The following is a 113633-nucleotide window of genomic DNA, read 5'->3' as shown; positions in this document are numbered from 1 at the left end:
AGCCGGACTCGCCGACCACGCCGAGCGTCTCGCCCTTGTACAGCTCGAACGACACCCCGTCGACGGCCCGCACGTGCCCCACCGCGCGCTTGAGGACGATGCCGACCTGCACCGGGAAGTGCTTGACGAGGTCCTCGACCTCCAGGATCGGGCCGGTCATCGCGCCACCAGCTCCTCGGCGAACAGGCATGCGGACGACCGGCCGGCCGGGAGCGCCTCCAGCGGAGGCACCTCCTCGTGGCAGCGCTCGACCGCGATCGGACAACGCGGATGGAACGGGCAGCCGGACGGGATGTGGGTGAGGCTCGGTGGCAGCCCGCGGATGGCCCGCAGTGCCGTGCCCTTGGTGTCGACCCGCGGGATCGACTCCAGCAATGCGCGCGTGTACGGGTGGCAGGGGTTGGCATAGAGGGAGTGCACGTCCGCGTTCTCGACGATCCGGCCCGCGTACATCACAGCGATCCGGTCGGACACCTCCGCGACGACGCCCAGGTCGTGCGTGATCAGGACCAGGCCCATCTGCCGCTCGGCCTGGATCTCGGCGAGCAGGTCCATGATCTGGGCCTGCACGGTGACGTCGAGCGCGGTGGTGGGCTCGTCAGCGATGAGGACGTCGGGGTCGAGGGCGAGCGACATCGCGATCATGACGCGCTGCCGCATGCCGCCGGAGAACTGGTGCGGGTGGTCGCGCACCCGCCGCCGCGCGAGCGGGATCCCGACCATGTCCAGCAGCTCGACGGCCCGATTCTCGGCGTCGCACCGACTCATGCCGCGCCGCGTGCGCAGCTGCTCCGCGATCTGGAACCCGACCGTGAACACGGGGTTCAGCGCCGAGAGCGCGTCCTGGAAGACCATCGCGATGTGCTCGCCGCGCAGCTCCCGGCGTCGCTGAGGGGTGGCGGTGAGCAGCTCCTCGCCGCGGTAGCGCACCGAGCCGCCGGTGACGAGCGCCTGCGGGGTCGGCAGGATCCCCATGACCGTGTTGGCCGTGACGCTCTTGCCCGAGCCGGACTCGCCGAGCACGGCCAGGGTCTCCCCGGCGTCCACGTGGTAGTCGACGCCGTTCAACACGTGCGCCACCCCGTCGCGGGTGCGGAACTCCACCCGCAGCCCGGCCACCTCCAGCAACGGTGTCGTCATCAGCGGCCCTTCGGGTCGAAGGCCTCGCGCACCGCGTCGCCGAGCATCACGAAGGCGAGCACGGTGACGGCGAGGAACGCGGCGGGGAACAGCAGCAGGAACGGCGCGACGCGCAGGTAGTCACGCGCCTCGCTGATCATCACGCCCCACGACACGACGGGCTCGCGCAGCCCGATGCCGAGGAACGACAGGGTGGCCTCGATGCCGATGAAGGCGCCGAGCGCGATCGTGGCGTAGACCAGCACGGGAGCGAGGCAGTTCGGCAGCATGTGCCGCCAGATGACCCGGCCCGGGCCGGCGCCGAGCGCGCGGGCGGCGCGGACGTAGTCCTGGTCACGGGCCGCGATCGCGGCCGAACGCGTGATCCGCATGGACACCGGCCACGACAGCGCGGCCATCGTCAGCACCACGAGCGCGGTGATCCCGACCGCGCCCTCGCCGATGGACTCGCGGAAGGACGAGAGGATCACGATCGCGCCCAGCACGAACGGCAGGCCGAACACGACGTCGGTGAGCCGGGACACCAGGTTGTCGACCCAGCCCCCGTGGTAGCCCGCGAGCATGCCGAGCGTGCCGCCGAGGAGCACGGTGAACGTCGTGGCGAGCACGCCGACGACGATCGACACCCGGGTGCCGTAGATCGTGCGGGCGTACACGTCGCGGCCGAGCAGGTCGTAACCGAACCACGCCTGCGCCGACGGTGGTTGCCGGCTGCGGGCGAGGTCACCCGCGCTCGGGTCCACGGAGGTGAACAGCTGCGGGAAGGCCGAGAGCACCAGCAGGAACGCGATCAGGGCCACCGAGATCAGGAACAACGGGCGCCTGCGCAGGTCGTGCCAGGCGTCGGAGGCGAGGCTGCGCGCCCGGTCCGGGGCGTCGCTGCTCGCGGGGGTCGGGGCGGGGTCCGCCACCGCGGAGCCCAGCACGCTGGGGTCAGACATAGCGGATCCTCGGGTCGAGAACGGCGTAGATCACGTCCACCAACAGGTTCATCAGCAGGTAGACGATCACGAGCAGGACGACCACCCCGGTGACCGTCGCGCCCTCCCGCAGAGCGATCGACCGGAAGATCAACCCGCCGATGCCGCGGATGTTGAAGATGCCCTCGGTGACGATCGCGCCGCTCATGAGCGAGCCCAGGTCGACGCCGAGGAAGGTGATGACCGGGATCATGGAGTTGCGCAGCAGGTGCACGCCGACCACCCGGCGCGGCTCGAGTCCCTTCGCGACCGCGGTGCGGACGTAGTCGGAGCGCCGGTTCTCCGCGATGGAGGTGCGGGTGAGCCGGGCCACGTAGGCCATCGACAGGCTGGCCAGCACGAAGCCCGGCACGATCAGCTCGCCGAACCCGGCGTCGGCCGAGACCGTCGGTGAGATGATCCCGAGCCGCAGCCCGAGCACGGTCTGCAGCACGTAGCCGGTGACGAACACCGGCACCGAGATCAGGAAGAGCGTCGAGACCAGCACGAGGTTGTCGAGGAAGCCGCCCGAGCGCAGGCCCGTGAGGACGCCCGCGAGCACCCCGATGATGGCCTCGATCAGCAGTGCGACGATGGCCAGCCGCAGGGTGACGGGGTAGGCGGCCGCGATCAGCTCGCCGACCGACGTGCCGGAGAACGTCTGCCCGAAGTCGCCCTGGAGCAGGTTCCCGAGGTAGCGCAGGTACTGGACCACCACGTTCTCGTCGAGGTGGAACTCCTCGCGCATCCGCGTGATGTACGCGTCCGGGCAGGCCCGCTCGCCGCACTTGCCCGCGAACGGGTCGCCGGGCAGCGCCCACACGAGCAGGTAGATGAGGAACGTCGTCCCGAGGAACACGGGGACGAGCTGGAGGAGCCGTCGAAGGATGTAGCGCCCCAAGGATGCCGCCTTCCGGTCGCGAGCGCGGACGGCGACCGGGGTGGCCGGTCGCCGTCCGCACGTCCGCCGTACTACTCCGAGACCGTGACGCTCTCGAGGTCGAGCTCGCGGAACGGTGTGACCGTGACGGTCTGCAGCCGCTCGGACCAGCCGGCCTGGAACGACTGGAAGTACACCGGGATCGCGGGCATGTCCTGGATGATCATGCGCTCCGCCTCCTGGTAGAGGGCGTTGCTCTCCTCCACGGACGGGGCCGCGTCGGCGCGGGCGAGCAGCGCGTCGACCGCGGGGTTGGAGTACTCGCCGTCGTTGGTCGCCCCTCCCGTGCGGTACAGCGGGTTCAGGAAGTTCTCGATCGACGGGTAGTCCGCGACCCAGCTGCTGCGGTAGATGTCGTTCATCTGCCGGGCGTTGATCGCCGAGCGGATCTCGCCGAACGTGGGCACCGGCACGAAGGTGCACTGCACGCCGAGGGCGTTGCTGATGGACACGCAGGCCGCCTGGATCCACTCGGCGTTGCCGGAGTCGGCGTTCGAGGTCAGCTCGATCGGGCCCTGGAACCCGGTGGCCTCGAACATCTGCCGCGCGCGCTCCGGTTGGTACGTGCACAGCTCGCCGCACTGGTTCGCGACGCGGCCCGGCACGTCGGGCGCGACGAGTCCGTCCGCCGGGGGCCGGGTGCCGTTGAAGATCTGCTGGTTGACCGCCTCCCGGTCGATGGCCATCGAGATGGCCTGCCGCAGCTGCGGGTTCTGGAAGCGGGGGTCGTAGAGCGGGAACCCGAGGCGCTGCACCCCGAGGAAGGTCCGCGACACGCTGCGGTTCGCGAGGTCGGTCTGGTAGAGGTTGCCCGCGATACCGGACGGCGGGATGACCTCGATGAAGTCGAGGTTGTTCGCCACCACGTCCGCGTAGGCCGCCTCGGCGGACTCGTAGAAGCGGAACTCGACGCCACTGATGCTGGGCTTGGGCGCGCCGGGCCACGGCTCGTAGCGCTCGACGACGACGTTCACGCCCGGCTGGCGGGAGATGAAGCGGAACGGCCCGTTGCCGATCGGGTTGGCCTCGAACGCGGCCTGGTCGGCGAAGAACACGTCCGGGAGGGGCGAGAACGCCCGGTAGCCCAGCATGGTCGGGAACACCGCGAACGGCGCGGACAGGGTGACCTCGAACGTGCGGTCGTCCACCACCCGCAGGCCCGACATCTCCTGCGCGGCCGGCTGCGGCGCCGTCTGCGGGCCCGCGGTGCCGTCCGGGTCCACGGTGTGCACCTGGTCGAAGCCCTGGATCTGGGAGAAGAAGGAGCTGTTCTGCTGGCCGTTGGGGGAGTACGCGGTGTAGTTCCAGGCCCGGACGAAGCTCTGCGCGGTGACGGGGGAGCCGTCGTGGAACGTCCAGCCCTCCTTCAGCCGGATCGTGTAGACCCGGGAGTCGCTGGTCTCGATCGACTCGGCCACCATGTTGGCGGGCTGTGCGGTCTGGGGGTCGTACTCGACGAGCGGGCTGAACAGCGCGTCGATGATCTTGCCGCCACCGGTCTCGTTCGTGTTGCCGGGCACGAGCGGGTTCTCCGGCTCGGTGCCGTTCACGCTGATGGTGACGCCACTCGATGCCGCATCGTCCCCACCCGGCTCGCCTCCACCTCCGCCGCAGGCGGTGGTGACCAGGGCGATGGACAGCGATACCGCCGTCCAGGCAGCTGCTCGTCGTGCGCGCATGACCCCCCATATCGTCCGAACGGGCGACGCGGATGGCGCGTCTGCCGCATTTCCGGTGATGTTGGAGCCGGAGAGTATCCGTCCGGATCGTTTCTGCTGACCTCGTCGAGGTCACAAATGGGTTGCGTAGATCCGCCCACGTAGAGTGCGAGCGTGATGCCACCCCCGGCCCGGCGGAGGCTGCTCCTCGTGCACGCCCACCCCGACGACGAGACGCTCTCCACGGGCGGCACGATCGCGCGCTACGCGGCCGAGCCCGACACGGCCGTGACGGTCGTCACCTGCACCCTCGGGGAGCAGGGAGAGGTGATCCCCGCAGAGCTCGCCGAGCTCGCTCCCGAGCGCGGCGACCAGCTCGGCGGTTACCGCGCGGGGGAGCTCGCGGGCGCGTGTGCCGCGCTGGGCGTGCGCGACCACCGCTACCTCGGCGGGATCGGCCGCTGGCGCGACTCGGGGATGGCGCTCGCCGGGCACGGTGTCCGTGCGGCCATGCCGGACCGGCTGCACCCGCGTGCCCTCGCCCGGCCGGAGGCGTTCGACGAGCAGGTCGACCAGCTGGTTGCGGTGCTGGAGGAGGTCCGCCCGCAGGTCGTGGTCACCTACGGGCCCGACGGCGGGTACGGGCACCCCGACCACGTCCGGGCGCACGAGATCACCGCCGCCGCCGTGCGCCGGGTACCCGCTCGGATGCTCTGCACGGTGGTCGGCCGGTCGACGCTCGACGCCGGGCTCGCGAAGCTGGCCGGCCGGGAAGGCCTGCCCTTCCGGGTGCCCGAGCCGGACGAGCTGCCCACCGTGCCGGACGAGGCGATCCGCGTGCGGGTCGACGTCTCGGCACAGCGTGGGGCGCGGGTCGCGGCCATGCGCGCGCACGCCACCCAGGTGGCGGTGTGGTCGGACGGTGAGGTCACGGCGTTCGCGGTGAGCAACCTCGTCGCGCAGCCCCTGCTCGACGTCGAGGAGTTCGTGCCGGCCGACGGCGCCGCCGCCACCGCGGACGACCTGTTCGGGGAGACCGGGGATGCCTGAGAGGATCGTGGACGAGACCACCGATGACATCCTGGCGCCGGACGGCGACGACCCGCTGGTGCCCGACAGCGCGCTGCTCGTGCTCCTCGTCGCCGACGGGCTGCTGCTCGGGGCGTTCGGGCTGATGTTCACCCCGCTCTACACGAACGGCATCCCCGTGCCGATGGGCATCGTGCTGTCGGTGCTGGTGCTCCCGTGGCTGGTGCGCCAGGCCGGCGAGATCGACGCCCGGCCCGCGGTGGCCGGGGCGCCGCTCATCGCGTGGGTGGTGGCCGTCGGCGTGCTGGGGCTCTTCGGGCCGGGAGGCGACATGATGCTGCTGGCCGACTGGCAGTCGCTGCTGCTTGCCGTCGGCGGGATCGGCGCAGGCCTCTGGGGGCTGCAGAAGGTGTTGCAGCGGGAGTACGGGGGGAGCGACGGTGGCTGAGACCATCCCGGATCGGGCGATCGTCGCGATCCTCCGGCCGTTCGTCCGGGCCACCCGCCCGGTGCTCGACGGGCTGCGCGAGTCCGACCCGTTCGGTCTGCGCTCCCGGGCCACGAGTCACGACGGCATGCCCACCGATGAGCGCGGGCTGCGCGACAAGGTGCTCGACGCGCTCGCCGCCGTCGAGGTGCCGGGAACGTCCGCGTGGGCGGCGATGGACGTGCCGGCGCGCACGCGCTGGTGGGTGCGCCGGGTCGGCCGGTTCACCACCTTGATCGCCGCGGTGCCCGGGCTCGGCGGTGCGCTCGCCAACCGGCTGCCCGTCTCGAAGGCCGTCGGGGCCGCCGGGCAGGGCCTGCTCCTGGTGGCCATCGCGGGCGAGCACGGCGTCCGGGACGAGGACGAGCTCGTCAACCTGCTCGGGGCGGTGCTCTTCCGCCGCGAGCTCGCCGTCTCGGCGGCCACCGGCACGGAGAACGCGGCTGCCGACGCCCGCGCGGCCGAGCTCACCGGGGACCTGGGGAAGCCGTCGGCCACCCCCACCCTCACCAAGGTGGCGCGGGCGGTGTGGCGGCTGGGCAGGGCGCTCTTCTCCGTGGAGGACGAGCTCGACAAGCGCCCGCACGGCAACTTCCTGCACGAGGGCCTCGGCATGCTCCCCGTCGTCGGTGCCGTCGGGAAGTACCTCGGTGAGTGGTCCGGCTTGAAGAAGGCCGCCCGGGAGGCCGAGAAGCGGCTGACGAAGCCCGGCCGGTGACGCTCTGCGCTTCTGCCGGCGCACCGGTTGTGCGTGAGGCGCCCCGTCGAGGGTGGCGCGACCCGTCGATGGGGTGCGTCGGCTGACGCGGGATGCGCCCGCCCTTGAGGCAGGTCTGAGGGCCTCCGGTGGCGCCGCGCATCGTGCGGGGCCGCCCCTCACCTGTCAAGGGCGCCTTCGGCGTCGCTTCGCGATCGCTGCGCGACCCTTGACAGGCGAGCCTCTGCGGCCCCTCGGGCAGGCTGCGCGGGCAGGCCAGGGGCCTGCCCTCATGGCGCGCGGCGCCACCGGAGGCGGCTTTCACGGGCATGATCAGTGCGTTGGTGCGACAACGGCGGCATGTGGCCGTGAGCGCGCCGAGCTGCTGATCAAGCCTCTGCACGTACCCTTCCCCGGAGCCGGGTTCCCGGCATGATCACCGGCTGGGTGCGAGCACGGCCGCATTCGGCCGGGAACGCGCCGATCTGCTGATCAAGCCCCCAGGGCGTGCGGCCGCTGGTGTGGCCGTGGCCCGCACGCACCCTTTCTCCGGTCGCGCACCCCTTGTCGGCCCACGCCACCCGGCGACGGTGCGCGCCGGCGGAGACGGGGTGCGTGGGCCCGGTCAGGTGGGTGGCACCAGGTAGCGGTAGCGGTGGTGCTCGACGTAGCCGAGGCGGTCGTAGAGTGCCCGGGCGCCGTCGTTCTGCAGCGCCACCTGCAGCACCGCCCACCGGGCGCCCCGCTCGCGGCCCCATGCGGCGGCGGAGGCGAGCAGGGCGGTGGCGTGGCCGCGACGACGGGCGGCGGGCACGACCTCCAGCATCGAGACGTGCACGTGATCGTCGACGACGGTGGCGCGCACCTGCCCGAGCACCCCGCCGCCGGGGTCGCGCAGCGTGCCGAAGGCGGTGCCCGGGGCGCCCGCGAGCACCCGTTCCTGCGCGGGGGTCGGCGGTCCACCCACGGCGAGCGGCCACCAGTCGGCCGGAGGCCGCGTCGGCAGCTCGATGCGCAGGCCGGGCGGCGCAGCGCGGTCGGGTTCGACGTCGGGGACCGGCGCCACCAGCACCGACACCTCGGCACCCTTCGCGTGGCCGACGTTCAGCACCCAGCCCTCGCCCGCCACCGCGCGGTCCCAGGGCGATCCGACGGGCACGTGGACGCGGGGCGGCACGCGGTGCTCGCGCGCGAAGCGGCGCACCTCGTCGAGGGCGGCGGCGATCGGCAGCCCGGGGTCGCCGAGCGCCAGCGCGGCGTTGGCCCGCCCGGTGTAGCCGCCGGCGGCGCGCAGCCGCCACGCCCCCAGCGGCCGCTCGACCTCCGCGGGCCATGCGTCGGCGCACAGCCCCTCCAGCCGCACGATCGCGGCGAGCGGGGCACGGCGCGGCGGCGCGGGCGGCACGGCGCGCACGGCGACCACGGCCGAGCGCTCGACGCGCACCGGCCCGCGCCGGGTCCGGACCACCACGGCGCGGGAGCCCTCTGCGGATAGCTCGCCCACGGCGTCGGTGAAGAGCGGCCGGCCGTCGCGCTCCCCGATGCGGTGCCGCAGCGCCACCCGGGCACCGACCAGCTCGTCCGGGATCTCCACGCCCCCATCGTGCGCTCGTCCGACGGTGCGACTCACACCCGCCCCGGCTCCCACAGCACCCACAGCGCGATACATACTGTGGGAAGTCCCTGTTCGCCCGCGTGGAGGACCACCCGTGACGTATGTGATCGCCGAGCCCTGCGTCGACCTGCTCGACAAGGCGTGCATCGAAGAATGCCCGGTGGACTGCATCTACGAGGGCGGGCGGATGCTCTACATCCACCCGGACGAGTGCGTCGACTGCGGTGCGTGCGAACCGGTCTGCCCCGTCGAAGCGATCTACTACGAGGACGACGTGCCCGAGCAGTGGGCCGCCTACACGAAGGCCAACGTCGACTTCTTCGACGAGCTGGGCTCGCCCGGTGGCGCCTCGAAGGTCGGCAAGATCAACCGCGACGTCGAGCCCGCTCTGAGCCTGCCGCCGCAGCAGCACGACGAGTGACGTTCTCACTCCCGGACTTCCCCTGGGACAGCATCGCCGAGGACAAGGCGCTGGCCGCCGGGCATCCCGGCGGGATCGTCGACCTGTCGGTCGGCACGCCGGTCGACCCCGTCCCCGCCGTCGTCCGCGCTGCGCTCGCCGGCCACGCGGCCGACGTGGCCGGCTACCCGACCACCCACGGGCCTTCGTCGCTGCGCGAGGCGATCGCCGGATCGCTCCGTCGGCGGTTCGGTATCACCGTCGACCCGGTCCCGGTGCTGCCGACCATCGGCTCCAAGGAGCTCGTGGCCTGGCTGCCCACGCTGCTCGGGCTCGGTGCCGAGCACACGGTGGTGATCCCCGAGCTGGCCTACCCGACCTACGAGGTCGGGGTCCGGCTCGCCGGTGCGCAGTGCGTCCGGTCCGACTCCACCACCGCGCTCGGCCCGCGCCGCGTGGCGCTGGTCTGGCTGAACTCGCCGTCCAACCCGACGGGGCGCGTGCTGCCGGCCGAGCACCTGCGCAAGGTCGTCGACTGGGCGCGCGAGCGGGGCGCCGTGGTCGCGTCGGACGAGTGCTACCTGTCGCTTTCCGACGGCGCCCTCTCGGTGCTGCACCCGGACGTCTGCGGCGGCTCCCACGAGGGCCTGCTCGCCGTCCACTCGATGTCGAAGTCCTCCAACCTCGCCGGCTACCGCGCCGGGTTCGTCACCGGCGACCCGCGGCTCGTCGCCGACCTGCTGGAGGTGCGCAAGCACGCCGGGATGATGGTGCCCCGGCCGGTGCAGGCGGCGATGGAAGCCGCTGCCGCCGACGACACGCACGTCACCGAGCAGGCACAGCTCTACGCGAGGCGCCGGGTGCGCCTGCGCGCCGCGCTGGAGTCGGCCGGCTACCGGATCGACCACTCCGAGGCGGGCCTCTACCTGTGGGCCACGGCCGGCGAGCCCGGCCGCGTGACGGTCCGGCGCCTCGCCGAGGCCGGGATCCTCGTGGCACCCGGTGACTTCTACGGTCCCGCAGGCGCGCAACACGTCCGCGTGGGCCTCACCGCCACGGACGAGCGGATCGAGGCCGCCGTGGAGCGCCTGAAGGCCTGAGTGGCTCGGGCAGGAGAGCCACCCGGTAGTTCAGGAAAGCCACATTCAGGGCCTCTGAAGCCCTGAATGTGGCTTTCCTGAACCTCGGGGCGGGCCGCGGCCCAGCCCTCCGCGTCAGTTCGCGTGCAGCGCCTCGTTCAGGGCGATGCCCTCGCCCGTGCGGGGAAGCGCCTCGACCGCGCCGGTGACCGAGTTGCGGCGCAGCAGGACGCCGTTCTGGCCGGACAGGGTGCGGGCGGCCGCCGTGCTCCCGTCCGGCAGCGTGACCTTGGTGCCGGCGGTGACGTACAGGCCGGCCTCCACCACGCAGTCGTCGCCGAGGGAGATGCCGATCCCGGCGTTGGCGCCGATCAGGCACCGCTCGCCCACCGAGATCACCTCCTTGCCGCCGCCGGAGAGCGTCCCCATGATCGACGCGCCGCCGCCGACGTCGGACCCGTCCCCGACGACGACACCTGCGGAGATGCGCCCCTCGACCATCGACGTGCCGAGCGTGCCTGCGTTGTAGTTCACGAAGCCCTCGTGCATCACCGTGGTGCCCGAGGCCAGGTGCGCGCCGAGCCGGACGCGGTCGGCGTCGGCGATGCGGACGCCCTCGGGCAGCACGTAGTCGACCATCCGGGGGAACTTGTCGACCCCGTACACGGCCACCGGGCCCCGGGCCCGCAGCCGGGCGCGGGTGAGCTCGAAGCCCGCCACCGGGCAGGGACCCCGGCTGGTCCACACGACGTTGGCGAGCACGCCGAACACCCCGTCCATGTTCGCCTCCCTCGGGGCGACCAGCCGGTGGCTCAGCAGGTGCAGCCGCAGGTAGGCGTCGGAGGCGTCGGCGGGCGGGTCGGCGAGCGAGGCGATCGCGGTGCGCACGACGACGGTGCGCACGCCGCGGGCGTCGTCGGTGCCCACGAGCGGCTCCAGGTCGGCCGTCACATCCGGGGCGTCGGGCCCCAGCGCCGGGCTGGGGTACCAGGTGTCCAGGACGGTGCCGTCGGCGGCGATGGTGGCCAGCCCGGTGCCGGAGGCACCCTCGATGCGAAGTGCGCTGCTCACGGCCCCACGCTAACGGCCGCCGCCCCCGCCGGTAGACGGGGGCGGAGCGACTTCACACATCCAGCCCCGACTTCACACGGAGCCGGCCTTGTGTGAAGTCAGTACCAGGTCTGTGAAGTGCGCCCAGTAGCGTCGTGGCGTGCGATCCCTCGACCTGGCCGGTGATCCCGTCGAGCTCTGCGCCGCGCTCGTGGACGTGCCCAGCGTCTCGGGCGACGAAGGGGAGCTCGCCTCCGCGCTCGAGGCCGCCCTGCGCGCGCAGGCCCCGCACCTGCGGGTGCTGCGGTCCGGGCACGCGGTGCTGGCCCGCACCGAGCTGGGCCGGGAGAAGCGGGTGCTGCTCGCCGGGCACATCGACACCGTGCCGATCGCGGGCAACGTCCCCAGCCGTCGCGACGCTGGGCTGCTCCACGGCTGCGGCACCTCGGACATGAAGGCGGGCGACGCGGTGTTCGCCCACCTCGCGGCCGTGCTGCCGGACCCGCGCCACGACCTCACGTTCGTCTTCTACGACTGCGAGGAGGTCGAGGCCGTCCGCAACGGGTTGGGGCGCATCGAGCGCGAGCACCGCGACTGGCTCGCGGCCGACCTCGCGATCCTCGGGGAGCCGACGAACGGCGCCGTCGAGGCCGGCTGCCAGGGCACGTTGCGGGTGGACGTCACAGTCCGCGGGCGGCGGGCCCACTCGGCCCGCTCGTGGCTGGGGGACAACGCCGTGCACAAGGCCGAGGCCGTGCTGCACCGGCTCGCCACGTACCCCGCCCGCGAGGTCGACATCGACGGCTGCCGGTTCCGGGAAGGCCTGCAGGCGGTGCGCATCGCGGGCGGGGTGGCGGGCAACGTCGTGCCCGACGAGTGCGTGGTCACCGTCAACTTCCGGTTCGCCCCCGACCGCGATGCGGCGGCGGCCGAGAAGCACGTGCGCGAGGTGTTCGACGGCTTCGAGGTCACCCTCACCGATCTCTCGGCCGGCGCGCTGCCCGGCCTCGGCGAGCCGGCCGCGCAGGAGTTCCTCGCCGCCACCGGCGCCGTGCCCACCGCCAAGCTCGGCTGGACGGACGTGGCGCGCTTCGCCGCCCTCGGCATCCCGGCGCTGAACTACGGCCCCGGCGACCCGAACCTCGCCCACACCCGCGACGAGCACGTGGAACCGCGCAAGATCACCGAGGCCGTGGACGTCCTCCGTCGTTTCCTCGCCTGACACAAGCGCTCATTACCCTGGCCGGCATGAGCACGGACGGGGTTCGACGCCCCGAGGAGAAACAACGCGGCCCGGTGGTGCTGCGCCGCGAGCGGCGCAACGAACCCACCACCACCGACCAGCGGCTGCTCGACTCGCGCGGTCCCAGCGACTGGGTGCACACCGACCCGTGGCGCGTGATGCGCATCCAGGCCGAGTTCGTCGAGGGCTTCGGCATGCTCGCGGAGCTGCCCCGCGCGGTCACCGTGTTCGGCTCGGCGCGCACAGGCCGGGACCACATCGAGTACGCGCAGGGCCGGGCGCTGGGCACCGCGCTCGCCGAGGCCGGCTTCGCGGTGATCACCGGTGGTGGCCCGGGCGCGATGGAGGCCGCCAACAAGGGCTGCTCGGAGGCCGGCGGTTTCTCCGTGGGCCTGGGCATCGAGCTGCCGTTCGAGCAGGGACTGAACGACTGGGTCGACCTGGGCATCAACTTCCGCTACTTCTTCGCCCGCAAGACCATGTTCGTGAAGTACTCGCAGGCCTTCGTCTGCCTGCCGGGCGGTTTCGGCACCCTCGACGAGCTGTTCGAGGCGCTCACGCTGGTGCAGACGAAGAAGGTCACCAAGTTCCCGGTGGTGCTCCTGGGCACCGAGTACTGGGGCGGGCTCTACGACTGGATCGCGAACACGGTGCTCGGCGCCGGCAAGATCGGCGAGAAGGACCTCGCGCTCCTGCACCTCACCGACGACGTGGACGACGCGGTGAAGATCGTGCAGGAGGCGTGGCGGGCCTGGGAGGAGGCGCATTGACCGGGCCGCTGTCCGTATGCGTGTACTGCGGGTCCATCGAGGGCCTCCCCGAGCGCTACCTGCGCCTCGCCGCCGACGTCGGCAGCCAGATCGCGGCGCGCGGCTGGCAGCTCGTGTCCGGGGGTGGCAAGGCGGCGATGATGGGTGTCCTCGGCGCGGCGGCCCGGGCGGGCGGCGCGCGCACCACCGGGGTCATCCCACAGGCTCTCGTCGACCTGGAGTGGGCCGACCACGACTCCGACGAGCTGCTGATCGTCGAGACGATGCGCGAGCGCAAGGCGCTCATGGAGGCCCACGCCGACGCGTTCATCGCGCTGCCCGGCGGCGTGGGCACGTGCGAGGAGCTGTTCGAGGTGTGGACGGCGGGCTACCTGCGCATGCACAGCAAGCCGGTGGTGCTGCTCGACCCCGACGGGCACTACGCCGGGCTGCTGGAGTGGGTGCGCGGGCTGGGCGAGCGCGGATTCGTGCGTCCGGAGGCGATCGAGCGGCTCGTGGTGGCCACCGACGTGTCCGCGGCCCTCGACGCGTGCGCGAAACCCGTGGACTCCTAATGCCCCCGGTGCGCCTCGGCGCCCGCACCTACGACGACTCGGCCCGGCTCGTCATGGGCATCGTCAACGCCACGCCCGACTCGTTCTACGACCGGGGGCGTGCGTACGCACTGGCGCCGGCGCTGGAGCAGGTGGCGCAGATGGTGGCCGACGGTGCGGACGTCATCGACGTCGGCGGGGTGAAGGCCGGCCTCGGCCCCGAGGTCACCCCCGTCGAGGAGATCGCCCGCGTCGAGGCGCTCGTGGGATGCGTCCGGGAGAAGCACCCGGACGTCGCGATCAGCGTCGACACGTGGCGCGCCGAGGTGGCCCGGGCCGTGCTGCCCGCGGGGGCGGACCTCGTGAACGACGCGTGGGGCAGCCACGACCCGCAGCTCGCCGAGGTGGCCGCGGAGTTCGGGGCGAGCCTGGTGTGCACCCACACCGGCGGGCTCACCCCGCGCACCTACACCCGCCGGGTTCGGTACCCGGACCTCGTCGGCGACGTCACCCGGTTCCTCGAGTCGCTCGCCGAGCGGGCGATCGCCGCCGGTGTGTCGCCCGATCGGGTCGTGCTGGACCCCGGGCACGACTTCAACAAGAACACCTGGCACTCGCTCGAGCTCACCCGGCGCCTCGACGAGCTCGTGCGGCTGGGCAGGCCGGTGCTGGTCGCACCCTCCAACAAGGACTTCGTCGGCGAGACGCTGGACCTGCCGGTGGGCGAGCGCATCGAGGGCACGATGGCCACCGTCGCCGTCTGCGCGTGGCAAGGTGCGCGCATCTTCCGGGTACACGAGGTCCGGCAGGCGCGCCGGACGGTGGACATGGTGACGTCGATCATCGGTGATCGCCCTCCCGCACGCGTTGTGAGGACCCTTCCGTGAAGGAGTGAGGCCCGTGGATCCCGTCATCGAGGAGTGGTTCGCCCGGCGGACGTGGCAGGAGCCCTGCTGGAGCGTCGAGGAGCTGGTCGCGGCGAAGCAGGGGCGGCGGGTTTCGGTGGTGCTGCCGGCCCTGGACGAGGAGGCCACGGTCGGTGCGATCGTGGCCGCGATCGTGCCCCTGACCAGCGGGCCCGCCCCGCTCGTCGACGAGCTGGTGGTCGTGGACTCCGGCTCGACCGACCGCACGGTGGAGGTGGCCGCTGCGGCGGGTGCGCGGGTGGTGCTGCGCACGGACGTGCTGCCCGAGCTCCCCCCGGTGCCGGGCAAGGGGGAGGTGCTGTGGCGCTCGCTCGCGGCCACCAGCGGCGACGTGGTCTGCTACCTCGATTCCGACCTCGTCGACTTCGACCCCGGTTTCGTGCCGGCGCTGCTCGGCCCGTTGCTCACCGAACGCGGCGTGGCGCTGGTGAAGGGCTTCTACCGGCGGCCGCTGCGCCTGGAGACCACGGTGGCCGACACCGGCGGCGGGCGCGTCACGGAGCTGCTCGTGCGCCCGTTGCTCGCCGCGCTGCGGCCCGAGCTCGCCGGGATCGTGCAGCCGCTCGGCGGCGAGTACGCCGGCACCCGGGAGCTGCTGGAGTCGGTGCCCTTCGCGCCCGGTTACGGGGTGGAGATCGGGCTGCTGCTCGACGCGTACGCCCGGCTCGGCCTGGACGGGCTCGGCCAGGTCAACCTCGGCGTGCGCAAGCACCGCAACCGGTCGCTGCTGCAGCTGGGGGTGATGGCGCGCCAGATCCTCTCCGCGGCGCTCGCCCGCTGCGACGTACCCGACGCGGGTGCGGCGCTCACCCAGTTCGTGCAGGTGGAGGGGGAATGGTTGCCGTCGACCACGGCGATCGGCGTCGCCGATCGCCCCCCTATGAGCCAGGTATGCGCCCCCCGCCGGGAGTCCGCCACATATCTCGACGGCCCAGCTCCCCGCTGAGCGCACCGCCGGACCGCCCGAGCATGCCGATACGCGCGGCGGCCCGCCGGTGCACCCAGGGGAAACCTGGATCCGCCGATATACGCAACGGACTCCCGGGGGCACTATGCGTCGATCTCGCGCGCGTGATGGGATCGGCGGGGTGGGGACCGCGCTGATCTACCTTCTGGTCGTCGCGGCGGTCGGGGCCGCGCTGTTCGGGCTGTCCGCGCTCGTGTTCGGGCGGGGCGAGGAGCTGGCGCCACTGCCGCCGGGCGCAACGCCCACCCGGTTGCCCGCGGGCGAGATCGACGGCGACGACGTGCGCGAGCTGCGCTTCCAGCAGGCGTTGCGCGGATACCGGATGGACGAGGTCGACTGGGTGCTCGACCGGCTCGCCGACCAGCTGGACCGGACGGGCGCTCAGCGGGACGGCCTGCTGGCGAGGGTCGCCGAGCTGGAGTCGGTGCTCGGGTCGGCGTCGCCCGGCACCGCGGTGCGGGTGGAGGGCGAGCAGTGACCCGGGTCGAGCTCAGCGAACCCGTCGACGTCGCGGCGCCCGCCGAGGTGGTCTGGCAGACGGTGACCGACTGGGCGAGCCAGGGGGAGTGGATGCTCGGCACCCGGGTCCGCCCGACCGGCGGGGGCGACGGCAGACGGCTCGGAGCCGTCCTGGAGGCGGTCACCGGAATCGGCCCGGTGGGGGTGACCGACCGCATGGAGATCGTCGAGTGGATCCCGCCGCGGCGTTGCGTGGTGCGCCACCTCGGACGGGTGGTGCGCGGGGAGGGCGTGTTCGAGGTGCTGCCGCTCGGCCCGGAGCGCGCCCGGTTCCGCTGGTCGGAGCTGCTCGACCTCCCGCTCGGGCGGCTTGGGGCGCTGGGTTGGCCGCTGGTGCGGCCGGCCTTCCGGGCCGGGATGGCGTTGTCGCTCCGGCGCCTGGAGCGTCGGTGCGAGGCGGTATACCGGTCCGGTGCCTGAGTCAACCGACGGCCGCGCTCGCTGCGGCTGGGCCGGATCCGCGCCCGAGTACGTCGCCTACCACGACGAGGAGTGGGGTCGCCCGCTGCAGGGTGTCAGCGCGATGTTCGAGCGGCTGAGCCTCGAAGGGTTCCAGTCCGGGTTGTCCTGGCTGGTCATCCTGCGCAAGCGGCCGGCGTTCCGCGCCGCGTTCGCCGGGTTCGACCCGGCCGCGGTGGCCGCCTTCGACGACACCGACGTGCAGCGGCTGCTCGGCGACGCCGGGATCGTGCGCAACCGGGCCAAGATCGAGGCGACGATCCAGAACGCGCGGTGCGTCCTGGGCATGGACCAGCCGCTGGACGAGCTGCTCTGGTCGTTCGCGCCCGACCCGGCCACGCACCCCCGGCCCGCCACGCTCGCCGACGTGCCGGCCACCAGCCCGGAGTCGGTGGCGATGGCGCGCGCCCTCAAGCAACAGGGGATGCGCTTCGTCGGGCCGACCACGTGCTACGCGCTGATGCAGGCCGCCGGGCTGGTGGACGATCACGTCGCGGACTGCTGGCGGGCAGCGACTTCCTGACTGCGGACGGTGAACGACCTGGGTGGTTGATCGCTCCGGTTGCGCCCCTGTCCGCCGGATGAGGAAAGATGTTCCCAGCATCCTCGCCGCGCGCTACGCCCGCGCAGCGGCAACGAACCCCGCGATGCCAACGGCTCTGGCCACTAACGACGACGGAGGAGGCAGGAGATGGCGGCGATGAAGCCCCGGACCGGCGATGGTCCCCTGGAGGTGACCAAGGAGGGTCGGGGCATCGTGATGCGCGTCCCCCTCGAGGGTGGCGGCCGCCTGGTCGTCGAGATGTCCGCAGAGGAAGCCAGCGACCTCGGCGACGCTCTCAAGGCCGCCTCCGGCTGAGCGCACACACCGGTACCGAACGGCACCGGCGGGCGGCAGGTGCCGTCCGCCGGTGCCGTTCGTCTTTCCCGCTGGTGTCACAGGGCGCTCTCGGCCGGTTCCCGCACCGGCTCGACCTGCGTGCCCGCGGCCGGGCCCAGCGTCACGAGCTGGATCGTGACGTCCCCGCACACGCACCGGCGGTACCGCACCCACCCCTGCGAGGTGTGGTGCGTCGAGAGCACCGCCGCCTCGTCGATCGGCCACCCACACCGCGCGCACCGCATGGCCGCGTCTCCCCTCGGTAATATCCGTAGCTAGTTGGCATCTTACACGTCCGGCTGTGGTAGTAATAGGCCAATGGACTTCATCGGTTACCGGAGCGACGCGCTCGGCGCCGCCGTCGATCTGGTGAACGCCGTGATCGAGGACCCGGAGGGCAGGGTGCCCGGCCAGCTGCGGGGGGTGCTGGTCGCGCACTCGTACCGCGCTCTCGACGCCCCGGACAGCATCGAGCCCGCGCTGCGTGCCTGGAGCCGCCGGCTGCGCACCGTCTTCGACGTCACGAGCGACGACGAGGCCGCCGCCGCGGTCAACGCCCTGCTCGTCGACGTGCGTATCGAGCCGCACCTCACCGACCACGACGGCGAGGGCTGGCACCTGCACTACACGCCGCCCGAGGTGGGCCTCGTCGACCGCATCCGGGCCACCACCGCGTTCGCGCTGGCGATGCTTGTCTCCGAGTACGGCATCAGCCGCCACGGCGGCTGCGCGGCAGAGGGCTGCTCGAAGGTGTTCGCCGACACGTCCCGCAACGCCGCGCGCCGCTACTGCTCGTCCGCGTGCGCCAACCGCTCCGCCGTGGCCGCGCACCGCGCCCGCGTCCGGGCGCGATCCGCGGCTCAGACGAGTGCGCGGTAGATCTCCACGGTCCGGGCGGCTGCCTGCTGCCAGCTGAACTCCCGCTCCGCCCGCGCCCGGCCGGCCACGCCCATTTCGGCGGCGCGGGCCGGATCGGCGAGCAGCGCGTTCACCGCGTCGGCGAGCGCGGAGCGGAACGCGTCCACGTCGTGCTCGTCGAAGTGGGCGAGCAGGCCGGTCTCGCCGTGGGCGACGACCTCGGGGATCCCGCCGACGTCGGAGGCCACCACCGCGGTGCCGCAGGCCATTGCCTCGAGGTTGACGATCCCGAGCGGTTCGTAGACCGACGGGCAGACGAACACGGTGGCGGCGGACAGGATCTGGCGCACCGCCGTGGTGGGCAGCATGCCGCGGACCCACACCACGCCCGACCGCGCGGCACTGAGCTCGGCGACCGCGGCCTCGGTCTCCGCGGCGATCTCCGGGGTGTCCGGCGCCCCCGCGCACAGGACGACCTGCGCGTCGTGGTCGATGTGGTGGGCTGCCGCGATCAGGTGCGAGAGCCCCTTCTGCCGCGTGATCCGCCCGACGAAGACCACGCTCGGCCGGTCCGGGTCGATCCCGGCGTCGCGGACGGCGTCGCGCGCGGGATCCGGGTGGTAGAAGGCGGTGTCGATCCCGTTGTGCACGACGTGGACGCGGGCGGCGTCCAGCGCTGGGTAGCACTCGAGGACGTCCTGCCGCATGCCGGCGCTCACCGCGATCACCGCGTCGGCGGCCTCGTACGCGGTGCGCTCCACCCACGACGAGAGGCGGTACCCCCCGCCGAGCTGCTCGGCCTTCCACGGCCTGCGGGGTTCGAGCGAGTGCGCCGTGACGACGTGCGGCACCCCGTGCAGCACCTTCGCCAGGTGTCCTGCCATGTTGGCGTACCAGGTGTGGGAGTGGCCGAGGTCGACGCCGCCGAGCGCGGCCACCATCGACAGGTCCGCGCCGAGCGTCTGCAGTGCCGGGTTCGCGTCGTGCAGCGACGGGGGCGGCTGGTGCGCGTACGTGTCCGGCGCGTCCCGCGGTTCGCCGAAGCAGTGCACGTCGACGTCCACCAGTTCGCGCAGCGCAGGCGCCAGGTGTTCGACGTGCACGCCGGCCCCGCCGTAGACGTCCGGGGGGTACTCGCGGGTGAGCAGGCCGATGCGCACCCGCGCACGGTAGGCCATCCGCGCGGGCCGCGGGGCGTGCGGATCACAGGTGTCACCCTGCGTTCCGCTGGCCCGGGGCCTTTCCGGGGCACTAGGGTCGGTTCTCGTGACGACGCTGCCGGTAGGTCCGGCCCGGATCGGGGCGACGCCATGACGGGGGCGCGGATGTCCCCGGCCTCACCTATGGCACTGGGGGCCAACGTCCTCGGGATAGTGCTCGCGGGCGGTGAGGGCAAGAGGCTCTGGCCGCTCACGGCCGACCGCGCCAAGCCCGCCGTGCCGTTCGGCGGCAACTACCGCCTCATCGACTTCGTGCTGTCCAACCTGGTCAACGCCGGGATGCACCGCATCTGCGTGCTCACGCAGTACAAGTCGCACTCGCTGGACCGCCACATCTCCACCACCTGGCGCCTGTCCAGCGTGCTCGGGCAGTACATCACCACGGTTCCGGCGCAGCAGCGCCTCGGCAGGCGCTGGTACACCGGCAGCGCCGACGCGATCTTCCAGAGTCTCAACCTCGTCTACGACGAGCGGCCCGACTACATCGCGGTGTTCGGCGCCGACCACGTCTACCGGATGGACCCGGGCCAGATGCTCGCCCGGCACATCGAGAGCGGCGCGGGCGTCACCGTCGCCGGCATCCGGGTGCCGCGGGCGGAGGCCAAGGCCTTCGGAGTGATCAACTCCGAGCCCGGCGGCAAGATCATCGACTTCCTGGAGAAGCCGTCCGACCCGCCGTCCGTGCCCGACGACCCGGACGTCACGTTCGCCTCGATGGGCAACTACGTCTTCACCACCGAGGTCCTCCTCGACGCACTGCGGGCCGACGCCGAGGACGGCGACTCCGACCACGACATGGGCGGCGACATCATCCCCCGGCTCGTCGGGCAGGGCGATGCCGCGGTGTACGACTTCGCCGACAACGTGGTGCCCGGCGCCACCGACCGCGACGCGGGCTACTGGCGCGACGTCGGCACGATCGACGCGTACTACGAGGCCCACACCGACCTCGTATCGGTGCACCCGATCTTCAACCTGTACAACCAGCGCTGGCCCATCCGCACCGCGATGGCCCCGCTGCCGCCTGCCAAGTTCGTGGAGGGCGGAATCGCGCAGGACTCGATCGTCGGGGCCGGCACGATCATCTCCGGGGCCATCGTGCGCCGGTCGGTGATCAGCCCGAACGTGCGCGTCGAGGCCGGGGCCGAGGTGTCCGACTCGGTGGTGCTGCCCGGCACGAGGGTCGGCCGCGGCGCGATCGTCCGCGGAGCGATCCTCGACAAGAACGTCGAGGTGCCCGACGGGGCGCTGGTCGGCGTCGACCTCGGGCTGGACCGCGCGCGGTACACCGTCAGCCAGGGCGGCGTGGTCGTGCTGGGGAAGGGCACCACCGCTCTGTAGCACCTGATGATCTGCAGCGACGATCAAGGGCCGACGCCGCGCTCCGCGGTTGTCGGCGGGGCCTGCTGGCGGCGCCGCGCAGTGTGCGGGGCCGCCCCTCCCAGCTCAAGGGCGCCTGCGGCGTCGCTGCGCGATCGCTTCGCGGCCCCTTGACCTCTGAGCCTCTGCGGCCCCTCGGGCATGCGGTGCGGGCAGGCCGGGGGCCTGCCCGATGGGTGCGCGGCGCCGCCAGCAGGCCGGTCCCACGGACACGTCATGGGCATCTCCCGCCCGTCACGCACCCGGCGTGCGCTCGCGCGCCCCGTGTCGGCCCACGCACCCGGCCGACGGGGCGCGTGGGCGGTGAACGGGTGCGTGAGCGGCGGAGATCGCTCCGATCAGCACATCGCGGGCTCGGCGGGGACGCTGATGTACACCTCGGGCCGATCCCGAGAGCCCTCTCCCTCCGCGGATAGCGACTTCACACACCCAGTGGCCACTTCACACAAGGCCGGCCTTGTGTGAAGTGCGTACTGGGTGTGTGAAGTCGGCTGTTGGCGGCGCCACGGGCGGCGTGATCGGCTGTTCGGCGCGTTGCCGTGTCGTTTTCGATCGTTTCCGCGCCGAAGCCTTGATCTTGCCGTGGGACCGCCTTCGGTGGCGCCGCGCGCCCTCCGGGCAGGCCCCCGGCCTGCCCGCGTAGTGCTGCCCGGAGGGGTCGCAGAGGCTCGGAGGTCAAGGGGCCGCGAAGCGATCGCGCAGCGACGCCGTAGGCGCCCTTGAGCTCTGAGGGGCGGCCCCGCAGAATGCGCGGGGCCACCGAAGGCCTTGCCGGAAGGTGCCACCGAAGGCCTTGCCGGAAGGTGCCACCGAAGGCCTTGCCGGAAGGTGCCACCGAAGGCCTTGCCGGAAGGTGCCACCGAAGGCCTTGCCGGAAGGTGCCACCGAAGGCCTTGCCGGAAGGTGCCACCGAAGGCCTTGCCGGAAGGTGCCACCGAAGGCCTTGCCGGAAGGTGCCACCGAAGGCCTTGCCGGAAGGTGCCACCGAAGGCCTTGCCGGAAGGTGCCACCGAAGGCCTTGCCGGAAGGTGCCACCGAAGGCCTTGCCGGAAGGTGCCACCGAAGGCCTTGCCGGAAGGTGCCACCGAAGGCCTTGCCGGAAGGTGCCACCGAAGGCCTTGCCGGAAGGCGCCTCCGAAGGCCTTGCCGGAAGGCGCCTCCGAAGGCCCTGGTCGAGGGCGCCAGCCGTTCCAGCCGCCCAGACCCACCTCGCCAAAGTCGCCCTGACGGATTCGGCACCATCCGGAACCGCCGTGCCCAACGGGCCGCTGACAGCGCCGCTCCACGGTGCTGCGGACCGGAGGTCCGTCAGAGAGCCGGCTTCAGGGCCGCCAGGAGGCCGTCCCCCAGCGGGAGGAGCACCGGCACTAGGCGGTCGTCGTCGCGGACCATGCGGCCCACCTCGCGCAGGCCCGCCGTGCTCGCGTCGGACGCGTCCGGGTCCACCACCCCGGCGCCGAGGGCTCCCGCGAACACCACGATCCCGCCGTCGCGCAGCAGTCGCACCGCCTCGTCGAGGTAGCGCGGGTAGTCGGCAGGCCCGGCGTCGACGAACACCAGGTCGTACCCGGCGTCGGTGAGCCGGGGCAGCACCTCGAGCGCCATCCCGTTGATCAGCCTCAGGCTCGCAGGCCCGTAACCTGCGGCGAGGAACACACCGCGGGCGGCGCGTTGGTGCTCGGGGTCGATGTCGATCGAGGTGAGCGTGCCGCCGGGCACCATGCCGCGCAGCAGCCACAGCCCGCTCACGCCCGTGCCGGTGCCGATCTCGACCACGGCGCGCGCGCCGATCGAGGCGGCGAGGAACCGCAGGCCGGCGCCCGCATCGGGCCCGATGGGTACGCAGCCGGACCGTGCGGCGTCGGCCCGCGCGGAAACAAGCACGTCGTCCTCGGCGAGATAGGATTCGACGTGGTCGCGCAGCGCCCACAGATCGGTGGCGGCGTCCGGCACCCACATGAGGCGGAAGGCTACTTGGCCCGTTCTATCAGGCTCCTCTCAGCCGGTTCTCACCCCTGTTTCACGGGCGTCGGGCACGGTGGTTCCCAACGGTCGGGGTCGTCGGCCGTGGGAGGGCCGGGAACTCAGAGGTCCGGTGCTCCGTTGGCCAGAGGCACGACCCGCCGCAGGAGGTGCGACCCGACGATGAGCGAAGGCTCAGCCACGCTGCCGAGCAGCACGCTGCTGCCCGGTGAGGAGGCCGGCTGGACTCCGCCGAGCTGGGACGACGTGGTGCGCGAGCATGCGGACCGGGTCTACCGCCTCGCCTACCGGCTCACCGGCAACCCGCACGACGCCGAGGACCTCACCCAGGAGACGTTCGTCCGGGTGTTCCGGTCCCTCGCGTCGTACAAGCCGGGCACGTTCGAGGGATGGCTGCACCGCATCACCACGAACCTGTTCCTGGACATGGTGCGTCGCCGCTCCCGCATCCGCATGGAGGCGCTCCCCGAGGACACCGACCGGCTCCCGGGTACCGGCCCGCAGCCCGAGCAGGTGTTCTCCGACACCCACCTCGACCCGCAGCTGCAGGCCGCGCTCGACGAGCTGCAGCCGGAGTTCCGCGCCGCGGTCGTGCTGTGTGATGTAGAGGGGCTGTCCTACGAGGAGATCGGCGCCACGCTCGGCGTGAAGCTGGGTACGGTGAGGAGCAGGATCCACCGCGGCCGTGCCGCCCTGCGCAGCGCGCTCGAGCGCCGCCGGGCAGCCGACGTCCGCGGGGCGGAGCTGGAGGAGGTACACGGGTGAGTTCAGGGCGTTGGCGCATTTCGGTGACGACCCCGGACTGGGGTCACGATCACCTGTCGTCCGACGCCATCGTCGCGTACGTCGACGACGAGCTCGCCCCGGGTCCGCACCTGCGCGCCAACCAGCACCTCTCCCAGTGCCCCGAGTGCGCGGCCCAGGTCGTCGCGCAGGGACAGGCCCGCGCCGCACTGCGCACCGCGGGCTGTCCGAGCCTCCCGTCCTCCCTGCTGTCGAGCCTGCGCTCCATCCCGCAGGACACCGACCTCCCGGCTCCGCCCGCGGGGCTCGCGGTCACCCCCGAGGGCCAGTTCGTCTCGGTGCTGCGGCCCGAGCGCGCCGCTCGTGGAGCCGCGCGCACCGACTCCGCGGCGCCCCACGGTGACCGCACGCACCGCAGGATGTGGCTCGGCACCGGCGTCGCCGTGACGGGTCTCGCCGCGGGCGCCATCGCGTTCGCCGTGCCCGCGGCCGTTACCGGATCGGCGGCACCGGACCCCGGCGACGCCGACACCGCCCGTCGTCCGGTCCTCGGCGGCACCGCCACCCCGGTCGACGTCCGCCTGCAGCTCACCCCGCAGCCCGCGGCGGCCACCAGCGCGCCGCCGTCCGTGGCGCCCACCTCGGCCCCGCCCGCCGCCGGTGACGAGCCCCGCTGAGCTACGCGGACTTCACCGCCGCTGAGGCACGCTGACGGGGTCCGGTCCGCACCATCAGCCCAGGAGTCCGCCGAGGGATGAGCGATCCCAACACCCCTGCCGAGCCGAGCTCGGCAGAGCGAGGAGACGGCACCGAGGGCCCCGGTGAGGACCGCACGGTCGAGCTCCCGCGACAGTCCGACGCGGAGCCGTTCGACGCATCTCCGTTCGAAGCAGCACCGTCCGGCGCGGAGCCGTCGGCCGCCGGGCCCCCGCGCCTCGGTCCGCGCCCGCTCGAGCGGCCGGAGGTCGATCCCGACGCCGCGGCGGCGTTCGGCCGCCCGGGCGGGGTCGACGGTGGCTTCGCCGCGCGGCGCAACGGCAACGGGCAGCACACCACGCTCGTCGCCCCGCCGCCCGCCGCGCTGGCCAGCGCCTTCGGGCGTCCCGACCCGTCCGCCCCGCCCCTGCAGCGCCCCTCCGAGAACGGCACCGGCAAGGGCGCCGCGCACGAGGACACCTTCTGGACCGACGGTGCGGAGCGCGACCCGTGGCGCGACCCGGAGAGCGCCGCCGCGCTCGGCCCGCCCCCGGGCGCTGGTGGGACCGAGGTCGAGACCGTGCGCGGTGAAGGGGCCCGGCTCAGCCTGCGCGAGGTGTTCTTCGGTCGCCGGGTCGAGCCGCGGGCGCTCGCGGTGCTCGCGGTGGTCGCGCTGCTCATCGGTGCCGCGGGAGGGATGGTGGGGCGGTTCACGGCCGAGGGGGCTGCCGGTCTCACCGATCCGGACCCGACGATCACCCAGACCGTCCCGGGCCGGGAGCGCCCGCCCGGTTCCGTGGCCGACATCGCGGCCCGCACGGTGCCCGCCGTGGTCTCGTTCGAGATCCGGGTGGGCGACGAGGGCGGCACCGGGTCCGGCGTGGTCATCGACCCGTCCGGCTACGTCCTCACGAACAACCACGTGGTGGCACCGGCCGCGGAGGTCACCGGCGCCCAGATCGAGGCGATCTTCCACGACGGCACCCGCGCCGCGGCCCAGATCGTGGGGCGCGACCCGAAGACCGACCTCGCGGTCGTGAAGGTGGAGGTCGCCAACCCGGTGGTCGCCACGTTCGGCTCGTCGGCCGGGCTCGTCGTCGGCGACGGGGTGATCGCGATCGGCTCCCCGCTCGGCCTGGTCGGCACCGTCACCGAGGGCATCGTCAGCGCGATCAACCGCCCGGTCCGCCTCGACGGGGCCGGCACCGACACCAACGCCGTGATCGACGCGATCCAGACCGACGCCGCGATCAACCCGGGCAACTCCGGCGGCCCGCTCGTCGACTCGACCGGCGCCGTCGTCGGGATCAACACGGCCATCCGCAGCATCGGGATGGGCGAGGGCGGCTCGATCGGCCTGGGCTTCGCCATCCCGATCGACGACGCCCGCGGCATCGCGGAGGAGCTGATCCGCACCGGCAAGGTCACCCACGCCGAGATCGGCATCAACGCCCGCTCCGTCAGCGACGGCACCACCGACGGCGCCCAGGTGCAGAACGTGCAGCAGGGCGGGGCCGCGGAGGCGGCGGGCATCATCGAGGGCGACGTGATCGTCCGCGTGGGGGAACGCACGATCGCCGGGGCCGACGAGCTCGTCGTCGCCGTGCGGGAGCGCAATCCCGGCGATGCGGTGGAGGTCGAGCTGATCCGCGAGGGCCGCCCGCTCACGGTGTCGGTAGTCCTGGCCTCCGATTAGGCGCCGGTTAGACGTAGGGTGGCAGCGTGTTCGACAGCGTCGGCTGGGGCGAGATCCTCGTGTTGATCGTGGCCGGCCTGTTCATCCTCGGCCCGGAGCGGTTGCCGTCGGCGGCGGCGTGGACGGGCAAGGCGATCCGCCAGCTCCGCGAGTACGCCACCGGTGCGCGTGAGCAGCTGCGCGGCGAGCTCGGCCCGGAGTTCGACGAGCTGCGCAAGCCGCTCGAGGAACTGCGTGGCCTGCGGAACTTCAACCCGCGCACGGCGGTGACCCGCACGCTCTTCGACGACGAACAGCCCAAGCCGAACGGCTACACCCCGCCGAAGCCGAACCTGACGAAGGCCACGCCCCCGCCGGAGCGGCTGGAGAAGAACGAGGTCCCCCCGGTCGACCCGGACGCCACCTGACGGGCGGCCCCGCCCCACTCCTGCTCACGCACCCGGTTCCAGCCGACGCACCCCAACGCGGCCGCCGCGCCCTGTCGACCGGTAGCGCGGGCCGAGACCATGTGTGCGGCCCGACACGAGGTGCGTGGGCGGCCGGCTCGTCAGCCGGAGGGGCGGTGGGTGTGCCAGTCCGTCGCCTGTTGGAACGCGTGTGCCGCCGCCAGTACCGCGTTGTCCCCGTGGCGCGGGCCGACGATCTGCAGGCCCACCGGCAGGCCCTCCGCGAAGCCGCAGGGCACGCTCGCGGCCGGCTGCTGGGTCATGTTGAACGGGTAGGTGAACGGCGTCCACGTCGTCCACCGCTCGTGGGGCCAGCCCGCGGGCACCTCGACCCCCGCCTCGAAGGCCGGGATCGGGAGCGTGGGTGTGAGCAGCAGGTCGTAGCGGCTGTGGAACTCGCCCATGCGGGTGCCGAGATCGTTGCGCACTGCCATCGCGGTGAGGTAGTCCAGGGCCGAGGCCCGCGCACCCTGCTCGCTGATCGCGACGAGCCCGGGGTCCATCAGCGCGCGCTGCTCCGGCCCGAGGTGCTCGATCGACTTCGCCGCGCCGGAGAACCACAGCGTCTCGAACGCCACGATCGGATCGGCGAAGCCGGGGTCGGCCTCCTCGACGTGCGCGCCCAGGTCGGCGAACACCCGCGCCGCCGCCGCGAACGCCGCGGCGACCTCGGGGTGCACGTCGACGTACCCGAGCGTGGGACTCACCGCGATCCGCAGGCCCGCCACCCCCGCGTCGAGGGCGGCCACAGCGGAGCCGGTGGCGGCGAGCGCCCACGGGTCGCGGGTGTCGGCGCCGGACACGACGTCGAGCAGCAGCGCGGCGTCGGCCGCCGTGCGGGTCATCGGCCCGACGTGGGCGAGGGTGCCGAACGGGCTGGGCGGGTAGTGCGGCACGCGCCCGTAGGTGGGCTTGAGGGCGGTGGTGCCGGTGAAGGCCGCCGGGATGCGCACGGAACCGCCGCCGTCGGTGCCGAGGCTCAGCGGGCCCATCCCGCAGAGGACGGCCGCCGCGCTGCCGCCGGACGAGCCGCCCGCCGTGCGCGTGGGGTCCCACGGGTTGCGGGTGACGCCGGTGAGCGGGTTGTCCGTCACGCCCTTCCAACCCAGCTCCGGTGTGGTCGTCTTGCCCAGCGGCACGGCGCCCTGCTCGCGGACGCGCGCGACGTGCGGCCCGTCGACGTCCCACGGTCCGGTCGGATCGACGGTGTGCGAGCCGCGCAGCGTCGGCCAGCCGCGGGTGAGCAGGATGTCCTTGATGGAGATCGGCACGCCGTCGAGGGCCCCGGCCGGCTCGCCGCGCCGCCAGCGCTCCTCGGACTCCTTGGCGGCGCCGAGCGCGGCGTCCGCGTCCACGAGGCAGAACGCGTTGACCTGCGGGTCGTGGCGCCGGATCCGCTGCAGCGCTGCCTCGGTCGCCTCGATGGGGGAGAGCACGCCCGCGCGGTAGGCCGCGAGCAGCTCGGTCGCCGCCAGTTCGGACACAGCCAGGTCGGCGGTCACGTCCCACCTCCGGTCGTCACGTAGCCCAACGTCTTGTCCACGACGTTGCGCAGCGGTTCGCCTGCCTGGTAGCGGGCGAGGTTGTCGCGGAACACCTCGACGAGGTCCTGCCGCCAGCCGATCAGGTCGCCCGACATGTGGGGCGAGACGATCACGCCGGGCAGGGCCCAGAGCGGGGAGTCGGCCGGAAGCGGTTCGCGGGCGAAGACGTCGAGGGCCGCCCCCGCGATCCGGCGTTCGCGCAGCGCGTCGACGAGGTCGGGCTCGACGACCAAGGCCCCGCGGCCCACGTTGATCACGCGGGCGGACCGGGGGAGCAGGGCGAGTGCGGCGGCGTCGAGCATGCCGCGGGTGGCGTCCGTGAGCGGCGCGGCGAGCACGAGCCAGTCGGTTCCGGGCAGACGGCGGGGCAGTCCGTCGAACTCCCGGCGCCCGACCAGCTCCACGTCCATCCCGACGGCGCCGAGCAGCCCGGCGATCGCGCGTCCGATCGGGCCGCCCCCGACGACCACGACGCGGCGCCCGGCGACCGGCTCGGTCTCGCGGTGGCGCCACTCGCGGCGCGCCTGTGCGGCGAGCGTGCCCGGGAAGTCCTTGGCCATCGCGAGTACCAGTCCTAGCACGTACTCGGCCATGGGCCGGTCGAACACGCCGCGGGAGTTCGTCAGCGTCACGTCCGACTCGAGCAGCCCGGGGAACGTCAGCCGGTCGACGCCGGCGCTCGCCGTGTGCACCCACCGCAGCGAGTCGGCGGCCGGCCATGCGTCGCGCACGGCGTCGGAGAGGAAATCCCAGACGAGCAGCACCTCCGCACCGGGCAGTGCCTCGGCGAGGGAGGAGGCGTCGCCCGCGAAGCGCATCCCGTCGAGCGCGAGGCCCGGTGGTCGATCGTCACCGTGCAGCACCGTGATCGTCGGAAGGGGTCGCTGACCAGCGAAAACGGGCAATTCGACGGGACCTTCCCGAACAGGGGGCGAGGATTGACACGCTAGGAACCCCTCGTACTATTGTCAACAATCCGCGGCGCCGCGGTATCCCCCCTCTGACGCCGGGAGCGGCCTCATGTCGAAGTTCCTCCGCATCAGCCTCGCCCGCCGTGGCGTGTCCTGCGTGGCTGAGCTGCTGGAGAAGGAGGCGCCGCGCACCACCGCCGCGGTGTGGCGCGCTCTCGAGGACGGCCCGCTGGCAGGTGACGCGCAGCACGCGAAGTACGCGCGCAACGAGGTGTACACGATGGTGCCCCGGTTCGCGGAGATCGGCCGGGAGAACCCGACCGTCACGCCGATCCCCGGCGACGTCGTGCTGTTCGACTTCGCCGGTGGCGTGCTCGACAGCGCGTTCAAGACCGACCAGGGGATCGACCAGGACGAGGGCGCCATCGACCTCGCGATCTTCTACGGCCGGAACAACCTGCTGATCAACGGGGACATCGGCTGGGTTCCGGGCAACGTCTACGCCACGATCACCGAGGGGCTCGACGCGATGGCCGAGGCGTGCCACGACGTCTGGCGCTCCGGCAGCGTCGGCGAGCGCCTGGTGTACGAGCGGCTCGGGTAGCACGCCGTGCCCACCGAGCTCTCGGTCGGTCTCACCGAGCCCGACCACCAGCAGGGGATCGGAGTGGTGGCCCCGTTCGACTTCGCCCTCGACCGCGAGTTGTGGCGATGGGCGCCCGAGGACGTGTCGCTCTACCTCACCCGCCTGCCGTTCTTCACCACCCCGGTCACCGTCGAGATGGCCGTGGCCTGCGGCGACCGCCGCGCGGTGCGCCGGGCCACCCGGGACGTGCTCACCCCCGAGCCCGGCGTCGTCATCTACGCCTGCACGTCAGGCAGCTTCGTCGAGGGCGCCGCGGGCGAGGAGGTTCTCCGCCGCACGATGGAGGACGCAGGCGCTCCCGTCGCGCGCACCACATCGGGGGCGCTGATCTCCGCGCTGAAGCTGCTCGGCGTCTCCCGGCTCGCGATCGCCACCCCGTACGTCGAACCCGTCACGCGCCGTCTGGTCGGCTACCTCGCCGAGCACGGCATCAGCACCGTGTCGAGCGAGGGCCTCGGCCTGCTGGGCAACATCTGGCGGGTCAAGTACTCGGAGGTGGTGGAGATCGTCCGCGCCGCCGACAACCCCGCCGCCGAGGCGCTGTTCATCAGCTGCACGAACGTGCCGACCTACGACCTCATCGAGCCCCTCGAGCAGGCGCTCGGCAAGCCGGTGCTCACCGCCAACCAGGTCACCATGTGGGCCGCGCTGCGCGCCATGGGCCGCGACGCGGTGGGCGGCGGCAGCCTGCTCGCCAACCACGACCACCTCACCCCAGGAGCCGCATGACCGCCCCCACCGTCGGGATCCTCTACCCCGGCTACTCAGCAGAGGACGACTACCCGCTCGCGGAATCGCTGCTCGGCGGTCCGCGGCTGCCGCTGGTGCACACCCTCATGCGTGAGGACGCCCACCGTGTGGACGCACTGCTCGACATCGGTGGCGACGACGTGCTGGCCGACGGCGTACGGGCGCTCGGCGGCCCGCTGGACTCCGTGGTCTGGGCGTGCACGAGCGGGAGCTTCGTCTTCGGCTGGGACGGCGCCACGGCCCAGGTCGAGGCGCTCGGCGCGGTGGCGGGCGTGCCGGCGTCGAGCACGTCGTTCGCGTTCGTCGACGCGTGCGCGCGGTTGGGCGTCAGCAGGGTCGCGGTGGGCGCCACCTACCCCGACGACGTCGCGGAGCGGTTCGTCGCTTTCCTCGGCGCCGCCGGGATCGAGGTGCTCTCGCTCTCGGCCAAGGGGATCATCACCGCAGCCGAGGTCGGCACGCTGCCGAACGAGACCGTGCTCGAGTTCGCAGCGGCCGCCGACCACCCGGACGCGCAGGCCGTGCTGCTGCCCGACACCGCGTTGCACACGATCGGGCTGCTCGACGCGCTGGACGCCCGCGTCGGCAAGCCGGTGCTCACGGCCAACCAGGTGAGCGTTTGGCAGGGTCTGCGCCTTGCGGGTTCCGCCTCACCGCGCCCGGGTCTCGGCGCGCTGTTCAGAGCCTGAAGGAGTGGCATGAACATCAGAGCAGCGAGCGGGCCGCCGCCGTCTTGCGGGGGAGGCGCGCAGGGAGCGAGGAACGAGCGACCGAGCACCGGAGGAGCAAGGCGGCGTCTCCCCGGGTCCGCGAGCCCGCCGGAGCGGAGCGGAGGCGGAGAACACAGTGGACCTCAGTGAGCTCGAGCCGGTCGAGCGGCGTTCCACGGCCGCGATCGTCGCCGATCGGATCCGCACGGCGATCATGCGAGGCACCTTCCCGCCGGGCACGCAGCTCGGCGAGGTCGAGCTCGCCGCACGGCTCGGGGTGAGCCGCGGACCGCTGCGGGAGGCGATGCAGCGGCTCGTGGCCGAGGGGCTGCTGCGCAGCGAGCGCCACCGGGGGCTCTTCGTGCGGGAGCTGGACGCGGCCGACGTGCGGGACGTCTACACCGCCCGCGCCGCGATCGAGCGGGCCGCCGGCCTGTTGCTGCTCGCCGGCAACCGGGCGGCCGCCGCTGAACGGCTGAGCGCCGCGCTGGCCCGGATGGAGGCCGTCGCCGACGACCCCGTCGCGCTCGCCGATGCCGACCACGCCTTCCACGCCGAGTTCGTGGCCGCGTCGGGCAGCCCACGGCTGCGGCGGATGGCCGACACGCTGCTCGTCGAGACCCGGATGTGCCTCGCCGCCCTGCAGGAGACCCTGCCGCCTGCCGGCGCCCTGATCGCCGAGCACCGCGCGCTGCGCGACGCCGTGCGCGACGGCGACGCCGAGCGGATGGCGGCCGTGCTGGAGGCGCACATGGGCGATGCCGTGGAGCGGATACTGGCGCCGGAACCATCGGTCCCGCCTGCGGTGCCCGCCTGACCGTGGAGGCCGAGTAGACGAGAGTCAGGCGGCGGACCGCCACTGCGCGACGGCCTCGTCGCGCGCGAGGTCGAGCCCACGGTGCCGCCGCAGGTGACGTACTCGCTCACCCCGCTCGGGTCGGAGCTCGTCGGCACCGTCGGGTGTCCTCGTCGAGTGGGTCACGCGACGGATCGACCCGATCCTCGCCGCCCGTGACCGGTACGACCGGGCCTGAGGGTTGCCCCCGGGCGGTCCTGCGTGCTTCCATCGGAGAGGATTGTCGACAATCGGACAAGCTCGAGGAGTTGGAATGGCCCGTCTGTCACCGGCGCTCAAGCAGGCGACGCCCGTGCAGGTCGCGCGCGGCGAGGGTGTGCACGTCTTCGACCTCGACGGCCGCCGCTACCTCGACTTCACGGCCGGGATCGGCGTCACGAGCACCGGGCACTGCCACCCTCGGGTCGTCGCGGCCGCCCAGGAGCAGGTGGCCACGCTCATCCACGGCCAGTACACGACCGTCATGCACCAGCCGCTGGTGCGGCTGGCCGAGCGGCTGGGGGACGTGCTGCCCGCCGGCCTGGACAGCGTGTTCTTCATGAACTCCGGGAGCGAGGCGGTCGAGGCGTCGGTGCGGCTCGCCCGCCACGCCACCGGGCGCCCGCTGGTCGTCGCGTTCGACGGCGGTTTCCACGGCCGCACGATGGGCGCAGCGGCGCTCACCACCTCCGGGGCGAAGATCCGGGCCGGCATCGGGCCGCTCATGGGCGGCGTCGCCTTCGCGCCGTTCCCGTACGCGTTCCGGTACGGCTGGAGCGAGGAGGAGACGGTCGCGTTCTGCCTGCGCGAGCTGGACCGGCTGCTCGTCACCGCGGCCCCGGCGGCCGACGTCGCGGCGTTCCTCATCGAGCCGGTGCTCGGCGAAGGCGGGTACGTGCCCACGCCGCCCGCGTTCCTCGCCGGGCTGCGCGAGCGGGCCGACGCCCACGGCATCCTGCTGATCGCCGACGAGGTGCAGACCGGGTTCGGGCGCACCGGGAAGTTCTGGGGCCACCAGCACGCCGACGTCACGCCGGACGTCCTGATCACGGCGAAGGGCCTGGCCAGCGGCTTCCCGCTGTCCGGCATCGCCGCGAGCGAGGAGCTGATGGCCAAGGCGTGGCCGGGCTCGCAGGGCGGCACCTACGGCGGCAACGCGGTGGCCTGCGCCGCCGCGCTCGCCACGCTCGACGTCATCGAGGGGGAGGGACTCGTCGCCAACGCGGCCGACCAGGGCCTGCGCCTGCGCGACGGCCTCCAGAAGGTGGCGGCCGACCACCCGGGCATCGCCGACGTCCGCGGCCTCGGCCTGATGGTCGGCAACGAGTTCTGCACGCCCGACGGCGCCCCCGACACCGCCGCCGCGAACCGCGCCCACGCGGCCGCGGCGGACAAGGGCCTGCTCCTGCTCACCTGCGGCCCGCACGGCAACGTCGTGCGGATGATCCCGCCGCTGATCGTCACCGCGGAGCAGGTGGACGAGGCCGTGGCCATCTGGGCCGAGGCGGTCCGCGCCTGATCCGACGGCGCCCGAGGGGCGTCGGTCACCAGGTCGGGGCGCGAGCCACCTCCGCGCGGCAGCCGGACCGGGGGACCAGGACGATCGGACGGCTGCTCGCTCATCACGACGTCCCCTTCCGCTGGCGCGGCCATCTCACCGGCGGCCGGCGGATGATCTCCCACGCGAACGGGGAGGGGGCCCCGGGCCGTGGATCGGGCTAGCGTGGCCGCCATGTGTGAGGGCGGCAACGCAGCCGAGGTGTACGCGAGCGTTCCGAGGAACGCAGGAGGGGCGGCGGTCGACCCGATCGCCCTGCAGCCCGTCGACGAGGTGCGGATCACCACGCTCGTCGACAACGTCTTCGACGGCCTGCTCGCGGGCGACGACCGCGTCACCCGGGCGGACTTCGGGAACGGGCGGGTGACCGCGGCGCAGTTCGAGGGCGGGAGCACCGACGCCGGGCTGCGCGCCGAGCACGGGTTCGCCGCGCTCGTTGCGGTCCGCCGCGGCGCGACCACGACGACGCTCCTGTTCGACACCGGACTGTCGCCCGACGGCATGGTCGTCAACGCCGAGCGGATGGGCGTCGACCTGTCCGAGGTGCAGGGGGTCGTGCTCAGCCACGGGCACTTCGACCACGCCGGTGGCCTCGCCGGGCTCGCCGCGAGGCGGGGGCGACGTGCCATGCCGATGGTGCTGCACCCCGTCGCGTGGACGCGCAGGCGCCTGGTCCCGCCGCGGGGTGAGGTGTTCGACCTGCCCACGCTGAGCAGGCGCGCACTGGAGGGCGAGGGCTTCGAGGTGATCGAGCGGCGCGAGCCCTCGCTGCTCGTCGACGGGTGCGTGCTGATCACGGGCGAGGTCGACCGCACCACCGAGTTCGAGCGTGGGATGCCGTCGCCGCACCAGGCCTGGACCGGCTCCGGCTGGGAGCACGACCCGCTCGTCCAGGACGACCAGGCGCTGGTCGTGCACGTCCGCGGCCGCGGGCTGGTCGTGCTCACCGGCTGCGGGCACGCGGGTGCGATCAACATCGTCCGCCACGCGCGGCGGCTCACCGGCGTCGACCGGCTGTGCGCGCTGCTCGGCGGCCTGCACCTCTCCGGCCCGGCGTTCGAGCCGGTGATCCCGCCGACGATCGCCGCGCTCACCGAGCTGGCCCCGGCCATGGTGGTGCCGGCCCACTGCACCGGCTGGAGCGCGCAGCACGCGCTCGCCGCCGCGCTGCCGGACGCGTGGCTGCCCGGCAGCAGCGGAAGCACCTACCGCATCGCCGCGTGAGCTACTTGCGCACGGGGGAGATGTTCAGGCTCAGCCCAGCGAGCCCGCGGGAGCGCACCGTGAGCTTGTCCGCGACGGCGCGCAGGGCCATGGCCGCCGGGCTCTCCGGTTCCGACAGCACGATCGGGGTGCCTGCGTCGCCGCACTCGCGCAGGCGCGGCTCGAGCGGCACCTGACCGAGCAGCGGCACGGGGGCACCGATGGTCCGGGTGAGGGAGTCGGAGACCGTCTGCCCACCGCCGGAGCCGAAGACCTCCATGCGGGTGCCGTCGGGCAGCTCCATCCAGGACATGTTCTCCACGACGCCTGCGAGGCGCTGGCGGGTCTGCAGCGCGATCGAGCCTGCGCGTTCGGCCACCTCGGCCGCGGCCGTCTGCGGGGTGGTGACGACCAGCAGCTCCGCGTTGGGCACGAGCTGCGCGGTGGAGATGGCGATGTCGCCGGTGCCGGGCGGCAGGTCGAGCAGCAGGACGTCGAGGTCGCCCCAGAAGACGTCGGCGAGGAACTGCTGCAGGGCCCGGTGCAGCATCGGGCCGCGCCACACCACGGCGTCGTTGCCCGGGGTGAACATGCCGATCGAGATGACCTTCACGCCGTGGGCCTGCGGCGGCATGATCATGTCGTCGACCTTGGTGGGGCGGTCGGCCGTGCCGAGCATCCGCGGCACCGAGTGGCCGTAGATGTCGGCGTCCACCACGCCGACCTTCAGGCCCTTGGCGGCCATCGCCGCGGCCAGGTTGACGGTGACCGACGACTTGCCGACCCCGCCCTTGCCCGACGCCACGCAGTAGACGCGGGTGAGCGAGCCGGGCTGGGCGAACGGGATCACCGGGTCGGCCGCGTCGCCGCGGAGGCTGCGGCGCAGCTCGTGGCGCTGCTCGTCGCTCATCACGTCGAGCTCGACCTCGACCCCGGTGACGCCCGCGACCTTGGACACGGCCTCGGTGACCCGGGACGTGATCGTCGAGCGCATCGGGCAGCCGGCGACGGTGAGGTAGACGGCGACGAGCGCGCGACCGTCCGGCGTGATCTCGACGCCCTTGACCATGCCCAGGTCGGTGATCGGCTTGTGGATCTCGGGATCGTCGACGGTGGCGAGCGCGGCCCGCACGGCCTGCTCGACGGTGATGCTGCTCTCGGTGGTGGACATCAGAGGTTCCGCTGGACCTTCCATCGACGGCGCGACGCTGCCGGGCGCGGCTGCCCGCGCCCCTTCGTCCACTGTACGTCCGTGCCCTTGTCGGCCGGGCTCCGTAGCATGATTGCCCGTGACGGACACCGTGGCGACCAGGGCGCCCGACGCGGGGCGGCCGCGGTCGGCCCCCACTCGTGAGCAGCTGGCGGCGTGGCGGGCGTTCCTGCGGGCGCACGCCTCCATCACGCGGCTGCTGGAAGCCGAGCTGCTCGCCGAGCAGCAGTTGCCGCTCGCCTCCTACGACGTGCTCGTGCAGCTGGCCGAGGCGCCCGACCGCAGGCTGCGGATGACCGAACTCGCCGACGCCGTGCTGCTGTCCCGCTCGGGCGTCACTCGCCTGGTCGACCGGCTGGAGAAGGGGGGGCTCGTGGCCCGCTGCCCGGTCGAGAGCGACGGGCGTGGCGTGGCGGCCCGGCTCACCGACGCAGGGCTCGACCGGCTGCGCACCGCGTCGCGCACCCACCTGCGCGGCGTCGCGCACCACTTCGTCAACCGGCTCGACGAGGCCGACCTGCGCATGCTGGAGCGGATCAGCAACCGCCTCGTCTAGCTGTAGCGACTCAGGACGTTGTTGACAGTTCGGTCAGCGTGTCGGCTTGATCGAGGGAGGACCTCCGGGCGGAGTGGGTGTGTCTCACGCACTCGCTCCAGGCCCAGGAGGTCCTCGTGGCGCACCGTAACGCCCGCACCACCGTCTTTGCGCGGCGGCTCATCGTCGAACGCTTCCTCGCCGGGTGGCCAGCGGCGCGGATCGCCGAGCAACTCGGCGTCTCCCGAGCGACGGTGCACAAGTGGGTCCGCCGCTACCGCGAGGAGGGCTGGGACGGACTTGCCGACCGCTCGTCGCGGCCGCACACCAGCCCGAACCGCGTCGCCGCACAGATCGAGGACCGCATCCTCGAGTTGCGAGCCACCGCGCATCGGGGAGCGGTGTTCCTGGCCGGCGAGCTCGGCCTGGTCGCCTCCACCGTCGGCCGGGTGCTGGCCCGCCACCAGGTGCCGCACCTGGCCGCGATCGACCCGATCACCGGCGCACCGGTCCGGCGCCGCCACTGCGGGATCCGCTACGAACGCCCCCACCCCGGGGATCTGATCCACATCGATGTCAAGAAGTTGGGCCGGGTCCCTGACGGCGGCGGCTGGCGGCTGCACGGGCGCCGAGAAGCCCGCCAGAGCGGAATCGGGCGCGGAATCGGGCGCGGGATCGGCTACGACTACCTGCACGTCGCGGTCGATGACCACTCCCGGCTGGCCTACATCGAAGCGCTGCCCGACGAACGCGACACCACCTGCGCCGGGTTCCTGCACCGGGCCGTGGCCTGGTTCCGTGAGCACGGCGTGCGAGTGCTGCGGGTCCTGACCGACAACGCCAAGGTCTACCGGATCGGGCAGGACTGGCGGGCGGTGTGTGTCGCGCTCGGGATCCGGCGCCGGTTCACCAAACCCGGCTGCCCCTGGACCAACGGCAAAGCTGAACGGCTCAACCGCACCCTGCTGACCGAGTTCGCCTACGCCCAACCCTGGCTGTCCAACCACGACCGGCTCACCGCCCTGGACAGCTGGGTCGAGCACTACAACACTCGACGCGCCCACTCCGCCCTCGGCGGCCGCCCTCCGATCACCCGACTCGCCGCATGACAGTCAACAACCTCCCGAGTCAGTACATCTAGCTCCAGCGCCCACCGAGCGGCGCAGGAAGGCATCGGCGGTCGGCTTGTCGACCAGGGTCCTCAGCTGGGCGTCGATCTGATCGATCGTGGACGGGTCGAGGTCGCCGAGGAGGACGAGGGCCTGGCGCCAATGCTCGTCGGCGGCCGCGCGGTCGCCCGCGACGTGGTGACAGGCGCCGAGATGGGCGAGGGTGCTGGCCTCGGCGTACAGGTCGCCGACCTCCCGGAACAGGTCGAGCGCCTGGCGGTGGCAGGGCAGTGCGGCGGCCGGGTCGCCCCGCCGGAAGTGGATCTCGGCGAGGCACCACCACGCGTGACCCTCGTGGGGACGGTTGCCCAGCTTCTGGTGGAGGATCAGGGCCTGCTCGCAGAGGTCGAGCCCGAGGTCGTGGTCTCCCAGGCGGCCGTGGTACCAGCCGAGGTCGGTGAGCGCGATGGCCCGCCCGACCTCGTCGCCCACCTCCTCGAAGAGGGCGTGGGCGCTGCGAGCGGCGGAGAGCGCCTCGGCCTCCCGGCCCTGGATGACGTAGACGAGGTCGCGGTGGTAGTGCGTCCACGCCTGACCCGCGGGGTCGTCACGTGATCGTTCCAGGGCGATGTCGAGGTTGCGGTGTGCTTCGTCGAAGCGGCCGAGGTCGGCGAGCGCGCCGGCCAGGTTGCGGTGAGCGAACGTCTCCTCGGCCGGGTCGCCCAGCCGATGAGCGGCGGCCACGGCGGCCCGCTGCGTCTCGGCCCGCTCGTGCCAGCGGCCTCGCCGGTGGAGGAAGACGAAGAGCGCCCGGGCCAGGTGGCAGAGCTGCCGGTCGAGGCCCAGCTCGCCGGCCAGCTGGAGGCCGGCGAGCAGGGCAGGGCGTTCGGCGGTGAACCAGGCCATCGCCTCGTCCGGTCCGGCGAAGCCGGCGACGGAGACGCCCGGAAGGGGTGGGGCCGGTGTGCCGGTCCCGGGGTGTCCGGGGAAGAGGAGGTGCAGCACCGCGGCGCTCGCCGTCCGGGCGTAGTGGTCCACGAGGCGATGCAGCGCGGCTTCCCGGTCCGCGTCGTGGGCAGCGCAGAGCTCGGCGGCATAGGCGCGCAGCAGGTCGTGGCACGTGAAGCGGCCCGTGGCCGGCTCGGCGAGGAGATTGGCGCGGGTGAGCTCGACCAGCGGCGCCCGTACCCGCGAGACGGGGATCCCCGCCATGCTGGCGGCGGCCGCGGCCGTGGCGGCGGGGCCGGGATGCAACCCCGCCACCAGCCGGAACAGTCGCGCCGCCGTCTCGTCGCCGAGCGCCTCGTAGGACCAGGAGAAGATCGCCCGTACGTCGACGGCGCCCGCCAGCGCGCCGAGGGCGTCCCCGAGCTCCCCGGCGAGCGTGCCGAGCGGGTGCGCCCGACGGATCGCGGCGCGGGCCGCGACGACCGCCAGCGCCAGTGGCAATCCGGCGCACCGGCGGATGATCTCGGCGACGGCGGTGGGCTCGGCGGCGATCCGGGCCCGGCCGAGCCGGCGGGCCAGCAGCTGCCCGGCTTCGTCGGGCGGAAGCAGATCGAGCGTCACCGGACGGGCGCCGTACGTCGCCACCAGACCGGCGAGGTGGTCCCGGCTGGTGACCACCACCAGGCAACCCGGCGCCCCAGGCAGCAGCGGGGCGGCCTGCTCGGCATCGCGCGCATTGTCCAGCAGGACGAGCATGCGCCGCCCGGCCAGCAGGCTGCGGTACATCCCGACCTGTGCCGCCCGGCTGCCAGGGATCCGGTGCGGGGGCACCTGGAGCGCGTCGAGGAGATCGCGGACGGCCGCCGTGGGCTGTGCGGGCTCCCCCGACGGGTCGTATCCGCGCAGGTCGACGTGGAGTTGCCCGTCCGGGAAGCGCGCGGCGACCCGGTGCGCCCAGTGCACGGCGAGCGTGGTCTTCCCGACACCGGCCGTACCGGAGATCACCGCGATCAGCGGTGACCAGCGGCCCGCCTCGTCGTGGCCGCCGAGTAGCGCGTCCAGCGCCGCCAGCTCGTCCGCCCGCCCGGCGAACCCATCGACCGCCGCGGGCAACTGCCTGGGCACCGCGTGCCCGCGGGGCGCCGCGCCACCGTCGAGCAGGTCGGCGTGCACCTGCCGGATCTCCTGGCTGGGATCGGTGCCGAGCTCGTCGGCGAGCCGGCGCCGGATCGTCTCGTACCGCTCCAGCGCCTCGGCGGGGCGCCCGGCCGATTCCAGGGCCCGCAGCAGCCGCGCCCAGAGCGACTCCCGCAGCGGATGCCGCTCGGCGAGCTCGGCCAGCTCGGCGGGGTCGGGGTGGGATCCGCTCGCGAGGTCGAGGTCGATCCGCCGTTCCACCGCGGTCAGGTAGCGCTCCTGCAGCGCGGGGGCCTTCGCCTGCTCCAGCCAGTCCGACCGGATGCCGTCGAAGGGGGTACCGCGCCACAGCGCCAGCGCGGCCGCCAGCCGGGACCGTTCGGTAGCCGGGTCGAGCTCGGCCGCGGCCTCGTCGAGCAGGCGACCGAAGCGCAGGGCATCCACGTGGTCCGGCGCGGTGGCCAGCAGGTAGCCGCCGGGACGGACGGCGATCAGCTGCTCTCCGGCGGTTCCCAGCGCACGGCGCAACCGCTTGACGTTCGTGCGCACGTTGGCCCGCGGGTCGCCGCCCGCATCCGCACCCCACACCGCTGTGGCCAGCCGGTCGGTCGCGACCGCGTGCCCGGCCGACATCGCCAGCACGGCCAGCAACGCGCGCAGCCGCCCGGCCGGCAGCTCGACCGGCCGTCCGGCCATCGAGACGCGCAGCGGCCCGAGCAGCTCGACGGTCAGCACGCGCCACCCCCTTCTCGCGCCCGGTGGCGGGTTTCACAGCGCTGACAGCACTCTGCCACCGGCGAGGGCCAAGCTGGTGATCAATCGCCGGAGCCGTTCACAGGGGGCCACGTGAGCAAGGTGATCTTCGACATGAGCATGTCGCTGGACGGGTACGTCCGGGCGTCCGGTCCGACTCCGGAAGAGCCGCTCGGGAAGGGCGGCGAGCGGCTGCACGAGTGGGCGATGGGCGGTGACCCGGCCGGCGGTGAGCTCGTGACCGCCGCCGTATCGCGGGCGGGTGCGTACATCTGCGGTCGGCGGACCTACGACGACTCGGTGGCCTGGTGGAAGGCCGACGGCCCGACCGGGCAGGCTCGAGTGCCGGTGTTCGTCGTGACCCACCAGGCACCTGAGGAGGTGCCGGAGGGTGGGGTCTACACCTTCGTGACGGACGGGGCCGACAGCGCCGTGCGACAGGCCGTGCAGACCGCCGCCGGCTCGGACGTCCACGTGATGGGCGGTCCGGACGTCGGGCAGCAGCTGGTCAGGGCCGGGCTGGTCGACCACATCGGCGTCCACCTCGTGCCGGTGCTGTTCGGTGCCGGCCTCCGGTTCTTCGACCACATCGGGGACGAGCACATCCAGCTCGAGAAGGTCGGTGTGGTCGACACCCCGCAGGCCACCCACCTCCTCTACCGCATCCAGAACTGAACCCAGGAGGCCGAAGTGCCCACATCGGTGCTCGACATGTCGGTATCGCTGGACGGGTACGTCGCCGACCCGGACGACTTCCTCGGCGGTGCCGACGGCCACCGCCTGCACGACTGGTTCGCGCCGGGCGGGAAGTTCCTCGAGCTGTCCGGGCCGGCGAAGGAACTGATGGACGAGATGAACGAGGCCGGTGCCGTCCTCGCGGGGCGGCGCACCGCCGAACTCATGGACCACTGGGGCGGCGACCACAACGGTCTCCCGATCTTCGTGCCCAGCCACCGTCCCCCCGGCCCGGCCGCCCGGTGGGGCTACCCGTTGGTGACGTACGTGACCGATGGGATCGAGAGCGCGATGGCCCAGGCGAAGGCGGCCGCAGGGGACCGGGACGTGCAGGTGCGCGGCGCGTACACGGGGCAACGGGCGCTCGAGGCCGGAGTGCTGGACGAGGTGCGGATCCACCAGGTGCCGGTGCTGCTGGGCCGGGGCATCCGGCTGTTCGACCAGCTGCCGTCCGAGATCGAGCTGGAGATCGTCCGGGTGATCGACACACCGGAGGCCACGCACATCCGCTACCGCGTCCGGCGCTAACCGCCGGCTTCCCTGGCTGCCGTGCGGCCGCGGCCCCGGGCGCGTTCGGTGGCCGGTTCGGGGGCGCCGAGCCGGTCGCAGAGCTTGTCGAGCTCACCGCGCAGGTAGTCGCGGGTGGCCACTTCGCCGACCGCGATCCGCAGCGCCGCGAGCTCCCTGGCCAGGTACTCGGTGTCGGCCTTCGTCCGCTCCGCGCGGGCGCGGTCCTCCTCGAGCGACACCCGGTCCCGGTCGTCCTGGCGGTTCTGGGCGAGCAGGATCAGCGGCGCCGCGTACGCGGCCTGCGTGGAGAAGACCAGGTTGAGCAGGATGAACGGGTAGGGGTCCCAGCTCCCGATCCACGCCGTCAGGTTCAGGATGATCCACACGATGACCACGACGGTCTGGATCGCGAGGAAACGGCCGGTACCGAGAAACCGGGCGATCTTCTCGGACAGCCGGGCGAACCACTCCGGATCGACCTCGAACCGGGTCCGGCCGAGGAGGGGCTGGTCGAGCCGTCGACTGGTGGTGATCTCAGGCATTTCTCAACTGCCTCCGCTTCGCTCCGGCGGGCTTGCGGGCCCGTGGTGCCGCCGTCTTGCTCCTCCGGTGCTCGGTCGCTCGTTCCTCGCTCCCTGCGCGCCTCCTCCGCAAGACGGCGTCGGCCCGCAAGCGTTCACTCCGTGCCTCCCCCGGAGGCGATGCCGTCGTCCGGTTCGGTCAGGCGGTCACGCCAGTCGGGCGGGAGCAGGTGGTCGAGCACGTCGTCCACGGTGACCGCGCCGAGCAGGTGGTCCTCGGCGTCCACGACCGGCCCTGCCACCAGGTTGTACGCCGCGAAGTAGCGGGTGACGTCGCCGAGCGTCGCGTCCGGCGACAGGCGGGCGAGCTCGGTGTCGACGACGCCGGCCACCAGCTCGAACGGTGCCGCCCGCAGCAGCCGCTGGGCGTGTGCGCACCCCAGGTAGCGCCCCGTCGGGGTCTCCGAGGGCGGCCGGCAGACGAACACCATGCTGGCCAGCGCGGGCGGGATGTCCGGGTTGCGGATGCGGGCCAGCGCTTCGGCCACGGTGGCGTCCGGGCGCAGGATGATCGGCTCCGGGGTCATGAGGCCGCCCGCCGTGTGCGGCGAGTAGCTCATCAGCCGCCGCACCGGCTCCGACTCCTCGGGCTGCATCAGGGCGAGCAGCGCGTCGGACTCGGCGTCGGGAAGCTCGTGCAGCAGGTCGGCCGCGTCGTCCGGTGACATGGCCTCGAGGACGTCCGCCGCCCGCTCGGGGGACAGGTGCGCGAGCAGCGCGCGCTGGTCGGCTTCGGACAGCTCCTCGAACACGTCGGCGAGCCGCTCGTCGTCGAGGCCGTCGACCACCTCGTGCTGGCGCTTCTCCGGCAGCTCCGACAGCGCGGCCGCGACGTCGGCGGGCCGCATCGACTCGAACACCGCGAGCAGGCCCTCGGTGCCCTGCCGGTCGGTGAGCGAGAGCCCGGTGACGGCGCGCCACGGCAGCACCTGCACCGGCTCGCGCCTGCCGAGGCGGTGCCGGCGGACGCGCACGGCGAGGCGCCCGACCACCCAGTCCCGGGAGCGGGTCGGCTCGATCGCGGCGTCGACGACCACGGCCTCCTCTCCGGTGTCGACGAGCCGGACCCGCGCGTCGAGCAGCTGGCCGACCAGGAGGCCCTCGTTGGGCCGCTGCGCGAAGCCGCGGAGGCTGACCGAGCCCGTGGCGAGGGTGACGGCACCGGGGTCGATCGCGGTGACGCGCAACATGGGCACGAAGATGCGCCGTCGGGTGGCGAGCTCCACCACCACGCCGAGCACCCGCGGCGGGTTCGCGTCGACACGCAGTGATGCGACGAGGTCGCGCACCCTGCCGATGCGCTCCCCGTCCGGCCCGAACACGGCGAGACCGACCAGGCGCGCGACGAAGACCCGGTCGATGCCCATGCCCGGAGCCTAGGACGCCGCCCGGCCCGTTCCGACGAACGGCGCGTTCGTCGGTACCTATCCGACCAACGGGCCGTTCGTCGGAACGGGGGTCCCGGCCTGAGAGACGAGTCACCTCGGGTTCGCGGGTGCTGCCGGCCGTGTCAACATCGGCGCAACCTGCGCCGCACTCGACGAGGAGTTCGTCCGTGACCACCCCGAATGAGCCGTCCCAGCTCCGCGCCCGCCGGTCCTGCCTCGCCGTGCCGGGGTCGAGCCAGAAGTTCATCGACAAGGCCCGCACCCTGGGCGCCGACCAGGTCTTCCTCGACCTGGAGGACGCCTGCGCGCCGCTGGCCAAGCCGGGGGCGCGCAAGACGATCGTCGAGGCGCTGAACGAGGGCGGCTGGGGCGAGAAGATCCGCGTGGTCCGGGTGAACGACTGGACCACGGAGTGGACCTACCGCGACGTCACCGAGGTCGTCGAGGGTGCGGGCGCCAACCTCGACGCGATCATGCTGCCGAAGGTGCAGACGGCCGAGCAGATCGTGGCCCTCGACCTGCTGCTCACGCAGATCGAGAAGGCGATGGGCTACGAGGTCGGGCGGATCGGCATCGAGGCGCAGATCGAGAACGCGCTCGGCCTCATCAACGTCAACGCGATCGCCACGGCGTCGCCGCGGGTCGAGACGATCATCTTCGGGCCGGCCGACTTCATGGCGTCCATCAACATGAAGTCGCTGGTGGTGGGGGAGCAGCCGCCCGGCTACGACGTGGGCGATGCGTACCACCACATCCTCATGAGCATCCTCATGGCCGCCCGGGCCCACGACAAGCAGGCCATCGACGGTCCCTACCTGCAGATCAAGGACGTCGACGGCTTCCGCAGGGTGGCCGGCCGATCGGCGGCGCTCGGCTTCGACGGCAAGTGGGTTCTGCACCCCGGCCAGATCGACGCGGCGAACGAGACCTTCTCCCCGCGGCAGGAGGACTACGACCACGCGGAGAACATCCTCGACGCCTACGAGTGGTACACGTCCGAGGCCGGCGGCAAGCGCGGCGCCGCCATGATCGGCGACGAGATGATCGACGAGGCGAGCCGCAAGATGGCGCTCGTCATCGCGGGCAAGGGCCGCGCGGCCGGGATGCAGCGCACCGATCGCTGGACCCCGCCGGAGGGCTGAGCGCCCTCTCCCAGGGCGGTGTGTCACAGGTCGCGGACGGTCTGTGCCGACGTTCACAGCGTGACCACCGCCGACCGGGAGATACTCCCCGGTAACTCGCCCAGCGTCGGGAGGTTCCCATGGCCAAGCTCGCACAGACCGCAGGCCTCAGCGAGATCCAGCAGGAGATCCTGGCCACGGTGCGCACGTTCGTGGACAAGGAGATCCTCCCGCACGCGACCGCGCTGGAGCACTCCGACACCTATCCCCAGGACATCGTCGACGGGATGAAGGAGATGGGCCTGTTCGGGCTCACCATCCCGGAGGAGTTCGGCGGGCTCGGCGAGTCGCTGCTGACCTACGCGCTGGTCGTCGAGCAGATCGCGCGCGGCTGGATGAGCGTCTCCGGCGTGATCAACACGCACTTCATCGTGGCGTACATGATCAACCAGCACGGCACGCCGGAGCAGAAGCAGCGCTACCTGCCGGGGATGGCCACCGGCGAGGTGCGGGGCTCGTTCTCGATGTCCGAGCCCGACCTCGGGTCCGACGTCGCGGCCATCAAGACGAAGGCCGTTCAGGACGGTGACGAGTTCGTCATCGACGGCGCCAAGATGTGGCTCACCAACGGCGGCACGTCGAACCTCACCGCCGTGCTGGTGCGCACCGACGAGGGCGCGGCGAAGCCCCACCAGAACCTCACGACGTTCCTGGTCGAGAAGCCCACCGGGTACGGCGAGGTCGCGCCCGGCCTGATCATCCCAGGCAAGATCGACAAGATGGGCTACAAGGGCGTGGACACCACCGAGATGGTGTTCAAGGGCTTCCGCGTGCCGGGCGAGCAGGTCCTCGGCGGCAAGCGCGGCGCAGGCTTCGCCCAGATGATGGACGGCGTCGAGGTCGGGCGGGTCAACGTCGCCGCGCGCGGCTGCGGCATCGCGATCCGCGCCTTCGAGCTCGCCGTCGAGTACGCCCAGCAGCGCTCGACGTTCGGCAAGCCGATCGCCGAGCACCAGGCCATCGCGTTCAAGCTGGCGGAGATGGCCACCAAGGTCGAGGCCGCCCACCTGATGATGGTCAACGCGGCGCGCCTCAAGGACGCAGGCACGCGCAACGACGTCGAGGCAGGCATGGCGAAGCTGATGGCCAGCGAGTACGCCGCCGAGGTCACCCAGGATGCCTTCCGCATCCACGGCGGCTACGGCTACTCCAAGGAGTACGAGATCGAGCGCCTCATGCGCGAGGCGCCGTTCCTGCTCATCGGCGAGGGCACGTCCGAGATCCAGAAGACGATCATCAGCCGGGGCCTGCTGAGGGAGTACAAGCTCCGCTAACCCCGGTTCCGCGGCCGGATCCGGGCGCCGGCGCGCAGCTGGCGGCCCGTCCCGCCGCGCCGTAGCTGCGCGGCGTGCCCTTGCACGAGCCGCAGACGGTGTACGGGTGCAGCAGCAGCGAGACGGCCCAGGCCGCCAGCAGACCGAGGCCGACGATCGTGAGGAGCGTCGTTCCGGACGGGTCGGATGCGAGCGGGGCGGCGGGCGCCGTTCCGTCCTCCATGTGATGATCGTCGGAATGGGCACTACGTCCCCGGTCCTCGCGTTGACATGATGTGGGCTCGAGAGCACCAGGAGCCCTGACACCGAGGAATGAGGAGGCCCCGTGACCAATCCGTTCGGTGGCCCCGCGCGCACAGCGCCCGGACTGCCCAATCTGCCGACCCCGCCCACCGGGTGGCCCGTCGGTTCCTATGCCACGTACGAGGAGGCGCAGCGGGCCGTCGATCACCTCGCCGATGCGGACTTCCCGGTCCGTGACGTCACGATCGTGGGTGTCGACCTGATGCTGGTGGAGCGCGTGATCGGCCGGCTCACCTGGGGCCGGGTCCTCGCCTCCGGTGCCGCGTCGGGGGCGTGGTTCGGTCTCTTCGTCGGCCTGCTGCTCAGCCTGGTGAGCCAGGGGGGCGACTCGTTCGGGCCGATCCTGCTCGGTCTCGGCTTCGGTCTCGTGTTCGGGCTGATCTTCGCCGCCGTCACCTACGGCCTGTCCCGTGGCCGCCGTGACTTCCAGTCGGTGAGCCAGCTCGTCGCGGGCCGGTACGACGTCCTCTGCCAGCCGCGCAACGCCGAGAAGGCCCGCGAGCTGCTGGCGAAGCTGGCCATGAGCGGGGGCCCGGCCTAAATCTGTCTTGTCATTCCCCTAACCCTCGCTCCAGCGATTGCGACCCCTTCCCGACCCGCATAGGTTCTGATCACGGCCACTGGCCGTGATCGGGATCACACTTGCGGGCGACGGCGCCTCGTCGTCCCCGCTCTCGGGACGGAGAGACGCATGGGGGAGCCGGTCCATTCGACGCTCCGGCGGCGACGCGGACGTCCGCTCGCCGCGGCGGCCTGCGGGCTCCTGGTCGCCGCGGCGGTGGCCGGATGCAGCTCGGGGCCGGCCGGGCCACCGGTGCTCAACTTCTACACACCTGCCGACAACGCCACCGGCTACGCCGCCGCTGCCGAGGCGTGCACCCAGGCGGCGAACGGCCGCTACGTCGTCACACAGCAGACTCTGCCGAAGGCAGCGGACGACCAGCGGTTGCAGCTCGCCCGCCGCCTCGTCGCGGGTGACCCCGAGGTCGACCTGGTCGGCCTCGACGTCACGTGGACCGCCGAGTTCGCCGAGGCCGGCTGGATCGAGCCGTGGCCGGACGACGCCGCTGCGGCCGTCGAGAAGGGCACGCTCGAAGGACCGCTCGAGACCGCCCGGTACCAGGGCCGGCTGTGGGCGGCGCCGCTCAACACCAACACGCAGCTGCTCTGGTACCGCAAGGACCTGGCGCCGCAGCCGCCGCAGACCTGGGACCAGATGATCCAGATGTCCGAGGGGCTGCACGACCAGGGCCTGCCCTCCTACATCGAGGTGCAGGCGGCGCAGTACGAGGGCATCACGGTCTGGTTCAACACGCTCCTGACCAGCGCGGGCGGCCAGATCGTCTCGGAGAACGGCGACGTTCTGGTCGACGACGGCGACGCCGCCCGCAAGGCGACGTCGATCATGCAGCGGGTGGCGAGCTCGCCGGCGAGCGACCCGTCGCTGTCGGTGGCCCAGGAGAACGACGGTCGCCTGCAGATGGAGGCCGGCGTCGCCGCGTTCCAGGTCAACTACCCGTTCGTGAACGCCTCGATCAACACCCCGCCGCCGGACGGCGGGGGCGGCGGCACGTTCATCGACGAGCAGGGCCGCCCGACCAGCGAGGACACCGGGCGTCGGGTCGTGGACGTCTTCGCGTGGGCGCCGTACCCGCGGGTCGACCCGGACAAGCCCGCGACGGTCACCATCGGTGGCCTCAACATCGGTGTGAGCAGCACCGGTGGCAACCAGGACCTGGCGTTCGAGGCGGCGATCTGCCTGCGCAACCGGGAGGCCCAGCTCACCAACGCAACCCAGGGTGGCGTGCCACCGACGCTGTCCGAGCTGTACGACGACCCGGCGTTCCAGGCCGAGTACCCGGCCTCGCAGGCCATCCGCGACTCCCTGGAGAACGCGAGCGTGCGGCCGAAGACCCCGGCCTACACGAGCATCTCGATCGTGCTCGCCGACCTGCTGAACCCGCCCGCGCAAATCGATCCGGACACGATCGTCCCGCGGATGGCGACCGAGGTCGAGCGAGCGGTGAACTCGGAAGGACTGGTGCCCTGATGACCGTCTCGAGCACGGCTCCGGCCGCCGAGGTCGAGACCTCGGCCCGGGCGCCGAAGCACCGGGGGAAGCCGCCGCTGTCGGAGGGGGCGCGCGCCGAGCGGAAGCTGGCGTTCCTGCTCTGCGCCCCGGCCGTGATCATCATGGTCGCGGTGACGGCCTATCCCATCGGCTACGCCCTCTGGCTGTCGCTGCAGCGGTACGACCTGCGGTTCCCGGCCGACCGGGCGTTCGCGGGCCTCTCGAACTACGTGGCGGTGCTGTCGTCGGGCTACTGGTGGTCGGCGTTCGGCATCACGTTGCTGATCACCGTCGTCTCGGTGGCGATCGAGTTCGTGCTCGGCCTCGCGCTCGCGCTGGTCATGCACCGCACGATCATCGGCCGCGGCCTCACCCGCACGGTCGTGCTGATCCCGTACGGCATCGTCACCGTCGTCGCGGCGTTCAGCTGGCAGTTCGCCTGGACGCCGGAGACCGGCTATCTCGCCAACATGCTCCCGGCGGGGAGCGCCCCGCTCACCGACCAGGCGGCGTCGATCGTGCTGATCATCATCGCCGAGGTCTGGAAGACCACGCCGTTCATGGCGCTCCTGCTGCTGGCCGGCCTCGCGCTCGTGCCGGACGACCTGCTGAAGGCCGCCCAGGTGGACGGCGCCGGGCCGTGGGAGCGGCTCACGCAGATCATCCTGCCGATGATGAAGCCCGCGATACTCGTGGCGCTGCTGTTCCGCACGCTCGACGCGTTCCGCATCTTCGACAACATCTACATCCTCACCGGTGGCTCGAACGGCACCGGATCGGTCTCGATGCTGGGTTACAACAACCTGTTCCGGGCGTTCAACCTCGGGATCGGATCGGCGATCAGCGTGCTGATCTTCATCGCCGTCGCGCTGATCGCATTCATCTTCATCAAGTTGTTCGGCGCGGCCGCGCCGGGCGCGGAGACCGAGGGGAGGCGCTGACATGGCCGTCGCGACCACCGGAGCCGCCAAGAGCAAGTGGGCCGTGGCCAACACGCTGGTGCTGCTCTACGCGCTCATCCCGGTGCTGTGGATCGTCAGCCTGTCGTTCAAGCCGGCGAGCACCATCACCGACGGCAACTTCATCCCGCGGGAGTGGACGCTCGAGAACTACACCCAGGTGTTCGGGGTCAGCCTGTTCACCAGCGCGCTGATCAACTCGATCGGTATTGCGATCATCGCCACCGTGTTGTCCGTCGTGATCGGCACGATGGCGGCCTACGCGATCGCCCGGCTGCGGTTCCCCGGCAAGGGTCTGCTCGTGGGCATCTCGCTGCTGATCGCGATGTTCCCACCGATCTCGCTGGTGAGCCCGCTGTTCGACATCGAGCGGGCGATCGGGCTGTTCGACACCTGGCCCGGCCTGATCCTGCCCTACATCACGTTCTCGCTGCCGCTGGCGATCTACACGCTCTCGGCGTTCTTCCGCGAGATCCCGTGGGAGTTGGAGAAGGCCGCCAAGATGGACGGGGCCACCCCGCTCCAGGCGTTCCGGTCCGTGATCGTGCCGCTCGCCGCGCCGGGCGTGTTCACGACCGCCATCCTGGTGTTCATCTTCTGCTGGAACGACTTCCTGTTCGCGCTCTCGCTGACCTCCACCGAGCGCTCGCAAACGGCCACCGTCGCGATCGCGAACTTCACGGGGGCCAGCGAGTTCGCCGAGCCGACCGGCTCGATCGCGGCGGCCGCGGTGCTGCTCACGATCCCGATCATCATCTTCGTGTTCTTCTTCCAGCGGCGCATCGTCGCCGGTCTGACCTCCGGCGCAGTGAAGGGCTGAGAAAGTGGCTGACATCGTCCTGGACCACATCACCAAGCGCTACCCCGACGGAACGATCGGCGTCGACGAGGCGAACTTCGAGATCGCCGACGGCGAGTTCATCATCCTGGTCGGCCCGTCCGGGTGCGGGAAGTCGACCACGCTCAACATGATCGCGGGGCTGGAGGACATCTCCGACGGTGAGCTGCGCATCGGCGGCGAGCGCGTCAACGAGAAGGCGCCTAAGGACCGCGACATCGCGATGGTGTTCCAGTCCTACGCGCTCTACCCGCACATGACCGTGCGGGAGAACATGGGTTTCCCGCTCAAGCTCGCCAAGGTCGACAAGGCGGAGATCAACCGCAAGGTCGAGGAGGCCGCCCAGATCCTCGACCTCACCCACCACCTGGACCGCAAACCGGCCAACATGTCCGGCGGCCAGCGCCAGCGGGTGGCGATGGGACGCGCGATCGTGCGCAGTCCCAAGGCGTTCCTCATGGACGAGCCGCTGTCGAACCTCGACGCCAAGCTGCGCGTGCAGATGCGCACGATGGTGTCCAAGCTGCAGCACCGGCTGCAGACCACCACGGTCTACGTCACCCACGACCAGACCGAGGCGATGACGCTCGGCGACCGGATCGTCGTCATGCGCGGCGGGAAGATCCAGCAGATCGGCTCGCCGCAGGTGCTCTACGACACCCCGGCCAACCTCTTCGTCGCCGGGTTCATCGGCTCGCCCGCCATGAACTTCCTGCCCGCGAGGGCGGAGGAAGGGGTGTTCCGCACGCCGCTGGGGGACCTGCCGATCAGCGACGAGCTGCGCCGCACCCTCGAGGCGGGCGACGCACCCCGCGAAGTGATCATCGGCATCCGACCGGAACACTTCGAGGACGCCGCGCTCGTCGAGGAACAGCAGAAGTCCCGGGGCGCTCTGTTCACCGCGCAGGTCGACGTGCTGGAGTCGATGGGCTCGGACAAGTTCGCGTACTTCAGCGTGGAGGGCGAGCAGGCCATGTCCGACGACCTGGCCGACCTGGCCGCCGACGCCGGCACGGCGGACGTGCCCGGCGGCGACACGGGCACGCTGGTCACCCGCCTGTCGGCCGAGTCCGGCGTGCGCCAGGGCGAGCGCTCCGAAGTGTGGGTGGACACCGGCAAGATCCAGGTGTTCGAGCCGGCGAGCGGAAAGAACCTGACGACCCGCGAGACCGCGGCGGTCGCAGCAGGCTAGGCGTCCGTGTGGCAGCGAGGTGGCTTCACCGCACGGCGGTGAGGCCACCTCGCTGACGTCCGGGGTGGCGCGTCAGCCGCTGAAGTCGCTGCGGAGGCGCTCGATCACCTCGTCGTCCCAGCGGTGGGTGCGCATCAGGCGGTAGCGCTGGCCCGCCAGGTGCAGGTAGGCCTCGGCCTCGGTGCGGTCACCGATCAGGTCGGCCTGGGTGAGCATCCGCACCACCGGCCGGTACTCCTCGGCGTACCAGCGCCGGGCCACGGTCTCCCGGTCGAGGAAGCGCCGCTCCTGCTGCATGAGCCGGAAGCCCCACGCCTCCACCTCCTCGCTGAGCTCCGCGTACGACCACGCGGTCGTCACGAGGATGGTCGCGAGCGCGGGTCCGGGCAGCGGCACCCGGTCGAGGAACACCCGCCGCAGGTCCTTCGTGATGAGGTCACCGCGCCGGGAGATGCCGGTGGCGTCGATCTTCGTGGTGACCTCCGTGACGTAGGCGTCGATCGAGCGGAAGCCGAGCGCGTGCGCCACGGAGACCCGGTGGTGCCCGTCCTTGACGAAGTGCAGCTCGCCCACCCGGTAGACGTCGATCGGCGGGATCGCCTCGCCGCGGCGCTGCGCCCTGGCCAGCCGCTCCCACCGCTCCCGGCTGCGGCCGGACCGCGGGCGGAACCAGCGATCGAAGTCGCGGGTGCGATCGACGCTGCCCACGATCGAGTCGAGCGGGATGATCTGCATCCCGAGCCTCTTCTCGCCCGTGCGACCGAGCGCCGCCACGACCTCGTCGAACGGCAGGATCTCGGAGATGTCGTCCGGCTCGCGGCGCAGCCACATCGCGAGCCGCGAGATGACCTGCCTGCGGCGGGCCCGCAGGAAGTCGTGCTCCGCGTCGACGTTGGGGAACCCGGTGTCGGCCATCCCGGCTACATCTCCAGCAGCCTTCGGCCCACGACGTTCACCACGCGGGTCTTCCCGATCATCCGGTCCGGGACACGCTCGCCGTACGGGTGGATGTGGCCGTGCACGAGCAGGCGCGGACGCAGCGCCGTGACCACGTCGTGCAGGCACTCGAAGCCGTGGTGCGGTGGGTCGGGACGGTCGCCGCAGTGACGCGGCGGGGCGTGCGTGAGCAGGACGTCCACCGGCCTGCCGTCGGCCCGGGTGCGCCGCCGCGCGGCCCGCACGAGCCGCCGCGCCCGGCGGGCCTGCTGGGCCTGCGTCCACTGGTTCGGTCCGGGCCGGTAGCGCACGCAGCCCCCGAGGCCTGCCACGCGCACCCCGGCGACGTCGACCACCCGGCCGTCGGCGTCGACGAAACCTGCCGGGCCCGGCCAGCGGGCAGGCAACCCGGCGCGCAGCCACATCCCGGCCCGCTGCGAGTACCCCGAGAGATCGGGGTCGTGGTTCCCGGGGACGAGCACGCCGGGGCGGTCGACCTGGTCGCAGAGCTCGGCCAGGTAGTCGAAGGGCAGGTCACCGGCCGCGATGACGAGGTGGACACCCAGCCGCCCGGCGGCACCGGCGCAGAGTCCGGCCTCGACCTCGTCGCTGACGGCAAGGGCACGGACCACCCCGTTCAGCCTACGGGTACCGCGACGTGACGCCGCAGATTTGCCAGGATGCGGGATGTGACTCCGAAGCCAGGCCCGATCGAGCGGGGTGGGGTCGCGCGCTCGTTCGACGCCCACGCGCGCACCTACGACAAGCTCGTCGGCTCCAATCCCGGCTACCACGCGCATCTGCGGTTGAGCGCCAAGCGAATGGGCCTGCCGGACCGGGGCCGCGGCCTGCGGCTGCTCGACGTCGGCTGCGGCACCGGCGCCTCCACCGCCGCTCTGCTCGACGCCGCCCCCGAAGCGGAGATCACCGCCGTCGACGCCTCCGCCGAGATGCTCGCGCAGGCGCATCGCAAGACGTGGCCGCGCACCGTCCGGTTCGTCCACGGCAACGCCGAGAACCTCGCAATGAGCGGCATCGTCGGCCCGTACGACGGGATCCTCGCCGCATACCTCCTGCGCAACCTCGTGCACCAGGACGCCGCGCTGCGCCAGTTCCACCGGCTCCTGCGCCCCGGCGCGCCGCTCGCGATCCACGAGTACTCCGTGCGCGACTCGATCCGCAGTCGCATCGTCTGGACCACGGTCTGCTGGGGCCTGATCATCCCGATGGCCCGCATCCAGGCCGGCTCGACCGACCTCTACCGCTACCTGTGGCGCAGCGCGCTGCAGTTCGACGGCGTCAAGACCCTCAGCGAGCGCCTCGCCTCGGCCGGTTTCGAGGACATCCGGGTGCAGACGGTCCCGGGCTGGCAGCAGCACATCGTCCACACGTTCCTCGGCAGGCGGCCGGCCGACCCTGCGGCCGCCCAGGCGATGACGGCCGAGGCGGACGTCGATCCGGAAGCGGCCACACCGGCCGACGGCATCGAGGTGACGAAGCCGCCCGCCTGACGCCGCCGCCCTGCGCACCCGGCTCGACCCGGGTGGCGTCGTGATCGGAGCGTGTCGCTCCCGCGACGGGCCGTCAGAACGTGAGCACCGACCACAGTGCGTACGTCACACCGGCAATGGGGCCGAGAACGATCAGGGCACGCAGCAGCTCGACCGCGCGCACCGCGACTCCGGCACGGACGATCGAGACGGTCTTCGCAACGACGACGACCGAGCCGAGCACGACGAAGACGCTGCCGACGACCGCCACAGCGCCACGCAGACCGATCGCCGCCGCCATCGCGAGGCTGATCGGAGCTGCCAGAAGGCCCGTGATCAGGGCGGGAGGCGCCCACCACCGGTGCAGCGAGTGCTGGTTCGCCGCCTCGCTCTCCAGCTGCCGCCGGGCCATGGCCTGCGCCGGGGTCGGCGGCACCGTGGCGTGATCAGTCTGTCGCACCGCACGTCGGTTCGTCTCCCGTTCGGTGAATCGCGCTGTCGGTGCGCGATAGGGTGGGTCCGTGCACCGGATGTACCCGATCACCCCGCCGCCCCGCTCCTAGCGGGGCCGTCCACCTCACCGCCCGGGTACCGGGCGGATCGTCTCGGGCCTGATCGGCCCCGCTTCAGCGACCACTTCTCCCTTCGTCGCAGGAGCGCGTGCACCCGTGTCCACTGTTCGCACCACCCCGTCCTCCGGGGTGTCCTTCCTCGTCCTCGCCGGCGTCCTGTGGGGAACGGGCGGCCTGCTCGGCCGCCTCCTCGCTGATGCCACCGGCCTGTCCTCACTCGCCGTTGCGACCTACCGGCTCGCTGTCGGCGGCCTGCTCATCGTCGGGTACCTGCTGGTCACGGGCGCGCGGCTGCCGCGGTCACGCGCTGCGTGGGCCCGCATCACCGCGGTCGGAGCGCTGGCGGCGCTGTTCCAGGTCTCGTACTTCACAGCGGTGTCGTTCACTTCGGTGAGCATGGCCACGCTGGTGACGATCGGGTCGTCGCCGGTGCTCGTGCTCCTCGCGCGCCCGCGCAGTGCCGACGGCCGCGGTCTCTCGGCCGTCGGGCTGGCGCTCTGCGGTCTTCTGCTGCTCGTCGGCGTGCCGACCGACGGCGGCCCGTCGACAGGGGCGGCGCTCGCCGGCGCGGCGTGCGCCCTGGCCGCCGCGGCCGGCTTCACCGCGATGTCGCTGCTCGGTGCCCGGCCCGTCCGCGGCCTGGACGCCATGACGACCACCGGCGTCGGGTTCGCGTTCGGCGGGGCGCTGCTGGCTCCGAGCGCCGTGACCACGTCCGGGCTCACCTTCGCGCCCACCCCGGCATCGATCGGGCTGCTGCTCGTGTTCGGGCTCGTGCCGACCGCGGTGGCCTACACCTGCTACTTCCGCGGCCTGCGCAGCGCAGCGGCGGGGGTGGGCGTGCTGATGGCGCTGCTCGAGCCGGTGACGTCGGCGGTGCTGTCGGCCGTGCTGCTCGGCGAGCGGCTGGGTGCGCCCGGGATCGCGGGCGGCCTGCTCCTCTGCGCCGCGCTGGTGCTGACCGCCCGGGGTCAGGGGCGGGAGCGCAGCTCGTATCGGCGCTCGGCGTAGGCGATGTCGTCCCGCCACAGCCGTCGTGCGGCGGCGCCCATCAGCGGGCGCAGGGCCGCGGCCACCCGCTGCGCGTGACCGAAGCCCGGACGGTCGGAGTGCGCGACCACCGCCTCGATCACGGCGGTGCGGGGCAGGCCGTCCGGGCCCGGCCGCAGCGGTGTCGCGTGTGTCTCGACCACGGATCCGGTGCCTTCGCCGTCGACGATCCGCATCGTCACCGTGCGCGCGTCGGGGCACGTGAACTCGGCGTGCACCGGGACGCCCAGGTGGCGGCCGACCGTGAACGTCACCTCGACGAGAAAGCGGTCCTCGGTGGCCGGGCAGTCCGGCGGGGGCGCGCTCAGGACCCGCAGCGCGGTGAACGAGTAGGGGTGGAACCAGGCGCCGTGCCACGGGTCGAGCCGGTTGGCGACGACGTCCTCCGGTTCACACCTGCCGATCACCGTGGCGACGGCCGGGATGCTGCGATCGCCGGGCGGGCGCGGCCCGAGAACCGGGGTGTCGGTCGGGAGACCACCCTCGTCGAGCCGGACCCAGGCCAGTACGCCGTCGTCGTACGCCGGCAGGGGCCGCCAGCCGGGGCGGCCGTCCGGGCCGAGGGCGAGCCCGTGCCACCGGCACACGAGCCGCCCGCGGTGCACGGGGGCGTCGCAGAGCGCTGCCCCGAGGTGCGGGCAGGCCCCCGGGCCCGCGTGCAGTGTGCCTGCCTCGTCGCGCCACGCCACGAGCTCGCGGCCGGCGACGATCCGTCCGAACGCCCGCCCCGGTCGTACCTCCCGGCTCCCGGCGATCACGTACCAGCCACCTGTGGGACGCTCCAGCGCCCGGCGCAGGGCGGCCCGGATGATCCCCGGCTTGGCGTCCACCCAAGTCGGTCGCTGGGCGGCCCACGCCGGCCGGCGCAGCCTGCGCAGCGGACCCGCCTCCACCCCCGGGAGGCTAGGCGACGTCACACCCGGGCCGCGACTCGCGGGAGTCAGAGCCACTGGTTGCGGCGGAACACCCTGAAGAGCGACAGACAGCTGATGATGATCACGAGCCAGACCATCGGATACCCGAGCGTCCAGTGCAGCTCGGGGATGTGGTCGAAGTTCATCCCGTAGATCCCGGCGATCATGGTGGGCACCGAGATGATCGCGACGTACGCCGAGATCTTGCGCATGTCGGTGTTCTGCCGAAGGGTGATCTTCGCGAGCGCGGCGTCGATCAGCGTGGTGAGCAGCTCGTTGAAGCCCGCGATCCGCTCGGTGACGGTGACGAGGTGGTCGTCGACGTCGCGGAAGTACGACCGCACGTCGTGCGGCACGAGCGAGCTGTAGCCCTCGGTGAGCTTGCGCACCGGCGCCCCGAGCGGGACGACGGCGCGCTTGAGCTCCAGCACCTCGCGCTTCATGACGTAGATCTGCTCGGAGTCGACGCTCGCCCGCGGCGCGAAGACCTGGGTCTCCATCTCCTCGATGTCGTCCTCGATGGCGGTGGTGACGTCGAGGTAGCTGTCGACCACGTGGTCGGCGATGGCGTGCAGGACCGCGGCGGGGCCGAGCGCGAGCTGCTCGGGGTCGGCCTCCAGGGTGCGGCGTACGTCGCGCAGGGAGGAGTGGTCGCCGTGGCGGACGGTGATGACGAAGTCGGGGCCGAGGAACACCATGACCTCACCGGTCTCGACGATCTCGTGCTCGGCGCCCTCCTCCGGCCGTCCGCGGTAGCAGACGGTCTTGAGCACCATGAAGAGCATGTCGTCGTAGCGCTCCAGCTTGGGGCGCTGGTGGGCGTGCACCGCGTCCTCGACCGCCAGCTCGTGCAGGCCGAACACGTCGGCGATGCCGGTGATCTGCTCCTCGTCCGGCTCGTGCAGGCCGATCCAGACGAATGCGTCGTCGTCGCGCTCCCGGACCTCCGCGAGGGCGCGCTCGTGCGTCCAGCGCCCGGGCAGCCGGTGGCCGTCGGCGTACACGGCGCAGTCGACGACGTAGGCCGAGATCGGGACGCGCAGCTTGTTCGACAGCACGGTCTCCCGGCGAACCTGGCGGTGGGCGCGGATGGCGGGGCGGAGGGCGGACAGGGGCGGCACGGTGTACCTCCGAAAGTCGATCGGGGCCGCGCCGAGCGGGGCTCGTGGCGCGCGCGTGGAGATCGCGTCCCGACCGGGGAGACCGTCAGCCAGTCACCGTGTCGGGAACGCGGCGACTACTGCATCCGGGTGCCGTCGGCACCGCGCTCACCTCCTCACCGGTGTGTGCAGGGCCATGTCCGCGCAGAGCTGACACAGCCGGTCCACGAGCTAGATTACCCCCACCTGTCCTGGTCATCGGCGATGGAGGCGGCAGCGTTGCAGTTCGGCCGGTATTACGAGGAGTTCGAGGTCGGCGCGGTCTACAAGCACTGGCCGGGCAAAACGGTCACCGAGTACGACGACCACCTTTTCTGCCTCCTCACGATGAACCACCACCCTCTGCACATGGACGCGCACTACGCGGGTGAGACCACCGAGTTCGGGCGCAATGTCGTGGTGGGCAACTACATCTACTCGCTGCTGCTGGGCATGTCGGTGCCCGACGTCTCCGGCAAGGCCATCGCGAACCTCGAGGTCGAGTCGCTCAAGCACGTCAAGCCGACCTTCCACGGCGACACGATCTACGGCGAGACCGAGGTGCTCGACAAGACCGAGTCGCGGTCCAAGGACGACCGCGGCGTCGTCTACGTCGAGACCCGGGGGTACAAGCAGGACGGCACCGTCGTGTGCACCTTCAGGCGCAAGGTGATGGTGCCGAAGCGCTCGTACGGCGAGGCCCGCGGCGGGGAGCAGCCCGCGCGGCCCGAACCGCGGCTCTAGGTTCCCACCGCGAACAGCAGAGCGGCGCTGACGAGCACCACGACGGCCGTGGCGAAGTGGATCCCGAAGGCGACCGCCCTGGTGCCGCCGTGGCGGAGTACGACGAACGTGTCACCGATGGGTACGAGGGCCACCACCAGCATGAACCAGGCTCCGGCCAGGGGGCCGACGAAGGCCAGGAGGGTCAGGCCGACCAGGCCGTAGCTGCCGTCGCGCAGGCCCTTGATCGTGAGGTAGGCGGGGTCGCCGTCCGCCTTCGCCGGTACGCCGTACCCGGCGGCCGCAGGCCGGGGGACGAACAGGAACCGGAGCCCGATGAAGAGGATCATCAGGTTCAACGCGATGGCCAGGCCATAGGCGGCGTACGTGAGCATCTGCACTCCCTGCTAGCGGCGCTAGGAACAGGAGCGACACTATCAGTGCGTCGCTAGGGTTGCTAGCGCCGCTAGAGTCACAGCATGTCGATTCGGACTCGCCGGGAGCGCGAGCGCGCGGAGCGGGAAAAGCTGATCGTCACGGCGGCCCGCGAGCTCGCCGAGGCCGAGGGCTGGGACGCGGTGACGACCCGGCGGCTCGCCGAGAAGGTCGAGTACAGCCAGCCCGTGCTCTACAGCCACTTCGACGGCAAGGACGCGATCGTGACCGCCGTCGCCGTGGAAGGCTTCGCCGAGTTGGGCGCACAGATGCGGGCGGCCCGGACGGCAGCCGCGGATGCCGACGCCGCTCTCGCGGCGGTCGGCCGCGCGTACACGGCGTTCGCCGACCGGCACCCCGCCCTCTACGACGCCATGTTCCGGCAGGTCGTCGCCCTGCCCTTCGCCGCGCCCGAGGCGCCGGCCGCCCTGCACGCGGGGTTCGACGAGCTGGCCACGGCGGTCCGGCCGCACGCGGGTGACGATGACGCCGGGCTGCTGACGGAGACGTTCTGGGCCGCGCTGCACGGTCTGGCCACGCTCACCCGCAGCGGCCGGCTCCCCGCGGGCGAGAGCGACAGGAGGCTCGCCCTGCTCCTCGCCCGCTTCGGCAGAGTGACGGACGGCCCCTCCGGCCGCGGACCGGCGACCTGATCACGATCTACGGCTGTCGCACTACCCCACGTCGACGCAGACGGCGCCGCCCCGGATCTCCTCCAGGCGCGTCTTGTGCTCGCACCCCCACGCGGCCAGGGGGCGCAGCGCCTCGATGAGGGTGGCGCCGGAGGGGGTGAGCGAGTACTCGACCTTGGGCGGCACGGCCTCGTGCACCGCCCGGTGCACCACCTCGTCGCGCTCGAGTTCCCGCAAGTGCTGGGCGAGGACCTTCTCGCTGACGCCTGCGACCGCGCGCCTCAGCTCTCCGAACCGCTTCGACCCGCCGCCGAGCGCCCAGAGGATGAGCACCTTCCACTTGCCGCCGACGACGTCGATGCTCGCGTCGAGCCCGGACACGAACACCGCGCACTTCTCAGGCATGCACGCACCTTCCGGTAAGTGGTTACTCGAATGTGGGTACTTGTCCTTCTCGCATTCTGCAACGACGATTCGTCCTGCCGTATTCCGCCGGTCGTAGGACTGTGATGACGTGCGGAAACTCCGTTCGGATAATTGTTCAAGAGGACGAGTGAGTCGTGTCGCCCACCATCTTCGCCCTCTTCCTCGTGGTGTTCGGGTTCACCACGGGGGAGTTCGTCGTGGCCGGGATCCTGCCGGACGTGGCCGCCGACCTCGGGGTGTCGATCCCCGCGGTGGGCCTGCTCACCACCGCCTACGCGATCGGGATGATCGTCGGGGGCCCGGTGCTCACGGTGATGACGGCGCGCACGCCGCGCAGGCGGCTCGTCGTGGGCCTCGTCGCCGTGTCGGTGCTCGGCAACGTGGGATCGGCGCTGGCACCGAACCACCTCGTGCTGCTGATGGCCCGGTTCGCCTCGGGTCTGGTGGTCGCGACGTTCTTCGCCGTGGCGATCGCCACCGCCGTGGCCGTTGCGCCTGCGGGTCGGCAGGCCTCCGCCGTCGCGCAGGTGACGCTGGGGCTGAACCTCGGGCTCGTCCTCGGCACACCGCTCGGCACGGTCATCGGCCAGCAGCTCGGCTGGCGGGCGACGTTCATGGCGGTCGCCGCGATCACGCTCGCTGCGGTGCCGCTGGTGTTGACCTACGTCCCGGCCGCCCCCGGAACCACCGGGTCGGTCCTCGCCGAGCTGCGCGTCCTCGCCGACCGCGACGTGCAGCTCGCGATCGCGCTGTCCGCCGTGGGCAACGTCGGCGTCGTCACGGTGTTCACCTACATCGCGCCGCTGCTCACCGGCGTCAGCGGGTTCGCAGGGGAGGCGCTGCCCGTCCTGCTGCTGGTGTACGGCGCGGGAGCCGTGATCGGGAACGTGGTCGGCGGCCGGCTGGCCGACCGCGCGCTGCTGCCGTCGCTCGTCGGGCTGCTCGCCGCGCTGGCCGCGGTGCTCGCTCTGTTCTGGCTGGTCGGCGGTGTGCCCGCGGCCGCGGCGGTGCTGACGTTCGCGATCGGCGTGCTCGCCTTCGCGGTCATCCCGGGTATGCAGACGCGGGTGGTGGCCATGGCCACCGCGGCCCCGACGCTCGCCGTCGCGGTGAACGCCTCGGGCTACCAGCTCGCCGCCGCGTTCGCGGGCTGGCTGGGCGGGCAGGTCATCGCAGGGCCGGGGATGCGGGCCGTGCCGCTCGTCGGCGCGCTCCTCACGGTGGCAGGGCTCGCGCTCGCGCTCCACCTCCTGCTCCGCGACCGCCGCACAGCGGCAGCGCGCGTCGTCTAGCGGGGCAGGGCGTCCCACTCCTGCAGCGTCTCCAGCAGCAGCGGCACGAGCGGGAGCTCCAGCAGAGTGGCGGCGTCGCACCACCGCGCGTCCAGCGCGTCGTCGCCGGCGAGCAGGGTGCCACCCACCACGTGGCACCGGTAGTCCGCGATCTCGTAGACACCGCGGTGGACTCGGCCGACAAGATCACCCGGTTGGACCACAAGGCCGGTCTCCTCGGCCATCTCCCGGACGAGCGCCGCAGCGTCGTCCTCACCCGGCTCGACGCGCCCGCCGGGGAGGGACCACATGCCTCTACCAGGCTCGTTCGCCCTCCGGACGAGCAGCAGCCTGCCCGAGTCGTCGTAGGCGAGCCCCCCCACACAGGGGACGAAATCCTCACCCGATGTCATCAACGCTCTCCATACGACCCCGCGCGCCGGATACCCTGGACACGATCGGTGCGGTACAAATCAAGTGCAGTGTTCTCCGTCCAGTCCAGAACGGTGGTTGTGGTGAACGTCAAGAAGATCGTCGGGTTGCTCGCGATCGCGCTGCTCCTCTTCTTCGTCTTCACTCAGCCGGACAACGCGGCCGGTTCCGTCACGAGCGTCGGCACCACGCTCAGGGACGGCGCCGAGTCCGTCATCCGCTTCGTCACCCAACTCGTCTAGTCCGATGCTCGCGCCCCGGGAGATCGACGAGTACCTGCTCCCCACGGAGCGCAGGGTGATTCGCGTGCGGCAGCACTGGGCCGTGATGATGAATCACGTCAGCTCCACGTCGCTCTTCCTGCTCGCCCTGGTCATCGGCGAGCGGCTGCTGCCGGACAGCGTGCTGATCGACAACCTCGTCTGGTACCTGGCGCTGGTGGCCGTCCTGCGGTTCACGGTGCTCACGATCCTCTGGTGGATCGAGCGCATCGTCATCACCGACAAGCGGGTGATGCTGGCACAGGGCATCATCACCCACAACGTCGGCATGATGCCGCTGGGCAAGGTCACCGACCTCACCTTCCAGCGCACGCTCGGCGGGCGCATGTTCGGTTACGGCACCATCGTCGTGGAGTCGGCCGGCCAGATCCAGGCGCTCAACAGGATCGACTACCTGCCTCGCCCCGAGGAGATCTACGAGGCGCTGTCCGAGCTCGTGTTCGGTGAGAAGGGCAGGACCCGCGCCAGCGGCATGCTCGCCCGCCCGCGCTGGCGCCGCTGACCGAAGCGCCCCTCACCGGACTCCCGGTGGGGGGCGCTAGGCCCGCAGTTAACCTCAGGCGTGCCCCGCCGCCCCCGCATCGACCTCCACACCCACTCCACCGCGTCCGACGGCACCGACCGCCCGGCCGAGCTCGTCGCAGCAGCGGCGGCCGCGGGCGTGGACGTGCTGGCCATCACCGACCACGACACGACGGCGGGTTGGGCGGAGGCCGCGGCGGCACTGCCACCGGGCATGCGGCTGCTGCGCGGCGCGGAGTTCTCCTGCGTGAGCCCCACCGGACGCGGTGACCGGGACGTGGCGGTGCACCTGCTCGGGTACCAGTTCGACCCCGAGCACCCGGCGATCGTCGCCGAGCAGGCGCGGCTGCGGGCCGAGCGCGTGGAGCGGTTGCGCCGGATGACCGAGAAGATGGCCGCGGACGGCTACCCGGTCGACCCGGAGGCCGTGTTCGCGATGCTCCCCGAGGGAGCCAGCGCCGGACGGCCGCACCTCGCGCGGGCGCTCGTCGCGGCGGGCGTGGTCGGCTCGGTCAACGAGGCCTTCGCCACGCTGCTCTACAACGGCAGCCCGTACTTCGTGCCGAAGACCGACACGCCGGTGCGCACGGCCATCGACATGGTGCGGTCCGCAGGCGGGTTCGCGGTGTTCGCCCACCCCTTGGCCCGCCGGCGCGGGCGGGTGGTGGAACCGAAGGTCATCGCCGAGCTGGCGCACGCGGGGCTCGCGGGCGTGGAGGTCGACCACCCCGATCACGGTCCCGAGGACCGCGAGCTGCTGCGCCGCCTCGCGGCCGACACGGGGCTCGTCGCCACGGGGTCGAGCGACTACCACGGCACCAACAAGACCACCCCGATCGCGCTCGAGACCACGGCCCCCGAAGCACTCGAGCAGCTGCTGCTGGACGTCACCACCGGTGTCGAGGTGGTCACCGGCTGAGGGATACCGTGCTCGGGTGGACGGCGCGCAGCTGGGGTTCGACTTCGTCACCACCCGGCTCGTGCGGGTCACGCCGTCCAAGCTCGGCACGTGGGACGACTGCCCCCGCCGGTACCGGATGACCTACCTGGACCGGCCTGCGCCGTCGCGCGGTGGGGCCCGCGCGGGCAGCACCCTCGGTGCCGTGGTGCACCTCGCGCTGCGGGCGCTGTTCGACCTCCCTCCCGCCGAACGCACCCCGAGGGCGGCGGCGCGGCTCGTGGACCGGTACTGGAGCAGCGAGGGGTTCCGCGACGCCGACCAGGCCGCCGAGTACCGCGAGCGCGCCCGCGGCTGGCTGGCCGAGTACGCCGCCGAGCTGGACCCGGACGCCGAACCGGTCGGCCTGGAGCGGTGGGTGTCCGCAGCCACCGACCGGATCGTCGCAGAGGGCCGCGTGGACCGGATCGACCGGCGCGGCGCCGAGCTGGTGGTGGTGGACTACAAGACCGGCCGCCGCACCCCGACACCCGCCGACGCGGCCGCATCGCAGGCGCTCGCCTTGTACGCGGTGGCGGTGGAACGCACGTTGCGCCGCACGTGCACGCAGGTCGAGCTGCACCACGTGCCCAGCGGCACGGTCGCGGCCTGGCGGCACGACGCGGCGTCCCTGCGGGAGCACGTCGCGCGGGCCGAGACGAGCGCTACCGAGCTCGACACCGCGGCCGATGGGCTCGCCGCAGGCGGGAACCCCGACGTCCTGTTCCCGCCGCGCCCCGCCCCCCGCTGTGGCAGCTGCGACGTTCGCCGGCACTGCCCGGAGGGCAGGGCGGCCGCACCCGAGGAGGTGCCGTGGGCCGGTCTCGCGCCCTGAGGCGCGCGCCGGAGCCCCGGGTGGTCCGCCTGCTGCGCGGGGTCTCCGGGGTGCTCGCCGGCGGGCTCGTCGCGCTGGCGGTGGGGCTTCTCGTCGCCGGGATCGTGGCGCAGCAACGCGCGGTGCCGGGCCCGGGCGCGCTCGCGATCGGCGGGCACGCCCTCGCCGCGGCCGTCGCGGTGCTGGTGCAACGCCGGGCCGATCGGACCGCGGGCGCGCCTGCGGCCGGAGCGGCGCTCGGCGTCGTGGCGCTCACCGTGGTGGTGCTGGGCGCCCAGTGGCTCGTCTGAAGGTCAGGAGCGCGGCGCGCACCGTCGCGAGCCCGGCGGTGGTGGCCGCGTCCCTTCCGGGCAGCCGCGGGATCCCGTAGAGCTGCTTCGCCCAGTCGGGGAGGAGCCCGACGGCCACGGCGGCCACGAACGTCCACGCAGGCCGGGCGGGCGTGAAGAGCGCGAGCCGCCACGGCAGCGGGGCGAGCAGCAGCCGAGCGGCGGCCCGCCGCGCCACGGCGCTGGCCGCCAGCTCCGGTCGGACGGCCGCGAAGTAGGCCTCCACCTCGGCGCGGGCGACGGGAAGATCGGTGGCACCCAGCAGCTCGCCCGCCCGCACCTGCTCGGCGAGGAACCGGTCCTCCTCCTCCCCGTCGATCAGACCGAGGCGCCGCACGGCGGAGGCGAACGAGCTGACCTCGCTGACGTGCACCCAGCGCAGCAGGTCGGGGTCGTCGGCCGCGTAGGGCAGGCCGGTCACCGGATCGATGCCGCGCACCCGCCGGTGGATCGCCCGCACCCGGGCGGCGGCCTTCTCCGCGGTGGGGAGGTCGGCGAACGCGAGCGTCGTGACGTAACCCGCGGTGCGCTGCAGCCGTGGCCAGAAGTCGTCGGGGAACGACGAGTGCTGTTCCACCCCCGCCATCGCCCGCGGGTGCAGGGCCTGCAGGAACAGGGCGCTGATGCCGCCGACGAGCGCCGCGGGGTCACCGATGACGTGCCGGGTGGCGCTGCCCGCGGGGAAGAGCCCCTCACGTGCGGGTGGGGCAGGGGAGAACGGTGCGCTGCTCACGCCTCCAGCATCACCCCATCGCGCACCTCGGAGCCACTGCGCTGCCGGAAGCGCTGCGAAAATGCAGCGCGACTCCGCCGGGCGCTCCTAGAGCGGGCGTAGCGCCACGACCTCGCCGCCCCGCTGTTCCAGCAGCATCTCGCCCAGGGCCGCGAGCCGCACGGGGCCGGGCGGGCGGTCGACGGGGATCGTGCGCAGCTCGGTGCCGAGGGCGTCGAGCACGCGCAGCCCGCCCGGGACGGGTACGAGCTGCGCGTCGCCGTAGCCGGCGGCCGGGCCCAGCGCGTCCGGCACGGTCCACTGCGGGGAGAGGTCCCTGCTGTCCAGGGCGATCGTCCGCGAGCCCGTCCACCAGGTGATCCGGTGGTCGTAGGCGGTCGTGGCGACCGCGCCGCCCGGGGGATCGGTGAGGTCGGACTCCGGCACGTCCAGCGGGTGCTCACCCACCTGCTGGCCCGCGTGGTCGTACAGCAGCAGCCGGGGCGGTCCGGGCAGTGCCACGGCCACCCGCTCGGCCGACACGGCCACGATCACCGCGTCCACGCCGGGCAGCAGCACGGAGAAGTCGATCTCCGGCTCCTCGGCGCCCTTCTCCCCGTCGGTGGCGACGAGCGTGAGCCGGTCGCTCCCCTCGCCGGGACAACGTTCGACGAGGCCGAGCCGGTCGCCGCCGATCGCGGTGGACGGGCGGGTGCAGTGCGGCCGCGGCTGCTGCCCGGCCTGCACCGGGACGGCCACGGCACCGTACTCGAGCGTCTTGACGAGGTCGCTGCGCATGACCTCGAGGTAGTCGGTACCGGTCGCGACGACCGACGAGCCCGCGGCGACCAGCCGGGTGCCCGGGCGAACGTCGGGATTGCTCGCCGCGGCCCGCGCACCGGTGTCCGGGCGCAGGGCCGTGAGCTCGCTGCACCACCGGGAGTCCTCCGCGTACAGCGCGAGCACGCGGCCCCGGCCGTCGTCGGCACGGGGGAACCCCGCCGCGACCGTGCACAACGGCCGGTCGCGCTGGTAGCTCCAGCGCTCCTCACCGGTGAGCGCGTCGCGGCCGACGACGAGATCGCCGTCGGCCGTGACGACGGCGGGTCCCGCCACCACCGGTGCGACCGTGGCGCCGCTGGCCGCGCGCCACGCCTCGGTGACGCCCGCGGGGACACCCGCGGCCGCCGGTGGCGCCGCGATCGGATCGGTGGCCGGGCGGGAGGTCGTGCGGGCGGCGTCGCTCGTGATCCAGAGGAACACGGTGACGCCGATCAGGACGACGGTGAGCGCCACCGCCACGACCACGTCGCTGCGGCGCCGCCGCTCCGGCCGCACCCGCGGTGGGCGCGGACGCGGCCGGTCAGGGATGTCGGGCGCCAACCCGGCCGCCCCGCGTGCGGCGCTCAGCTGGCGGCCGCGTCCGGCTCTTGCGCGTCGCCGCCGACGCCGTCGACACCCCCGTTCGCGCGGCGGCGGGCGCCACCACGGCGCCTGCGCCGCCTGCGAGCACCCTCGCCGTCGGCGTGGGATCCGGCGCCGTTCTGCTCGGCGTCCGGCCCGGCCTGCGGGGCGGCGGCGTCGGTGACCTGCTCGGAGGCGCCCTCGGCGGTGGCGGCCTGCCCGTCGACCGAGACGCCTGCCCGGCTGCGGGTGCGCACCCGCGGGCGGCGCGCCCGCGGGGCCACCACGTCGTCCTCGGTGCGGCGCCCGCTCGGCTTCTCGCGACGGCGACGGCCACCGTGGTCGCCCTCGGTGTCGAGGTACTCGGCGTCCAGCCCCGGCCGGGTGCGCTTCGAGCGCGGGAGCCGCCCGGTGGCGCCGGCGGGGATGCTGAGTTCGGCGTACAGGTGCTCCGACGTCGAGTAGGTCTCGACCGGCTCCTCGATGCCGAGGCCGAGGTCGTCGCTGATCAGCTTCCAGCGCGGGATCTCGTCCCAGTCGACGAGCGTGACGGCCACGCCCTCCTTGCCGGCGCGGCCGGTGCGACCGATGCGGTGGACGTAGGTCTTGGAGTCCTCAGGGCACTGGTAGTTGACGACGTGGGTGACGTCGCTGACGTCGATGCCGCGCGCCGCGACATCGGTGGCCACCAGTACGTCGACCTTGCCGGAGCGGAATGCGCGCAGCGCCTGCTCACGGGCGCCCTGACCGAGGTCGCCGTGCACGGCGGCGGCCGCGAACCCGCGGTCGGCGAGGTCGTCGGCAACCCGCTGCACGGTGCGCTTCGTGCGCGCGAAGATCATGGTGAGGCCGCGGTCCTCGGCCTGCAGCACCCGGGTGAGCAGCTCCACCTTGTCCATCGCGTGGGCGCGGTAGACCAGCTGCTTGGTGCGCTCGTGGATGGAGCCCTGGTCGGACTCCTCCGCCCGGATGTGGGTGGGGCGGTGCAGGAACGTGCGCGACAGCTGGATGATCGGGCCCGGCATGGTGGCCGAGAAGAGCATCGTGTGCCGCTGGTCCGGCAGCATCCGCATGATGCGCTCGACGTCGGGCAGGAAGCCCAGGTCGAGCATCTCGTCGGCCTCGTCGAGCACGAGGGCCTTGACGCGGCCCAGCACCAGGTGGCGCTGCTCGGCGAGGTCGAGCAGCCGGCCGGGCGTGCCGACCACGACGTCGACGCCCTTGCGGAGGGCGGCGAGCTGCGGCTCGTAGGCGCGGCCGCCGTAGATGGCGGTGACGCGGATGCCGAGGTGCTTGCCCGCGTCGGCGATGTCCTTGGCGACCTGCACGCACAGCTCGCGCGTCGGCACGACGACCAGCGCCTGCGGGACGTCCTTGGTGCGGTCGGCGGCCTCGCCGTCGACACCGGCGGCGGGCTGCTCGGACGGCGGAACGACGCGCTGGAGCAGCGGGACGCCGAAGCCGAGGGTCTTGCCCATGCCGGTGCGGGCCTGGCCGATCACGTCCTCGCCGGCGAGCGCCAGCGGCAGCGTGAGCTCCTGGATCGCGAACGTGCGCTCGATGCCGGCCTCGGCGAGCGCCTTGACGATCTCGGGCCGGACGCCGAGCTCGGCGAACGTGGGGGAGTCGGGCCGGACCGGTGCTCCGGCCTGGAGGGGGTGCGCCTCCACGACCTCGTCGGTCGGGTCGGCGGTGGGAGGATTCTCGATGGAGGTGTCGCTCTCGACGGACAGGTTGATCGCCTCTCTCCGCGCACAGGAGCCCGAGGCCGGCTCATCGACCACCGGCGCGGGTGCGCTCGGGTGGGAGAGCTGACGAGGCGCTGCACGCACCATGTCGTTGCGGGCCGGATGCGCTACCGCACCGGCGACGCTGGTGAGCGTGCGCCCGAGTCGGGCGCTGCGCTACGGCACATCCTACCGGGTCGCGGGGTCGAACGCGCCACCGTGGGCGGCCTGTCGTGCCGTCGGGTGTCGCCGTTCCGTGGCCGGGGCCGGGTCAACCGATCTTGGTGACATCGGTCACGGCGGTCGCGCGGGCATTAGGCTCGCGGCATGGTGACTGCGCGGGCGGTGGACGACGCCGTGGCGGATCGGGCCACCGTGGACCTTCTCGGCGTGCTGGCCTACGGGGAGCTGTCGGCATTCGACCGTCTTGCCGAGGACGCGCGGCACGCGCCCACCCTCGCCGGTCGCGCCGCGCTCTCGGCGATGGCCGCAGCCGAGATCGGGCATTTCCGGCTGCTCGAGGAGCACCTGGACGGGCTCGGGGTGAGCGTCGAGGACGCGATGCGGCCGTTCGTGGCGCAGTGGGACGCCTACCACGCGTCCACCGCGCCGCGCAGCTGGCTCGAGTCGCTGGTCAAGGCCTATCTCGGCGACGGGCTCGCCGCCGACTTCTACCGCGAGATCGCCGGCTGGCTGCCCGGCCCCACCGGCGACCTCGTGCAGCAGGTGCTCGCCGACACCGGGCACAGCGCCTTCGCCGAGCGCGAGGTGAAGGCGGCCTGCGAGAGCGGCAGGCAGGTGCACGACCGGCTCGCGCTCTGGGGTCGCCGGCTGCTCGGCGAGGCCGTCACCCAGGCGCAGCAGATCGTGGCCGAGCGCGACGAGCTGGCCGAGTTCATCGTGTCCGGGTCCGGTGACCTCACCGGCATCGCCGCGCTGCTCAAACGCCTGCAGTCCAACCACGGCAAGCGGATGGCCAAGCTCGGCCTGACCTAGCCGCGCCGCGCATCGTGCGAGCCCGAGGGCCTTGGCCGGGGTGGCGCGCGGCGCCGGCAGGCCGGTGTCACGGGCCGTCACGGGGTCTCGGTGCCGCCCGCGCACGAGGTGTGCGCTCGCGCGCCCCGTGTCTGTCCATGCGCCCGGTCGACGGGGTTGCGTGGGCGGTGAACGGGTGCGTGAGCGGCGCAGATCGTTCCGATCAGCACACCATGGGCTCGGCGGTGACGTTGATGGACTCCTGGGGCCGATCACGAGTGCCCTCTCCCCCCACCGATAGCGACTTCACACACCCAGTGGCGACTTCACACAAGGCCGGCCTTGTGTGAAGTGCGTGCTGGGTGTGTGAAGTCGGCTGTGGTGGTGCCACGGGTGGCGTGATCGGCAGTTCGGTGGGTTCTCGTGTCGTTTTCGCCGGTTTCCGCGCCGGGGCCTCGATCTTGTCCGTCCGCACCGCCTTCGGTGGCGCCGCGCGCCCTCCGGGCAGGCCCTTGGTCTGCCCGTGTTGTGCTGCCCGGAGGGGTCGCAGAGGCTCGGAGGTCAAGGGTCGCGAAGCGATCGCGGAGTGACGCCGCAGGCGTCCTTGAGCTCTGAGGGGCGGCCCCGCACGATGCGCGGCGCCACCGAAGGCCTTGCAGGAAGGCGCCTCCGAAGGCCTTGCCGGAAGGCGCCTCCGAAGGCCCTGGCGCCTCCGAAGGCCCGGCGCCCGGAGGACGCGGCGCCATGGAAGGCCCGGCGGCCACGGCGTGCGTCGCCAGCTAGCGCCCGTTCGCCCACGGCTGAGCGCCCACGCCCTCTTCCCGCTCCGCGCTCGGCTAGCCTGGGCCGCGCATTCCAGCTCGGACGACGTGACCAGGAGGTCCACCGGTGGAGGTCAAGATCGGCATCGCGGAGAGCGCGCGCGAGCTCGTGGTGTCCAGCGACCAGACGCCGGACGAGGTCCAGGCCCTGGTCGACGACGCGATCAAGGACGCGGACGGCCTGCTCCGCCTCGTCGACGACAAGGGTCGGCGCTACCTCATTCGCGCTGCCCAGATCGCCTATGTCGAGATCGCGCCCGCCGCGGCAGGCCGCGTGGGCTTCGCGATCGGCTGACGCCGCTCGTCCGGTTCGCCGGACTCGCCGTGTCCATTCGTCGGACTCGCCGTGTCGAGATGTCGGACTCGCCCCGCGGGGGGTGAGTCTTGCGTCTCGACGCGGCGAGTCCGACGTTCGGCGGGGTCAGTCGTCCAGGTCGGGGTCGTCGATCCGGAACGGTGGGATACCGACGCCGGTGAGGCGGTAGCGGCCCCAGGGATCCACGTCCCCGATGCGGGCCTGGGCGTGACCGCTCTCGGTGCGCACCTCCACGGTTCCGCTCGGGATCTCCGGTTGGCCCTCCTCGACGCGGACGCGGCCGAACCAGTGCAACCGCCCGTCGTGCGGCTCGTGCCGGGCGTCCAGTTGGGCGTGGACGGGCACGTCCCGCCCGTCGACGGTCAGGACCGCCGGGCCGGTGTATCCCTCGTCGTGATCGTGCTCATCCACGGTCCACCTCCGGGGTGGGTGCCGGGAACGGGACGGGCTGGTCGGCCATGGCGATGACGCCCGAGAGGCCGCCCCAGATCAGGGTGGTCAGGTAGTCGGTGAGCGCGGCGCGGCTCATCGTGCGGCGCTCGAGCCACCAGTCGCCCGCGCTCTGCACCATGCCCACGAGGCCCTGCGCCCACGCCTCCGCGCCGCCGGAGTCGAGTCCGAGCGCGCGCAACCGCTCGCCGATGATCATGGCGAGCAGGCGGGCGATCTGCTGGCGGGCGTCCTCGACGATCTCGGCCCCCGCCTCCCGCTCGATCGGGTGGTGCACCACGAACCGCCACAGCTGGGGCTCGTCCTCGATGCCCGCGAGGAACGCGTCGATCACCCCGCGGATGAGCTGAACCGGCTCCCGCTCGGGGTCCATCTCCGGCGCCATCCGGTTGAGCAGCATCTCGGCTGCCTTCTCCCCGACCGCTCGCTGCAGGTCGGCGCGGTCGGTGAAGTGCCGGTAGAGCACCGGCTTGGTGATCCCGGCCGCCGCTGCCAGCTCTGCGACGGAGACGCCCGGCCCGTGGGTGCGGACCGCCTCGATCGCGGCCTGCACCATCTCGGCGCGGCGTTCGGCCCGTCGCTGCTGCCGTTCCGCCGGGGTGCCCGGCTTGACACGGCGCTCATCAGGATGCACGGTACTTGTGGTAACAGTTACCGGCGGTAACACGCAAGTGTCGTCTGGAGGCTGGTTCGATGGCACGGACAGAGGCGTCCACCGGAATGCCTGGCCGGGTGCTCGTCACCGGGGCGGCCGGCGGCTTCGGTTCCGCCACCGTGACGCGACTGCGGGAGCGGGGCGCGCAGGTGGTCGGGCTCGACGTCGCCGGTGCCGGGGACGGGAGCGGCGGCGTGCTCGCCTGCAACATCACCGACACCGCGGCCGTGGAGACGGCCGTCGCCGAGGCCGTGGCGCGGTTGGGCGGCCTGGATGCGGTCGTGCACTACGCCGGCATCGGCATCCCGAACGACGCGGGCGGTCCGCTCGAGCCCGACGCGCTGCGCGTCATCGACGTCAACCTGCTCGGCGCGTGGCGCGTCACCGCCGCGGCGCTCCCGGCGCTCCTGGCCGGTCGGGCCGAACGCGGCGGGCTGCGCGGGCGGGCCGTCTTCGTCGCCAGCGAGCTCGCGTACGTGACGTTGCCGTTCGTTTCGGCCTACAGCGTCGCGAAGCGCGGAATGTCGGCCTACGCCGACGCCCTGCGGCTGGAATACGGCACGGAGCTGCACGTCAGCACCGTCTACCCGGGCTACGTGCGCACCGGGATCCACGCCGCGGGCCGCGAGGCCGGGCTGACCCTCGAAGGCCAGGTGCGGCGCGAGGAGGTCGAGGACGTCGTCGGCACGGTGCTGCGCTCGCTCACCGCGCCGCGGCCGCCGCGCGACACCGCGTGCACCCGCGCCGGGAACCTCGAGCTGTGGGCGGCCCGGCACCTGCCGGGTGCGGTCGGCGCCATGGCCGCCAGGCAGATACGCAAGCAGGCCGCCGCAGGGCGGTTCGACGGCTCGCCGCTCGCGGCAGGTCTCGTCGCACGGTTGACCGGCCGCATCACTGAGAGGAGCCCGCGATGAACGTCAAGACGGTGAACGACCGCGAGGCGACCGCGGAGCGGCTGCTCCGCTCGTCGCTCGACCACTCCTACGAGCCCAGCATCGACATCGACTGGGAGGCCCCGCTCGTCCCGGACGGGTGGGCGATGCCGGAGCACCGCGTGTCGCTGTACGGCACGGAGCTGTGGGAGGGCCTCACCGAGGAGCAGCGGCGCACGCTGTCGGTGCACGAGGTGTGCAGCATCGCCCGCATCGGCCTCTGGTTCGAGATCATCCTCATGCAGATGCTGCTGCGCTACGCGTACGACCGCGACCCGCGCCGCCAGCACATCCAGTACGCGCTCACCGAGATCGCCGACGAGTGCCGGCACTCGATCATGTTCGCGAAGATGACCGAGCGGTACGGCGTGCCGGACTACGCGCCGCGGCGGCTCACCCACGAGCTCGGGAGGTTCTTCAAGACCGTCGCCTACGGCCCCGCGATGTTCGCGGGCACGCTGTTCGTGGAGGAGATCCTCGACCAGCTGCAGCGCGAGGCGATGCGCGACGACTCCGTGCAGCCGCTCACCCGCATGGTCAACCGGATCCACGTCACCGAGGAGGCCCGGCACGTCCGCTACGCCCGCGAGGAGCTGATGCGGATCATGCCGAAGACGAACGCCGCGCAGCGCACGCTCGCCCGCTACCTCTCGGCTCGCGTGGCGTTCGTGGTGGCTCGCAACCTGATCCACCGCGACGTCTACACGTCCGTCGGCATCGATCCGGCCGTCGGCCACAAGGCCGCTCTGGCCAACCCGCACCACCAGGAGATGCTGCGCTGGACGGCGCGCAAGCTGGTGCCGTTCCTGCGGGAGCAGAAGCTCATCGGTGGACCCAGCGAGGTCCTCTGGCGCAAGGCGCACCTCATCTGATGACGACCGCCCGCTCCGTCCCCGCGGCCGACGGCGTTCCGCTGCACGTCGAGCTCGACGGGCCCGAGGGCGCCGCCGTCACCGTGGAAGAAGTTGTCGCGCCGGCGCATGTCCGGTCATGCTGGCGCGGTGAGCGCAGGCGCGACCGCCCCCGGCAGTTTCGAGGGCCGGTCCGCGCCCCGGCCCGCCTGGATCCGTCTGCTGGCCGCGGCACTGGTGATGGTCTCCGCGGTTGCGCTGTTCGGCCTGCAGGAGCGACTGATCGGGTACGCGCTGATCGTCGCCGGTCTGGTCGTCGCAGCGGCGGCGGACCGCCTGCTGCTGCGGCACCTGATCCTCATCTCGGTCGGCCTGGTCGTCATCAGCACGATGTCGCTGGAAGCGGATCTGAGCAACGCCGGCATGGCCCGTTTCGCGATCACGCTGTCGGCGGCGGTCGCCCTGCCCTACGCCCTCTCCCGATGGTGGCACCGGGAGGACATCATCAAGTTCCCGGTCGGAACCGGGAACCGGTGGAGCCGGTTCGAGTTCGGCTACCTCGCGCTGGTGGTCGTCGCGGGCTACCTGATCCTCCCGGTGTACTTCCTGGGCTCGGGTGCCTACCGGAACTGGCCCGACGTCTCCGGCTCGGGCGAGATCGTCCGGCTGTTCATCGGCGTCAACGCAGTCGGCCTGTGGGACGAGCTGTTCTTCATCTGCATCGTCTTCGCCCTTCTCCGCCACCACTTCCCGGTCTGGCAGGCGAACCTGCTGCAGTCGGTGGTGTTCGTCTCGTTCCTCTGGGAGCTGGGCTACCGCAGCTGGGGTCCGCTGCTCACGGTGCCCTTCGCCCTGTTGCAGGGCTACATCTTCCAGCGCACCCGGTCGTTGCCGTACGTGGTCACCGTGCACCTGACCTTCGACGCCATCATCTTCGGCATCCTCGTGCACGCCTACAACCCGGCCATTGCGGACATCTTCCTGACCGACCCGAGATAGCGAGCGAGATCCTCCGGCGGAAGGCACGCCTCGTCACATGACCACCGCACGATCCGTCCCCGCGGCCGACGGCGTGCCGCTGCACGTCGCGCTGGACGGCCCGCAGGATGCTCCCGTCACGGTCGTCCTGGTCCACGGCTGGACGCTCGACCGGCGTGTCTGGAGACCGGTCACCAGGTCGCTCGCGACCGGGCCCTCACCGGTGCGCGTGGTGCGGCCCGACCACCGCGGCCACGGCCGCTCGGCGCCCGTCGACCCGGCGACGATGACGATCGACCAGCTCGCCGACGACCTCGCCGAGGTCGTCGCCGCGACGGCGCCCGCCGGGCCGCTCGTGCTCGCCGGGCACTCGATGGGTGGCATGACCCTGATGGCGCTCGCCGAGCGCCATCCGGACGTGATGGCGCGAGCGGTCGGGGTCGCACTGGTGGCCACCGCGAGCGGTGGGCTCGCCGAGCGGCCGTTCGGCCTGTCCCCGCCCGCGGCCGCGGTGTACCGCAGGGTGCAGCGGCGGATCGCCGCCACGAGGGGGTGGTCGCGGCGGGAGCACCTCGGCGACCCGCGTCTCATCGCGCCCGCGACGCGGTGGCTGCTGCTCGGCGCGCGGCCGAGCCCGGAGGCCATCCGGATCACGTGCGAGACGGTGGGTGGCTGCCGCCCGCTCACCGTGTCCGGGTTCCAGCCCACCCTCGAAGCCCATGAACGCGACGCCGCGCTCGCGGCGTTCGCGGACATCCCGACCGTCGTGCTCGTCGGGTCCCGCGACCGCCTCACGCCCGTGCGCGCGGCCCGGCGCATCGCCGACGCGGTTCCGTCGGCCAGTCTGACGATCTTCCCCGAGGCCGGGCACATGCTGCCCCTGGAGCGGGTGTCCGGGGTGGCGAGCCGGATCGCGGCGCTGGCGACGGGCGCCGTGCGGACCGGGGAGCTCCGCTCGACGGCGTGATCGGTGTCGCCCCGTTGCAGCACGGGGGACAGTGGTTCGGCGGAGCCGGCGGGGTGGGTGGGTGGAGCCGCCTTCATGCAGCGAGATCGCGCAGATGTGGCTTCTCTGCAATCGGGGCGGGTCGGCCGGGCAGCGTGATCAGCTGAGCGCCTGCCTCCAGTAGGCGGTCGCGGTGCTCGCGGATGTGGTGGTTGCAGAAGTGCAGCTCGCCTGCCGGCAGCGCGGCGCGGACGCGAGCTCGGGCGGGACAGCGGTCGCAATACGCCGTGGTGTTCATGTCACGCCGCCTCGAGCAGGGCGCGGCCGGTGGCCGTCAGGCGGGCGGGGCCGGGGCCCGCGGCGATCAGGCCGGCGTTCGCCAGCCGACGGCCGACGAACTGGTCGCAGCATCCCAGGCCGTCGACGGCGAGGACGCCGATCGCGGAGACGGTGCAGCGTCCGGCGGCGACTGCGCGCAGGACGGCGCGGTCCCGGTAGCTGAGGTCGGTCGTGGTGGTCATCGTTCGCTCCCTTCCGGGCCGGCGCGCCCCGTGCGGCGCGGTTGTAGATGAGACCGCGGCCACATCCGGAACTCATCGCTCCCGGCGTCCGCTCTCGGCGAAAGGGTTTCGCCGCCCGCGAATGTCCGGGTTTGCGCAGGTGTGGCGCCGTTAGCGTCCGGGAGATCAATGCCCACCCGGAGGTCATCGGATGCAGAGCGCGCAGGCCCGCTACGTCCTGCCGTCGTTCGTCGAACGGACGAGCTACGGCTATCAGGAGTCCAATCCGTACAGCAAGCTGTTCGAGGGCCGGATCGTCTTTCTCGGCACCCAGATCGACGACGCGGCAGCCAACGACGTCATGGCGCAGCTGATCTGCCTGGAGTCGACCGAGCCGGACCGGCCGATCTCGATGTACATCAACTCGCCTGGCGGCTCGCTCACGGCGATGACGGCGATCTACGACACGATGCGCTACATCCGTCCGGCGGTGCACACGTACTGCCTCGGGCAGGCCGCATCGGCGGCAGCCGTGCTGCTCGCGGCCGGCGCACCCGGCCACCGGTCGGTGGTGCCCAACGCGCGGGTGCTCATCCACCAGCCGAGCATCGACGTCGTCCGCGGGCAGACCTCCGACCTGGAGATCTACGCGGCCGAGGTCTCCCGGCTGCGCCGCCAGCTCGAGGACGCACTCGCCGAGGGCACGGGCCAGACCGTGGAGCGCATCCACGCCGACATCGAGCGCGACCTCGTCCTCACCGCCGACGAGGCCGTGGCCTACGGGATCGCCGACAACGTCATCGCCAGCCGCAAACTCCCCCGCTGAAGGAGACCACCCACATGAGCGCCCCCACCATCGACGACACCGTCTACAACCGGCTGCTGCGCGAGCGCATCGTCGTGCTCGGGCAGGAGGTGGACGACGACGTCTCGACGAAGCTCGTCGCGCAGCTGCTCCTGCTCGCAGGCGAGGACCCGGCCGCCGACATCACGCTCTACATCAACTCGCCGGGCGGCTCGGTGTTCGCCGGCATGGCGATCTACGACACGATGCACTCGATCGAGCCGGACGTCGCCACGATCGCCACCGGGATGGCCGCCTCGATGGGCCAGTTCCTGCTCACCGGGGGTGCGCCGGGCAAGCGGTTCGCCCTGCCGCACGCCCAGGTGATGATGCACCAGCCGTCGGGCGGCGCGGGCGGGTCGGAGTCCGACATCGTGATCCGCGCCGGCATGCTGTCCAAGCTCAAGAAGCGGATCGCCGAGCTCACGGCCGAGCACAGCGGGCAGCCGCTGGATCGGATCGAGGCCGACTTCGACCGCGACCGCTGGTTCACCGCCCAGGAGGCCGTCGACTACGGCCTGGTCGACGGGGTGCTGCGCACGCCACCCCGGTGACACGGCGTCAGTCGTGGATGAGGGGGAAGCCGGCGAGCCCGCGCCAGGCGAACCCGGACATGAGGGCCACGGCCTCGTCGCGGGGCACCGACCGGTCGGAGTCGAGCCAGTACTGGGCGGCGACCTGGCTCAGCCCGACCAGCCCGACGGCCAGCATGCGGGCGCGCGGGGTGTCCAGGCCGGCATCGGCGGTGACGGCTGCGGCGACGGCGTCGATGCAGCTGTTGAGCGCGCCGTCGACGACAGCGGCCGCCTCCGGCTCGCCGCGCAGGTCGGACTCGAACACGAGCCGGTAGGCCTGTCCCTCGCCCGCGACGAAGTCGAAGTAGGCCGCGACGGCGGCGTGCACGCGCTGTTCGTTGTCGGAGGTGCCGTCGATCGCGGCGGTGACGCGCTCCACTAGCTCGTCGGCGTACGTGGTGAGCAGCGCCCGGTAGAGCTCGAGCTTGCCGGGGAAGTGCTGGTACAGAACCGGCTTGCTCACGCCGGCCCGCTCGGCGATGTCGTCCATCGCGGCGGCGTGGTAACCGTGCGCCGCGAAGACGTCCCGTGCGGCCACGAGCAGTTGGGCCCGGCGCGCGTCGCGGGACAGGCGGGTGCCGCGGTGCACCGGTGCCGGCGCCTCGGTCATGCGGTTGCCCTTCCGTCCGTCCACCCGATCGGGTGCGGAAGAACACCTTACCCGCCGGTAGAGGTGTGCCGCTCGCACCGCAGGCTGTTGACCGCGAGCACGGCCGCTCCGGCCGCCGTCGCCGCTGCCGAGAGGGACGGGCCGAGCAGGCCGGCGGCGGTCACCGGCAGCAGCGCCGCGACGCACGCGAGCGACCAGGCGAGGTTCGTGCGGATGACGGCGGCGGTGTGGCGGGCGAGCCGGATCGCGTCCACCGCGGCAGCGAGGTCGCCGCGTACCAGCGTCAGGGCGGGCCTGGTGGCCGTCGTGGCGCAGCGGCGAACCGCGATTCCGGCGGCGTCCAGCGCCGCCTCGTACCGCTCGGGATCGGCGATGACGGCGACACCGGGCCCGAGCTCGCGGACGAGTGGAGCAGCGTGCTGCGGGGCGACACCGGCCAGTACGGCGTCGGGCGCGAGCCCTGCGCGTGCGGCGACGGCCTGCGCGACCGGGGCCTCCTCGGCGGTCAGGAGGACGGGCCGCAGCCCGAGCGCCCTCAGCCGGTGCACGGCGGCTGCCCTCGCGGCCGCCACGTCCGGCCCGACGTCCAGCACGCCCCTGGCCACGCCGTCCCAGGCCACCGCGACCGGGGTGCACCCGGCCGTCGCGGGTACGGCGGGCAGGTCGATGTCGTGCGCGGCGAGGAGCTCCGCGTCGCCGACGAGCACGGCGTGGGCGATCACGCGCTGCTCCTCGCCGGAGGCGCCGACGACCTCGGCCACGACGCCGCGCGCGCCCAGATCCGCCACCGGGTCGAAGTCGGAGACGCCGGGCAGCCGCGGTGTCGCCGCGGCGATCGCCCGATCGACCGGCCGGCCGGACTCCCGGGCCACGGCACCGGCGATGCGCAGCACGTCGGCGTGCGATGCGCCGTCGACGGCGTGCACGGCGTGCACCCCCAGCTCGCCCCCGGTGACCAAGTCGCTTCCCGCGATGACGACGGTGCGGATCTGCCGCGCTGCCGCGAACGCGTCGGGGCCGGAGACCAGGACCCCGAGCCGGTTCGCGCGTTCCGTGCCGACCAGGCGCGGCAGCCCGGTGGCCAGGCGCAGGGCGGCGGGCACCGCGACGAGGAGCACCGCGAACGCGGCGCCGAGGGCCACCGCGGCCGGTTGCCCGCTGCCCAGCCGGTACGCGAGCACCACCAGTGCTGCCGTGCCCGTCAGAGCTGCGGCCCCGCTCTCCAGCTGGCTCGCCCCGGCCAATGTCCGCCTCCTCTCAGCGGTACAACGGCCGTGACCGGCGGCGATGACGTCCCCCACAGGCGCGAGTCCCGTCACGGCGGGTGGCCGGCGCGGCGCGGCCGGGTCATCCTCGGAGGGTGAGTACCGTCGCGCTGCCGTTCGTCCGACCGCTGCTGACGCGTGCACGAAGGCCTCAGTCGGTGCCGGCGGGCCCGCCGCCACTGGCGGACCCGGCGACGCTCCCGGCCCACGATCCGCACCGTGCCGCGTGGCCGGGTGGCGAGGTGACCTCCGGCGGCGTCACGCTGCACGTGCGCGAGACGCCCGGCCCGCAGGACACCCCGGCCGTCTACGTCCACGGCCTGTCCGGCTCGGCCACGAACTGGACGGACCTCGCTGCGCTGCTCGCCACCCGGGCCGCGGGCACCGCGGTCGACCTGCCCGGGTTCGGCCTCTCCCGGCCGCTCGCGTCGCAGGACTACACGCCCGCCGGGCACGCCGACGCCCTGCTGTGCTTCCTCGCCGGTCGCGGCCGTCCGGTGCACCTGCTGGGGAACTCGTTCGGTGGGGCCGTTGCGCTGACCGTGGCCGCCCGCAGGCCCGAGCTGGTGCGCACGCTCACGTTGGTGTCGCCCGCGATGCCCGACCTGCGCCCGGACCCGCGCCGCGTGTCCGACCCGAGGCTGCTGCTCGCGCTGTTGCCCCTGATCGGGAAGCGGGCCCGTGCCGAGCTCGCCGCGATGGACCCGCGCACGCGCGCCGAGCAGATCGTGCGGCTCTGCTTCGGCGATCCGACGATCGCCGCGGAGCACCGGATGGCCGAGGCCGCCGCCGAGCTCGCGGCGCGGGCCCGCCTGGCATGGGCACAGGAGGCCGCCGAGCGCACCGGGAAGGCGATGGTCGCGGGCTGGTTGCGCGGGGAGTCGCTCTGGTCGGTGGCGGCCCGCGTACAGGCGCCTACCCTGGTGGTCTGGGGCGAACGCGACCGGCTCGTCGCGCCGCGCCTGGCCGGACGCACCGCGGCGGCGCTGCGGCACTCCCGGCTGCTGGTGCTGCCCGGTGTGGGCCACGTCGCTCAGCTCGAGGCGCCCGAGACGGTGGCGCGCGCCGTCGCGGGCATGTGGGATGCGGTCGACGCGGGGACCTGGGAAGAACCCGGGTGACCACGACGTTGCGCACACGGAGTCAGTACGTCGATGCGAGGAGCTTGATCATGGCGCTACCGCCGCTCGTGGAGCCGGCCGCCGAGCTGTCCAAGGAGGAGGTCGAGCGCTACAGCCGCCACCTCATCATCCCGGACGTCGGCATGGCGGGGCAGAAGCGGCTGAAGAACGCGAAGGTGCTGGTGGTCGGCGCGGGCGGGCTCGGGAGCCCGGCGCTGCTCTACCTCGCCGCCGCGGGCGTCGGCACGCTCGGCATCGTCGAGTTCGACGTGGTCGACGAGTCCAACCTGCAGCGGCAGATCATCCACGGGCAGTCCGACGTCGGCCGGTCGAAGGCGGAATCGGCGCGCGACTCCATCAAGGAGATCAACCCGTTCGTCGAGGTCCGGCTGCACGAGACGCGGCTCGACTCCTCGAACGTCCTCGACGTCTTCCGCGACTACGACCTCATCCTCGACGGCACCGACAACTTCGCCACGCGCTACCTGGTGAACGACGCGGCGGTCCTGCTCGGCAAGCCGTACGTGTGGGGCTCGATCTTCCGGTTCGAGGGCCAGGCGTCGGTGTTCTGGGAGGACGCCCCGAACGGCAAGGGCCTCAACTACCGCGACCTCTACCCCGAGCCGCCGCCGCCCGGGATGGTTCCGTCCTGCGCCGAGGGTGGCGTGCTGGGCGTGCTGTGCGCGTCGATCGGCTCGATCATGGTCAACGAGGCCATCAAGCTGATCACCGGCATCGGTGAGCCGCTCCTGGGCAGGCTGATGGTGTACGACGCCCTCGAGATGAGCTACCGCACGATCAAGATCCGCAAGGACCCCAACACGCCGAAGATCACCGAGCTCATCGACTACGAGGCGTTCTGCGGTGTGGTGTCCGAGGACGCGCAGCAGGCGGCCGTCGGGAGCACGATCACGGCGCTCGAGCTCAAGGAGATGATCGACGCGGGCAAGGACTTCGCGCTGATCGACGTCCGCGAGCAGAACGAGTACGAGATCGTCAGCATCCCGGGCGCGACGCTGATCCCGAAGGACCGCATCCTGTCCGGCGAGGCCCTCGCCGAGATCCCACAGGACAAGCCCGTCGTGCTGCACTGCAAGTCAGGGGTGCGTTCGGCAGAGGCCCTTGCGGTGCTGCACCGCGCAGGCTTCAAGGACGCCGTGCACGTCGGCGGCGGCGTGCTGGCCTGGATCAAGCAGGTCGACCCCTCCCAGCCCGTGTACTGAGCGCAACCTCGGGCCCGCGCGACGGCGCCCCGTCCGGCACCTGGTCGGAGGGGCGCCGTCGTCGTTTCTGCGCCCGGTGCATGTGCCGATGCAAGAACGAATGGCGCAGGCACGGGAGAAGTCCTCGAATGGCCCAATCGGACCAGTCATGATCACCCAAAGTGATCGTCTTCGTGCCGTTGTGTTCGTCGAACGGAGCAGTGACACCCGGTCGAGTGCCGGGTAGCGTTCCGGAGCCGGAAGATCAAGACGGATCTGCGGCACCCGTGCTGTCGGGGTGCGCCGCGGCGCACAGCAACGGTGGCCTGACGGAGCGTCCCGAGTTCTGGCATGCCTTCCGTCACCCGGCGATGGGGGTCGCACTGGTGGACGACACTGCGAGACGTTGTGCCCTCCCGGGGTGCAACGAGGTGATCGAGGACATCCCCGGTCGTCCGCCTCGTCGCTACTGCACGGCAGCGCACCGGGCCGCCGCCCGGCAGGCCCGCAGGGCCGCTGCGCAGGCGGGCCACGACGCGCGCCTCGCAGCCGCCCTTCCCTGGCTGCTCGAGCCCCAGGACGAACCGGACGCGCCGCCCGTCCCGCACGGCGTGCGGGAGCAGCGGGCTCTCGTCGAGGCGCGCCGCGTGGAGCGGGCCGCGGAGGCCGCCTCCACCCGCGCCAGGGCCGCCGCCGGCGCGACCGCGCGCAGGCGGCGCACCGTCGCGGTGTTCGGCGCCGCCGGCATCCTCGCCGCCACCTACGTCTTCACCGCGTCCGAACCGATCGCCCCGCCGCAGGCCGCCGCCCCGCTCCCGCCCGGGGTGGACCCACGCGCTGAGTGGATCGCGCACGCCCAGATCACCCTCACCTCGCTCGACAGCCAGCTCGACACGATCGCGCAGACCGAGCGGGCGTGGATCAGCCTCCCGCCGGAGCGGCGCACGATCACACCGCCCGAGGTGAAGGACCTGCAGGCGCGCAAGGCCCTCCTCGAACGGCGGAAGGCCACCCTGCAGTCGCAGATCGACACCTACCGCTCGCTCGACCGCGCCAGGGCCGACCTCCAGAGCACCGAGCGCCACCTGCAGGCGGTCGAGCAGGCGCGCGCGGCCGCACCGACCGGCCGGCGGGGCCCCGAACAGTCCTCCGAGCTCGCCGCGCTCGAGGAGCAGCGCGACCTGCGGTTGCGGCAGCGGGAGGCCAAGCGCGACGAGCTGGAGGAGCTCGAGCGGGGCGTCGACAACGCCGTTCGGGCGCCGCTGCCCGACGACGACGAGGAGACCGAGGACGTGCGGGAGCGCGTCCTCGACGTTGTCGAACGTGGTGGCTCCGACGAGGAGCCGGGCGAGAACTCGGAGGACGCCGAAGGAGACGACCAGGACGGCGCCGAGGCGGACGGCGACGAGTCCGACGAATCGGACCGCGACGAGTCCGACGAGCGCAAGGACGAGGGAGACGTCCTGCCCGACCTCCCTGACGTGGTCGCTCCGCGCGACGAGCACGACGACAAGGAGCGGCAGGACACGTCCAACGGGGCGCCGCCGGACCCGCGCGGCCCCGGCGACGAGTCCGCGGAGCACGACGACGACCCCGAAGCGCCGTCCGACGAGGACGAGCCCGACGTCCGGGCGGACGGCGGTGGCCAGCAGCGCGGGCCGATCGCGGACGCGTTGGACTCGCTGGGCGGGGCGCTCGGCGGTGACGAGCAGGGTGACAGGCCCGGCGGCGACGAGCCCGGCGACGAGGCGCGTTCCCCGGCCGGAGGCGGGGAGAGCCCGGGTGGGCGTGCGCCGGCCGGTGACGCGCCCGGGACGCCGGGCGGCGCGGATCGGGATCCGGGCGACCGCCGGGAGACCGGTGAAGGTGATGGCGGGGATCGCCAGCAGCCGGGCGGGCCTGTAGGCGAGGCGCTCGACTCGTTGGGCGAGGCGCTCGGCGGCGCTGACGGCGACGGTCGGACGGAAGACGCCGAAGGCCGGAACGGGCCACCGGGGACGGGTGACCGGGACAACGACGCCGACGAGCGGGAAGGACCCCGTGCCCAGGGCCCGGGCGGCCCCGAAGGCGATGCTCCGGGCGGCTCCGGCGACCGGGGAGGAGCCCCGGGCGACCCGGGCGAGGAGAAGAACGAGGGCCCGGGCGATCGAGGGCCCGGTGGCCCCATCGGTGATGCACTCGGGTCCGTCGGCGAGGCGCTGGGTGGCGACAGCGGCCCGGGTGACTCGGACACCGGCGACGGCGGGGAGCGCGAGCGTCCCGGCGCCGCCGAGCCGGGCGACCGCGCGGGCGGGGGCACGCCGGGCGGCGCCCCGGATGGGGCGGGGCCGGGCGGCGACGGCGCCGCAGGCCCGGAGTCGGGCGGCGGTCGGTCCCCGGGCGGGATCCTGGGATCCGTCGGCGACCTCCTCGGGGGCGGCGGTCGGTCTGACGAGGGCCATGACGACGGTGCACGGGAAGGCGGCGGCGGTTCCGGCGACGACTCCGGCGGCGGTTCCGGCGGCGACTCCGACGGTGACTCCGCCGGCAGCCCTGGCGGCAGCTCCGGCGGTTCCGGCGGCGGTGACACCGCCGGGCCGCTCCGCGGTCTTCTCGGCGGTGGCGACGACCGGGACGACTCGGACGACGGCGACGACGGGGACGGCCGCAGCGACCGGGGCGGCGCGTCCGACAGCAAGCCGAGCGGCGGCGGCGCCGACCGTGGCGGCAGCGACGGGGACGACGGCGACGACTCGGGCTCGTCCGGGCCCGAGCGCGAGGTCACGGGGGTCGTCGAGGCCGTCGGCGGCGCGCTGACCGGCGACGACGACCGGGAGGACGACCGCGGTGGCGGCGGGGCCGACCGTGGGCCCGACCGTGGGCGCGACGACGCGGGCGAGCGGGCCGACACCGACCGCGGCCCCGACCGTGGCCCCGCCCGCGAGACCGACCGGTCCGGCGAGGAATCGGACGGCGACCGCGCCGGCCGATCGGACGGCGAGCGCGACCGGGGGAGGCAGGACTCGGACGACTCGTCGGGCTCCGAGAGCTCGGAGGACGTCGAACGCGCCGGAAGGGTGCTCGAGGCGCTCGGTGCCTCCGGACTCGGGTCCCTGCTGGCGGCTGCGGCCGAGGCGGACGACTCCTCGGACGGCGACTCCTCGGACGGCGACTCGGACCGGGACTCGGACCGGGACGCTGACCGCGGATCCGAACGCGGGTCGGATGGTGACGCTCCGGATCGGGAATCCGGGGAAGACGACTCGTCGGGTGAATCGTCCGACCGGGATTCCGGGTCGGACGACCTGAGCGGCTGGGACGAGGACGAGCTCGAGGCGGCCGTCTGGGAGGCACTGTCGGAGGAGGGCTCCTCCGACGAGGACTCCGCGTACCGCGCCTCTTCCGACCGTGACTCCGAGGACTCCGATCGGGACTCGGACACCGAGGGTTCCGAGAGCTGGTCGGAACGCGACTCATCGGAACGGGACCCGGACGAGGACGCCGAGCGCGACGGGGGATCGGAGCGGAAATCCGAGCGGGAGTCCGACGATCGGTCGGAGGAGGACTCGGCGAACCGGGAGTCCGACAACCGCTCGGGCGAGGAAGCCGACCAGGACTCGGAACGGGAAACCGAGAGCAGGTCCGACCGCGACTCGGACTCCGAGCGCGACACCGACGGCGAATCGGCCCGCGACGAGGACCGCGACGACAACCGCGAGGACAACCGCGACGACAACCGCGACGCAGACCGCGACACCGACCGGAACTCGGACTCCGAGCGGGACTCCGACAACGAGTCCGACCGGGATTCGGACGAAAAGTCGGATCGGAAGTCCGACGACGACTCGGACCGTGACTCCGACAAGGACTCCGACAAGGACTCCGGCAAGGACTCCGACAAGGATTCGGACAAGGATTCGGACAAGGACTCGGACGAGGAATCCGGCGATTCCGACGATCGCGATTCCCGCGATCGTGATTCCGAGGACGGCGGGGATGACGACCGCGGCGATTCCGACAGCGGTGACGACGACGGCGGGGACGACGGCGGGGACTCCGACGACGGCGGTGACGGCGGCGGCGATGACGGCGGCGACGGCGGGGACGACGACTGAGGCGACGACGGCGAGTGATCATCCAACCGCCCGCGCCGCCCGATCGCGGGGCGCGGCGACGCGCCCCGCGTGGCACCCCGGAACGCCCGCGGTGCGCAGGTAGCGTGCGATGCCGTGACCGCTGCGCCTGTCCTGCCGCCCGCCGGGACCACCCTTCCCGCGCACGTTCGCACCGCTTTCGGCGTGAACGATGTCGAGCCACGTCCGGTGGTCTGGGCAGGTAGGCGGGCATGGCATTGCGGCGACGTCCTCGTCCGCCCGGTGCCGGACAACGTCGTGGCCGCCTGGTCCGCGGCGGTCCTCGACGGGCTCCAGGTCGACGGCGTGCGCATCGCCCGCCCGCTGCGTTCCTCCGACGGGCGGTGGGTGGTCGGCGGCTGGGCCGCGTGCCGCTACATCCCCGGCTACGTCGAACCCCGTTACGACGAGGTCGTCGAGACGTCCATCCGGCTGCACGCCGCCACCGCGAGCGTCTCCCGGCCGCGGCTCCTCGACGACCGCGACGACCTGGTCGCCCGGTCCGCCGCCGGAGCGTTCGGCGAGCGGCGGCTCACCCTCGACCCGTCCACCGGCGGTGAGCTCTACTCGCAGCTCGCCGAGTTCCGCAAGCCCGTCCAGCTCACGCCTCAGCTGGTGCACCCCGAGCTCTTCGGTGCCGTCCTGTTCGACGAGCGGGGCGTGCCGGCGGTCATCGACCTCGTCCCGTGCTGGCGCCCGGCGCAGTGGGCCGCCGCCGTCATCGTCGTCGACGCGCTGGCCTGGGGCGGTGCCGACGAGGAGCTGCCCCAGCGGTGGACGCACCTCGAGGAGTGGCCGCAGATGCTGCTGCGGGCCCTGCTGCACCGCGTCGCGCTGCACGCGCAGCACCCCGACGCCTCCCCGCGGACGCTGGCCGGCCTGCAGCGTGCGGCGGGCGCGATCGGCCCCCTCCTGTAACGGCGGCACGGGCAGCGACCCCGACTCGCGCGCACTGAGACCGCGACTCGCGGACGAGCGTGCCCTCACCCCTCGCGGCCCCCTGCGGTGAGGCCGGCTTTGCGTTCCTGTCACATCGAACCGACGGGCCGGTAACGGGCCGTGCATAGCGTCGCGCCCTGACCGACGAACCCAGGAGGACCGGCGTGACGACGACGGCACCAGACGCACCCCCCGCGCGTTCCCTGCTCCGCGGGCGTTGGATCGACCACTGGGACCCCGAGGACGGCGGGTTCTGGGAGCGCACCGGCGCGAAGGTGGCGAACCGCAACCTGTGGTTCTCGATCCTCTCCGAGCACATCGGCTTCTCGATCTGGACGATGTGGTCGGTCCTCGTGCTCTTCATGGGCCCGGAGTACGGCATCGACGCGGCGGGGAAGTTCTTCCTGGTCGCCGTGCCGACGCTGGTGGGCTCGATCCTCCGGCTGCCCTACACGATGGCCCCGGCGCGCTTCGGCGGCCGCAACTGGACGATCGTGAGCGCGGCCCTGCTGCTGATCCCGACGATCCTCGCCGCGATCGTGATGCAGCCCGGCACGCCGTACTGGGTGTTCGTACTCGTCGCCGCCGTCGGTGGGCTCGGCGGCGGGAACTTCGCCTCGTCCATGGCGAACATCAACGCCTTCTACCCGGAGGCGAAGAAGGGCTGGGCACTGGGACTGAACGCCGGCGGGGGGAACATCGGCGTGCCGGTCATCCAGCTGGTCGGCCTGCTGATCATCGCGACGGCGGGAGCGGGCGCGCCGCGGATCCTGCTCGGCGTCTACATCCCGCTGATCGTGGTCGCCGCCACCTTCGCCGCGCTGAAGATGGACAACCTCACCTCCATGCGCAACGACACCGGGGCCTTCAAGGAGGCGTACCGGGAGCCGCAGACCTGGGTGATGTCGTTCCTCTACATCGGCACGTTCGGGTCGTTCATCGGCTACAGCTTCGCGTTCGGGCTCGTGCTGCAGAACCAGTTCGGCCGCACCCCGCTGCAGGCCGCGGCGGTGACGTTCATCGGCCCGCTCCTCGGCTCGCTGATCCGGCCCGTGGGCGGGTGGTTCGCCGACAAGTACGGCGGCGCGAAGGTCACGTTCTACAACTTCATCGCGATGGGTGTCTCGGCCCTCGTGGTGCTCGCGGCATCGGCCATGGACTCGCTGACGCTGTACACGATCGGCTTCGTGCTGCTGTTCGTGTTCAGCGGCGTCGGCAACGGCTCCACCTACAAGATGATCCCGGCGATCTTCCGGGGCCAGGCGCGCGTCGCGATCGAGACCGCCGGTGCCGAGCCCGGTCCCGCGTACCTGCGGGCGCGGCGCCTGTCGGGCGCGGTCATCGGCATCGCGGGCGCGATCGGGGCGCTCGGCGGCCTGTTCATCAACCTGGCGTTCCGGCAGTCGTTCATGACCGCGCAGTCCGGCGACCCGGCGTTCTGGTCCTTCCTCGCCTTCTACGTGGTGTGCATCGCGGTGACCTACGTGGTCTACCTGCGTCCGGTACCGGCCGAGGCCACGCACCCGCGCGTGGCGTACGCGCACGTATGACGCTCGCGGTCACCCCGACGACGAGAGTCGCCACCCACTGCCCGTACTGCGCGCTGCAGTGCGGCCAGTGGGTCGACGGCCGCGGGGACGTCGACGGCCGGGAGTTCCCCACCAACCGCGGCGGGCTGTGCCAGAAGGGCTGGACCTCGGGCAGCCTGCTCGCCCATCCCGAGCGGTTGACCACCCCGCTGGTGCGCGCGTCGCGTTCGGCCCCGTTCGACCCGGTGAGCTGGGACGCGGCACTGGGGCACGTCGCGGGCCGGCTGTGCGAGCTGCAGGCCGAGCACGGCCCGGATGCCGTCGCCGTCTTCGGCGCGGGCGGGCTCACGAACGAGAAGGCCTACCTGCTGGGCAAGTTCGCCCGCGTCGCGCTCGGCACCTCGCAGATCGACTACAACGGCCGGTTCTGCATGTCGTCGGCGGCCGCCGCCGGCAACCGGGCGTTCGGGATCGACCGCGGGCTGCCGTTCCCCGTCACCGATCTCGACGAGGCGGAGGTCGTGCTGCTCGCGGGCGCGAACGTCGCGGAGACGATGCCACCGCTGATGGGGCACCTCGCCGCTGCCCGGCTCGTGGTGGTGGATCCACGGCGGACGCCGACGGCGGAGCGGGCGCTGGCGTCGGGCGGGCTGCACCTGCAGCCCGTGCCGGGCACCGACCTCGTGCTGGCGCTGGGGATGTTGCACGCCGCCGTGACCGACGGGCACCTCGACGCCGACTACCTGGCCGAGCGCACCACCGGCTTCGACGACGCCTGGCGGGTCGCCGGGCAGTGGTGGCCCGAGCGCGCGGAGCGGGTGTGCGGGGTGCCTGCCTCCGACATGCGCACCGCCGTCGGCTGGCTCGCCGGGGCGGCGCGGCGCTACGTGCTCACCGCGCGCGGCGCCGAGCAGCACGCCCACGGCGTCGACACGGTCACCTCCTGGATCAACCTCGCCCTCGCGCTGGGGCTGCCGGGCCGGCCCGGCTCGGGCTTCGGCACGATCACCGGGCAGGGCAACGGGCAGGGTGGGCGCGAGCACGGGCAGAAGTCCGACCAGCTGCCGGGCTACCGCTCGATCAGCGATCCCGCCGCCCGCGCGCACGTCGCGGGCGTATGGGGCGTGGACCCGGACAGCCTGCCGGGGCCGGGTCGCAGCGCCACCGAGCTGCTCGCCGCACTCGGCCGCCGCGACGGCCCGAAGGCGCTGCTCGTCTTCGGCTCGAACGTGCTCGTCTCCGCGCCGCACGCGAACGCCGTGGCCGATCGGCTCGCGGCGCTGGACCTGCTGGTCGTCGCCGACATCCTGCCGGGCGAGACGGCGATGGCCGCCGACGTCGTGCTTCCCGTCGCCCAGTGGGCCGAGGAGGAGGGCACGATGACCAACCTCGAGGGCCGGGTGCTGCGCAGGCGACGCGCGATGCGTCCGCCGGACGGGGTGCGCACCGACCTGGAGGTGGTGTCGGGGCTCGCCGAGCGGCTCGGCGCCGCCGGGTTCCCCAGCGAGCCGCGGGTGGTGTTCGACGAGCTGCGGGCCGCTTCGGCGGGCGGGATCGCCGACTACTCCGGCATCAGCTACGACCGGCTGGACGCGGGCGAGGCGCTGCACTGGCCGTGCCCCGCGCCCGGCCACCCCGGCACGCCGCGGTTGTTCACCGAGCGGTTCGCCCACCCCGACGGGCGCGCCCGGTTGATCGCGGTCGACCACACGCCGTCGGCCGAGCTGCCCGACGCCGACCACCCGCTGCGGGCCACCACCGGGCGGGTGCTGGTGCACTACCAGTCGGGTGCGCAGACCCGCCGGGTCGCCGATCTCTCCGGTGTCGCGCCGGAGTCGTTCGTGGAGGTCCATCCGGACACCGCTGCGCGAGCCGGCCTCGCCGACGGCGACCGGGCGCGGGTGGTCTCCCGGCGTGGCACGGCGGAGGCACGCGTGCGGTGCGTGCCGAGCCTGCGGCCGGACACGGTGTTCCTGCCGTTCCACTTCGGCGCCGAGCAGGCGGCCAACCTCGTCACCAACCCGGCGCTGGACCCGATCAGCCGCATGCCCGAGTTCAAGGTGTGCGCGGTCCGGCTCGAGCCGGCCTGACGCCGGCCGGTCAGGCGCCCGCCCGCAGCACCGCCTCGTACGCCGCCTGCATCCGCTCGCCGGCCGTCGGACCCTCCGGCGCCGGCGTGCGGCGCGCTCCCGGGCCGAGGTGGATCTCGCGGAGCTCGTCCATGTAGGCCTCCCACAGCGGCGGCCCGCCCTCGTCGAGCACCCGCGCGCGAGCCACGCACAGCTCGTCGTCGGCCGGCAGGTGCCGTGTGCCCCACGAGCTGATCTGGGCGAGCACGGGGACGAGCTCGATCGCCTGCTCGGTGAGGCTGTAGACGACCTTCTGCTGGTGTGCGGGGTCGCCCGCGCGCGTGAGCAGCCCGTGCTCGACGAGCCGGGAGAGCCGGTCGCTCAGGATGTTCGACGAGATCCGCTCGGGGCCGGCCAGCAGCTCACGGAAGTGCCGTGCGCCGGCGAAGATGATGTCGCGCAGCACCAGCAGCGTCCAACGGTCGCCGAAGATCTCCAGCGACTGGTTGATCGGGCAGCCCGACCGGACGTCCTTCCGCACTGCAACCACCTCTGCACCAGTTGCGTTATGCCATCAGTCTGCCGTACGGTCACTGCGCTTGCAAAACAGGAGCAGTCGAGGGGTTGCGATGACCATCGGGAGACCGGACGGCGAGACGCGCACCCGCGCGGGGCGGGCGGACCGCGTGCTGGCCGCGCTGTTCCTGGGCACGTTCGTGCTCGGCACCACCGAGATGCTCGTCGTCGGCGTGCTCAACCTCATCGCGGCGGACCTCGGCGTGTCCGTTCCCGCGGCCGGGGGGCTGGTCACCGCCTTCGCGCTCGGGCTCGCGGTCGGGGGGCCGCTCCTGACCGCGCTGACGATCCGGCTGGACCGGCGCGTGGTGCTGGTCTGCGCGTTGGCCCTGGTGGTCGTGGGCGTCCTGCTGCCCGTCGTCGTCGGGAGCTACCCGCTCTTCGTGGTGGCCCGGGTGCTCACCGGCGCGCTCACCGGGCTGTTCATCGCCGTCGCGTTCGCGGTCGGCACGTCGGTCGCCGAGCCGGCCCGCACCGGCCGCGCGATCTCCGTGGTGTTCTCCGGGTTCGCCGTCTCGACCGCACTGGGCGTGCCGCTGGGCACGCTCCTCGGGCAGGTCGTCGGCTGGCGCGGCGCGTTCTTCGCCGTCGTCGCCGTCGCCGTGGTGGCGCTCGCCGCCGTCCTCACGCTGGTCCCGTCCGTTCCCGGAACCCGGGCCGGGGTGGCGGACCAGGCGCGGCACGCGTTCGCCCCCCGCGTCCTGGCCGTGCTGACCCTGCTGCTCCTCGTGTTCGCGGCCCTGTACTCGGTGCTCACCTACGTCGTGCCGTTCCTCGAAACGGTCACCGGTGTCTCCGGGGCCTTCGTCAGCCTGTTCCTGCTCGTCCACGGCGCCGCCACGGCGGTCGGCTCGATCGGTGGCGGCCGGTTCGCCGACCACGACGCCGCGCGGACGCTCATCGTCGCGACCGCAGGTATGACGGTCTGCCTGCTCGCCCTGCGGCTCGTGGGTGGGAGCCCGGCCGTCGTCGCCGTCGTGCTGGCCGCATTGGGCCTGGTGGCCACGGGCATGGTGCCGTCGCTGCAGTACCGCGTCGTGGAACTGGCAGGCCCGGGCGGCACGCTCGCGCAGTCGCTGCCCGCGTCCGCGGCGAACATCGGCGTCGCGCTCGGCTCGCTCGCCGGTGGCGCCACGATCGGCAACCTCTCCATCGCCGCGACCACGCTGACCGGAGCCGGCATCGCCGTGGTCGCGGTCGCGGTCGCCGTCGCCACCCGCCGGCTGCGCGGGCCCGCGGCCGCGGACGTCCCCGGGCCGGACGGGGCCGTCGCGACCCGGTGACGGGTCCGGCGCGACGCGGGGAGGCAGGCCTACGCCGCCCGGCGCCCGGCCGCTGAGGTCCCCCGGCCGACCGCCGCTCACGGGTGCGGTCCGCCGATGTGCGAGCGGCGTTACGTCCCCGTCACCTATCGCCCCACCGTCGTAACTCCCGCTACATACCGTCGGTCGCCGTGAGCAGACGGGTCGTGGTCGTGGGGCACGGGATGGTGGGTGCCCGGTTCGTCGAGGAGGTGCGGCGCCGGGACCCGAACGGCAGACTCGTGCGCCTGACCGTTCTCGGTGCCGAGCCACGTCCGGCCTACAACCGGGTGCTGCTGTCCACCGTGCTGGGCGGAGGCCTGTCGGCGCAGGCGGTGCAGCTGCACCCCACGGGCTGGGCCGCCCGGCAGCGCGTGGACCTGCGCGTCGGTGTCACCGTGAAGTCGGTCGACCGCGCGGAGCGGGTCGTGCACTGCTCGGACGGCGCGGTGGAGCGCTACGACGAGCTGGTGCTCGCCACCGGCAGCCGGGCGTGGCTGCCGCCGGTCGAAGGGCTCGCCGACAAGAACGTCGTCCCGTTCCGCGACCTGGACGACTGCGAGCGGATCCTGGAGATGGCCCGACCCGGCGCGCGCTTCGCCGTGCTCGGTGGTGGGTTGCTGGGCTGCGAGGCCGCCCGCGGGCTGGCGGGCCGCGGGGTGCGCGTGACGGTCGTGCACCCGATGTCCCACCTCATGGAGCGCCAGCTCGACGCGGCCGCCGGCGAGGTGCTCGCCGCCACGATGACGCGCCTGGGCGTCGATGTCCGGCTCGGTTTCCGGGCGGCGGCGTGGGAGCCCGACGCCGGGCTGCGCGGCGCCGACGGAGAGCTCGTCGCGGCCGACGCCCTGGTCGTCGCGGCCGGGGTGCGGGCCGAGACCGGCCTCGCCTCCGACGCCGGGATCGCGGTCGACCGCGGCGTTCTGGTCGACGACCGGCTCGCCACCTCCGACGGGCGGGTGCACGCCATCGGCGACTGCGCCCAGCACCCGGGCACGCCTGCGGGGCTCGTGCAGCCGGGCTGGGAGCAGGCCGCTGTGCTCGCCGACCTGATCACCGGCACGAACCCGGCCGCCCGCTACGGGGGCACCCGCGCCGTCACCCGGCTGAAGGCGCGCGACGTGGACCTCGCCACGGTCGGCGACCCCGCGGTGCTGGCCGAGGCCGGTGCGGAGGTGCTGCGGTTCGCCGACCCGTCGGGCGGCCGGTACGCCACCCTCGCGCTGCGGGGCGATCGCGTCGTCGGCGGCGCCATGATCGGCCTGCCCCAGGCCGCCGCCTCCATGATCCAGTACTACGACACGGGGCAGCCCGCCCCCAGCGACCGGCTCGGGCTGCTGTTCGGCCGTGCGCTGCCCGGCGCCCCCGAGACGGCCGACCCGGGCCGCCTGCCTGCGTCCGCTGTCGTCTGCCGCTGCAACACCGTCACGAAGGGTGCCCTCGTCGCCGCGTGGCGGGACGGGCACACCGACGTCGCCGCCCTGAGCCGCGCCACCCGCGCAGGCACGGGCTGCGGCGGCTGCGGCGACGCGGTGCGCGGCATCTGCGCGTGGCTCGCCGAGAGCGACCCCCCGACGCTGAGCGGAGCTCTGCGGAGCGAACAGACAGCGCTGACCCCCGTCCCCGAGGAGGGAGCCGCGTGAAGGAGCTCGTCGTCGTCGGAAACGGCATGGTCGGGCACCGGCTGGTGCAGGCCATGCGCGACCGCGATACCGCAGGCGCGTGGCGGATCACGGTGCTGGGGCAGGAGTCCCGCCCCGCCTACGACCGCGTCGCCCTCTCGTCCTACGTCGACGGCAAGTCCGCCGAGGAACTGACGCTGCCCGAGGTCGCAGACCCGCTGGTGCAGCTGCACCTGGGCGACGCGGCCGTCGCGCTCGACCGGGACGCACGCGTGGTGCGCACCGCGGCCGGGCGTGAGCTGCCCTACGACGCGCTCGTGCTCGCCACCGGGTCGGTGCCGTTCGTGCCACCGGTACCCGGCCGCGATCTCCCGGGCTGCTTCGTCTACCGCACCCTCGACGACCTCGACGCGATCATGGGCGCCGCCGAGCGGGCCGTGTCGGCGCCCCGGGCGGGACGGCGCTCGGCCGTGGTGGTCGGCGGCGGGCTGCTCGGCCTGGAGGCCGCACGGGCGCTGCGGCTGCTCGGCCTGTCCCCGCAGGTCGTCGAGATCGCGCCGAGGCTCATGCCCGTGCAGGTCGACGAGGGCGGCGGCGCGGTGCTGCGGCGGCTCGTGGAGTCCGAGGACCTGCAGGTCCGCTGCGGGGTGTCGGTCACCGGGATCAGCGAGGACCGGGGTCGCCTGATCGCCGAGCTCTCCGACGGGGTCGAGCTGGACGCGGACCTCGTCGTCTTCTCCGCGGGCATCCGCCCCGCCGACGGGCTGGCCCGCGGCGCCGGGCTGCCGCTCGGTGAACGCGGGGGCGTGCTGGTCAACACCGCGTGCCGCACGCCCGACCCGCACATCTGGGCCGTCGGCGAGGTCGCCGCCCTCGAGGGCCGCACGTACGGGCTCGTCGCGCCCGGGTACGCGATGGCCGAGGTGGTGGCCGACCGGCTGCTCGGCGGCGAGGCCACGATGACGCCGGCCGAGCTGGACATGTCGACGCAGCTGAAGATGCTCGGCGTCGACGTCGCGAGCTTCGGCGACGCGCTCGCCCGGACACCGGGCGCGCTGGAGGTCGTCGTCAACGACCCCGTCGCAGGCACCTACGCCAAGCTCGTCGTGAGCGACGACGCGAAGACGCTGCTCGGCGGCGTGCTGGTCGGCGACGCGTCCAAGTACGCGACGCTGCGGCCCCTCGTCGGGTCGCCGCTCCCGGCGGACCCGGTCGCGATGATCGCTCCCGGCGGTGTGGAGCTCGGCGCCGACGCACTCCCCGACTCCGCCCAGATCTGTTCCTGCAACGCCGTGACGAAGGGCGCCCTGCGGGAGGCGATCTGCGGTGGCGCGCACGACGTGCCGGCGCTCAAGGCGTGCACCCGCGCCGGGACCAGCTGCGGATCTTGTGTCCCGATGCTCAAGACGCTGCTCGCCCAGGAGGGCGTCGAGGTCTCGAAGGCGCTGTGCGAGCACTTCGCCGTGTCCCGCGCCGAGCTCTTCGAGATCGTCGCGGGCACCGGGATACGCACGTTCTCCGCGCTCATCGCCCAGTACGGCACCGGCCGCGGCTGCGACATCTGCAAGCCCGCGGTCGCCTCGATCCTCGCTTCGCTCGGCACCGGGCACGTCCTGTCCGGCGAGCAGGCGGCGCTGCAGGACACCAACGACCACTTCCTGGCCAACCTGCAGCGCAACGGCACGTATTCGGTGGTGCCGCGGATCCCCGGCGGCGAGATCACGCCGGAGGGCCTGATCGTGATCGGCGAGGTGGCCCGCGACTTCGGGCTCTACACGAAGATCACGGGCGGGCAGCGGATCGACCTCTTCGGCGCCCGGGTCGAGCAGCTTCCGGCGATCTGGCGCCGGCTGGTCGATGCAGGCTTCGAGTCGGGTCACGCGTACGGCAAGGCGCTGCGCACCGTGAAGTCGTGCGTCGGCACCACGTGGTGCCGCTACGGCCAGCAGGACTCGGTGGGCCTGGCCGTCGCGCTGGAGCTGCGCTACCGCGGCCTGCGGGCCCCGCACAAGATCAAGTCCGGGGTGTCCGGCTGCGCCCGCGAGTGCGCGGAGGCCCGGTCCAAGGACTTCGGGCTGATCGCCACCGAGACCGGCTGGAACCTCTACGTCGGCGGCAACGGCGGCTTCACACCGCGGCACGCCGAGCTGCTCGCCTCCGACGTAGACACCGACACGCTGATCGCACTCATCGACCGGTTCCTCATGTTCTACATCCGCACCGCCGACCGGCTGCAGCGCACCGCCGCCTGGATCGAGGCCATGGACGGCGGGCTCGACCACCTCCGTGCCGTGATCGTCGACGACTCGCTCGGCATCTGCGCCGACCTCGAGGCAGCCATGGAGTCGCACGTCGCCGGCTACGCCGACGAGTGGCGGGGCGTGCTCGAGGACCCCGAGAAGCTGGAGCGGTTCGTGTCCTTCGTCAACGCGCCCGACGCCCCCGACCCGACGATCACGTTCGTCAGCGAACGGGGCCAGCCGGTGCCCGTCACGCTCGGCCTCCCGGGGGTGCGCGCATGACAGCCGAAACGATCAACACCGAAACGATCAACACCGAGACGATCGACACAGCGAGGGTCGGTCTCCGGTGGGAGACCGTCTGCCTGGTCGACCGCCTGCTGCCCGAGCGGGGGGCCGCCGCGCTGCTCGCGGCCGGCGGCGAGCCGGTGCAGGTGGCGCTGTTCCGGCTGGCCGACGACGCGGAGGGCGGGAGCGACGGGGTGCACGCGATCGGCAATGTCGACCCCTTCTCCGGGGCGGCGGTGCTCTCGCGCGGGATCGTGGGAGATCGCGGGGGTGTGCCCACCGTCGCATCGCCGGTCTACAAGCAGGTGTTCAGCCTGGTCACGGGCGAGTGCCTGGACGACCCGGGCGTCCGCGTGCCGGTGTACCCGGTGCGGGTCGCCGACGGATGGCTGCAGGTCGGGCTACCGTGACGGCTGCCGTGACCTCCTCCGGAGCCACCGTCGCCGCGGTGCCGCCCCTGGCCGGGTTCACCGTCGGTGTCACCGCCGCGCGCCGCGCCGAGGAGCTCGCCACGATGCTGGAGCGGCGCGGCGCCGTCGTGCAGCAGGGAGCCGCGCTGCGGATCGTCCCGGTGGCCGACGACACCGAGCTCGCCGACGCCACGCGCGCGCTCATCGCCCGCCCGCCGGACATCACGGTGGCCACCACCGGCATCGGGTTCCGCGGGTGGGTCGAGGCCGCCGACGGCTGGGGGATCGGGGAGGACCTGCTCGCCGCGCTGGGCTCCGGCAAGCTGCTCGCCCGCGGCCCGAAGGCGCGCGGCGCGATCCGGGCTTCCGGTCTCGTCGACGCCTGGTCGCCGCCGTCGGAGTCATCGGCCGAGGTCCTCGACCACCTGCTGGACATGGGGGTCGACGGTCTGCGCATCGCCGTGCAGCTGCACGGCGAGCCGCTGCCCGACGTCGTGGACGCGCTGCGGATGGCCGGTGCGGAGGTCGTCGAGCTGCCGGTGTACCGCTGGCTGCCGCCCGCCGACCTCGGCCCGCTGGACCGGTTGATCGACACCGTCCTCTGCGGCGGGATCGACGTGCTCGCGTTCACCAGCGCGCCCGCCGCGGCGAGCCTGCTGGCCCGGGCCACCGAGCGTGGCATGCGCGAGCTGCTGCTGGACGCGCTGCGCGGGCCGGTGCTCGCGCTGTGCGTCGGGCCGGTCACCGCGGCACCCCTCGAGGCCGTGGACGTGCCGACCGTGCAGCCGCAGCGTTCCCGGCTCGGCGCGATGGTGCGGCAGCTGGAGGCCGAGCTGCCGGCCCGCGCCCGCAGGCTGCCGGTCGCCGGGCACGTCCTGGAGCTGCGCGGGTACGCCGTGCTCGTCGACGGCGAGCTGCGCACGGTGCCCCCCGCCGGGATGGCGCTGCTGCGGGTGCTGGCGCGCCGTCCCGGGCGGGTCGTCTCGCGTGCCGAGCTGTTGAAGGCCCTGCCCGGCGGCAGCGGTGACGAGCACGCCGTCGAGACCGCCATGGCCCGGCTGCGCGGCGCGCTGGGGCGGCCGAAGCTCGTGCAGACCGTCGTCAAGCGCGGCTACCGGCTCGCCCTCGATCCGGGTGCGGGACCGGGCACGGTGGGCGGCCACTGCGTGCACGGGTCGGTGCGGTGAACCTGCTCCTCATCGCGCACGGCACGCGGGACCCGGCAGGAGCCGTCGTCACCGATCGGGTCGCCGAGCGCGCCCGGCTGCGGCTGGGGGTGCCGGTGCACGCCTGCTACGCGGACGTCCGCGGGCCCACCCCGGCCGACGTCCTTGCCGAGGTCGGCGGCCCGGCGGTCGCGGTGCCCGCGTTCCTCGCGGCCGGCTACCACGTCCGCGCGGACGTCCCCGAGCAGCTGCGGGCCACCGGCCGCTCCGACGTCGTGCTCGCCGACGCGTTCGGCCCCGACCCCGTGCTCGTCGCCGCCGCGGCCGAGCGGCTCACCGAGGCGGGCGCCCGGCCCGACGACGTGGTGGTGCTCGCGGTCGCCGCGTCGAGCGACCCGCACGCGAAGGCCGACGGTGCCCGGGCCGCCCGGCGGCTCGGACGGCTGCTCGGCAGGCCCGTCACGCTCGCCCCCATCGTGCTCGGCGGCGGGTCCGCGGCCCAGCGCCGGCCGGGCGTTGCCGACGTGGTGGCGAGGCTGCGCTCCGAAGGGGCGAACCGCGTGGCCGTGGCGTCGTGGCTGCTGGCGCCCGGCCTGTTCCAGCGCAACCTGGAACGCTGCGGCGCCGACGTGGTGGCCGCGCCGCTGTCGGACCACGAGGCGGTCCTGGACGTGCTGGCGTCCCGCTACCGGTCCGCGCAGCGGTCTCTCCGCCTCCTCGCCTGAGGCACTCGCCGGGGCCTGCTCAGCGTGCGCGCAGCTCGCGGGGGAGTCGACCGTCCACCATCAGGACTCCCTCCGCCCTCAGGCGTGCGCTCTGCTCCTGCGCCAGGTGCGGGGCGCACGAGCCGTCGGCGCGCAGCACGCGGTGCCAGGGCAGGTCGTGGCCGTCCTCGGCGAGGATCCGGCCCACCAGCCGGGCCGACCGCAGCCCGCACCGCTCGGCGATCTCGCCGTAGCTCGCGGTCTCCCCGGGCGGGATCGCGCGGACGGCGGCCCGCACCCGCTCGACGGTCTCCTCGTCCATCCCCGGCCTCCTGCTCAGCTCGCGAGGAACGCCCGCACCAGCTGCGCGACCTCGGGCGTCCGCTCCAGGAAGAGCATGTGCCCCGCGTCGACCTCGGTGACGGTGAGCGCGTCGCCGAGCTCGGCGCGGCAGGCCGCAACCCACGCGGCGTCGACGAAGTCGGCCTTGGTGGCAGGCAGCAGCAGCGTGCGGGTGCGTGCCGGCGGGGCCACCGCGGGGCGGGCCATCTCGCTCCACGCGACGACGGCGGCCGGCTGGCAGTAGCGGTAGCGCAGGCGGTCGCCGTCGGCGACGAGGTGCTCGGCCAGCTCGGCGTCGACGCGGTCGGCGGGCAGGCCCTCCCAGCGCTGCGCGCGGTCGGCGCGGGCGGTGTCGAGGTCGGGGAAGGACTCGTCGGCCCGCGTCGCCTCGGCCTGCTCCTGCATGCGCTGGGCGTCGAGCCCGAGTGCCGGGTCGAGCAGCACCAGCCGCTCCACCCGCTCGGGCGCGGTGCGGGCGAGGTGCACGGCGATCGCGCCGCCGAACGAGTGCCCGATCACCGGCACGCGGTCGAGGCCGAGCCCGTCCAGCACGCCGAGGACGTCCGCGACGTGCTGCTCGATCCGCCACGGCGGGACCCACGGGGAGCGGCCGTGGCCGCGCAGGTCCACGGCGTGCACCCGGACGCCGGGCAGCTCGTCGGCGAGCACCCGGTAGCGCGCCCCGTGCCCCGTGACGCCGTGCATGGCCAGCACCGGCCGCCCGTCGGCCGGCCCGAACGTGTGGACGTGGAGTGGGAGCTCGGTCACGCCCCGATCCTGCCAGCGGCACGGGTGCCGGCCGCTGTGATGTCGGCCCGGCGTGGTTGCATCGGCCCGTGCTCCGCTCCGACGCTCGTCCCGACCGCGCAGTGCTCGCGCCCGGGTTGGTGCGGCGCGTGCGGACGGCGGCCACCGAGCCCGAGTGGGACGCCGCCGCGCGCCGGGTGCTGGAGCACACCGCCGGGCCCCTGCGAGTGGTCGGCGGGCCCGGCACGGGCAAGACCACCGTGCTGCTCACCGCCGTGGCCCGGCGCATCCGGGCGGGGGACGACCCGGAGCGCACCCTCGTGCTGGTCGGCAGCAGGCGCGCGGCGGGTGAGCTGCGGGAGCGGATCGTCGACCTGGCCCACGAGCCGCACTCCGAGCGCACCACCCGCGAACCGCTGGTGCGCACCGTCCACTCCTACGCGTTCGGGGTGCTGCGGCTGCACGCAGCACGCCACGGCGACCCGCCGCCGCGGCTGCTCGCCAGCGCCGAGCAGGACGCCGTGGTGCGCGACCTGCTGGGCGGGGAGCTCGCGGGGCCGGAGCGTGGCGGGGTGCCCGACTCGGGCTGGGGGGAGCGGTTGCGACCGGCGCTGGGGCTGCCCGGGTTCGCCGCCGAGCTTCGGGAGCTGCTCCTGCGCGCGGCGGAGCGCGGGCTGGGGCCCGACGAGCTCGCCGAGCTCGGCCGGCGCCACGACGTGCCCGCGTGGGTGGCGTCCGGCCGGTTCTTCCGCACGTACGAGCACGTCATCCTGCTGCGCGGCGCCGCGGGGCGGGGCGCACCGCAGGCCACCGCGCCCGCCCTGGACGCCGCCGAGCTCGTGGCCGCCGCGCTCGACGCACTGGCGGCCGACCGCGATCTGCTCGCGGCCGAGCGGGAACGGGTGCGGCACCTCGTCGTCGACGACGCGCAGGACCTCGACCCGCAGCAGATGGAGCTGGTCCGCGTGCTCGGCGCCACGGCGCAGACCGTGCTGCTCGCAGGCGACCCCGACCAGGCCGTCCTGAACTTCCGGGGCGCCGACCCGGAGGGTCTGCGGGCCGTGGAGGCCCCCACGGTCGTGCTGCCGGTGGACCACCGGGGCACGCCCGTCGTCCGGGAGGCCGTCGCCCGGCTCGCCGCCCGGCTGCCCGGCACCGGGCCGGGCCGGGAGCGCGCGGCGCCGCCCGGCGAGGCGGAGGCCGCAGGCGATGTGCAGGTGAAGGTGTTCGGCTCCGCGGCGCAGGAGGCCGGGTGGATCGCCGACCGGCTGCGGCGCGCCCACCTCGAGCGGGGCGTGCCGTGGTCGCGGATGGCGGTGCTGGCCCGCTCCACCCGTCGCACGCTGCCCACGCTGCGGCGCGCCCTGCTGGCCGCGGGCGTGCCCATCGCTGCGCCGCCCGACGAGCTGCCGCTCGCCCGCCAGCCCGCGGTCGTCCCGCTGCTGCTGGTGCTGCGCTGCGCCACCCGGCCCGACGACATCGACGCCGACGCCGCGGCCGCGCTGCTCACGTCACCGCTCGGATCGGCCGACCCGATGCGCATGCGCCGGCTGCGCCGCGGACTGCTGCGGCTGCACGCAGGCACACCCCCGGCCCGTGAGCCGGAGGAGGCCGAGCGCGCGGGCAGCGATCCGCTGCTGGTCAAGGCGCTGCGAGCCGCCGCGCTCGGCCGCCCGGATCCGCTCGTCGCGCTGCCCCCGCAGGAGACGGCGCCGCTGCGCCGGGTCGCCACACTGCTCGCGATCGCAGGCGACGCCGCCCGCGACGGCGAGAGCGCAGAGGAGGTGCTCTGGCGGGTGTGGCAGGCCAGCGGGCTCGGCCCGCGGCTGCGGGACGCGAGCGGGCGCGGCGGCCCGGTGGGCGCCGCCGCCGACCGCGACCTCGACGCCGTCCTCGCACTGTTCGACGCGGCGGCGCGCTATGCCGACCGCTTGCCCGGCGCGGCCGTCGCGAGCTTCATCGAGTACCTCGCCGACCAGCAGCTGCCGGGCGACTCGCTCGCCCCGCGCGCCCCTCAGGGTGACGCGGTCTCGCTGCTCACCGCGCACGCGGCGCGGGGCCGCGAGTGGGACGTCGTGGCCGTGCCCGCGGTGCAGGAGGGCAGCTGGCCCGACCTGCGGCTGCGTGGCAGTCTGCTGGGCAACGAGCGGCTCGTCGACCTCGTCGCGGGGGTGGTCGAGCCCACCGTGTCGCGGATCGCCCCGCTGCTCGCGGAGGAGCGGCGGCTGTTCTACGTGGCGTGCTCCCGGGCCCGGCACACGCTGCTCGTGAGCGCCGTGCAGGGCGAGGACGAGCAGCCGTCCCGCTTCCTCGACGAGCTCGACCCCGTGCCCGCCACCAGCGCCGACCGCCCGGTCCACCGGCCAGGGCGCTCGCTCGTGCTCGCCGAGCTGGTCGGGGAGCTGCGGCGGGCCGTGTGCACCCCCGCCGACGACCCGGCCGCGGAGGAGCACAGGCGCCGCGCCGCGGTGCAGCTGGCGCGGCTGGCCGAGGCGGGCGTCCCGGGCGCCCACCCCGACGACTGGTACGGGCTCGCTCCCCTGTCCAGCCACGCCCCGCTGCGGGCGCCGGGTGAGGTCGTCCCGGTATCGCCATCGGACGTGGAGAAGATTGTCCGCTGCCCGTTGCGCTGGGTGCTGGAGCGCCACGGCGGTGCCGAGGTGGGCGCGCTCGCGGCCGTCACCGGCTCGCTGGTGCACGCGCTGGTGCAGGCGGGCGCGGCGGGCGCCGACGAGGCGGAGCTGGAGGGGGCGCTGCGTTCAGCGTGGTCGCGGCTCGACGCGGGCGCGCCGTGGTACGGCCGCCGTGAGCTGGAACGCGTGCGGGGGATGCTGGCCGCGTTCGAGGGCTGGGTGCGCAGCAGCCGGGCCGACGGGCTGCGGCTGGTGGCCGTCGAGCAGCCCGTGCAGCTCGACCTCGCGGGCGACGCACCGGGGGAGCTGGGGGAGCGCGCCGGCCGTTCCGGTGGTCCGTGGCTGCGGGTGCGCGGGCGCGTCGACCGGCTGGAGGTCGACGCGGAGGGCCGGCCCGTCGTGATCGACATCAAGACCGGCAAGACCGCGATCAGCGCCCGGGCGGCGGCCGAGCACCCGCAGCTGGCCGTCTACCAGCTCGCCGCGGCGCTCGGGGCGTTCGGCAAGCTCCTCGAGCCCGGGGTGAAGCCCGGCGGCGCGCGGCTCGTGTACGTGGCGGACCAGAAGACGGGCGGGCAGGCGAAGGAGCCGACTCAGCCCCCGCTCGACGACGCCGAGCTGGCGGAGTGGGAGAAGGTCGTGCGGCAGTGCGCCGAGGACACGTCCGACGCCCACTTCATCGCCAGGGTCGGACCCGACTGCGACCGCTGCCCGGTACGCACCAGCTGCCCGCTCAGCGCCTCGGGACGGCCGGTCACGGACGCGTGACACGCGCTCGGCGCGGTCCCACCGGGAGTGCGCGGTGGATCCCCAGATCAGGCGACTGTGATCCGGGGGAGGTCGTTCTGTCCGGTTCTGAGTACGCGGTACCGTGATGTCCGTACACCGGCGCTCCCCAGGCTGCTTCCCCACCGGTGTGCAGGTCGAGGAGGCGGACATGTCCCGGAGTGCGGGGCGGCTGCGATCGCTGCTGGTCTGCGCCGCGCTGTTGGTGTCCGCGGGCTGCGCCGGCGCGACGGGTTCCGCCGAGCCGGACCTCTTGCAGGCGCTGCCCGAGCCGTCACCGGCACCCACGGCGGTGCCCACCCCGCCGCCCGGGCGTTCGTCCGGTGTGAACAACACGGGCCGGGACGCCTCGGGCGTCAGCTGGAGGCCGGTCCACAGCTTCGACTTCGACAGGGCGCTCGACCCCAAGGTCTGGAACCGCTACAACAGCGTCGGCGGCTTCGGCAACGGCTTCCGCCGCCCGTCCGCGATCACCGTCGAGAACGGCATGCTGAAGATCACCGCGCGCGGCAACGTCTCCGGCGGCATGGGGCACGAGGTCGACCAGATGTACGGGCGCTGGGAGTTCCGCGCCCGCACCGAGAAGGGGCGCGGTCGCGGCGCCGCCATCCTGCTCTGGCCCAAGACCGAGACCAAGGACGACGGCGAGCTGGACATGATGGAGGTGCCGAAGGAGGACCGCTCCGAGGCCCACTTCGTCATCCACTTCTCGGCCCAGAACAAGCAGGCCGGCAGCAAGGTCAGCGGCGACTTCAGCCAGTGGCACACGTTCGCCATGGATTGGCTGCCCAATCGGATCACCTGGTACGTCGACGGGGTCAAGCAGTTCGAGACCGTCGACAAGAACGTGATCCCGAAGGTCCCGATGCACATGACGATCCAGCTCGACATGGGTCCCTACCGGGAATGGATCCCGGCGGCGGACGCCACCACGCCCGCCGAGGTCAGCCTGTGGGTGGACTGGGTGAAGATCTTCGCCGCTCCGCGGGAGGCGCGGGGCTGACCTCCCCGCCGGGCAGCGTCGGGTAGAAAGTTCGAGGTGGAGCTCACCCCGGCGGCGCTGGCCACCGCTCTCGGCCTGCCGCGCCCCACCGACGAGCAGGCAGCGGTGATCGCCGCGCCGCCCGGACCGGCGCTCGTCGTGGCCGGGGCAGGGGCGGGCAAGACCGAGACGATGGCCGCCCGGGTGGTGTGGCTCGTCGCCACCGGGCAGGTGCTGCCCGAGCAGGTGCTCGGCCTGACGTTCACGCGCAAGGCTGCTCAGCAGCTCGGGGCCCGGGTGCGGGCGCGGCTGCGCCGTCTGGCCGGCACGCGGCTCCTCGACGATCTGGACCCGAGCGGCGAGCGCCGCGTGGCGGTGCTCGCCGGGGAGCCCACGATCGCGACCTACCACGCCTACGCGGGACGCCTTGTCGGCGAGCACGCGTTGCGGCTCCCGGCCGAGCCCGCGGCGCGGCTGCTGGGGCAGACGGCGTCGTGGCAGCTCGCCCACCGCGTCGTCACCACGTGGGCCGATGACCTGGACGTCGACCTCGTGCCGGCCACGGTCACCGAGCGGCTGCTCGCGCTGGCAGGCGAGCTGGGCGAGCACCTCGTCGACCCCGAGGCGGTGCGCCGCCACGCCGACGCGCTGGTCGCCGTGCTCGCCGCGGCCCCGCCCGGCAAGCGGCAGCGCGCGGAGCCGTCGCAGACCTACAAGCGGTGGATGGACGCCCAGCGCCAGCGGCAGGCGCTGCTGCCGCTCGTCGAGGCGTTCGCGGCGCGCAAGCGGGCGGAGCGGGCCGTCGACTTCGGCGACCAGCTGACGATCGCGGCGCGGGTGGCCGCCGAGCACCCCGAGGTCGGTGCCACCGAGCGCGCCACGTACCGGGCGGTGCTGCTCGACGAGTACCAGGACACCGGGCACGCGCAGCGGGTGCTGCTGAGGTCGCTCTTCGGGACGCCGCCGGGGGAACCGGTGCGGCCCGACGACCCCACCGTCACCGCGGTGGGCGACCCGAACCAGTCGATCTACGGGTGGCGCGGGGCCAGCGCGGGCAACCTGGCCCGCTTCCGCACCGACTTCCCCTCGTCCGACGGCCGCCCGGCGCCGGAGTACGGGCTGCTCACGAGCTTCCGCAACCCACCGGAGGTGCTGGCGCTCGCCAACGCGGCCTCGGCCCCGCTGCGGGGCGCGCCGGGCGCGGTGGGCGTCGACGAGCTGAAGGCCGGGCCCGGCGCCCGCACCGGCGACGTCCGCGTGGCGCTGCTGCCGGACGTCGCGACCGAGATCGCGTGGATGGCCGACGCGATCGCGGAGCGCTGGCACGCCGCCGCGCGCAGCGACAGCGGAGAGCGCATCAGCGGGGACGAGCCGCCCACGTCGGCCGTGCTGGTGCGCCGCCGCGCCGACATGGACCCGATCGCCACCGCGCTGCGCGCCCGCGGCCTGCCGGTGGAGGTCGTCGGGCTCGGCGGCCTGCTCGACACACCAGAGGTGCGCGACCTCGTCAGCGCGTTGCGGCTGGTGGCCGACCCGCTGGCCGGCCCGGCCGCCGTCCGGCTGCTCACCGGCGCGCGCTGGCGGCTCGGCGTCGCCGACCTCGCCGCGCTGTGGCAGCGCGCCCGCGAGATCGTGCCCGCACTCCCGCCGCGGCCGGGCCCGCTGTCCCCCGCGGAGCTGGCCCACGGCGCACTCCCGGGTGAGCAGGCCGAGCAGGCCGGGCTCGTCGACGCCCTCGACGACCCCGGCGAGCCGGAGAACTACTCGCCCCAGGGCTACGCGCGCATCGCGCGGCTGGCCAGGGAGCTGGGGTGGCTCCGGTCGCGCGCGTCAGCGCCGCTCACCGACCTGGTGGCCGACGCGGAGCGCGTGCTGCTGCTGGACGCCGAGACCGCGGCCCGTCCCGGCCCGGTCGGGCGGGCCCACCTCGACGCGTTCGCCGACGTCGTGGCCGACTTCGCGGCGGGCGCCGAGGTGGCCACGCTCCCTGCGCTGCTGGATTTCCTGGAAACCGCCGAGCGGGCCGAGGACGGGCTCACGCCCGGCGAGGTGGAGGTGGCGCCCGACCGGGTGCAGGTGCTCACGGTGCACGCCGCGAAGGGCCTCGAATGGGAGGTCGTGGCCGTCCCGCACCTGGTGGCGCAGGTGTTCCCGGGCCGCAAGCTCAGCGGGACCTGGCTCACCAACCCCGCCGAGCTGCCCGTGGCGCTGCGCGGTGACGCCGACGACCTGCCCGTTCTGGACCTGCCGTCGGACTCACCCGACCGCAAGCAGCTCGAGGACGCCGTCAAGGCCCATTCCGAGGCACTCGACGAGCGGCGGCTCGCCGAGGAACGCCGCCTGTTCTACGTGGCGCTCACCCGGGCCGAGCACGTCCTGCTCGTGTCCGGGCACCGGTGGGGTCCGGCGGGGGAGCGGCCGAAGCAGCCCTCGGACTTCCTGGTCGAGATCGCGGCCGTGCACGGCGCCGAGCAGTGGGCAGAGGAACCCGGCCCGGACGACGTGAACCCGGCCATCCTGGATCAGCCCACCGCGCTCTGGCCGGTTGATCCGCTGGGCGAGCGATCCGAGCACGTTCGGGCCGGCGCGGAGCTCGTCCGTGCGGCGCTGCGCGATCTCGCGGAGCGGCGTGCGGCGCAGGCCGAGGCCGCAGCCGAGCCGGGCGGGCAGATGGAGCTGCTCGTGCCGGAACCGCCCGAGGAGGATCCGGAGTCCGACGACCCGGAGGGGTGGGCGGCCGACGTCGACGTGCTGCTCGCCGAGCGCGCCGCGGCCAGGGCGCGGCCTGCGGTGGCGCTGCCGGCGCAGCTGTCGGTGAGCCAGCTCGTGGAGCTGGCGGCCGATCCCGCCGCGCTGGCCACCCGGCTGCGCCGCCCGCTGCCGCTGCCCCCCAGCCCGCACGCCCGCCGCGGCACGGCGTTCCACGCCTGGCTGGAGCAGCGCTTCGGCGCCGCCCAGCTGCTCGACCTGGACGAGCTGCCGGGCGCCGCCGACGAGGGTGCCGCGTCCGACGACGCCCTGGAGGAGCTGCAGGCGGCGTTCCTCGCGAGCGGGTGGGCCGACCGGCGCCCGGTCGAGGTGGAGGTGCCGTTCGAGACGGTGATCGCCGGGGTGGGTGTGCGCGGCCGGATGGACGCCGTGTTCGCCGACCCGGACGGCGGTTGGACCGTGGTCGACTGGAAGACCGGCGCCCTACCCGAGACCGAGCGGATCCCGGCGCTCACGGTGCAGCTCGCCGCCTACCGCCTGGCCTGGGCGGCACTCGCCGGCTGCGAGCCGGAGCGCGTGCGCGCGGCGTTCCACTTCGTGCGCCAGGACGTCACCCTGCGCCCTGCGGATCTGCTCGACGCCGCGGGCCTCCGCGCCCTGCTGGCCTCGGTGCCGCTCGCCGGTTGACCGCGGCGATACTGCGCCTTGTACTTCGCCAAACTGCAGCGCACAATGGAGATATCCCAGCTGGAGGTAGTAGCTTCGAGGAGATCGACTTGAGCCTTGCGAACGTGTGGCTGCAGCTGCTCGACGGCAGCCTGGTCCGCGCCGACCAGGTCACCGAGATCACCGTGCACCAGACGCCCGAGATCGCCGGGAAGCCCTCGCGGTGGCTGCTCGACGTCGCCGTGGCCGTTCCGGTCGGCAGCGGCGACCCGAGCGGCTGGCGCACCGGCCCGCTGCACCGCACCCTCACCCAGACCAGCCGTTGTCCGCGCGAGGCCCCGGCCGCGCTGGCTCGGCTGCTCGCCCAGCTCGACGCCGTCGACGCGGCTGGCATCATGCGCGCGGACGTCTCCCGCGTGAACGCCGCCCCGCACCCGGAGCGCACGGTGGCGGCAGGTGAGGTCCACTTCGGGTTCACCGCCTTCACCGGCGCAGGCGCAGCGTCGGTACCGACCCTCGTCGACGGCGGTGGACCGAGCGATCTGCGGGAGCTGACCTCCCGGGAAACGGCTTCCAGCGGCGCGCGCTGAGCGGCCCGCTGCGCGGCCTCCGCCGATACCGGCCGACCGGTCCGCCCGTCAGGCACCGGGAGGCCGAGGACCACCACCGCACACGGCACGACCGCGGGAGGCAGATGACCGGACTCCACTCGACGACGAACTGAACGGAAGATATCGGTGACGAACAACCTGGGCAGGCTGGACGACGAGGACTACCCCTCGGTCGCCATGGGGCAGGCCGCGGAGCTGCTCGGCGTCCAGCCCGCCTTCCTGCGCAGCCTCGACAACGCGGGGGTGCTGCAACCGCACCGCACCGGCGGCGGGCACCGCCGCTACTCCCGCCGTCAGCTCGCCATCGCCGCCCGGCTGCGGGAGCTGCTCGACGACGGGCACCCCCTCGCGTCCGCCCGCGCCATCAGCGGGCTCGAGGATCGCCTGCGCACCACCGACGACGCACTCGAGGACGCTCGGGCCGACCTGCGCGACCGCGACGCCGAGCTGCGGCGCACCCGCGCCGAGCTGCGCGATGCCCGCCGGGAGAACATGGACCGGCGGGGCGCGGGGGAGACTAGATCAGCTCGCTGAGCTTCGTGATCGTGTTCCAGTTCCGCGCCGTGACGTCGACGCGCAGGCGCTGTTGGACGTACGGGCCGATGTCCGGCGCGGCCATCAGGCCGTCCGGGCACCACTGGTAGACCGCCCGGTCGCCCACGCGGGCGCGCTCCGGGTCCTGTGGCACCGGCGGGTGCCCGGCCACCAGCGCCGGGTCGACCGGGCGCAGGAAGACGTGGGCCATCATTCGCGAGCCGTTGTCGGCGACGCCTGCGAAGGGATGGTCGTCGACGACCGTCCGCAGCTCGTCGGCGGTGAGGACGGCGCAGCGCACCTGTATGCCCAGCCGCTCGCGGATGGCGTTCTCGATCCTCTCGGCATGCTCGGCCGGATCGGCGTCCTCGCCGGTCAGCACCACGTTGCCGCTGTTGAGGTGCGTACGGACGTCCGTGTACCCGGCGTCCTCCAGCAGCGCGCGCAGGTCGGCCATGGCGACGCGCTTCGCGCGACCGAGGTTGATCCCGCGCAGGAGCACGGCGAAGCGGGGCACGCCGCGCAGCGTACGCGCGCCGGGCCGCCCGACTCCCGCGTCGGGATGCCCGACTCGCGGTGCGTCCGACGTGTCGACACGGGGCGCGCACGATCAGGGCTCGCGCAACCAGCCGCGGCGGGTGCGGGTGAGCTCGCGGAAGCCCACCGCCTGCAGGAACGGCAGCTCGCCGTCGTCCTCGTCGGGCACGGCGTAGGTGAGCAGGCGGTCGGCGCGGGCCAGCCGGAGCCGGTCCGCGGCGTGCCCGACCAGCCAGGTGCCGATGCCGCGGCGGCGGTGTGCGGCGTCGACGTCCAGCTCCCAGACCTCGGCCCACCCGGCGAGCCGCGAGCGGGTGCCGCCCGCGGTCAGGTCGGTCTGCACCTCGTGGATGCCCACGACCTGCCCGTCCAGCACGGCCGTCAGCCGGGTGCCGCGGCCACCGAGCGCGGTCCGCAGCCCCAGGCCGGGCACGGGTGGGTCGCCGGGGCGCGGAAGATCCGCGACGTCCGCGACGAGGATCACCTCGATGCGTGCGCCCGGCGAGAACCCGGCGCGTTCCAGCGCCGCGGCGACGTGCGGCCACACGTCCGGTATGCCGTACGTGGCGGGTGCCGGGAGCGAGCCGTCCCCGTGGATCCGCCGGACGCCCGCCCGCTCCAGTGCGGCGATGGCCGATGCCGCGAGCGCGTCGGCGGCCTCCTCGTAGGTGCTGCTCGGCCAGCAGAGCAGCCAGAGGAACTCGCCTGCGCCCCGGTAGTCCGGCGCGACGCGTTCCTCGTCGGCGAAGGTCCGCAGGTGCGCGGCGGCGACGAGCCGGTCGCGCTGGATCGCGACGAGCGTGTGTCGCGTGGTCACCCAGGGGTCCACGACGATCTCGTCGGGCTCGCGTTCCAGCTGGCTCAGCACCGCGTTCGGGGAGACGGACACGCCCGGCAGCACGGCCTCGACGTGGGCGTTGACGAGCTCGGTGAGCTGGTCGCGGTCGCTGCGGCGGAAGGGGCGGATCTCGATCGGAGGCACGGCGGATCCCGGGTCGGAGGAAAGGACGCCGCCACCGGTGCGGTACGCGGGCGAGGCTACCCGATCTCGGCATAGGGTCGGCGCCATGGGCGCGCGGATCGTGCTGTTCGGGGCCACCGGGTACACCGGCGCCCGCACGGCCGAGGCCATGGTCGGCAGGGGCCTGCGGCCCGTTCTGGCGGGGCGGGACCCGCAGCGGCTGGCGGCGCTCGCGCAGCGGCTGGGTGGGCTGGAGACCGCGGTCGCGCAGGTCACGGACGAGGCGTCGGTGGCCGCGCTCGTCGGCCGCGGTGACGTGCTGGTCAGCACGGTGGGGCCGTTCACCGAGCTCGGGACGCCCGCGGTCGCGGCGGCGGCCGGGGCGGGCGCGGTGTACCTCGACTCCACCGGCGAGCCGCCGTTCATCCGCGCGGTGTACGAGCGCTGGGGCCCCGCCGCCGAGCGGACCGGCGCCGCGCTGCTCACCGCGTTCGGCAACGACTACGTGCCCGGCGTGCTCGCCGGGGCGCTCGCCCTGCGCGCGGCGGGGGAGGGCGCCGATCGCGTGGACATCGGCTACTTCATCAGCGGGCTCGGCAAGGGGCGGCCGTTCTCCCGGGGCACCCTTCGCTCGCTGGCCGGGATCGCCACCCAGCCGCTCTACGCGTGGCGCGACGGCGCCCTGCGCACCGAGCCTGCCGGTGCGCGGATGCGCACGTTCGACGTGGCGGGCCGCCCGCGCGCCGGCGTCACGATCGGGGCGAGCGAGCAGTTCGCGCTGCCGCGGATCGCGCCGGGCCTGCGCACGGTGGACGTGTACCTCGGCTGGTTCGGCCGGGCCAGCGGGGCCGTGCACGCGGGCGCGCGGGCCGCTCCGCTGCTGTCCCGCGTGCCGTCGCGGGCGGTGGCGACCGTGGCCGACGTGCTCACCCGCCGGGTCCCGGCCGACCCCGCCGCAGAGGCGCTGGCGGCGGCTCGGTCGCACTTCGTCGCAGAGGTCTTCGACGTCACCGGCACGCTGCTCGCCCGCACCCGGCTCACCGCACCCGAGCCGTACGCGATCACGGCCGACCTGCTCGCATGGGGCGCGGGGCGGGCGGCGGAGCACGGCGTGCGCGGCAGCGGGGCGCTCGACGCGGTGGCCGCGTTCGGGCTGGACGAGCTGGTGGAAGGTGCCGCGGAGGCCGGGATCGTCGCATCTCCCGGAGACGATCCTCGGTGATCTTCGCGGCACACGGGCCGGTCGCTGCGCGGGTTCCGGGCTCGACGGTTACTCTCCGCGCGTGGTGACGGATCTGCGTCGGACGAACCATCGCCGGCCGTTCGCCGACCCGTCGCTGGTCGGTCTCATCCGCATGCCCGAGACGGGCGGGAGCCCCGCGGTGGCGCTGCTGCGCCGCCTGATGATCGCGCTCGGTGCCCTGGTGGCCGCCGCGCTCGTCGTCTACTTCGGCGGCGACGGGTACGTCGACAACAACAGCGACACCCCGATCTCGCTCGGTGATGCGTTCTACTACGCCACGGTCTCGCTCTCCACCACCGGGTACGGCGACATCGTGCCCGTCACCCCCGAGGCGCGGCTGCTGACCACCGTCGTCATCACGCCGCTGCGGCTGTTGTTCCTCATCGTGCTGGTCGGCACCACGGTGGAACTGCTCACCGAGCGCTCCCGGCAGGCCGTTCGCATCGAGCGCTGGAGGTCCCGCGTGCGCAACCACACCGTCGTCGTCGGCTACGGCACCAAGGGACGTGCTGCCGTCGAGACGCTGCTCGGCGACGGTGCCGAACCCTCCGACATCGTCGTGGTCGACACCGACCGCGCGCAGCTGGACGCCGCGTCCGCGCTCGGCCTGGTGACCGTCACCGGCAACGCCACCCGCTCCAGCGTGCTGCGGATCGCCGGCCTCCAGCAGGCCAGCGCGATCATCGTCGCCACCAACCGCGACGACACCGCGGTGCTCGTCACGCTCACGGCCCGCGAGCTCGCCCCGGACGTGCGGATCGTCGCGTCGGTGCGGGAGTCGGAGAACGTGCACCTGCTGCGGCAGTCCGGGGCCAACTCGGTGATCGTGTCCGCGGAGACGGCGGGCCGGCTGCTCGGCATGGCCACCACCACGCCGAGCGTCGTCGAGGTGGTCGAGGACCTGCTCACCCCCGAGGCGGGCTTCGCGATCAGCGAGCGGGTGGTGGAGGAGTCGGAGGTGGGCGGTTCGCCGCGGCACCTGGCCGACATCGTGCTCGGCGTCGTGCGGGGCGATGACCTGTACCGCGTGGACGCCGCCGCCGTCGACGCACTCGAGCGCGGGGACCGGCTGCTCTACATCAAGAAGGTCACGCTGCCCGACGAGGAGTAGGCAGCACCAGCTCGAAGGCCGCACCGCGGTCGGACGGCGGGTCGACGCACCGCAGGTCGCCCCCGTGGACACGCGCGATGCCCCTGGCGATCGCGAGTCCCAGCCCGGCGCCGCCGTCCTCGCCGCGGGCCTCGTCCAGCCGGACGAGCCGGTCGAAGATCCGCTCCCGGTCGGCGGGGGCGACGCCCGGTCCGTCGTCGGTGACGAGCAGGGTCGCCCGGTCGCCGCCGGACACCGTGACGGTCACCACGCCGGGGCCCGCGTGACGGCGGGCGTTGTCGAGCAGGTTGCCCAGCACCTGGGCGAGCCGGGAGGCGTCGCCGGTCACGGTGACGGGCTCGCCGCGAACCTCGACCCGCTGGTCCGGCGCCACGAGCTGCGCCCGTTCGGCCTCGGTGCGGGCCAGCTCCAGCAGGTCGACCGGCTCGCGGCGCAGCTCGAGGCCCGCGTCGAGACGGGCGAGCACCAGCAGGTCGTCGACGAGCCGGCCGGCTCGGCGGCTCTCGCGCAGCATCAGCAGGTGCAGCCGCTCCCGGTCCTCGGGCGCCATGTCGGGCGCGAGCGCCGCCTCGGCGACGGCCTGCACCCCGGCGATCGGGGTGCGCAGCTCGTGCGCGGCATCGGCGACGAACCGGCGCGTCCTCGCCTCCGACGCCCGCGCGGCCGCCTCCGCCCCCTCCAGCTCGTCGAGCATCGCGTCGAACGCCGCCGCGGTGCGGCCGAGCTCGGTGTCGGTGCGCGCGGGCGCGAGGCGCCGGCCGCGGTCCCCGCCGGTGATCGAGCGCGCCACCGCCGTCATCGCGTCGAGCGGCGCCAGCGCGACGCGCGTGGTGAGCAGCATGACGATGCCGGCCACGGCCAGTGCCGCGAGGCTGAGCACGATCAGCGTGCGGCGCAGCAACGTCTGCGCGCCGCTCACGGGCCCGCCGCTCGCCACGAGCGTGAGCCGCGAACCGTCGGCCAGCGGTTGCTCCAGTACCTGCGGGTTGCCCCAGTCGCCGTCGTCGCCGCCGTCGTCGTCCCACCAGCCGCGGTGATCGCGGTCCGGCGGCCCGCCCCGCCACGGGGGCGGCATCCAGCGCTCGTCGTCGTCGGGGTCCCCGGCGTACACCCGGCCGTCGGCGGCGACGAGCTCCGCCCGGATCCCCGGTGCCTCCACCCGCCGCGCCACCTCGTCGGCGGGGACGCCCTGCGCGACGAGCTGCCCGGCGAGCGTGGCGCGCACGTTCAGCTGCTGGCGCAGCTCGGAGCGGATCTGGGCGCTGAACACGACGTCGGTCAGGACGCCGACCACCAGCAGCACGGCCGCGAGCACGGTGAGGCTGAGCGCCGTGACGCGGCGCCGCAGTGAGACGGTACGCAGCGGGCCCGTCATGTCTCCGCCTCCCCATCGGAGCGCAGGACGTAGCCGAGCCCGCGCACGGTGTGCACCAGCCGCGGCTCGCCGAGTTTGCGGCGCAGCGCGGAGACGTGGACCTCGACGAGGTTGGGGTCGTAGTCGGTGTAGCCCCACACCCGGGTGAGGATCTGCCCCTTGCTGACGACGCGGCCGCGTTGCGCGGCGAGGTAGTCGAGCAGCCGCAGCTCCGTGGCGGTGAGCTCGACCGGCTCGCCGCGACGCAGCACGGTGCCGGCGGCGGCGTCGATCACGAGGTCGCCCACCTCCACCGTGGTGGGCGTCCGGCCCATCCGGCGCAGCACCGCCGTGACCCGCGCGACCAGCTCGGCCAGCGCGAACGGCTTCACCACGTA

The 113633-nt window shown here is 73.4% G+C and carries 115 protein-coding genes (2 of these 115 running past the window's edge); 75 read left to right on the top strand and 40 right to left on the bottom strand.

The features are described 5' to 3' along the window. The 5 genes from FHX44_RS11235 to FHX44_RS11215 form a co-directional block, all read right to left on the bottom strand. Positions 1–160 carry the 5' portion of an ABC transporter ATP-binding protein gene (locus FHX44_RS11235; protein WP_147255558.1) on the bottom strand. 845 nt of this gene lie to the left of the window's left edge, so 160 of the gene's 1005 nt are visible here — the first part of the coding sequence; its start codon is at positions 158–160; the stop codon falls past the left edge of the window. Beyond that, positions 157–1140 (bottom strand): ABC transporter ATP-binding protein, encoded by a 984-nt coding sequence (locus tag FHX44_RS11230; RefSeq protein WP_147255557.1) that lies wholly within the window; start codon positions 1138–1140, stop codon positions 157–159. Before FHX44_RS11230 ends, FHX44_RS11235 begins: the two co-directional genes overlap by 4 nt. After that, entirely contained in the window at positions 1140–2081 is a 942-nt protein-coding gene (locus tag FHX44_RS11225) for an ABC transporter permease (protein WP_147255555.1), read from the bottom strand. The genes FHX44_RS11230 and FHX44_RS11225 overlap by 1 nt, the downstream gene beginning before the upstream one ends. Continuing rightward, the gene (locus FHX44_RS11220) at positions 2074–3000 is read right to left on the bottom strand and encodes an ABC transporter permease (protein ID WP_147255552.1); all 927 of its coding nucleotides are present in this window, start codon (positions 2998–3000) and stop codon (positions 2074–2076) included. Before FHX44_RS11220 ends, FHX44_RS11225 begins: the two co-directional genes overlap by 8 nt. Positions 3001–3071: 71 nt before the next feature. Beyond that, entirely contained in the window at positions 3072–4589 is a 1518-nt protein-coding gene (locus FHX44_RS11215; RefSeq protein WP_342792478.1) for a peptide ABC transporter substrate-binding protein, read from the bottom strand. A 285-nt stretch (positions 4590–4874) separates the two neighbouring features. On the opposite strand from FHX44_RS11215, the gene mshB reads away from it, so the two are divergent. The 3 genes from mshB to FHX44_RS11200 are packed head-to-tail and all read left to right on the top strand — an operon-like array spanning position 4875 to position 6931. After that, positions 4875–5747: an N-acetyl-1-D-myo-inositol-2-amino-2-deoxy-alpha-D-glucopyranoside deacetylase gene (mshB, locus tag FHX44_RS11210; RefSeq protein WP_147261082.1), complete on the top strand. Its 873-nt coding sequence runs from the start codon at positions 4875–4877 to the stop codon at positions 5745–5747. Further along, a complete protein-coding gene (locus tag FHX44_RS11205; protein ID WP_246170312.1) occupies positions 5740–6174 on the top strand; it encodes a hypothetical protein in 435 nt (144 codons plus the stop codon). The genes mshB and FHX44_RS11205 overlap by 8 nt, the downstream gene beginning before the upstream one ends. Then, positions 6167–6931 (top strand): hypothetical protein, encoded by a 765-nt coding sequence (locus FHX44_RS11200; protein ID WP_147255548.1) that lies wholly within the window; start codon positions 6167–6169, stop codon positions 6929–6931. Before FHX44_RS11205 ends, FHX44_RS11200 begins: the two co-directional genes overlap by 8 nt. Before the next feature lie 604 nt (positions 6932–7535). On the opposite strand, the gene FHX44_RS11195 is transcribed toward FHX44_RS11200, so the two are convergent. Further along, the gene (locus FHX44_RS11195) at positions 7536–8504 is read right to left on the bottom strand and encodes a GNAT family N-acetyltransferase (RefSeq protein ID WP_246170311.1); all 969 of its coding nucleotides are present in this window, start codon (positions 8502–8504) and stop codon (positions 7536–7538) included. 115 nt (positions 8505–8619) lie between these two features. On the opposite strand from FHX44_RS11195, the gene fdxA reads away from it, so the two are divergent. Further along, positions 8620–8946 carry a ferredoxin gene (fdxA, locus tag FHX44_RS42105; protein WP_142105339.1) on the top strand — a complete coding sequence of 109 codons (327 nt, stop codon included), beginning with the start codon at positions 8620–8622 and terminating at the stop codon, positions 8944–8946. Beyond that, a complete protein-coding gene (gene dapC, locus FHX44_RS11190; RefSeq protein ID WP_170308874.1) occupies positions 8943–10025 on the top strand; it encodes a succinyldiaminopimelate transaminase in 1083 nt (360 codons plus the stop codon). Before fdxA ends, dapC begins: the two co-directional genes overlap by 4 nt. A gap of 114 nt (positions 10026–10139) precedes the next feature. On the opposite strand, the gene dapD is transcribed toward dapC, so the two are convergent. Beyond that, on the bottom strand, positions 10140–11075 hold the full coding sequence (dapD, locus tag FHX44_RS11185) for a 2,3,4,5-tetrahydropyridine-2,6-dicarboxylate N-succinyltransferase (RefSeq protein ID WP_246170310.1): 936 nt from the start codon (positions 11073–11075) through the stop codon (positions 10140–10142). A gap of 139 nt (positions 11076–11214) precedes the next feature. Between dapD and dapE the strand changes: the two genes are divergently transcribed. The 9 genes from dapE to FHX44_RS11140 all read left to right on the top strand — a co-directional run bounded on the left by dapE (position 11215) and on the right by FHX44_RS11140 (position 17330). After that, positions 11215–12276 carry a succinyl-diaminopimelate desuccinylase gene (dapE, locus tag FHX44_RS11180; RefSeq protein ID WP_147255542.1) on the top strand — a complete coding sequence of 354 codons (1062 nt, stop codon included), beginning with the start codon at positions 11215–11217 and terminating at the stop codon, positions 12274–12276. A gap of 26 nt (positions 12277–12302) precedes the next feature. Then, positions 12303–13067 carry an LOG family protein gene (locus FHX44_RS11175; RefSeq protein ID WP_147255540.1) on the top strand — a complete coding sequence of 255 codons (765 nt, stop codon included), beginning with the start codon at positions 12303–12305 and terminating at the stop codon, positions 13065–13067. Beyond that, on the top strand, positions 13064–13621 hold the full coding sequence (locus tag FHX44_RS11170) for an LOG family protein (protein WP_246170309.1): 558 nt from the start codon (positions 13064–13066) through the stop codon (positions 13619–13621). Before FHX44_RS11175 ends, FHX44_RS11170 begins: the two co-directional genes overlap by 4 nt. Beyond that, positions 13621–14487: a dihydropteroate synthase gene (gene folP, locus FHX44_RS11165; RefSeq protein ID WP_147255538.1), complete on the top strand. Its 867-nt coding sequence runs from the start codon at positions 13621–13623 to the stop codon at positions 14485–14487. Before FHX44_RS11170 ends, folP begins: the two co-directional genes overlap by 1 nt. Before the next feature lie 13 nt (positions 14488–14500). After that, positions 14501–15472, top strand: a complete 972-nt coding sequence (locus tag FHX44_RS11160) for a glucosyl-3-phosphoglycerate synthase (RefSeq protein ID WP_147255536.1) — start codon at positions 14501–14503, stop codon at positions 15470–15472. Positions 15473–15614: 142 nt separating this feature from the next. Further along, positions 15615–15971 (top strand): DivIVA domain-containing protein, encoded by a 357-nt coding sequence (locus tag FHX44_RS11155; RefSeq protein ID WP_147255535.1) that lies wholly within the window; start codon positions 15615–15617, stop codon positions 15969–15971. Further along, entirely contained in the window at positions 15968–16432 is a 465-nt protein-coding gene (locus FHX44_RS11150) for an SRPBCC family protein (RefSeq protein WP_147255533.1), read from the top strand. Before FHX44_RS11155 ends, FHX44_RS11150 begins: the two co-directional genes overlap by 4 nt. Then, positions 16425–16994 (top strand): DNA-3-methyladenine glycosylase I, encoded by a 570-nt coding sequence (locus FHX44_RS11145; protein ID WP_147255531.1) that lies wholly within the window; start codon positions 16425–16427, stop codon positions 16992–16994. The genes FHX44_RS11150 and FHX44_RS11145 overlap by 8 nt, the downstream gene beginning before the upstream one ends. A gap of 168 nt (positions 16995–17162) precedes the next feature. Continuing rightward, positions 17163–17330 carry a DUF3117 domain-containing protein gene (locus tag FHX44_RS11140; RefSeq protein WP_084211001.1) on the top strand — a complete coding sequence of 56 codons (168 nt, stop codon included), beginning with the start codon at positions 17163–17165 and terminating at the stop codon, positions 17328–17330. 77 nt (positions 17331–17407) lie between these two features. On the opposite strand, the gene FHX44_RS42100 is transcribed toward FHX44_RS11140, so the two are convergent. Next, positions 17408–17554, bottom strand: a complete 147-nt coding sequence (locus FHX44_RS42100) for a hypothetical protein (protein ID WP_170308873.1) — start codon at positions 17552–17554, stop codon at positions 17408–17410. 115 nt (positions 17555–17669) lie between these two features. Here FHX44_RS42100 and FHX44_RS11135 point away from each other — a divergent pair, with 115 nt between their 5' ends. Then, positions 17670–18230, top strand: a complete 561-nt coding sequence (locus FHX44_RS11135) for a CGNR zinc finger domain-containing protein (RefSeq protein WP_147255529.1) — start codon at positions 17670–17672, stop codon at positions 18228–18230. Here FHX44_RS11135 and glgA read toward each other — a convergent pair. Then, a complete protein-coding gene (gene glgA, locus FHX44_RS11130) occupies positions 18212–19369 on the bottom strand; it encodes a glycogen synthase (protein ID WP_212612423.1) in 1158 nt (385 codons plus the stop codon). The two genes, FHX44_RS11135 and glgA, sit on opposite strands and share 19 nt — an antisense overlap. 150 nt (positions 19370–19519) lie before the next feature. Here glgA and glgC point away from each other — a divergent pair, with 150 nt between their 5' ends. Continuing rightward, complete coding sequence (gene glgC / locus FHX44_RS11125) at positions 19520–20770, top strand: glucose-1-phosphate adenylyltransferase (protein WP_425469127.1); 1251 nt, start codon at positions 19520–19522, stop codon at positions 20768–20770. 1347 nt (positions 20771–22117) lie between these two features. On the opposite strand, the gene FHX44_RS11120 is transcribed toward glgC, so the two are convergent. Continuing rightward, on the bottom strand, positions 22118–22768 hold the full coding sequence (locus FHX44_RS11120; protein ID WP_147255524.1) for an O-methyltransferase: 651 nt from the start codon (positions 22766–22768) through the stop codon (positions 22118–22120). Positions 22769–22954: 186 nt separating this feature from the next. Here FHX44_RS11120 and sigE point away from each other — a divergent pair, with 186 nt between their 5' ends. The 4 genes from sigE to tatB all read left to right on the top strand — a co-directional run bounded on the left by sigE (position 22955) and on the right by tatB (position 26335). Continuing rightward, positions 22955–23557: an RNA polymerase sigma factor SigE gene (gene sigE, locus FHX44_RS11115; RefSeq protein ID WP_147255522.1), complete on the top strand. Its 603-nt coding sequence runs from the start codon at positions 22955–22957 to the stop codon at positions 23555–23557. Next, the gene (locus FHX44_RS43810; protein ID WP_147255520.1) at positions 23554–24213 is read left to right on the top strand and encodes an anti-sigma factor family protein; all 660 of its coding nucleotides are present in this window, start codon (positions 23554–23556) and stop codon (positions 24211–24213) included. The genes sigE and FHX44_RS43810 overlap by 4 nt, the downstream gene beginning before the upstream one ends. A 77-nt stretch (positions 24214–24290) precedes the next feature. Next, positions 24291–25928, top strand: coding sequence for a trypsin-like peptidase domain-containing protein (locus tag FHX44_RS11105; protein WP_147255518.1), 1638 nt, complete (start codon positions 24291–24293; stop codon positions 25926–25928). Between the two features lie 26 nt (positions 25929–25954). Beyond that, positions 25955–26335, top strand: coding sequence for a Sec-independent protein translocase protein TatB (gene tatB / locus FHX44_RS11100; protein WP_147255516.1), 381 nt, complete (start codon positions 25955–25957; stop codon positions 26333–26335). Between the two features lie 140 nt (positions 26336–26475). Here the strand turns inward: tatB and FHX44_RS11095 are convergent, their stop codons facing one another. Together FHX44_RS11095 and FHX44_RS11090 are read right to left on the bottom strand one after the other, a co-directional pair. Beyond that, on the bottom strand, positions 26476–27876 hold the full coding sequence (locus tag FHX44_RS11095) for an amidase (RefSeq protein ID WP_147255514.1): 1401 nt from the start codon (positions 27874–27876) through the stop codon (positions 26476–26478). Further along, entirely contained in the window at positions 27873–28736 is an 864-nt protein-coding gene (locus tag FHX44_RS11090; RefSeq protein ID WP_147261077.1) for a D-2-hydroxyacid dehydrogenase, read from the bottom strand. The genes FHX44_RS11095 and FHX44_RS11090 overlap by 4 nt, the downstream gene beginning before the upstream one ends. A 202-nt stretch (positions 28737–28938) precedes the next feature. On the opposite strand from FHX44_RS11090, the gene FHX44_RS11085 reads away from it, so the two are divergent. The 7 genes from FHX44_RS11085 to FHX44_RS11055 all read left to right on the top strand — a co-directional run bounded on the left by FHX44_RS11085 (position 28939) and on the right by FHX44_RS11055 (position 34552). Next, the gene (locus FHX44_RS11085) at positions 28939–29433 is read left to right on the top strand and encodes a DUF3830 family protein (protein ID WP_147255512.1); all 495 of its coding nucleotides are present in this window, start codon (positions 28939–28941) and stop codon (positions 29431–29433) included. Between the two features lie 6 nt (positions 29434–29439). Next, positions 29440–30204, top strand: a complete 765-nt coding sequence (locus tag FHX44_RS11080; protein ID WP_147255510.1) for a maleate cis-trans isomerase family protein — start codon at positions 29440–29442, stop codon at positions 30202–30204. Continuing rightward, complete coding sequence (locus FHX44_RS11075; RefSeq protein ID WP_147255507.1) at positions 30201–30914, top strand: maleate cis-trans isomerase family protein; 714 nt, start codon at positions 30201–30203, stop codon at positions 30912–30914. Before FHX44_RS11080 ends, FHX44_RS11075 begins: the two co-directional genes overlap by 4 nt. A gap of 157 nt (positions 30915–31071) precedes the next feature. Next, entirely contained in the window at positions 31072–31752 is a 681-nt protein-coding gene (locus FHX44_RS11070; RefSeq protein ID WP_212612422.1) for a GntR family transcriptional regulator, read from the top strand. Between the two features lie 42 nt (positions 31753–31794). Beyond that, positions 31795–31950 (top strand): winged helix-turn-helix transcriptional regulator, encoded by a 156-nt coding sequence (locus FHX44_RS44185; RefSeq protein WP_212612972.1) that lies wholly within the window; start codon positions 31795–31797, stop codon positions 31948–31950. A 94-nt stretch (positions 31951–32044) separates the two neighbouring features. Beyond that, a complete protein-coding gene (locus FHX44_RS11060; protein ID WP_147255506.1) occupies positions 32045–33289 on the top strand; it encodes an aspartate aminotransferase family protein in 1245 nt (414 codons plus the stop codon). 213 nt (positions 33290–33502) lie between these two features. Continuing rightward, on the top strand, positions 33503–34552 hold the full coding sequence (locus tag FHX44_RS11055) for an MBL fold metallo-hydrolase (protein ID WP_147255504.1): 1050 nt from the start codon (positions 33503–33505) through the stop codon (positions 34550–34552). 1 nt (position 34553) lies between these two features. On the opposite strand, the gene FHX44_RS11050 is transcribed toward FHX44_RS11055, so the two are convergent. Further along, positions 34554–35702, bottom strand: coding sequence for an Mrp/NBP35 family ATP-binding protein (locus FHX44_RS11050; protein ID WP_147255502.1), 1149 nt, complete (start codon positions 35700–35702; stop codon positions 34554–34556). Positions 35703–35820: 118 nt separating this feature from the next. Here FHX44_RS11050 and FHX44_RS11045 point away from each other — a divergent pair, with 118 nt between their 5' ends. Both FHX44_RS11045 and FHX44_RS11040 read left to right on the top strand, forming a co-directional pair. Then, positions 35821–36297, top strand: coding sequence for a MarR family winged helix-turn-helix transcriptional regulator (locus FHX44_RS11045; RefSeq protein WP_246170308.1), 477 nt, complete (start codon positions 35821–35823; stop codon positions 36295–36297). Between the two features lie 116 nt (positions 36298–36413). Then, positions 36414–37385 (top strand): IS481 family transposase, encoded by a 972-nt coding sequence (locus tag FHX44_RS11040; protein WP_147253972.1) that lies wholly within the window; start codon positions 36414–36416, stop codon positions 37383–37385. Between the two features lie 3 nt (positions 37386–37388). On the opposite strand, the gene FHX44_RS11035 is transcribed toward FHX44_RS11040, so the two are convergent. After that, on the bottom strand, positions 37389–40205 hold the full coding sequence (locus tag FHX44_RS11035) for an AfsR/SARP family transcriptional regulator (RefSeq protein WP_147255500.1): 2817 nt from the start codon (positions 40203–40205) through the stop codon (positions 37389–37391). A 111-nt stretch (positions 40206–40316) separates the two neighbouring features. Here FHX44_RS11035 and FHX44_RS11030 point away from each other — a divergent pair, with 111 nt between their 5' ends. Together FHX44_RS11030 and FHX44_RS11025 are read left to right on the top strand one after the other, a co-directional pair. Beyond that, on the top strand, positions 40317–40898 hold the full coding sequence (locus tag FHX44_RS11030; protein WP_147255498.1) for a dihydrofolate reductase family protein: 582 nt from the start codon (positions 40317–40319) through the stop codon (positions 40896–40898). A gap of 15 nt (positions 40899–40913) precedes the next feature. Further along, positions 40914–41486 carry a dihydrofolate reductase family protein gene (locus FHX44_RS11025; protein WP_147255496.1) on the top strand — a complete coding sequence of 191 codons (573 nt, stop codon included), beginning with the start codon at positions 40914–40916 and terminating at the stop codon, positions 41484–41486. Here FHX44_RS11025 and FHX44_RS11020 read toward each other — a convergent pair. Next, positions 41483–42010 (bottom strand): DUF1003 domain-containing protein, encoded by a 528-nt coding sequence (locus FHX44_RS11020; protein ID WP_147255494.1) that lies wholly within the window; start codon positions 42008–42010, stop codon positions 41483–41485. The two genes, FHX44_RS11025 and FHX44_RS11020, sit on opposite strands and share 4 nt — an antisense overlap. A gap of 134 nt (positions 42011–42144) precedes the next feature. Then, positions 42145–43416: a magnesium transporter MgtE N-terminal domain-containing protein gene (locus FHX44_RS11015; protein ID WP_147255492.1), complete on the bottom strand. Its 1272-nt coding sequence runs from the start codon at positions 43414–43416 to the stop codon at positions 42145–42147. Between the two features lie 188 nt (positions 43417–43604). Here FHX44_RS11015 and FHX44_RS11010 point away from each other — a divergent pair, with 188 nt between their 5' ends. The 7 genes from FHX44_RS11010 (at position 43605) to FHX44_RS10980 (ending at position 51255) form a co-directional block, all read left to right on the top strand. After that, positions 43605–44579 (top strand): HpcH/HpaI aldolase/citrate lyase family protein, encoded by a 975-nt coding sequence (locus FHX44_RS11010; RefSeq protein ID WP_147255490.1) that lies wholly within the window; start codon positions 43605–43607, stop codon positions 44577–44579. Between the two features lie 119 nt (positions 44580–44698). Continuing rightward, entirely contained in the window at positions 44699–45892 is a 1194-nt protein-coding gene (locus FHX44_RS11005; RefSeq protein WP_147255488.1) for an acyl-CoA dehydrogenase family protein, read from the top strand. Between the two features lie 325 nt (positions 45893–46217). Next, the gene (locus tag FHX44_RS11000; RefSeq protein WP_147255486.1) at positions 46218–46736 is read left to right on the top strand and encodes a general stress protein; all 519 of its coding nucleotides are present in this window, start codon (positions 46218–46220) and stop codon (positions 46734–46736) included. A 150-nt stretch (positions 46737–46886) separates the two neighbouring features. Next, positions 46887–48245: an ABC transporter substrate-binding protein gene (locus FHX44_RS10995; RefSeq protein WP_147255484.1), complete on the top strand. Its 1359-nt coding sequence runs from the start codon at positions 46887–46889 to the stop codon at positions 48243–48245. Further along, the gene (locus FHX44_RS10990) at positions 48245–49207 is read left to right on the top strand and encodes a carbohydrate ABC transporter permease (protein ID WP_147255482.1); all 963 of its coding nucleotides are present in this window, start codon (positions 48245–48247) and stop codon (positions 49205–49207) included. The genes FHX44_RS10995 and FHX44_RS10990 overlap by 1 nt, the downstream gene beginning before the upstream one ends. A gap of 1 nt (position 49208) precedes the next feature. After that, positions 49209–50045: a carbohydrate ABC transporter permease gene (locus tag FHX44_RS10985; protein WP_147255480.1), complete on the top strand. Its 837-nt coding sequence runs from the start codon at positions 49209–49211 to the stop codon at positions 50043–50045. A gap of 4 nt (positions 50046–50049) precedes the next feature. Next, positions 50050–51255, top strand: coding sequence for an ABC transporter ATP-binding protein (locus FHX44_RS10980; RefSeq protein WP_147255478.1), 1206 nt, complete (start codon positions 50050–50052; stop codon positions 51253–51255). Between the two features lie 72 nt (positions 51256–51327). Here the strand turns inward: FHX44_RS10980 and FHX44_RS10975 are convergent, their stop codons facing one another. Continuing rightward, the gene (locus FHX44_RS10975; RefSeq protein WP_147255476.1) at positions 51328–52170 is read right to left on the bottom strand and encodes a ParB N-terminal domain-containing protein; all 843 of its coding nucleotides are present in this window, start codon (positions 52168–52170) and stop codon (positions 51328–51330) included. 5 nt (positions 52171–52175) lie between these two features. Then, positions 52176–52823: a metallophosphoesterase family protein gene (locus FHX44_RS10970; protein WP_147255474.1), complete on the bottom strand. Its 648-nt coding sequence runs from the start codon at positions 52821–52823 to the stop codon at positions 52176–52178. A 57-nt stretch (positions 52824–52880) separates the two neighbouring features. On the opposite strand from FHX44_RS10970, the gene FHX44_RS10965 reads away from it, so the two are divergent. Further along, complete coding sequence (locus FHX44_RS10965) at positions 52881–53702, top strand: class I SAM-dependent methyltransferase (RefSeq protein ID WP_246170307.1); 822 nt, start codon at positions 52881–52883, stop codon at positions 53700–53702. A 73-nt stretch (positions 53703–53775) separates the two neighbouring features. On the opposite strand, the gene FHX44_RS10960 is transcribed toward FHX44_RS10965, so the two are convergent. Further along, on the bottom strand, positions 53776–54141 hold the full coding sequence (locus tag FHX44_RS10960) for a hypothetical protein (protein WP_147255469.1): 366 nt from the start codon (positions 54139–54141) through the stop codon (positions 53776–53778). A 208-nt stretch (positions 54142–54349) separates the two neighbouring features. Between FHX44_RS10960 and FHX44_RS10955 the strand changes: the two genes are divergently transcribed. After that, positions 54350–55264, top strand: a complete 915-nt coding sequence (locus tag FHX44_RS10955; protein ID WP_212612421.1) for a DMT family transporter — start codon at positions 54350–54352, stop codon at positions 55262–55264. Here FHX44_RS10955 and FHX44_RS10950 read toward each other — a convergent pair. Both FHX44_RS10950 and corA read right to left on the bottom strand, forming a co-directional pair. Beyond that, positions 55225–56196, bottom strand: coding sequence for a DUF5914 domain-containing protein (locus FHX44_RS10950; protein ID WP_246170306.1), 972 nt, complete (start codon positions 56194–56196; stop codon positions 55225–55227). The two genes, FHX44_RS10955 and FHX44_RS10950, sit on opposite strands and share 40 nt — an antisense overlap. 47 nt (positions 56197–56243) lie before the next feature. Further along, entirely contained in the window at positions 56244–57308 is a 1065-nt protein-coding gene (gene corA, locus FHX44_RS10945) for a magnesium/cobalt transporter CorA (RefSeq protein WP_246170927.1), read from the bottom strand. Positions 57309–57596: 288 nt separating this feature from the next. Here corA and FHX44_RS10940 point away from each other — a divergent pair, with 288 nt between their 5' ends. Then, complete coding sequence (locus FHX44_RS10940; RefSeq protein ID WP_147261072.1) at positions 57597–58100, top strand: MaoC family dehydratase; 504 nt, start codon at positions 57597–57599, stop codon at positions 58098–58100. On the opposite strand, the gene FHX44_RS10935 is transcribed toward FHX44_RS10940, so the two are convergent. Then, positions 58097–58474: a DUF4267 domain-containing protein gene (locus tag FHX44_RS10935; RefSeq protein ID WP_147255463.1), complete on the bottom strand. Its 378-nt coding sequence runs from the start codon at positions 58472–58474 to the stop codon at positions 58097–58099. The genes FHX44_RS10940 and FHX44_RS10935 overlap by 4 nt on opposite strands. Positions 58475–58558: 84 nt before the next feature. Here FHX44_RS10935 and FHX44_RS10930 point away from each other — a divergent pair, with 84 nt between their 5' ends. Further along, a complete protein-coding gene (locus FHX44_RS10930) occupies positions 58559–59167 on the top strand; it encodes a TetR/AcrR family transcriptional regulator (RefSeq protein WP_147255461.1) in 609 nt (202 codons plus the stop codon). Positions 59168–59188: 21 nt separating this feature from the next. Here the strand turns inward: FHX44_RS10930 and FHX44_RS10925 are convergent, their stop codons facing one another. Next, positions 59189–59551, bottom strand: a complete 363-nt coding sequence (locus FHX44_RS10925; RefSeq protein WP_147255459.1) for a winged helix-turn-helix transcriptional regulator — start codon at positions 59549–59551, stop codon at positions 59189–59191. 155 nt (positions 59552–59706) lie between these two features. On the opposite strand from FHX44_RS10925, the gene FHX44_RS10920 reads away from it, so the two are divergent. Beyond that, positions 59707–60864 (top strand): MFS transporter, encoded by a 1158-nt coding sequence (locus FHX44_RS10920; protein ID WP_147255457.1) that lies wholly within the window; start codon positions 59707–59709, stop codon positions 60862–60864. On the opposite strand, the gene FHX44_RS10915 is transcribed toward FHX44_RS10920, so the two are convergent. Further along, positions 60861–61256 carry an NUDIX hydrolase gene (locus FHX44_RS10915; protein ID WP_147255455.1) on the bottom strand — a complete coding sequence of 132 codons (396 nt, stop codon included), beginning with the start codon at positions 61254–61256 and terminating at the stop codon, positions 60861–60863. The two genes, FHX44_RS10920 and FHX44_RS10915, sit on opposite strands and share 4 nt — an antisense overlap. Before the next feature lie 102 nt (positions 61257–61358). Between FHX44_RS10915 and FHX44_RS42095 the strand changes: the two genes are divergently transcribed. Genes FHX44_RS42095 through FHX44_RS10895 form a run of 5 tightly spaced genes read left to right on the top strand, consistent with a single transcriptional unit; the run spans position 61359 to position 64140 of the window. Next, positions 61359–61517, top strand: a complete 159-nt coding sequence (locus tag FHX44_RS42095; RefSeq protein WP_170225713.1) for a hypothetical protein — start codon at positions 61359–61361, stop codon at positions 61515–61517. Positions 61518–61521: 4 nt separating this feature from the next. Further along, complete coding sequence (locus FHX44_RS10910) at positions 61522–62058, top strand: PH domain-containing protein (RefSeq protein ID WP_147255453.1); 537 nt, start codon at positions 61522–61524, stop codon at positions 62056–62058. A gap of 60 nt (positions 62059–62118) precedes the next feature. Beyond that, on the top strand, positions 62119–62997 hold the full coding sequence (locus FHX44_RS10905; protein WP_147255451.1) for a PHP domain-containing protein: 879 nt from the start codon (positions 62119–62121) through the stop codon (positions 62995–62997). A 16-nt stretch (positions 62998–63013) separates the two neighbouring features. After that, positions 63014–63850 (top strand): RecB family exonuclease, encoded by an 837-nt coding sequence (locus FHX44_RS10900; RefSeq protein ID WP_147255449.1) that lies wholly within the window; start codon positions 63014–63016, stop codon positions 63848–63850. Beyond that, positions 63829–64140, top strand: coding sequence for a hypothetical protein (locus FHX44_RS10895; protein WP_147255447.1), 312 nt, complete (start codon positions 63829–63831; stop codon positions 64138–64140). Before FHX44_RS10900 ends, FHX44_RS10895 begins: the two co-directional genes overlap by 22 nt. Here FHX44_RS10895 and FHX44_RS10890 read toward each other — a convergent pair. The 3 genes from FHX44_RS10890 to FHX44_RS10880 form a co-directional block, all read right to left on the bottom strand. Further along, positions 64103–64912: an oxygenase MpaB family protein gene (locus FHX44_RS10890; RefSeq protein WP_170308871.1), complete on the bottom strand. Its 810-nt coding sequence runs from the start codon at positions 64910–64912 to the stop codon at positions 64103–64105. The genes FHX44_RS10895 and FHX44_RS10890 overlap by 38 nt on opposite strands. An 87-nt stretch (positions 64913–64999) precedes the next feature. Next, complete coding sequence (locus FHX44_RS10885) at positions 65000–66229, bottom strand: Rv3212 family protein (protein WP_212612420.1); 1230 nt, start codon at positions 66227–66229, stop codon at positions 65000–65002. 68 nt (positions 66230–66297) lie between these two features. Beyond that, positions 66298–68079: a DEAD/DEAH box helicase gene (locus FHX44_RS10880; RefSeq protein WP_425469126.1), complete on the bottom strand. Its 1782-nt coding sequence runs from the start codon at positions 68077–68079 to the stop codon at positions 66298–66300. Between the two features lie 270 nt (positions 68080–68349). On the opposite strand from FHX44_RS10880, the gene FHX44_RS10875 reads away from it, so the two are divergent. Together FHX44_RS10875 and FHX44_RS10870 are read left to right on the top strand one after the other, a co-directional pair. After that, on the top strand, positions 68350–69018 hold the full coding sequence (locus tag FHX44_RS10875) for a ferritin-like fold-containing protein (protein ID WP_147255439.1): 669 nt from the start codon (positions 68350–68352) through the stop codon (positions 69016–69018). Between the two features lie 867 nt (positions 69019–69885). Beyond that, positions 69886–70113: a DUF3107 domain-containing protein gene (locus tag FHX44_RS10870; RefSeq protein ID WP_147255437.1), complete on the top strand. Its 228-nt coding sequence runs from the start codon at positions 69886–69888 to the stop codon at positions 70111–70113. Between the two features lie 126 nt (positions 70114–70239). Here the strand turns inward: FHX44_RS10870 and FHX44_RS10865 are convergent, their stop codons facing one another. Together FHX44_RS10865 and FHX44_RS10860 are read right to left on the bottom strand one after the other, a co-directional pair. Beyond that, entirely contained in the window at positions 70240–70545 is a 306-nt protein-coding gene (locus FHX44_RS10865) for a DUF4873 domain-containing protein (RefSeq protein ID WP_147255435.1), read from the bottom strand. After that, entirely contained in the window at positions 70538–71218 is a 681-nt protein-coding gene (locus FHX44_RS10860) for a TetR family transcriptional regulator (RefSeq protein WP_246170305.1), read from the bottom strand. Before FHX44_RS10860 ends, FHX44_RS10865 begins: the two co-directional genes overlap by 8 nt. A gap of 59 nt (positions 71219–71277) precedes the next feature. Between FHX44_RS10860 and FHX44_RS10855 the strand changes: the two genes are divergently transcribed. From FHX44_RS10855 to FHX44_RS10840, 4 genes are all read left to right on the top strand, one after another. Beyond that, positions 71278–72153 carry an SDR family NAD(P)-dependent oxidoreductase gene (locus FHX44_RS10855; RefSeq protein ID WP_147255433.1) on the top strand — a complete coding sequence of 292 codons (876 nt, stop codon included), beginning with the start codon at positions 71278–71280 and terminating at the stop codon, positions 72151–72153. Further along, the gene (locus FHX44_RS10850; protein WP_147255431.1) at positions 72150–73043 is read left to right on the top strand and encodes an AurF N-oxygenase family protein; all 894 of its coding nucleotides are present in this window, start codon (positions 72150–72152) and stop codon (positions 73041–73043) included. The genes FHX44_RS10855 and FHX44_RS10850 overlap by 4 nt, the downstream gene beginning before the upstream one ends. A 129-nt stretch (positions 73044–73172) precedes the next feature. Then, the gene (locus tag FHX44_RS10845) at positions 73173–74021 is read left to right on the top strand and encodes a CPBP family intramembrane glutamic endopeptidase (RefSeq protein ID WP_212612419.1); all 849 of its coding nucleotides are present in this window, start codon (positions 73173–73175) and stop codon (positions 74019–74021) included. A gap of 37 nt (positions 74022–74058) precedes the next feature. Beyond that, the gene (locus tag FHX44_RS10840) at positions 74059–74967 is read left to right on the top strand and encodes an alpha/beta fold hydrolase (RefSeq protein WP_147255427.1); all 909 of its coding nucleotides are present in this window, start codon (positions 74059–74061) and stop codon (positions 74965–74967) included. Between the two features lie 73 nt (positions 74968–75040). Here the strand turns inward: FHX44_RS10840 and FHX44_RS43170 are convergent, their stop codons facing one another. Together FHX44_RS43170 and FHX44_RS10830 are read right to left on the bottom strand one after the other, a co-directional pair. Then, a complete protein-coding gene (locus tag FHX44_RS43170) occupies positions 75041–75244 on the bottom strand; it encodes a DUF7455 domain-containing protein (protein WP_147255425.1) in 204 nt (67 codons plus the stop codon). A gap of 1 nt (position 75245) precedes the next feature. Further along, on the bottom strand, positions 75246–75467 hold the full coding sequence (locus FHX44_RS10830) for a hypothetical protein (RefSeq protein WP_147255423.1): 222 nt from the start codon (positions 75465–75467) through the stop codon (positions 75246–75248). A gap of 190 nt (positions 75468–75657) precedes the next feature. Here FHX44_RS10830 and FHX44_RS42735 point away from each other — a divergent pair, with 190 nt between their 5' ends. Both FHX44_RS42735 and FHX44_RS42730 read left to right on the top strand, forming a co-directional pair. Then, positions 75658–76272 carry an ATP-dependent Clp protease proteolytic subunit gene (locus tag FHX44_RS42735; protein WP_212612418.1) on the top strand — a complete coding sequence of 205 codons (615 nt, stop codon included), beginning with the start codon at positions 75658–75660 and terminating at the stop codon, positions 76270–76272. A gap of 14 nt (positions 76273–76286) precedes the next feature. Beyond that, the gene (locus FHX44_RS42730; protein WP_246170304.1) at positions 76287–76844 is read left to right on the top strand and encodes a ClpP family protease; all 558 of its coding nucleotides are present in this window, start codon (positions 76287–76289) and stop codon (positions 76842–76844) included. A gap of 7 nt (positions 76845–76851) precedes the next feature. Here the strand turns inward: FHX44_RS42730 and FHX44_RS10820 are convergent, their stop codons facing one another. Then, positions 76852–77475 (bottom strand): TetR/AcrR family transcriptional regulator, encoded by a 624-nt coding sequence (locus FHX44_RS10820; protein WP_147255421.1) that lies wholly within the window; start codon positions 77473–77475, stop codon positions 76852–76854. Between the two features lie 47 nt (positions 77476–77522). Next, positions 77523–78719: an HAD family hydrolase gene (locus FHX44_RS10815; RefSeq protein WP_147255419.1), complete on the bottom strand. Its 1197-nt coding sequence runs from the start codon at positions 78717–78719 to the stop codon at positions 77523–77525. Positions 78720–78835: 116 nt separating this feature from the next. Here FHX44_RS10815 and FHX44_RS10810 point away from each other — a divergent pair, with 116 nt between their 5' ends. From FHX44_RS10810 to FHX44_RS10785, 6 genes are all read left to right on the top strand, one after another. Beyond that, on the top strand, positions 78836–79861 hold the full coding sequence (locus FHX44_RS10810; protein ID WP_246170303.1) for an alpha/beta fold hydrolase: 1026 nt from the start codon (positions 78836–78838) through the stop codon (positions 79859–79861). Positions 79862–79911: 50 nt separating this feature from the next. Continuing rightward, entirely contained in the window at positions 79912–81084 is a 1173-nt protein-coding gene (gene moeZ / locus FHX44_RS10805; protein WP_170308870.1) for an adenylyltransferase/sulfurtransferase MoeZ, read from the top strand. Between the two features lie 410 nt (positions 81085–81494). Beyond that, complete coding sequence (locus FHX44_RS10800) at positions 81495–85157, top strand: hypothetical protein (RefSeq protein ID WP_147255416.1); 3663 nt, start codon at positions 81495–81497, stop codon at positions 85155–85157. A 114-nt stretch (positions 85158–85271) separates the two neighbouring features. Continuing rightward, complete coding sequence (locus tag FHX44_RS10795; protein ID WP_147255414.1) at positions 85272–86093, top strand: TIGR02569 family protein; 822 nt, start codon at positions 85272–85274, stop codon at positions 86091–86093. 185 nt (positions 86094–86278) lie between these two features. Beyond that, entirely contained in the window at positions 86279–87664 is a 1386-nt protein-coding gene (locus tag FHX44_RS10790) for a nitrate/nitrite transporter (protein WP_147255412.1), read from the top strand. Then, complete coding sequence (locus tag FHX44_RS10785) at positions 87661–89733, top strand: molybdopterin oxidoreductase family protein (protein WP_147255410.1); 2073 nt, start codon at positions 87661–87663, stop codon at positions 89731–89733. Before FHX44_RS10790 ends, FHX44_RS10785 begins: the two co-directional genes overlap by 4 nt. A gap of 10 nt (positions 89734–89743) precedes the next feature. On the opposite strand, the gene FHX44_RS10780 is transcribed toward FHX44_RS10785, so the two are convergent. Then, positions 89744–90253: a winged helix-turn-helix transcriptional regulator gene (locus tag FHX44_RS10780; protein WP_147255408.1), complete on the bottom strand. Its 510-nt coding sequence runs from the start codon at positions 90251–90253 to the stop codon at positions 89744–89746. Positions 90254–90341: 88 nt separating this feature from the next. On the opposite strand from FHX44_RS10780, the gene FHX44_RS10775 reads away from it, so the two are divergent. The 6 genes from FHX44_RS10775 to FHX44_RS10750 all read left to right on the top strand — a co-directional run bounded on the left by FHX44_RS10775 (position 90342) and on the right by FHX44_RS10750 (position 98040). Continuing rightward, positions 90342–91571, top strand: coding sequence for an MFS transporter (locus FHX44_RS10775; protein ID WP_147255406.1), 1230 nt, complete (start codon positions 90342–90344; stop codon positions 91569–91571). A gap of 170 nt (positions 91572–91741) precedes the next feature. Then, positions 91742–93232, top strand: coding sequence for an FAD-dependent oxidoreductase (locus tag FHX44_RS10770; RefSeq protein ID WP_281287884.1), 1491 nt, complete (start codon positions 91742–91744; stop codon positions 93230–93232). Continuing rightward, entirely contained in the window at positions 93229–95733 is a 2505-nt protein-coding gene (gene nirB, locus FHX44_RS10765; RefSeq protein WP_147255404.1) for a nitrite reductase large subunit NirB, read from the top strand. The genes FHX44_RS10770 and nirB overlap by 4 nt, the downstream gene beginning before the upstream one ends. After that, positions 95730–96149 carry a nitrite reductase small subunit NirD gene (gene nirD / locus FHX44_RS10760; RefSeq protein WP_147255402.1) on the top strand — a complete coding sequence of 140 codons (420 nt, stop codon included), beginning with the start codon at positions 95730–95732 and terminating at the stop codon, positions 96147–96149. Before nirB ends, nirD begins: the two co-directional genes overlap by 4 nt. 8 nt (positions 96150–96157) lie before the next feature. Next, positions 96158–97336 (top strand): uroporphyrinogen-III synthase, encoded by a 1179-nt coding sequence (locus tag FHX44_RS10755; RefSeq protein ID WP_246170302.1) that lies wholly within the window; start codon positions 96158–96160, stop codon positions 97334–97336. Further along, positions 97333–98040: a sirohydrochlorin chelatase gene (locus tag FHX44_RS10750; protein WP_147255399.1), complete on the top strand. Its 708-nt coding sequence runs from the start codon at positions 97333–97335 to the stop codon at positions 98038–98040. The genes FHX44_RS10755 and FHX44_RS10750 overlap by 4 nt, the downstream gene beginning before the upstream one ends. Before the next feature lie 19 nt (positions 98041–98059). Here FHX44_RS10750 and FHX44_RS10745 read toward each other — a convergent pair whose 3' ends face one another. Both FHX44_RS10745 and FHX44_RS10740 read right to left on the bottom strand, forming a co-directional pair. Continuing rightward, positions 98060–98341 (bottom strand): MGMT family protein, encoded by a 282-nt coding sequence (locus FHX44_RS10745; RefSeq protein WP_147255397.1) that lies wholly within the window; start codon positions 98339–98341, stop codon positions 98060–98062. A gap of 14 nt (positions 98342–98355) precedes the next feature. Beyond that, complete coding sequence (locus FHX44_RS10740; protein WP_246170301.1) at positions 98356–99129, bottom strand: alpha/beta fold hydrolase; 774 nt, start codon at positions 99127–99129, stop codon at positions 98356–98358. Between the two features lie 68 nt (positions 99130–99197). Between FHX44_RS10740 and FHX44_RS10735 the strand changes: the two genes are divergently transcribed. From FHX44_RS10735 to FHX44_RS10715, 5 genes are all read left to right on the top strand, one after another. Continuing rightward, on the top strand, positions 99198–102509 hold the full coding sequence (locus FHX44_RS10735; RefSeq protein WP_342792477.1) for an ATP-dependent helicase: 3312 nt from the start codon (positions 99198–99200) through the stop codon (positions 102507–102509). 169 nt (positions 102510–102678) lie between these two features. Then, the gene (locus FHX44_RS10730) at positions 102679–103530 is read left to right on the top strand and encodes a glycoside hydrolase family 16 protein (protein WP_170308869.1); all 852 of its coding nucleotides are present in this window, start codon (positions 102679–102681) and stop codon (positions 103528–103530) included. A gap of 36 nt (positions 103531–103566) precedes the next feature. Beyond that, positions 103567–106905 (top strand): ATP-dependent helicase, encoded by a 3339-nt coding sequence (locus tag FHX44_RS10725; RefSeq protein WP_147255393.1) that lies wholly within the window; start codon positions 103567–103569, stop codon positions 106903–106905. An 89-nt stretch (positions 106906–106994) separates the two neighbouring features. Next, the gene (locus FHX44_RS42725; protein WP_212612417.1) at positions 106995–107474 is read left to right on the top strand and encodes a hypothetical protein; all 480 of its coding nucleotides are present in this window, start codon (positions 106995–106997) and stop codon (positions 107472–107474) included. A 147-nt stretch (positions 107475–107621) separates the two neighbouring features. After that, positions 107622–108029, top strand: coding sequence for a helix-turn-helix domain-containing protein (locus tag FHX44_RS10715; RefSeq protein ID WP_425469125.1), 408 nt, complete (start codon positions 107622–107624; stop codon positions 108027–108029). Here the strand turns inward: FHX44_RS10715 and FHX44_RS10710 are convergent. Further along, the gene (locus FHX44_RS10710; protein ID WP_147255391.1) at positions 108013–108546 is read right to left on the bottom strand and encodes a DUF1697 domain-containing protein; all 534 of its coding nucleotides are present in this window, start codon (positions 108544–108546) and stop codon (positions 108013–108015) included. The genes FHX44_RS10715 and FHX44_RS10710 overlap by 17 nt on opposite strands. A gap of 93 nt (positions 108547–108639) precedes the next feature. Continuing rightward, entirely contained in the window at positions 108640–109548 is a 909-nt protein-coding gene (locus FHX44_RS10705; protein WP_212612416.1) for a GNAT family N-acetyltransferase, read from the bottom strand. Positions 109549–109633: 85 nt separating this feature from the next. On the opposite strand from FHX44_RS10705, the gene FHX44_RS10700 reads away from it, so the two are divergent. Together FHX44_RS10700 and FHX44_RS10695 are read left to right on the top strand one after the other, a co-directional pair. After that, entirely contained in the window at positions 109634–110749 is a 1116-nt protein-coding gene (locus FHX44_RS10700; RefSeq protein ID WP_147255386.1) for a saccharopine dehydrogenase family protein, read from the top strand. A 133-nt stretch (positions 110750–110882) separates the two neighbouring features. After that, positions 110883–111881 (top strand): potassium channel family protein, encoded by a 999-nt coding sequence (locus FHX44_RS10695; protein WP_147261062.1) that lies wholly within the window; start codon positions 110883–110885, stop codon positions 111879–111881. Here the strand turns inward: FHX44_RS10695 and FHX44_RS10690 are convergent. Further along, a complete protein-coding gene (locus FHX44_RS10690; RefSeq protein WP_147255384.1) occupies positions 111859–113256 on the bottom strand; it encodes a sensor histidine kinase in 1398 nt (465 codons plus the stop codon). The genes FHX44_RS10695 and FHX44_RS10690 overlap by 23 nt on opposite strands. Continuing rightward, a protein-coding gene (locus FHX44_RS10685) for a response regulator transcription factor (protein ID WP_147255382.1) crosses the window boundary here: on the bottom strand, positions 113253–113633 show its 3' portion. Its footprint extends 303 nt past the window's final position; the window shows 381 of its 684 coding nt (coding positions 304–684); its start codon lies off the right edge, out of view; the stop codon is at positions 113253–113255. Before FHX44_RS10685 ends, FHX44_RS10690 begins: the two co-directional genes overlap by 4 nt.

Source organism: Pseudonocardia hierapolitana (assembly GCF_007994075.1).
Classification (GTDB): Bacteria; Actinomycetota; Actinomycetes; order Mycobacteriales; family Pseudonocardiaceae; genus Pseudonocardia; species Pseudonocardia hierapolitana.
Note: the sequence above shows the minus strand (reverse complement) of the source record. Positions and strands in the feature narration are given on the sequence as shown.

Bases quoted from the DNA above. Each gene is read 5' to 3' on its own strand.
- FHX44_RS11230 (WP_147255557.1), bottom strand. From the start codon at position 1,140: ATGACGACACCGTTGCTGGAGGTGGCCGGGCTGCGGGTGGAGTTCCGC.
- FHX44_RS11225 (WP_147255555.1), bottom strand. From the start codon at position 2,081: ATGTCTGACCCCAGCGTGCTGGGCTCCGCGGTGGCGGACCCCGCCCCG.
- mshB (WP_147261082.1), top strand. From the start codon at position 4,875: ATGCCACCCCCGGCCCGGCGGAGGCTGCTCCTCGTGCACGCCCACCCC.
- FHX44_RS11205 (WP_246170312.1), top strand. From the start codon at position 5,740: ATGCCTGAGAGGATCGTGGACGAGACCACCGATGACATCCTGGCGCCG.
- FHX44_RS11175 (WP_147255540.1), top strand. From the start codon at position 12,303: ATGAGCACGGACGGGGTTCGACGCCCCGAGGAGAAACAACGCGGCCCG.
- folP (WP_147255538.1), top strand. From the start codon at position 13,621: ATGCCCCCGGTGCGCCTCGGCGCCCGCACCTACGACGACTCGGCCCGG.
- FHX44_RS11140 (WP_084211001.1), top strand. From the start codon at position 17,163: ATGGCGGCGATGAAGCCCCGGACCGGCGATGGTCCCCTGGAGGTGACC.
- FHX44_RS11135 (WP_147255529.1), top strand. From the start codon at position 17,670: ATGGACTTCATCGGTTACCGGAGCGACGCGCTCGGCGCCGCCGTCGAT.
- glgC (WP_425469127.1), top strand. From the start codon at position 19,520: ATGACGGGGGCGCGGATGTCCCCGGCCTCACCTATGGCACTGGGGGCC.
- FHX44_RS11120 (WP_147255524.1), bottom strand. From the start codon at position 22,768: ATGTGGGTGCCGGACGCCGCCACCGATCTGTGGGCGCTGCGCGACCAC.
- sigE (WP_147255522.1), top strand. From the start codon at position 22,955: ATGAGCGAAGGCTCAGCCACGCTGCCGAGCAGCACGCTGCTGCCCGGT.
- FHX44_RS11105 (WP_147255518.1), top strand. From the start codon at position 24,291: ATGAGCGATCCCAACACCCCTGCCGAGCCGAGCTCGGCAGAGCGAGGA.
- FHX44_RS11090 (WP_147261077.1), bottom strand. From the start codon at position 28,736: ATGCGCTTCGCGGGCGACGCCTCCTCCCTCGCCGAGGCACTGCCCGGT.
- FHX44_RS11085 (WP_147255512.1), top strand. From the start codon at position 28,939: ATGTCGAAGTTCCTCCGCATCAGCCTCGCCCGCCGTGGCGTGTCCTGC.
- FHX44_RS11075 (WP_147255507.1), top strand. From the start codon at position 30,201: ATGACCGCCCCCACCGTCGGGATCCTCTACCCCGGCTACTCAGCAGAG.
- FHX44_RS11060 (WP_147255506.1), top strand. From the start codon at position 32,045: ATGGCCCGTCTGTCACCGGCGCTCAAGCAGGCGACGCCCGTGCAGGTC.
- FHX44_RS11055 (WP_147255504.1), top strand. From the start codon at position 33,503: ATGTGTGAGGGCGGCAACGCAGCCGAGGTGTACGCGAGCGTTCCGAGG.
- FHX44_RS11050 (WP_147255502.1), bottom strand. From the start codon at position 35,702: ATGTCCACCACCGAGAGCAGCATCACCGTCGAGCAGGCCGTGCGGGCC.
- FHX44_RS11020 (WP_147255494.1), bottom strand. From the start codon at position 42,010: ATGCCTGAGATCACCACCAGTCGACGGCTCGACCAGCCCCTCCTCGGC.
- FHX44_RS11015 (WP_147255492.1), bottom strand. From the start codon at position 43,416: ATGGGCATCGACCGGGTCTTCGTCGCGCGCCTGGTCGGTCTCGCCGTG.
- FHX44_RS11005 (WP_147255488.1), top strand. From the start codon at position 44,699: ATGGCCAAGCTCGCACAGACCGCAGGCCTCAGCGAGATCCAGCAGGAG.
- FHX44_RS10995 (WP_147255484.1), top strand. From the start codon at position 46,887: ATGGGGGAGCCGGTCCATTCGACGCTCCGGCGGCGACGCGGACGTCCG.
- FHX44_RS10990 (WP_147255482.1), top strand. From the start codon at position 48,245: ATGACCGTCTCGAGCACGGCTCCGGCCGCCGAGGTCGAGACCTCGGCC.
- FHX44_RS10985 (WP_147255480.1), top strand. From the start codon at position 49,209: ATGGCCGTCGCGACCACCGGAGCCGCCAAGAGCAAGTGGGCCGTGGCC.
- FHX44_RS10975 (WP_147255476.1), bottom strand. From the start codon at position 52,170: ATGGCCGACACCGGGTTCCCCAACGTCGACGCGGAGCACGACTTCCTG.
- FHX44_RS10935 (WP_147255463.1), bottom strand. From the start codon at position 58,474: ATGCTCACGTACGCCGCCTATGGCCTGGCCATCGCGTTGAACCTGATG.
- FHX44_RS10930 (WP_147255461.1), top strand. From the start codon at position 58,559: ATGTCGATTCGGACTCGCCGGGAGCGCGAGCGCGCGGAGCGGGAAAAG.
- FHX44_RS10925 (WP_147255459.1), bottom strand. From the start codon at position 59,551: ATGCCTGAGAAGTGCGCGGTGTTCGTGTCCGGGCTCGACGCGAGCATC.
- FHX44_RS10915 (WP_147255455.1), bottom strand. From the start codon at position 61,256: ATGACATCGGGTGAGGATTTCGTCCCCTGTGTGGGGGGGCTCGCCTAC.
- FHX44_RS10910 (WP_147255453.1), top strand. From the start codon at position 61,522: ATGCTCGCGCCCCGGGAGATCGACGAGTACCTGCTCCCCACGGAGCGC.
- FHX44_RS10875 (WP_147255439.1), top strand. From the start codon at position 68,350: ATGGTGACTGCGCGGGCGGTGGACGACGCCGTGGCGGATCGGGCCACC.
- FHX44_RS10855 (WP_147255433.1), top strand. From the start codon at position 71,278: ATGGCACGGACAGAGGCGTCCACCGGAATGCCTGGCCGGGTGCTCGTC.
- FHX44_RS10850 (WP_147255431.1), top strand. From the start codon at position 72,150: ATGAACGTCAAGACGGTGAACGACCGCGAGGCGACCGCGGAGCGGCTG.
- FHX44_RS10840 (WP_147255427.1), top strand. From the start codon at position 74,059: ATGACCACCGCACGATCCGTCCCCGCGGCCGACGGCGTGCCGCTGCAC.
- FHX44_RS43170 (WP_147255425.1), bottom strand. From the start codon at position 75,244: ATGAACACCACGGCGTATTGCGACCGCTGTCCCGCCCGAGCTCGCGTC.
- FHX44_RS10830 (WP_147255423.1), bottom strand. From the start codon at position 75,467: ATGACCACCACGACCGACCTCAGCTACCGGGACCGCGCCGTCCTGCGC.
- FHX44_RS42735 (WP_212612418.1), top strand. From the start codon at position 75,658: ATGCAGAGCGCGCAGGCCCGCTACGTCCTGCCGTCGTTCGTCGAACGG.
- FHX44_RS42730 (WP_246170304.1), top strand. From the start codon at position 76,287: ATGAGCGCCCCCACCATCGACGACACCGTCTACAACCGGCTGCTGCGC.
- FHX44_RS10820 (WP_147255421.1), bottom strand. From the start codon at position 77,475: ATGACCGAGGCGCCGGCACCGGTGCACCGCGGCACCCGCCTGTCCCGC.
- moeZ (WP_170308870.1), top strand. From the start codon at position 79,912: ATGGCGCTACCGCCGCTCGTGGAGCCGGCCGCCGAGCTGTCCAAGGAG.
- FHX44_RS10785 (WP_147255410.1), top strand. From the start codon at position 87,661: ATGACGCTCGCGGTCACCCCGACGACGAGAGTCGCCACCCACTGCCCG.
- FHX44_RS10775 (WP_147255406.1), top strand. From the start codon at position 90,342: ATGACCATCGGGAGACCGGACGGCGAGACGCGCACCCGCGCGGGGCGG.
- nirD (WP_147255402.1), top strand. From the start codon at position 95,730: ATGACAGCCGAAACGATCAACACCGAAACGATCAACACCGAGACGATC.
- FHX44_RS10745 (WP_147255397.1), bottom strand. From the start codon at position 98,341: ATGGACGAGGAGACCGTCGAGCGGGTGCGGGCCGCCGTCCGCGCGATC.
- FHX44_RS10730 (WP_170308869.1), top strand. From the start codon at position 102,679: ATGTCCCGGAGTGCGGGGCGGCTGCGATCGCTGCTGGTCTGCGCCGCG.
- FHX44_RS10700 (WP_147255386.1), top strand. From the start codon at position 109,634: ATGGGCGCGCGGATCGTGCTGTTCGGGGCCACCGGGTACACCGGCGCC.
- FHX44_RS10695 (WP_147261062.1), top strand. From the start codon at position 110,883: ATGCCCGAGACGGGCGGGAGCCCCGCGGTGGCGCTGCTGCGCCGCCTG.
- FHX44_RS10690 (WP_147255384.1), bottom strand. From the start codon at position 113,256: ATGACGGGCCCGCTGCGTACCGTCTCACTGCGGCGCCGCGTCACGGCG.